Annotated in this window: 97 protein-coding genes and 2 riboswitches (2 of these 99 cut by a window edge); of the genes, 57 read left to right on the top strand and 40 right to left on the bottom strand. The window is 68.1% G+C overall.

Annotation, left to right across the window (positions count from 1 at the left end; all coding sequences use genetic code 11):
• Nucleotides 1–681: the 5' portion of an LCP family protein gene (locus BLV63_RS15055; protein WP_066214300.1), read on the bottom strand. Its footprint begins 402 nt before the window's first position; the window shows 681 of its 1,083 coding nt (coding positions 1–681); the start codon lies at nt 679–681; the stop codon falls past the left edge of the window.
• A 102-nt stretch (nt 682–783) separates the two neighbouring features.
• On the opposite strand from BLV63_RS15055, the gene BLV63_RS15050 reads away from it, so the two are divergent.
• On the top strand, nt 784–1,224 hold the full coding sequence (locus BLV63_RS15050; RefSeq protein ID WP_066214303.1) for a VanZ family protein: 441 nt from the start codon (nt 784–786) through the stop codon (nt 1,222–1,224).
• On the opposite strand, the gene BLV63_RS15045 is transcribed toward BLV63_RS15050, so the two are convergent.
• Both BLV63_RS15045 and BLV63_RS15040 read right to left on the bottom strand, forming a co-directional pair.
• Nucleotides 1,202–1,843 carry an arsenate reductase/protein-tyrosine-phosphatase family protein gene (locus BLV63_RS15045; RefSeq protein WP_066214306.1) on the bottom strand — a complete coding sequence of 214 codons (642 nt, stop codon included), beginning with the start codon at nt 1,841–1,843 and terminating at the stop codon, nt 1,202–1,204. The two genes, BLV63_RS15050 and BLV63_RS15045, sit on opposite strands and share 23 nt — an antisense overlap.
• Entirely contained in the window at nt 1,843–3,372 is a 1,530-nt protein-coding gene (locus tag BLV63_RS15040) for a tyrosine-protein kinase domain-containing protein (protein WP_066214308.1), read from the bottom strand. Before BLV63_RS15040 ends, BLV63_RS15045 begins: the two co-directional genes overlap by 1 nt.
• Before the next feature lie 111 nt (nt 3,373–3,483).
• Here BLV63_RS15040 and BLV63_RS15035 point away from each other — a divergent pair, with 111 nt between their 5' ends.
• The 4 genes from BLV63_RS15035 (at nt 3,484) to lepB (ending at nt 7,353) form a co-directional block, all read left to right on the top strand.
• Complete coding sequence (locus BLV63_RS15035; protein ID WP_082724150.1) at nt 3,484–4,473, top strand: helix-turn-helix domain-containing protein; 990 nt, start codon at nt 3,484–3,486, stop codon at nt 4,471–4,473.
• 287 nt (nt 4,474–4,760) lie between these two features.
• Nucleotides 4,761–5,264 (top strand): hypothetical protein, encoded by a 504-nt coding sequence (locus BLV63_RS15030; protein ID WP_066214314.1) that lies wholly within the window; start codon nt 4,761–4,763, stop codon nt 5,262–5,264.
• 200 nt (nt 5,265–5,464) lie between these two features.
• Entirely contained in the window at nt 5,465–6,589 is a 1,125-nt protein-coding gene (locus tag BLV63_RS15025) for a PqqD family protein (protein WP_066214316.1), read from the top strand.
• A complete protein-coding gene (gene lepB, locus BLV63_RS15020; protein WP_082724151.1) occupies nt 6,586–7,353 on the top strand; it encodes a signal peptidase I in 768 nt (255 codons plus the stop codon). The genes BLV63_RS15025 and lepB overlap by 4 nt, the downstream gene beginning before the upstream one ends.
• A gap of 39 nt (nt 7,354–7,392) precedes the next feature.
• Here lepB and BLV63_RS15015 read toward each other — a convergent pair whose 3' ends face one another.
• A complete protein-coding gene (locus BLV63_RS15015) occupies nt 7,393–9,396 on the bottom strand; it encodes an acyltransferase family protein (protein ID WP_066214319.1) in 2,004 nt (667 codons plus the stop codon).
• 249 nt (nt 9,397–9,645) lie between these two features.
• Between BLV63_RS15015 and BLV63_RS15010 the strand changes: the two genes are divergently transcribed.
• Both BLV63_RS15010 and BLV63_RS15005 read left to right on the top strand, forming a co-directional pair.
• On the top strand, nt 9,646–10,923 hold the full coding sequence (locus BLV63_RS15010) for a lipopolysaccharide biosynthesis protein (protein WP_066214322.1): 1,278 nt from the start codon (nt 9,646–9,648) through the stop codon (nt 10,921–10,923).
• Nucleotides 10,904–12,013 carry a glycosyltransferase family 4 protein gene (locus BLV63_RS15005; protein WP_139244711.1) on the top strand — a complete coding sequence of 370 codons (1,110 nt, stop codon included), beginning with the start codon at nt 10,904–10,906 and terminating at the stop codon, nt 12,011–12,013. The genes BLV63_RS15010 and BLV63_RS15005 overlap by 20 nt, the downstream gene beginning before the upstream one ends.
• 67 nt (nt 12,014–12,080) lie before the next feature.
• Here BLV63_RS15005 and BLV63_RS15000 read toward each other — a convergent pair whose 3' ends face one another.
• The 5 genes from BLV63_RS15000 to BLV63_RS14980 all read right to left on the bottom strand — a co-directional run bounded on the left by BLV63_RS15000 (nt 12,081) and on the right by BLV63_RS14980 (nt 18,287).
• A complete protein-coding gene (locus BLV63_RS15000; RefSeq protein ID WP_066214328.1) occupies nt 12,081–13,211 on the bottom strand; it encodes a nucleotidyltransferase family protein in 1,131 nt (376 codons plus the stop codon).
• A gap of 12 nt (nt 13,212–13,223) precedes the next feature.
• Nucleotides 13,224–14,681 carry an O-antigen ligase family protein gene (locus BLV63_RS14995; protein ID WP_139244710.1) on the bottom strand — a complete coding sequence of 486 codons (1,458 nt, stop codon included), beginning with the start codon at nt 14,679–14,681 and terminating at the stop codon, nt 13,224–13,226.
• 54 nt (nt 14,682–14,735) lie between these two features.
• Nucleotides 14,736–15,749 (bottom strand): glycosyltransferase family 4 protein, encoded by a 1,014-nt coding sequence (locus BLV63_RS14990; protein ID WP_175533608.1) that lies wholly within the window; start codon nt 15,747–15,749, stop codon nt 14,736–14,738.
• Nucleotides 15,750–15,892: 143 nt separating this feature from the next.
• Complete coding sequence (locus BLV63_RS14985) at nt 15,893–16,822, bottom strand: WecB/TagA/CpsF family glycosyltransferase (RefSeq protein WP_066214336.1); 930 nt, start codon at nt 16,820–16,822, stop codon at nt 15,893–15,895.
• A 73-nt stretch (nt 16,823–16,895) separates the two neighbouring features.
• Nucleotides 16,896–18,287 (bottom strand): sugar transferase, encoded by a 1,392-nt coding sequence (locus BLV63_RS14980; RefSeq protein WP_074784602.1) that lies wholly within the window; start codon nt 18,285–18,287, stop codon nt 16,896–16,898.
• Between the two features lie 421 nt (nt 18,288–18,708).
• On the opposite strand from BLV63_RS14980, the gene pcrA reads away from it, so the two are divergent.
• The 3 genes from pcrA (at nt 18,709) to sucD (ending at nt 23,544) form a co-directional block, all read left to right on the top strand.
• A complete protein-coding gene (gene pcrA, locus BLV63_RS14975) occupies nt 18,709–21,198 on the top strand; it encodes a DNA helicase PcrA (RefSeq protein ID WP_066214339.1) in 2,490 nt (829 codons plus the stop codon).
• Nucleotides 21,199–21,436: 238 nt separating this feature from the next.
• Nucleotides 21,437–22,603 (top strand): ADP-forming succinate--CoA ligase subunit beta, encoded by a 1,167-nt coding sequence (sucC, locus tag BLV63_RS14970; RefSeq protein WP_066214341.1) that lies wholly within the window; start codon nt 21,437–21,439, stop codon nt 22,601–22,603.
• Nucleotides 22,604–22,626: 23 nt separating this feature from the next.
• Nucleotides 22,627–23,544, top strand: a complete 918-nt coding sequence (gene sucD, locus BLV63_RS14965) for a succinate--CoA ligase subunit alpha (RefSeq protein ID WP_066214343.1) — start codon at nt 22,627–22,629, stop codon at nt 23,542–23,544.
• A gap of 91 nt (nt 23,545–23,635) precedes the next feature.
• On the opposite strand, the gene BLV63_RS14960 is transcribed toward sucD, so the two are convergent.
• Nucleotides 23,636–24,610, bottom strand: a complete 975-nt coding sequence (locus BLV63_RS14960; RefSeq protein ID WP_082724153.1) for an NAD(P)/FAD-dependent oxidoreductase — start codon at nt 24,608–24,610, stop codon at nt 23,636–23,638.
• An 87-nt stretch (nt 24,611–24,697) separates the two neighbouring features.
• On the opposite strand from BLV63_RS14960, the gene BLV63_RS14955 reads away from it, so the two are divergent.
• Nucleotides 24,698–25,291, top strand: a complete 594-nt coding sequence (locus tag BLV63_RS14955; protein ID WP_066214347.1) for a helix-turn-helix domain-containing protein — start codon at nt 24,698–24,700, stop codon at nt 25,289–25,291.
• 111 nt (nt 25,292–25,402) lie between these two features.
• The gene (locus tag BLV63_RS14950; protein ID WP_074784360.1) at nt 25,403–26,893 is read left to right on the top strand and encodes a DUF5129 domain-containing protein; all 1,491 of its coding nucleotides are present in this window, start codon (nt 25,403–25,405) and stop codon (nt 26,891–26,893) included.
• Between the two features lie 244 nt (nt 26,894–27,137).
• On the opposite strand, the gene BLV63_RS14945 is transcribed toward BLV63_RS14950, so the two are convergent.
• A complete protein-coding gene (locus tag BLV63_RS14945; protein ID WP_066214351.1) occupies nt 27,138–28,829 on the bottom strand; it encodes a thiamine pyrophosphate-binding protein in 1,692 nt (563 codons plus the stop codon).
• A gap of 215 nt (nt 28,830–29,044) precedes the next feature.
• Between BLV63_RS14945 and BLV63_RS14940 the strand changes: the two genes are divergently transcribed.
• From BLV63_RS14940 to BLV63_RS14920, 5 genes are all read left to right on the top strand, one after another.
• Entirely contained in the window at nt 29,045–30,565 is a 1,521-nt protein-coding gene (locus tag BLV63_RS14940; RefSeq protein ID WP_066214353.1) for a sodium:solute symporter family protein, read from the top strand.
• A gap of 425 nt (nt 30,566–30,990) precedes the next feature.
• Nucleotides 30,991–31,305 (top strand): hypothetical protein, encoded by a 315-nt coding sequence (locus tag BLV63_RS14935; protein WP_066214355.1) that lies wholly within the window; start codon nt 30,991–30,993, stop codon nt 31,303–31,305.
• A gap of 45 nt (nt 31,306–31,350) precedes the next feature.
• Entirely contained in the window at nt 31,351–31,614 is a 264-nt protein-coding gene (locus BLV63_RS14930) for a GlsB/YeaQ/YmgE family stress response membrane protein (protein ID WP_066214358.1), read from the top strand.
• A gap of 70 nt (nt 31,615–31,684) precedes the next feature.
• Nucleotides 31,685–31,861 (top strand): CsbD family protein, encoded by a 177-nt coding sequence (locus BLV63_RS14925; protein ID WP_074784357.1) that lies wholly within the window; start codon nt 31,685–31,687, stop codon nt 31,859–31,861.
• Between the two features lie 206 nt (nt 31,862–32,067).
• Nucleotides 32,068–32,574, top strand: a complete 507-nt coding sequence (locus tag BLV63_RS14920; protein WP_066214360.1) for a MarR family winged helix-turn-helix transcriptional regulator — start codon at nt 32,068–32,070, stop codon at nt 32,572–32,574.
• Here BLV63_RS14920 and BLV63_RS14915 read toward each other — a convergent pair.
• From BLV63_RS14915 to BLV63_RS14905, 3 genes are all read right to left on the bottom strand, one after another.
• Nucleotides 32,569–33,600, bottom strand: coding sequence for a YdcF family protein (locus BLV63_RS14915; protein ID WP_066214362.1), 1,032 nt, complete (start codon nt 33,598–33,600; stop codon nt 32,569–32,571). The two genes, BLV63_RS14920 and BLV63_RS14915, sit on opposite strands and share 6 nt — an antisense overlap.
• A gap of 130 nt (nt 33,601–33,730) precedes the next feature.
• On the bottom strand, nt 33,731–34,822 hold the full coding sequence (locus BLV63_RS14910; protein ID WP_082724154.1) for a VIT1/CCC1 transporter family protein: 1,092 nt from the start codon (nt 34,820–34,822) through the stop codon (nt 33,731–33,733).
• Between the two features lie 51 nt (nt 34,823–34,873).
• The gene (locus BLV63_RS14905) at nt 34,874–35,176 is read right to left on the bottom strand and encodes a hypothetical protein (protein ID WP_066214366.1); all 303 of its coding nucleotides are present in this window, start codon (nt 35,174–35,176) and stop codon (nt 34,874–34,876) included.
• An 11-nt stretch (nt 35,177–35,187) separates the two neighbouring features.
• Nucleotides 35,188–35,296, bottom strand: a riboswitch (SAM riboswitch).
• 243 nt (nt 35,297–35,539) lie between these two features.
• On the opposite strand from BLV63_RS14905, the gene BLV63_RS14900 reads away from it, so the two are divergent.
• Nucleotides 35,540–36,115, top strand: a complete 576-nt coding sequence (locus BLV63_RS14900) for a helix-turn-helix domain-containing protein (protein WP_066214368.1) — start codon at nt 35,540–35,542, stop codon at nt 36,113–36,115.
• A 225-nt stretch (nt 36,116–36,340) separates the two neighbouring features.
• Here BLV63_RS14900 and BLV63_RS14895 read toward each other — a convergent pair whose 3' ends face one another.
• Both BLV63_RS14895 and BLV63_RS14890 read right to left on the bottom strand, forming a co-directional pair.
• Nucleotides 36,341–37,108, bottom strand: a complete 768-nt coding sequence (locus BLV63_RS14895) for a hypothetical protein (protein ID WP_066214370.1) — start codon at nt 37,106–37,108, stop codon at nt 36,341–36,343.
• A 424-nt stretch (nt 37,109–37,532) separates the two neighbouring features.
• Nucleotides 37,533–39,497, bottom strand: a complete 1,965-nt coding sequence (locus tag BLV63_RS14890) for an APC family permease (protein WP_066214373.1) — start codon at nt 39,495–39,497, stop codon at nt 37,533–37,535.
• Between the two features lie 281 nt (nt 39,498–39,778).
• Here BLV63_RS14890 and speB point away from each other — a divergent pair, with 281 nt between their 5' ends.
• From speB to cspE, 5 genes are all read left to right on the top strand, one after another.
• A complete protein-coding gene (gene speB, locus BLV63_RS14885) occupies nt 39,779–40,831 on the top strand; it encodes an agmatinase (RefSeq protein ID WP_066214375.1) in 1,053 nt (350 codons plus the stop codon).
• A gap of 430 nt (nt 40,832–41,261) precedes the next feature.
• A complete protein-coding gene (locus BLV63_RS14880; RefSeq protein WP_066214377.1) occupies nt 41,262–42,995 on the top strand; it encodes an ABC transporter ATP-binding protein in 1,734 nt (577 codons plus the stop codon).
• Nucleotides 42,992–45,067: an ABC transporter ATP-binding protein gene (locus tag BLV63_RS14875; RefSeq protein ID WP_066214379.1), complete on the top strand. Its 2,076-nt coding sequence runs from the start codon at nt 42,992–42,994 to the stop codon at nt 45,065–45,067. The genes BLV63_RS14880 and BLV63_RS14875 overlap by 4 nt, the downstream gene beginning before the upstream one ends.
• Nucleotides 45,068–45,238: 171 nt before the next feature.
• Nucleotides 45,239–45,982: a copper homeostasis protein CutC gene (locus tag BLV63_RS14870; RefSeq protein WP_066214381.1), complete on the top strand. Its 744-nt coding sequence runs from the start codon at nt 45,239–45,241 to the stop codon at nt 45,980–45,982.
• A gap of 462 nt (nt 45,983–46,444) precedes the next feature.
• Nucleotides 46,445–46,648 carry a transcription antiterminator/RNA stability regulator CspE gene (gene cspE / locus BLV63_RS14865; protein ID WP_066214383.1) on the top strand — a complete coding sequence of 68 codons (204 nt, stop codon included), beginning with the start codon at nt 46,445–46,447 and terminating at the stop codon, nt 46,646–46,648.
• Nucleotides 46,649–46,919: 271 nt separating this feature from the next.
• Here cspE and BLV63_RS14860 read toward each other — a convergent pair whose 3' ends face one another.
• Nucleotides 46,920–48,275, bottom strand: a complete 1,356-nt coding sequence (locus BLV63_RS14860; protein ID WP_066214384.1) for a UDP-glucose dehydrogenase family protein — start codon at nt 48,273–48,275, stop codon at nt 46,920–46,922.
• 19 nt (nt 48,276–48,294) lie between these two features.
• Nucleotides 48,295–49,584: a glycosyltransferase family 4 protein gene (locus tag BLV63_RS14855; RefSeq protein ID WP_082724170.1), complete on the bottom strand. Its 1,290-nt coding sequence runs from the start codon at nt 49,582–49,584 to the stop codon at nt 48,295–48,297.
• 147 nt (nt 49,585–49,731) lie between these two features.
• Here BLV63_RS14855 and BLV63_RS14850 point away from each other — a divergent pair, with 147 nt between their 5' ends.
• The 5 genes from BLV63_RS14850 to BLV63_RS14830 all read left to right on the top strand — a co-directional run bounded on the left by BLV63_RS14850 (nt 49,732) and on the right by BLV63_RS14830 (nt 57,278).
• Nucleotides 49,732–51,081 carry a cell division protein PerM gene (locus tag BLV63_RS14850; protein WP_066214387.1) on the top strand — a complete coding sequence of 450 codons (1,350 nt, stop codon included), beginning with the start codon at nt 49,732–49,734 and terminating at the stop codon, nt 51,079–51,081.
• A 155-nt stretch (nt 51,082–51,236) separates the two neighbouring features.
• Nucleotides 51,237–52,580, top strand: a complete 1,344-nt coding sequence (locus tag BLV63_RS14845; RefSeq protein ID WP_066214388.1) for an alpha/beta hydrolase — start codon at nt 51,237–51,239, stop codon at nt 52,578–52,580.
• A 41-nt stretch (nt 52,581–52,621) separates the two neighbouring features.
• Nucleotides 52,622–53,194: a phosphoribosylglycinamide formyltransferase gene (purN, locus tag BLV63_RS14840; protein ID WP_066214390.1), complete on the top strand. Its 573-nt coding sequence runs from the start codon at nt 52,622–52,624 to the stop codon at nt 53,192–53,194.
• Nucleotides 53,195–53,281: 87 nt separating this feature from the next.
• Entirely contained in the window at nt 53,282–54,589 is a 1,308-nt protein-coding gene (locus BLV63_RS14835; RefSeq protein ID WP_074784351.1) for an alpha/beta hydrolase, read from the top strand.
• Nucleotides 54,590–54,659: 70 nt separating this feature from the next.
• Complete coding sequence (locus tag BLV63_RS14830; RefSeq protein ID WP_066214392.1) at nt 54,660–57,278, top strand: phosphatidylglycerol lysyltransferase domain-containing protein; 2,619 nt, start codon at nt 54,660–54,662, stop codon at nt 57,276–57,278.
• A 108-nt stretch (nt 57,279–57,386) separates the two neighbouring features.
• Here the strand turns inward: BLV63_RS14830 and BLV63_RS14825 are convergent, their stop codons facing one another.
• Genes BLV63_RS14825 through BLV63_RS14810 form a run of 4 tightly spaced genes read right to left on the bottom strand, consistent with a single transcriptional unit; the run spans nt 57,387 to nt 61,885 of the window.
• Nucleotides 57,387–58,739 carry an MFS transporter gene (locus BLV63_RS14825; protein WP_066214394.1) on the bottom strand — a complete coding sequence of 451 codons (1,353 nt, stop codon included), beginning with the start codon at nt 58,737–58,739 and terminating at the stop codon, nt 57,387–57,389.
• 49 nt (nt 58,740–58,788) lie between these two features.
• Nucleotides 58,789–59,877 carry a hypothetical protein gene (locus BLV63_RS14820; protein ID WP_139244709.1) on the bottom strand — a complete coding sequence of 363 codons (1,089 nt, stop codon included), beginning with the start codon at nt 59,875–59,877 and terminating at the stop codon, nt 58,789–58,791.
• A gap of 9 nt (nt 59,878–59,886) precedes the next feature.
• Nucleotides 59,887–60,831, bottom strand: a complete 945-nt coding sequence (murQ, locus tag BLV63_RS14815; protein ID WP_066214398.1) for an N-acetylmuramic acid 6-phosphate etherase — start codon at nt 60,829–60,831, stop codon at nt 59,887–59,889.
• Nucleotides 60,815–61,885 carry an N-acetylglucosamine kinase gene (locus BLV63_RS14810; protein WP_082724155.1) on the bottom strand — a complete coding sequence of 357 codons (1,071 nt, stop codon included), beginning with the start codon at nt 61,883–61,885 and terminating at the stop codon, nt 60,815–60,817. Before BLV63_RS14810 ends, murQ begins: the two co-directional genes overlap by 17 nt.
• Nucleotides 61,886–62,139: 254 nt before the next feature.
• Between BLV63_RS14810 and purH the strand changes: the two genes are divergently transcribed.
• From purH to BLV63_RS14795, 3 genes are all read left to right on the top strand, one after another.
• On the top strand, nt 62,140–63,810 hold the full coding sequence (purH, locus tag BLV63_RS14805) for a bifunctional phosphoribosylaminoimidazolecarboxamide formyltransferase/IMP cyclohydrolase (RefSeq protein WP_066214400.1): 1,671 nt from the start codon (nt 62,140–62,142) through the stop codon (nt 63,808–63,810).
• A gap of 137 nt (nt 63,811–63,947) precedes the next feature.
• Nucleotides 63,948–66,170: an NADP-dependent isocitrate dehydrogenase gene (locus tag BLV63_RS14800; RefSeq protein ID WP_066214401.1), complete on the top strand. Its 2,223-nt coding sequence runs from the start codon at nt 63,948–63,950 to the stop codon at nt 66,168–66,170.
• 262 nt (nt 66,171–66,432) lie between these two features.
• Nucleotides 66,433–66,876: a DoxX family protein gene (locus BLV63_RS14795; protein WP_066214405.1), complete on the top strand. Its 444-nt coding sequence runs from the start codon at nt 66,433–66,435 to the stop codon at nt 66,874–66,876.
• Nucleotides 66,877–66,965: 89 nt separating this feature from the next.
• Here BLV63_RS14795 and BLV63_RS14790 read toward each other — a convergent pair whose 3' ends face one another.
• The 5 genes from BLV63_RS14790 to BLV63_RS14770 form a co-directional block, all read right to left on the bottom strand.
• Nucleotides 66,966–68,036 (bottom strand): Gfo/Idh/MocA family protein, encoded by a 1,071-nt coding sequence (locus tag BLV63_RS14790; protein ID WP_066214407.1) that lies wholly within the window; start codon nt 68,034–68,036, stop codon nt 66,966–66,968.
• Between the two features lie 103 nt (nt 68,037–68,139).
• A complete protein-coding gene (gene phnE / locus BLV63_RS14785; protein ID WP_066214409.1) occupies nt 68,140–68,979 on the bottom strand; it encodes a phosphonate ABC transporter, permease protein PhnE in 840 nt (279 codons plus the stop codon).
• Nucleotides 68,976–69,740: a phosphonate ABC transporter ATP-binding protein gene (locus BLV63_RS14780; RefSeq protein ID WP_066214411.1), complete on the bottom strand. Its 765-nt coding sequence runs from the start codon at nt 69,738–69,740 to the stop codon at nt 68,976–68,978. Before BLV63_RS14780 ends, phnE begins: the two co-directional genes overlap by 4 nt.
• On the bottom strand, nt 69,740–70,681 hold the full coding sequence (locus tag BLV63_RS14775) for a phosphate/phosphite/phosphonate ABC transporter substrate-binding protein (RefSeq protein WP_066214413.1): 942 nt from the start codon (nt 70,679–70,681) through the stop codon (nt 69,740–69,742). The genes BLV63_RS14780 and BLV63_RS14775 overlap by 1 nt, the downstream gene beginning before the upstream one ends.
• Nucleotides 70,682–70,731: 50 nt before the next feature.
• Complete coding sequence (locus tag BLV63_RS14770) at nt 70,732–71,883, bottom strand: TIGR03364 family FAD-dependent oxidoreductase (protein ID WP_066214414.1); 1,152 nt, start codon at nt 71,881–71,883, stop codon at nt 70,732–70,734.
• 165 nt (nt 71,884–72,048) lie between these two features.
• On the opposite strand from BLV63_RS14770, the gene BLV63_RS14765 reads away from it, so the two are divergent.
• The gene (locus BLV63_RS14765) at nt 72,049–72,810 is read left to right on the top strand and encodes a GntR family transcriptional regulator (RefSeq protein WP_066214415.1); all 762 of its coding nucleotides are present in this window, start codon (nt 72,049–72,051) and stop codon (nt 72,808–72,810) included.
• Nucleotide 72,811: 1 nt separating this feature from the next.
• The gene (locus tag BLV63_RS14760; protein WP_066214417.1) at nt 72,812–73,501 is read left to right on the top strand and encodes a phosphonatase-like hydrolase; all 690 of its coding nucleotides are present in this window, start codon (nt 72,812–72,814) and stop codon (nt 73,499–73,501) included.
• Between the two features lie 120 nt (nt 73,502–73,621).
• On the opposite strand, the gene BLV63_RS14755 is transcribed toward BLV63_RS14760, so the two are convergent.
• The 4 genes from BLV63_RS14755 to BLV63_RS14740 all read right to left on the bottom strand — a co-directional run bounded on the left by BLV63_RS14755 (nt 73,622) and on the right by BLV63_RS14740 (nt 78,971).
• Nucleotides 73,622–74,719 carry a substrate-binding domain-containing protein gene (locus BLV63_RS14755; protein ID WP_066214419.1) on the bottom strand — a complete coding sequence of 366 codons (1,098 nt, stop codon included), beginning with the start codon at nt 74,717–74,719 and terminating at the stop codon, nt 73,622–73,624.
• 68 nt (nt 74,720–74,787) lie between these two features.
• A complete protein-coding gene (gene mmsB / locus BLV63_RS14750; protein ID WP_066214421.1) occupies nt 74,788–76,017 on the bottom strand; it encodes a multiple monosaccharide ABC transporter permease in 1,230 nt (409 codons plus the stop codon).
• 59 nt (nt 76,018–76,076) lie between these two features.
• Nucleotides 76,077–77,627, bottom strand: coding sequence for a multiple monosaccharide ABC transporter ATP-binding protein (gene mmsA, locus BLV63_RS14745; protein ID WP_066214422.1), 1,551 nt, complete (start codon nt 77,625–77,627; stop codon nt 76,077–76,079).
• Nucleotides 77,628–77,780: 153 nt separating this feature from the next.
• On the bottom strand, nt 77,781–78,971 hold the full coding sequence (locus tag BLV63_RS14740; protein ID WP_066214424.1) for an ROK family transcriptional regulator: 1,191 nt from the start codon (nt 78,969–78,971) through the stop codon (nt 77,781–77,783).
• Nucleotides 78,972–79,162: 191 nt separating this feature from the next.
• Here BLV63_RS14740 and BLV63_RS14735 point away from each other — a divergent pair, with 191 nt between their 5' ends.
• Nucleotides 79,163–80,008, top strand: a complete 846-nt coding sequence (locus BLV63_RS14735) for a carbon-nitrogen hydrolase family protein (RefSeq protein ID WP_254780568.1) — start codon at nt 79,163–79,165, stop codon at nt 80,006–80,008.
• Here the strand turns inward: BLV63_RS14735 and BLV63_RS14730 are convergent.
• A complete protein-coding gene (locus BLV63_RS14730) occupies nt 79,987–81,771 on the bottom strand; it encodes a PucR family transcriptional regulator (protein WP_066214426.1) in 1,785 nt (594 codons plus the stop codon). The genes BLV63_RS14735 and BLV63_RS14730 overlap by 22 nt on opposite strands.
• A gap of 185 nt (nt 81,772–81,956) precedes the next feature.
• Here BLV63_RS14730 and BLV63_RS14725 point away from each other — a divergent pair, with 185 nt between their 5' ends.
• Both BLV63_RS14725 and BLV63_RS14720 read left to right on the top strand, forming a co-directional pair.
• Entirely contained in the window at nt 81,957–83,435 is a 1,479-nt protein-coding gene (locus tag BLV63_RS14725) for an amino acid permease (RefSeq protein WP_066214428.1), read from the top strand.
• 51 nt (nt 83,436–83,486) lie between these two features.
• The gene (locus BLV63_RS14720) at nt 83,487–85,187 is read left to right on the top strand and encodes a flavin monoamine oxidase family protein (RefSeq protein WP_254780567.1); all 1,701 of its coding nucleotides are present in this window, start codon (nt 83,487–83,489) and stop codon (nt 85,185–85,187) included.
• 82 nt (nt 85,188–85,269) lie between these two features.
• On the opposite strand, the gene BLV63_RS14715 is transcribed toward BLV63_RS14720, so the two are convergent.
• Together BLV63_RS14715 and purU are read right to left on the bottom strand one after the other, a co-directional pair.
• Nucleotides 85,270–85,974 carry a hypothetical protein gene (locus BLV63_RS14715; RefSeq protein WP_139244708.1) on the bottom strand — a complete coding sequence of 235 codons (705 nt, stop codon included), beginning with the start codon at nt 85,972–85,974 and terminating at the stop codon, nt 85,270–85,272.
• A 556-nt stretch (nt 85,975–86,530) separates the two neighbouring features.
• Nucleotides 86,531–87,385 carry a formyltetrahydrofolate deformylase gene (gene purU / locus BLV63_RS14710; protein ID WP_373277846.1) on the bottom strand — a complete coding sequence of 285 codons (855 nt, stop codon included), beginning with the start codon at nt 87,383–87,385 and terminating at the stop codon, nt 86,531–86,533.
• Nucleotides 87,386–87,415: 30 nt separating this feature from the next.
• Nucleotides 87,416–87,501: riboswitch (ZMP/ZTP riboswitch) on the top strand.
• 123 nt (nt 87,502–87,624) lie between these two features.
• Between purU and glyA the strand changes: the two genes are divergently transcribed.
• Together glyA and BLV63_RS14700 are read left to right on the top strand one after the other, a co-directional pair.
• Nucleotides 87,625–88,914 carry a serine hydroxymethyltransferase gene (glyA, locus tag BLV63_RS14705; protein WP_066214432.1) on the top strand — a complete coding sequence of 430 codons (1,290 nt, stop codon included), beginning with the start codon at nt 87,625–87,627 and terminating at the stop codon, nt 88,912–88,914.
• 11 nt (nt 88,915–88,925) lie between these two features.
• Entirely contained in the window at nt 88,926–89,813 is an 888-nt protein-coding gene (locus BLV63_RS14700; protein WP_066214434.1) for a bifunctional methylenetetrahydrofolate dehydrogenase/methenyltetrahydrofolate cyclohydrolase, read from the top strand.
• 91 nt (nt 89,814–89,904) lie between these two features.
• On the opposite strand, the gene BLV63_RS14695 is transcribed toward BLV63_RS14700, so the two are convergent.
• Nucleotides 89,905–90,936: an ArsR/SmtB family transcription factor gene (locus BLV63_RS14695; RefSeq protein ID WP_066214436.1), complete on the bottom strand. Its 1,032-nt coding sequence runs from the start codon at nt 90,934–90,936 to the stop codon at nt 89,905–89,907.
• A gap of 79 nt (nt 90,937–91,015) precedes the next feature.
• On the opposite strand from BLV63_RS14695, the gene BLV63_RS14690 reads away from it, so the two are divergent.
• The 10 genes from BLV63_RS14690 to BLV63_RS14645 all read left to right on the top strand — a co-directional run bounded on the left by BLV63_RS14690 (nt 91,016) and on the right by BLV63_RS14645 (nt 99,334).
• Nucleotides 91,016–91,381 carry a cupin domain-containing protein gene (locus tag BLV63_RS14690; RefSeq protein ID WP_066214438.1) on the top strand — a complete coding sequence of 122 codons (366 nt, stop codon included), beginning with the start codon at nt 91,016–91,018 and terminating at the stop codon, nt 91,379–91,381.
• 110 nt (nt 91,382–91,491) lie between these two features.
• Nucleotides 91,492–91,785: a DUF4287 domain-containing protein gene (locus BLV63_RS14685; protein ID WP_066214440.1), complete on the top strand. Its 294-nt coding sequence runs from the start codon at nt 91,492–91,494 to the stop codon at nt 91,783–91,785.
• Between the two features lie 75 nt (nt 91,786–91,860).
• Complete coding sequence (locus BLV63_RS14680; RefSeq protein WP_066214442.1) at nt 91,861–93,114, top strand: sensor histidine kinase; 1,254 nt, start codon at nt 91,861–91,863, stop codon at nt 93,112–93,114.
• Nucleotides 93,114–93,797 (top strand): response regulator, encoded by a 684-nt coding sequence (locus BLV63_RS14675; RefSeq protein ID WP_066214444.1) that lies wholly within the window; start codon nt 93,114–93,116, stop codon nt 93,795–93,797. The genes BLV63_RS14680 and BLV63_RS14675 overlap by 1 nt, the downstream gene beginning before the upstream one ends.
• Before the next feature lie 555 nt (nt 93,798–94,352).
• Nucleotides 94,353–94,622 (top strand): SHOCT domain-containing protein, encoded by a 270-nt coding sequence (locus BLV63_RS14670; RefSeq protein ID WP_066214446.1) that lies wholly within the window; start codon nt 94,353–94,355, stop codon nt 94,620–94,622.
• 575 nt (nt 94,623–95,197) lie between these two features.
• The gene (locus BLV63_RS14665; protein WP_066214449.1) at nt 95,198–95,764 is read left to right on the top strand and encodes a hypothetical protein; all 567 of its coding nucleotides are present in this window, start codon (nt 95,198–95,200) and stop codon (nt 95,762–95,764) included.
• 16 nt (nt 95,765–95,780) lie between these two features.
• Nucleotides 95,781–96,593 (top strand): exodeoxyribonuclease III, encoded by an 813-nt coding sequence (locus BLV63_RS14660; protein WP_370959980.1) that lies wholly within the window; start codon nt 95,781–95,783, stop codon nt 96,591–96,593.
• 42 nt (nt 96,594–96,635) lie between these two features.
• Nucleotides 96,636–97,700: a tryptophan--tRNA ligase gene (gene trpS, locus BLV63_RS14655; protein WP_066214453.1), complete on the top strand. Its 1,065-nt coding sequence runs from the start codon at nt 96,636–96,638 to the stop codon at nt 97,698–97,700.
• A 4-nt stretch (nt 97,701–97,704) separates the two neighbouring features.
• Nucleotides 97,705–98,292, top strand: coding sequence for a 2'-5' RNA ligase family protein (locus BLV63_RS14650; protein WP_066214454.1), 588 nt, complete (start codon nt 97,705–97,707; stop codon nt 98,290–98,292).
• Nucleotides 98,267–99,334 carry a YhjD/YihY/BrkB family envelope integrity protein gene (locus BLV63_RS14645; RefSeq protein ID WP_139244707.1) on the top strand — a complete coding sequence of 356 codons (1,068 nt, stop codon included), beginning with the start codon at nt 98,267–98,269 and terminating at the stop codon, nt 99,332–99,334. Before BLV63_RS14650 ends, BLV63_RS14645 begins: the two co-directional genes overlap by 26 nt.
• Before the next feature lie 50 nt (nt 99,335–99,384).
• Here the strand turns inward: BLV63_RS14645 and BLV63_RS14640 are convergent, their stop codons facing one another.
• The 5 genes from BLV63_RS14640 to sdhC all read right to left on the bottom strand — a co-directional run bounded on the left by BLV63_RS14640 (nt 99,385) and on the right by sdhC (nt 103,842).
• The gene (locus tag BLV63_RS14640; RefSeq protein ID WP_066214458.1) at nt 99,385–100,149 is read right to left on the bottom strand and encodes an alpha/beta hydrolase family protein; all 765 of its coding nucleotides are present in this window, start codon (nt 100,147–100,149) and stop codon (nt 99,385–99,387) included.
• 205 nt (nt 100,150–100,354) lie between these two features.
• Nucleotides 100,355–101,137, bottom strand: coding sequence for a succinate dehydrogenase iron-sulfur subunit (locus BLV63_RS14635; RefSeq protein WP_066214459.1), 783 nt, complete (start codon nt 101,135–101,137; stop codon nt 100,355–100,357).
• Nucleotides 101,137–102,924: a succinate dehydrogenase flavoprotein subunit gene (gene sdhA / locus BLV63_RS14630; RefSeq protein WP_066214461.1), complete on the bottom strand. Its 1,788-nt coding sequence runs from the start codon at nt 102,922–102,924 to the stop codon at nt 101,137–101,139. The genes BLV63_RS14635 and sdhA overlap by 1 nt, the downstream gene beginning before the upstream one ends.
• A 60-nt stretch (nt 102,925–102,984) precedes the next feature.
• Entirely contained in the window at nt 102,985–103,458 is a 474-nt protein-coding gene (locus BLV63_RS14625; protein WP_066214463.1) for a succinate dehydrogenase hydrophobic membrane anchor subunit, read from the bottom strand.
• 3 nt (nt 103,459–103,461) lie between these two features.
• The gene (gene sdhC, locus BLV63_RS14620) at nt 103,462–103,842 is read right to left on the bottom strand and encodes a succinate dehydrogenase, cytochrome b556 subunit (RefSeq protein ID WP_082724158.1); all 381 of its coding nucleotides are present in this window, start codon (nt 103,840–103,842) and stop codon (nt 103,462–103,464) included.
• Between the two features lie 290 nt (nt 103,843–104,132).
• Here sdhC and BLV63_RS14615 point away from each other — a divergent pair, with 290 nt between their 5' ends.
• The 9 genes from BLV63_RS14615 to BLV63_RS14575 form a co-directional block, all read left to right on the top strand.
• Entirely contained in the window at nt 104,133–105,230 is a 1,098-nt protein-coding gene (locus BLV63_RS14615) for a mannose-1-phosphate guanylyltransferase (RefSeq protein ID WP_139244766.1), read from the top strand.
• A gap of 51 nt (nt 105,231–105,281) precedes the next feature.
• Nucleotides 105,282–106,490, top strand: coding sequence for an amidohydrolase (locus tag BLV63_RS14610; protein ID WP_066214470.1), 1,209 nt, complete (start codon nt 105,282–105,284; stop codon nt 106,488–106,490).
• 144 nt (nt 106,491–106,634) lie between these two features.
• The gene (locus tag BLV63_RS14605; protein WP_437438219.1) at nt 106,635–107,756 is read left to right on the top strand and encodes a BMP family lipoprotein; all 1,122 of its coding nucleotides are present in this window, start codon (nt 106,635–106,637) and stop codon (nt 107,754–107,756) included.
• A 179-nt stretch (nt 107,757–107,935) separates the two neighbouring features.
• Nucleotides 107,936–109,528: an ABC transporter ATP-binding protein gene (locus BLV63_RS14600; RefSeq protein WP_066214473.1), complete on the top strand. Its 1,593-nt coding sequence runs from the start codon at nt 107,936–107,938 to the stop codon at nt 109,526–109,528.
• Nucleotides 109,521–110,732: an ABC transporter permease gene (locus BLV63_RS14595; protein ID WP_244907060.1), complete on the top strand. Its 1,212-nt coding sequence runs from the start codon at nt 109,521–109,523 to the stop codon at nt 110,730–110,732. Before BLV63_RS14600 ends, BLV63_RS14595 begins: the two co-directional genes overlap by 8 nt.
• Nucleotides 110,729–112,012, top strand: a complete 1,284-nt coding sequence (locus BLV63_RS14590) for an ABC transporter permease (RefSeq protein WP_066214475.1) — start codon at nt 110,729–110,731, stop codon at nt 112,010–112,012. Before BLV63_RS14595 ends, BLV63_RS14590 begins: the two co-directional genes overlap by 4 nt.
• Before the next feature lie 2 nt (nt 112,013–112,014).
• Nucleotides 112,015–112,485 (top strand): cytidine deaminase, encoded by a 471-nt coding sequence (locus tag BLV63_RS14585; RefSeq protein ID WP_066214479.1) that lies wholly within the window; start codon nt 112,015–112,017, stop codon nt 112,483–112,485.
• Entirely contained in the window at nt 112,478–113,806 is a 1,329-nt protein-coding gene (locus tag BLV63_RS14580) for a thymidine phosphorylase (RefSeq protein WP_066214481.1), read from the top strand. The genes BLV63_RS14585 and BLV63_RS14580 overlap by 8 nt, the downstream gene beginning before the upstream one ends.
• A 244-nt stretch (nt 113,807–114,050) precedes the next feature.
• On the top strand, nt 114,051–114,527 hold the 5' portion of the coding sequence (locus BLV63_RS14575) for a DedA family protein (RefSeq protein ID WP_066214483.1). 246 nt of this gene lie beyond the right edge of the window; 477 of the gene's 723 nt are visible here — the first part of the coding sequence; its start codon is at nt 114,051–114,053; its stop codon lies beyond the right edge, outside the window.

Below are 114,527 nucleotides of genomic sequence, written 5' to 3'. Positions count from 1 at the left end.
AGCCGTGGTGCCGTCCATGTGCATGGTGCCCTTGGGGTAGTGGAAACCCTCCTTGCCGAAACCGCTCGACGTGAAGGCCACGGGGACGTCCACGTCCACGCCGCCGATCGCGTCGGTGAGGCCCTTGAAACCCTCGAAATCGATGAAGGCCACGTGGTCGATCCGCTGCTTCAGCAGGCCTTCCACGGTCTGGACGAGGAGCGGGACGCCGCCGAACGCCAGGGCCGCATTGATCTTGGCTTCGCCGTGCCCGGCGATGGGGATCCAGGTGTCGCGCATGATCGACACGAGGTAGGCGTTCTTCCGGTCCGCCGGCACATGGAAGAGCATGAGGCTGTCGGCCCGCTGGTCGGAGGCCTTGCCCGACTCGGCGGTGTCCTTCGTCGCACCCCGGCTGTCGGATCCCACCAGCAGGATGTTGACGGCGGCCTTGTCGCCCACCTTGGTGACGGCGGGGCGCTGGCTCTCCGCGGGGAAGGCGGAGGGGAGTTTTGCCGTCTTGGAGTCGAACGTGTTCATCAGGCTTGCGACGTAGATGAATGCGGCCACCCCGGCGAGCACCACGATCGTGGCGAAGCTGACCAGGGTCCACAGGGCGACGCGCTTCTTCCGCTTGCGGGGCGCGGTCGAGTCCGTGGTCTGATCCGTGGAGGATTCCGGAGGGAGATCGGTGGGGCTCATGGCTTCCTTGGAGTGGCTCGGACGGGAAGGGGTGTTCCCGGGATGGTCAAGTGGTCTTTTCCTGTAGCCTGCTGACGTTGTTCCGCCGGTGAAAGGTGTTCCATGACGCGGGGTTGGCTGGCCATGGCCCGGGCGGTCTTCGCCGTGTACATCGTGGCGCTTCTTCTGGTGGTGCTTCTCCCGGCGGACGATGCGCGCCATATGACGGGTTTCGTCTCCGTCATCGCCGATTTCCTCTCCACGTTCGGAATCCCTCGTCAGCCGGCCGAAGTGGCGGTCGAGTTCCTGTCCAACATCGTGCTGTTCGGACCGTGGGGGTTCTTCCTCCGGCTGCTGTCCCGGCCGGCCCTTCCGAGCTGGGCGGTGGTGCTCAGCGGTGCTGTGCTGTCCACGGTGATCGAGCTTCTGCAGCTCATCATCCCCGGCCGGGTGACGGCGCTGTCGGATGTCATCGCCAACACGCTGGGCACCCTGGCGGGTGTGCTGCTGCTGAAGGTGGTCCTGGCCATCACGTCCCGCCTCAGTGCGCGAGGTGCCGTGTGAGGCCGGCGGCGATCCGGCGGGTCAGATCATCGATCTGACGGCCCACCGCCCGGTGCACTTCCTCCGGCAGGTTGATCGGATCACGCACGTCGTCCTCCGCCGAGAGGGGCGCCAGATGACGGGCCGACGACGCCGAGCGCACCACCGCGCTGACGGCTGAGCCGACCGCCGCGTCCGCCGGCCGTCCCCACAGCGGGGCGTCACTCGCCGTCGCGCTTCCGTCCACCCGCGGCAGGGCCTCGACGATCCTGCCGAACTCCGCGAGGGTGAAGGTCCGCTGCGCGGCGGTGGGGTGGCGCTTGACGAGGTCGTCCCGCTGGCCCTGCGTCATGGTCAGGACCAGATCCGAGGCTCCCACGATCTCCGCCGAGAGCTGCTTCCCGACCGCTCCCGTGGGGTCGGCTCCGAACTCCCGGGACAGCGCTGCGGGCCAGGGCTCCATGGGAGCGCCCACCACGGCGCGCAGACCGGCGCTGAGCAGTTCGAAATCGCCCAGCCCGGCCTGCCCCAGGCGCGCCCTCAGCAACTGTTCGGCCAGGGGCGAGCGGCAGATGTTGCCGATGCACACCGTCAGAACGGTCGAGGGCGGCCTGAGAGCGGACTGGGCGGAACGGGACATCAGGCCCTGCTACGGTCCCGACGGCGCATGTGGCGCTGCGGCTCAAGCTCCACGGGATCGGTTTCGCTCACCGGGGTGGACTCGGTCACGGGCACGTGGCTGGCGCGCGGGGACTTATCGCCTGCGTCCTTGCGGTTGTAGTACGTGTAGTACTGGTAGCCGTACCCGGAGCCCGCGGCGGACTTGCGGGGCACGCCGTTGATGATGATGCCGAGGGGACGGCCCTTGACGCGCTCCAGGTTCTGGAGTGCGCGCTTGAGCTCGTCGTAGGTGCTCTTGCCGGAGCGCGTGACCACGAGGGCGCCGTCGGTCTGAGCCGTCAGGATGGCGGCGTCGGTGACGGGCAGCAGCGGGGGAGCGTCGATCAGGACGATCGCGTGCTTGGCGATGTCCTGCAGCATCTTCTGCATGACGTTGGAGCCGAGCAGCTCGCTGGGGTTCGGCGGGACGGAGCCCGCGCCGAGGACGTAGAGGTTGCCGCTTTCGCCCCACGGCTGGAGGACCTCGTTGAGGTTCGCGCGGCCGATCAGCACATCGGTGAGCCCGATGGTGGTCAGCAGCCCGAAGGTCTTCGCCACGGTGGGGCGGCGGAGATCGCCGTCGACGACGACGACGCGCTGGCCGGACGCCGCGATGGTCTGGGCGAGGTTGGCCACCACGGTGGTCTTTCCTTCGCCGGGAAGGGCGGAGCTGACCACGATGATGCGCGGCGGGTTGTCCACGTCCATGAACTGGAGGTTGGTCCGGAGTTCGCGGATCGCCTCGGCCACCGCGTGATCCTGCTGGCTCGTGTTCTCGAGGTCGTTGCCACCGTGAGACGCCACGATGCGGTGCGTGCTGTCGAAGTCCTTGTTGAACGGCACCGTGCCGATCACGGACAGACCGGTTTCGGCCTCCACCTGGACGGCGGACCGGACGCGGCGGTCGAAGAGATTCCGCAGCAGCGCGTAGAGCACGGCCACGACCAGGCCGGCCACCAAGCCGATGACCAGGGCGAGCCGCGTGTTCGGAGAGCTCGGGGAGGTCGGCAGCTGGGCCGCGTCGAGGGAGCGGAAGCTCACGATCGACTTCTCCGCGGTGTTCGCGGGGCCTTTCTCCAGGGCGTCGACCTGCTTGCCGACCGCACGGACCCAGGCTTCGGCGAGGTCACGCGCGTCCTCGGGCGTGCTGGCCTGGGCAGTGAATTTCAGGGTCGCGGTGTCGAGGGGATTCTGGGCGCTGACCCGGCTGATGAGCTGTTCCGGTGTCGTGTTCTGGAGCTTGAGATCCGAGATCACGTTTTCCGCCACCGAGCGGGACTTCGCGACGTCCAGATAAGCCTTAGCGCGGGACTTGGAATAGTTTTCGCCGATCATGGCGGTTCCGAGGTCCTTGTTCACCCCCACGGAAATGATGCCACTGGCATCTGCGCTGTACACCTTCGGCTGCAGCAGGCTCCAGCCGAACGCCACGAGGACGCCCAGGACCGTGATGCCGAGGACGGAAACCCAGTGTGCTCTGAGAATTTTCCAGTAATCGGTCAACTCCATGTAGATATCCCCTTGGTGGTGCGGTGAAGAAAAGTCGCTGCGCCAGTGCAGAGGCCTGGCATCCTGAACATCCTAGCCTGTGGATCTAAAGTGTTACTCAATAACTTAGGCATGACATTCGCGTCGCAAGCCGAAGGGGCCGACAACTCGGCGCTGCGGGAAAAGCGATGCGCGGACGACGAATGGTTCGTCGTGGATGCGGTGAGGGGAATAGCGGTGCGGCAAGACGTCCTGGGGGGCCAGGCGAAGGGATCCGGGGGACCGGAGTTCGACGGAGGACAGCAAGGCGCAGGGATTCCCCGGGAATGCGTGGTCGGGGAAATCTCGCTCACCCATCATGAGGGTGACCTTTCGGTTCTCGAATTCCCGAGCGGCTGGGTGGACCTCTACTTCCTGAACCGGGCGGTGATCAGCAATCCGGCCGACGGGCGGGCGCTGGAATGTTCCGGGGCGCTGCTCGTGGTGCCCGGGGGAGAAGGCGTGGTGACGCCGTTCCGGGGCCGCGGTGACGTGGACCGGATCCGGCTGACGCGCAGCACGGCCGAAACCTTCGCTCCGCACGCCCTCGCGGGCCTTCAGTTCTTCCCCACGCTCACCCGCCTGGACCAGGCGACCCACAGCTTCATCCGCGCCATGATGGGCCATTCGGCGGACCGCCGCCGCTCCTCGATCGAGGATTACGCGTCGGAGCAGATCGTCCTGGAACTCGCGGGCAGCACGCTGCTGGAGCACTGCGGATCCTCCTGGGCGCCCGGTTCGGCATCCTCGGCGCTCCGGGACGAGGCCATGGCGGTGATCGCTCAGCGATGTGCTGACAAGCATCTGAAACCGGAGGCGGTGGCGAAGGCCGTGCAGTCCTCACTGCGCAGGGTTCAGGCCGCTTTCGCGGAGGTCGGCAATTCGATCGCGGCGGAGATCCGACGGCAACGGGGCCGGCTGGCAAGGAATCTGCTGACGGATTCCCGCTACGACGTGTTGAGCGTGCAACAGATCGCCGAACAGACCGGTTTCGGCACGACGGCGGCCCTCCGCCGCGCGCTCGACGAACTGTACGGGTGCGGACCGCGGGAATTGCGGGAAGGCCGCGCTCCTCTGGAGTGAATAAATCCTCTTTTATAAGTGGGAGATCACTTCCGGAAAGAGGTGCGGAGCGGCCTTCGGGCCCCGCCTTTTCCCGGAATCCCGGTTCGCGGATGTCAAAGATGTTCGCGAATGCCGCCATAAAGCACGTTTCGCGCACAACTTGTGTCGTTAAGCGCCAACTTTCCCGGAATGGTCTCCTGCCCGCTTCCGCCGTGGTTAGGCTCTCAATCACTAGGGGGGAACCGGCACTCGCAAGGTTCCGCAGCCCACTGACTTTTTGTCGTGAATCGAAACATTGAGGAACCATGAGCGCAGATCTTAAGCTTTCCAACTCCACCAGCCGCCGCGCCGTCGTCAAGGGCGCCGCCTGGTCCGTGCCCGTCATCGCCGCAGCCGTCGCCGCACCGGCGGCCAGTGCCTCCACTTCCGAGCTCGGCGCCCTGGCCCTGAACGGCTCCTGTGGCGTCCTCGGCGTCCTCGGCCCGGGCTTCACCCTGACCGCCTCGCCGACCGCCCCGATCCCGGCCGGCACCGTCATCACGATCACCGGTTCCGGCGTGGCCAACATCGGTGTCTTCAGCGTCACCGGCGGCGTGGCTTCGGTCGCCGTCCTGAGCGGCACCAGCCGCCAGGTCACCCTGACCGCGCCGCTCGCGGCCGGCCAGACCCTCAACCTGCGCACCACGCTCTCCATCAGCGTCGCCTTCGGCCTGAACGCTTCCGTGACCCTGCCCAGCGGCTACACCGCCACCGGTGGCAAGCTCTCCGGCAACGTCAACTCGACGCTGGTTCTCTGCAGCGCCAACTGATCGTCCACCGGGAGATACGGCCGGCTGATGAATCAGTCCGCCGGCCCGATTCCACCTCACGGGGGAGTCTCGAGAAACGCGCCAGCACTTCTGCTGGCGCGTTTCGCGCTTCCCGGGGAGTGGATTAGGGTGATCGAAGGTCGACGACATTGTCGTATGGCATGACTTTTGCTGGAAGAAATCATTGCTGTGGGGGGAAATTGCAGTCCGACGACATTCTGGTGAATGCCCTGGGCGGAGTGGTCCGGGTGCGACTGGACAATTCCGGCCGGCCTCTGGACGAAGCGCGCCTGCGGGCCCTTCAGGACCCGTGGGCCGATGCTCAGCCCCCGCACCGCGACCTGGAGGCTCCCGGCGTCGACGTCTTCGAACTGAGCTGGCCGTTCCCTGACGAAGCGGACCTGGTCCGCTCCGTCGCTGATCTTTCCACGCACGCCACGCTCGCCGCGATCGAGGGACGGCGCGGTCAGCTGCTCATGCTCCACGCCGCCGGCGTCGCCGACGAGAAGGGCCGGGTGCTGGCCTTCATCGGCCCGTCCGGCCGAGGGAAGACGACGCTGGCCAGGACCCTCGGGCAGCAGTTCTCCTACGTCACGGACGAGACCGTGGGGATCGAATCCGACGGCGCGGTGCATTCCTACCGGAAGCCGCTCTCCATCATCCGGGCCGGCGAGGACCACAAGGAGCAGGTGGCGCCGTCCCTTCTCGGGCTCAAGGAGCTGCCCGACGCCGAGCTCCGGCTCGGCGGCCTCGTGCTGGTGTCCCGCGTCCCGGATCTCCAGGGCCGCCCGGAGATCGCGCAGCTGGAACTCTGCGAAGCCCTCGCCGCGATCGTCCCCGAAGTCAGTTATCTCGCCGACCTCGACCAGCCTCTTCAGATGATCGCCCGGCTGGTGGACCGCTGCGGGGCCATCCGCCAGGTCACCTACCGTGAGGCGAGCGACGTGCCACCGCTGGTTCCCGAACTCCTCACCGCCGCGGCCCCGGAACCCTGGGAGGCCGTCCTGCCCGTCCAGGACCCGGTCGGCGCCCACAGCGCACTGAACGAGGAACGCTACGTGCCCGCACCCGTCCTGGACGCGGTCGAGTCGGCGGGGCAGACGGCCATCATCGACACCAGCCGTGTGGTGCACATCCTTGACGGCGTGGGTCCCGTCATCTGGCGATCGCTCTGCGCGGGCCGGGACTTCGACGGCGTGGCGCACGATGTCGAAGCCGTCTTCGGGGTGCCGCCGGAGCGGAGTCTGGAAGCCGCCGTCAGCCAGGTGCTGCGCGCGCTGGCCGACGCCGGGCTCCTCCAGCGATTTCCCGACCACGTCGCATGAGCACCGGAGCAGCGGGCGACGACCGGCCGGAGAGCCTGCCGACGACGCCGGGCGGCAGTGAAGGTGACGCGCCCCGGGCGGGCGGAGGGCGGCGTCGTCGGCCCCTTCTGAAGTCCCTGTGGTTCCAGGTGCTCGCCGCGGTGGTCCTCGTGGCACTCGTGCAGGGATTCCTCGTCAAGGTGTACCAGGTGCCGTCGGGATCCATGGAGAACACCCTCAACGTGGGGGACCGCCTGCTCGTCAACCGCGTCGCCTATGCGGGATCGATGCCGCAGCGAGGCGATGTCGTGGTCTTCCGGAAGCCGGCCTCCTGGGGGCCGCAGAGCGAGCACGGCGCCCTGCGCACGGCCGTCGGGTGGTTCGGCGATCTGACCGGGATCGGCCCCGGGAACACGGACTACCTGGTCAAGCGCGTGATCGGGGTGCCGGGGGACACCGTCGCGTGCTGTGACGCCCAGGGCAAAGTGACCGTGAACGGCACGGCCATCGACGAACCGTACCTCTACCAGGATCTGCCGTGGGCCGCGGGGGCCTCCGCGTGCACGGCCGCCGCCTGGACCGCGCGGTGCTTCCGGCCGGTCACGCTCGGCGCCGACGAGTACCTGATGCTCGGGGACCACCGCTCCAACTCCGCGGACTCCGTGATCTCCTGCCGCAGCGCCACGGTCACCCCGGGGTGTGCCAGGATGGTGTCCCGTGAGGAGATCATCGGGAGGGTGGACTGGTTCCTGTTCCCGTTCTCCAAGATCGGACGCCGTCCCTGACCGCGGATCCGGCGGCCCTGTGAGCCGCCGGAACGACCGTCAGCGTGCCGTGCCCTGCCGCGCATGAAGGTACGGCGCGAGCTTCTCGCCCAGTGGCTGGGCGAGCTTGGTGCTGAACGTCGCGGTCAGGTGATGGCCGTCCCGGTACACCAGGGTGTCGCCGATGATGGGGTCGCAACGGTCGGCTGAGCAGAGATAGTCGCTCAGGTCGATGAAGCCGCTGCCGTGAGCCGCGGCGGCGGCACTCTCCGCGTTCTGGACCTGCGGGGTGAAGGCCGCGGAACGGGCCTTCCCGCAGGCGCTCGCGGCCGTGATCTTCGCCGAGAGGCAGACGGGCGTGCTGACCTTGAGATCCGGGGTGTCCGCCAGGACGACGGTGGTCGCCCGGATGCTGTCCAGGGTCTTGCGCAGACCCTTCTCCCAGCTTTCGCCGTCCAGCAGGCGGGGAAGCGACGCCGCATAGTTGGACACCACGACCAGGGCGACGGGTTCGGAGTTGATCCTGTCGATCACCTTCTGTCTCCACTCCGCGCAACTCGTGTACGGAACTCCGTTGAGCGAGATGCCGGCGAGCACCGAGGGGCACGAGCTCTTGGTGCGGCTCTCGAGGGAGTAGCCGTGGCTGGCTGCGAACGCTTTCAGCGCCGGGAACCAGTGCGCCGCATGGGAATCGCCGAACAGGACGATCCGCGGAAGCTTGGGGTCGCCGTAGACGCAGCTCTTGAGGTCACTCTCGGTGAAGGTGGCGTGGCACCCGTCGTCGTAGATCTCCGCCTGATCAGTGGAGGCCTCGCTCAGCGACGGCTTCAGATTGGACGGGACGAATCCCGTGAAAGCCGGCGCCGCCGAGATCGAGGCCGTCTGCGCGGCGGCATCCGCGTGGAGGGGAACCGAGCGGACGTACAGGAACGATCCGGTCGCGATCAGCGCCACGATGACCGGCGCGACGGCGGCAGCCAGCAGGGAGCGGCGCGGACGGGCGTTCTTCAGCCACCGGCCATCCCGTGCCGGCGCTTCGACGAACCGGTAGAGCAGCCAGGCCAGCGGAACGCAGAGGAGCGCGATCCCCAGCCGGAGCGGGGCGGACAGGTGGGCCTGGAAGACCGCTGCGTTGATGAGCAGGAACAGCGGCCAGTGGACCAGGTACAGGGAATAGGAGATGAGCCCGATGAACTGGAACGGCCGGAGGGACAGGATCGCCGCCGGCCCGAAGCTGGAGGCGTTCACTCCCGCCAGGATCACCGCCGCTGTCGACAGCACCGGAAGAGCGGCCGAGATGCCGGGGAACGAGGTGCTGGAGTCGAAGAGGAACAGCGACGCGAGGATGCCGGCCACGCCGACCCAGCCGAGGACGGGGCCCGCCTTGATGAGATCCGGCCGATAGGCCGCGACGAACGCGGCCAGGCCGCCCGCCCCGAGCTCCCAGGCCCGGGTCGGCAGTGAGAAGAACGCCCACGGCTGTGAATGGTAGGTGAGGACGGCCCCGGCGATGAAGGACGCGACCGTCAGCCCAGCGACGAGGAGGAAGAGGCGGCGGGCGCGGGACCGCATCGCCAGGAAGCCCAGGCCCAGCAGGACCGGCCACACCAGATAGAACTGTTCCTCCACGCCCAGGGACCAGTAGTGCTGGAACAGGGAGGGGGACTGCTCGGACAGATAGTCGGTCCCCTCCACGGCGAACAGGTAATTCGGGACGTACAGCGCGCTCGCGACCGCCCCTTTCCACACTTCGCGGATCAGCATGGGCGGATACCAGATCACAGCCCCGAGCGTGGACAGCGCGACGACGACGAGAGACGCCGGGAGAATGCGCCGGACACGGCGGGCATAGAAGGTCGGGAAGTCCACGTGTCCCCGTGTGCGCAACTGACTCAGCAAATGGGAGGTGATCAGAAATCCGGAGATCACGAAGAAGACGTCGACACCGACATATCCCCCGGTGATGAAGGGCATGTTCGCGTGATAGAGGAGAACCGACGCGACGGCGATCGCGCGGAGACCTTGGATATCACCCCTGAAACCTGTGGTGTTGTGCGAGTTCACAGGATATGACTGTACAGCTTAAGAAATGACTTGTGGCTATTCGCTGTTCATGACGTCGAGTCAACTTCTGGCAATGTGACGTCGCGCTGTGAAACCAGCGGAAGAAAGCGGTCTGCTTCCGGTACGATGGCCAGGGGGTTGGGGTGAAATCGAGCCAGCGCAGGCCTGGCCCCGGGGTGCTGAGGCCAGCGCTCTTTCCCGGCTGGCTGGATTCGACCTTCAAAAGGCTGATGGGCCGGAAATAAATGCATGAACACTCGCAGTAAGAGCGGCAGGGGACTTCTTCAACTGCTGACCGGCACCGTCGGTGCTCAGGTGCTCACTTTTGCGGCTCTGCCGCTGATTTCCCGGCTTTACACTCCGGAGAGCTTCGGCCAGTATTCCCTCGTTCTTTCTCTTGCGGCGATCGCCACGCCCCTGGCGACGCTGCGGCTGGAATCCGCCACCCTTCTTCCGCAGGACACTTCACACGTCCGCTCGATCACGGGAGTCGCCCTCGGCGCCATCCTGGTGATCGGCGTCGTGTATTCGGGAGCCGTTTTCGCTCTGAGTTCATTCGGCGTCTCCGGCCTGAACGTGTCCTTCGGTCTGGCCGTCTGGATCTTCGTCTTCACGGTGCTCATGGCCGTCTTCGAGCTGCTGACCCGGCTCACGCTGAGGAAGAAGCTGTACAGCACCGTCGCGACGCGCACGTTCCTGCGGTCTGCCGCGACCGTGGCACCGCAGCTCGGTCTGAGCGTGGGCCCGGCACAGGCGATTCCCGGGCTGCTCATCGGAGCGTTGATCGGACACCTGGCGGGGCTCGGGGTGATGGTGAAGAGCACCAAGGAGTTCCTCTGCCGGCCCCGGCTCCACGATGTGCGGACTGTCTGGCGCCGGTACTGGCGCTTCCCGGTGGTCTTCGCCCCGTCCGCGCTGCTGAACGCCTTCGGGCTGCAGCTTCCCCTGGTCTTCTTCATCGCCCACTTCGGGATCGGTCCGGGCGGCCAGGTCGGCATGGCGGACAAGCTCATCTCGGTGCCCGTCACGCTCGTGGCGGCGACGATCGGCCAGGTCTTCGCGGGCGAGGCCGCAGACCGGATCCGGTCCGGGGGAGCGGGCCTCAACAGACTCTTCCTGCGCTTCAGCGCACTCCTCGCGGCCGGGGGCCTGGTGGTCGGCGTCGCGGCGGCGACCCTTGCCGAGAGCGTGCTGCCGTGGATCCTCGGCTCGCAGTGGACCACCGCAGGCATGGTGGTGCAGACCCTTGCCCTCAACGCAGCCATCCGGCTCGTCGCGAGCCCGCTGAGCCAAATCCTCATCCTCCTAGAGAAGTCGCTCCTCAACACGATCCTCGACGTGACCCGGGCGGTCCTGATGGTGATCTCCTTCTCGCTGGTCACCGCACTCTCACTGTCGCTCACGCAGGCGACGTTCCTGGTCTACACGGCCATGGCCGTGACCTACTTCGTCACCTGGATCTGCTGCGCCGTGCTCGCTCACAAGGCAGACCCTGGAAAGGGGAAACGTGTTCAGCTCTCGCAGTAGTCGGCGTCGTCAGCGGAAGATCGCTTTCGTCCTCCTGCAGGAAGGACGGCTCGGAGGCCTGGAACGACGACTCATGCGACTGGCCGCTCATCTGATCGGCCGTGGGGTGCCCCTGACCGTCTTCACGTCGAAAGCAGCGTTCGCGACCATCCAGGACGCGGGCATCCGCATCGACTCCGGTCACGTCGTGTTCGTGGACTCGGCCTTGGCGGCACGCGCTCTGGGCGCCCGGGGAGCACTCCGCCTGGGCCTCCTGGGCAGGGTGTTCCCAAGCCTTCTGAGCGGCCGGTACCGCCATGTCCACCTCGTCCATGATCCCGGCAACCTGAGCACCCTGTTCGCCCGGCTGTCTTCGCTCATCCCGCCGTTCTCGCTGACCGTCGCCGACTCACGGCACAGCTACGGCGACGAGCACCTGCCCCCGCTGGTCAAGGCGGCCGCCGTCGACTGCCTTTCCGAGGACATCGCCGACCACGTGCGCCGGCACCTCCCGCGACTGGACGGTCCAGGGCCGTCCGAGAGCCTCGTCAAGGTCGCACCCTGCAGTTTCGCCGATTACCCGGCCGTCATTCCGCCGTACGAGTCGCGCGGCATCGATGTGGTGTTCGCGGCGAGGTTCACCACCGGCAAGGGACTGGACCTTCTGGAGCGGATGGAGCCGCTTCCGACGGGCATCAGCCTGCATGTGCTCGGTCAGCCGGCGTCGGGACCCGACGGGTTCACGCCGGCCGTCGACGGCGCCGAGGTGTACTTCGCGCCGAATCTTCCGTCCGTGCTGGGGCGGGCGCGCGTCTTCCTGAGTCTCCAGGACGAGGAGAACTACCCGTCACAGTCGCTCCTGGAGGCGATGTCGGTGGGCTGTGCCGTCGTGGCCACCGACGTCGGCCTCACGCGCAAGCTCGTCGACGAGACCACCGGCCTGCTGATCCCGAGGTCGCCGAAGGCGCTGCGGGAGGCGATCCTGCGCTTGACGGACGATCCCGCCTGGGCGGAGTCCTTGGGGGCGGCCGGCGCCGTCAAGGTGAGGGCGGAGCACACCATCGATCGCTTCGCCGACTACTTCATCGACGAGGTCCTGACAGGGTCCTGAGGCACAGGGGCTCACGCCGGCCGCTGCCCGTTGTCCGGCCGCTGCCCGCTGTCCGGCCGCCGTCGTCCTACTTCCGTCGCTTGCGGACGAGGCCCATGACGAGCCGCCTCAGGCGGCGCAGCCGGACGAGCACCAGGTGCTCGCTCTCGCTGTCCACGCCGGCTTCGTACTCGATCAGGGACTCGCGCGGCGGCCACAGCAGCCGACGTCCCAGAATGAACCGGTCCCGCCACGACGCGCCGCGCAGCAGCATCAGATAGCCGCCGAGCCGGGTCGGCTGCAGGCGCCAGTTCCAGTTCGCCGGAAGAGCGGTCTCGTCACCGAGAACGGCCGAAGGATAGGCCCGGAGCAGGGGTGTCCGCAGGACGCTGGTGGCGCCGAGCCGGGCGGCTGCCGCGACGACGTCGGGTCCTCCCAGCGTGAGGATCTCCTCGACCTGCTCGAAGCGTGACTTCTCATCGTCGACCCCCAGTGTGGGACGCGCGGTGTGCACGGCATGGATCACGGCGTTGTCCGTGCGGTTCGGCACGGAGATGGGCACGCCGGCGGCCACCAGGGTCGTCGCGCCGGATGCCAGCGTTCCGAACACGGAGCCTCCCGTCTCGGTCAGGCCGGGGAAGCTCCGGTGCAGGTCGAGCTCGCAGCCCCATTCGTCCGGCTTGAGGGTCACGGAGTGATGGACGTCGGTGCCGTGCCAGATGTCCAGGAAGATCCGCCAGCCCCATTCCTGCAGGCCGGCCACCAGGCGGTCGACGTCGGACGGGTCGACCCAGACGTCCACGTCGCCGGAATGCGCCCGATCACGGAGCCCCTGCTGGTGAAGGACCGGCCCCTTGATGAAGACCACGCCGATCCGCTCATCGCGGGCGACACTCGCGACCAGCGCATAGACCAGCTCGTGCAGGGGCGAGACGAGCCAGGGTGGGCTCAGCTCACGGATCCGCGCGGCGTGACCGCTGTCCGCGGAGGCGATGCCGGCTTCTGCGTACTCCCGCACGAGGTCGCGCTGCGCCTCGTCGAGGTCGGCGTCGTCGACCGGTCCTGCGACGAGCCGGCACCACAGCGCGGCGTTCTCACCGGCAAGGCCGATCGGTTCGGACGGGACGCACGGGAGGACCATCACCTCGATCCCGGACCGGTTGTCCTCCCAGTCCCGGAGGTCGAGCGCGCCGTAGGCGGTCGCGACCCAGGTGCTCATGGACGCACCGTCTCAGCGCCCACGGCGGACCATGGCGCGACCGGGGCCGGAGGGCTCCGTGGCGGGTTCGCCGTCGTTCGGGGCCTTCTCGGCGGCGCTCCCGTCGAGGTCGTCTGCCACGGCGGCCGTCGGAACCGGCTTGGTGAAGTAGAGGTGACTGCCCACACCGATGATCGCGTAGAGGATCATGTACAGCGGGTTGTAGAACGACGGGCCCGCGACGGAGTCGAACAGGATGAAGAGCATCCAGCCGAACCCGGTCACGCCGACACAACGGGCCAGGGCGCGGGACTCCGTCTTGGCGGACAGCTTGTAGAACATCCGGATGATCGACAGGACCAGCCCGACGAACGCGAACAGCCCGAGCCAGCCTGTCTCGCCGATCACGGCCGGCCAGAAGGTGTCCAGCAGGAAGTTGGAGGACCCGCGCTCGAGCGGTGTCAGGCCCCAGATGTGGTCGAAGCCGCGGGCGACGTATTCCGGGCTGTAGCGCAACGCCGCCACCCAGCTGGCGTACCGGCCGAAGCCCGCGCCGAAGGGGATGGCGAGGTTGGCGACGTCGACCGCTCCGAGCGAGAGGACCGTCCGCGCGGCGGACGCCTGGCCGGTCTCCGAGAGGTACTCCCGGGAGATGCTGCCGAAGATCGAGCTGAAGAAATCACCGGAGACGAGGATGCCGACGGGCACCGCCAGGACCGTGACGAGGACGGCGGTCGCGCGGGTGGAGGTGCGGGCGAGAAGGCCCGCCCACGCCATGGCCGCTGAGGCCCAGAGCCTGCGGCGCATGCCCAGGAGCGAACCGACGGCCGTGGTGAACGCCAGGAACGCGCTGGCCCGCGACTTGCGCACCGTGCGGCGGTAGCTCAGTGCTGCGACGGAGATCAGGCCGAGGACCGTGGCGTAGATGCCCGGGTGGACGAACGGGCCGATCAGCGAGGGGATCCCGAAGCGGTAGTCGAGGTTTCCACTCGGCGAGAAGACCTGAGCCCAGGGACCGGGGGCCACGAGGTTGATGGCGCCGGTGACGACGAGCGCCGTGCCGATCAGGAAGAAGTACTTCGCGGAGCGCTGGATGTCGCGCGGCGTCCAGTCGAGCTGAGCGACGGCGAACGCGAACACGAGTCCTTTCAGCGCCGAACCGGCGCCGAGGGCGAAGACCTCCGCCGGGGTGGCGTTGAGGGCGTTGCCGATGCCGCCGGCGAACACGAACAGCACGATCCAGCCCATGCCTGGAATACGCACCAGACGCCGTTTCGACATGAGGCGCCCAAGCGGGAAGATGAGGGCGGCCAGCGCGGTGACCACTTCATCGGTGTATGTGATCCACTCGATTTTGAACAGCCACTGAATGCTGTCTTCGAGCATGATGAACCAGACGGCCGCGAAGACGAAGGATTTCGGGAATTTGATCGTCAGGAAAACGCCCAGGAGTGCGGCTGCGATCACGCCGAGTAAAGTCGTTGCTTCCATCAGCGGCTCGTCGCTCCGCATCTCTCGTCAAGGGAGCGCCCAGGCATCACCATGTCAGTCGTCTCCATTCACGGTTTTCCAGAGATGATCAAGAGCGCGGCCCGAAGAACGATCTTCAACGGCGCGGGCGATCGTCGTGCGATCGCAGGACAAAACCGCCTCCGCTGCTTTCGCGATGTCTGCTGGATTGCGCCCCTGAATGATTCTACCGATTTCGTCCGTCAGCACTTGATCCGGATCGGCTTCGGACGTGGCGACGACGGGAATTCCGCTGGCAAGGCCTTCGTACATGACAATCGGCGATCCCTCGAAATGGGATGTCATGAGGAGGACATCCGCATTCCGCATGAGCGTCCCCACTTCGGAGCGCGGCTGTGCGCCGACGAGCCGGATGTGGTCTTTCAGGCCCAGTTCTTCGATTCTCGCGTCGACGTCGGGACGGAGCGTTCCGTCCCCGACCATGATCGCTTTCCATTCCGGGCCCTCCTCGGAGGCGCGGCGCGCCAATTCGGAAAAGACATCGACGGCGAGAACAGGATCCTTCGGCGACTCGAACCGTCCCACCCAGACCGCCGTGGGGGAGTCCGCTGACTGATCATCCGCAGCACGCGGGTAATACAGCGATTCGTTGAACCACGTGCGGACCCGCTGAGCGGGATAACCGAGCGATTGATACAGCTCCGACGAGGCACGGTTGAACACCAGGGTGAGGTCCGCAGCGGCGAGCACCCGCTTTTCCAGGAACCGGTAGAGGCCGGGAGCCTTCTTCCAGAAGCTGTCACCGTGCGCGGCGATCGCCGATTCCGTGTTGGTGTGCACGAAGTAGACATGCCGCCGGGCCGGGAAGAGGCGGGTGACGAGCGACGCTTCCAGACGGTGGGTGTGGATGGAGCTGCGCCGGGTGGAGGTGCGGAGCATCACGAGCAGGATCGGCAGGAGGAGCCGGATCGAATGGGGGATCCGCCGTCGCTGATTTCCCGGGTCCACGCGGGAGAGCGGGACGAAGTCGACCGGCGCCCCGAACCCCTCCACCGGGGTGCGGCGGAGGAGCGGCCTGGTCTGGCTCACTCCCAGGAGGAGGATCCGTTCCCCGGCGGGCGCGTGCAGGAGCATGTCCCTGATGCAGGTGTCGATGCCGCCGGGCACCGGATTCTCCGGATCGAACTGGTGGACGATGATGGCGGTGTAGGGCCCAGTGGCTTTGACGCGGGTCACGAGCCGCCTTTCAGGCTGTCCGACGACGGCGTGACGGGCGGAGTGCCGCTCGGCCCCGTGGTGCTCGACGACGAGGCGCCGGCCTCGGCGCCCGAGCGCAACGTCCGGCGGGTGATCCGCAGGAACCGAGGCCCCTTGATCAGATACCGCGGGGCGAGGCGGCGGAACTCCTGAGCCAGACGCCACGTCCACTCGAGCCCGATCCGCTGCACCGGGCGCGGAGCCCGTTTCTTGTGTCCCGCGGCGAAATCGACGGCCGCTCCGGCGCCGATGTAGACGGCCGCCGGCAGCTCGGGTCGCCAGTGCAGGAACCAGGACTCCTGTTTGGGCGCGCCCAGGCACAGGAACACGATGTCAGGGTTCAGTTCGTTGAGCGCGTCGACGATCTCCCGGCCTGCGGGATCCCCGGGGGTGCCCAGCATCGGGGCGGGGATGCCCACGATCGTCGTCCGGGGGTGCTCGGCACGCAGATTGCGGACCGCGGCTTCGAGCACGTCGTCGGCGCCGCCCACGATGGCGACCGTCCATGCCCTGATGGCGCCTTCCCGGCACGTCGTGGTGATCAGGTCGGCGCCCGTGATGCGGTGCAGATCCCGGGCCCCGAGCTTCCTGAGGAGCCAGAGGAGAGGCGCGCCGTCGACGGTCCGGAGGGACGCCTCGTGGTACGCGTCGACCAGCGGGCTCCCACCCTCCAGATCGATGATGTGGTCGACGTTCGCCGTCACGGCGAGATGGGGCACATCGTCCTTGGCGTGGTCGTCCAGCGTGTCGAGGAAGCTCGACATGTCACCGGTGAAGACCGGCCTGCCGAAGATCCGGGCTTCACCCCGGTGAACCGAGAGCAAGGGGGACGGGTGGGCGTGGGCTGTCCGCGAGGCCGCGGGCGGTCCGGCGGTGACATCCTTGCCGGTTGATTCAGGGCTCATGAGCGAAGACCTTTGAGTTCTTTCGGAGGGGGCGGAGGTGGACGGTGCCGGACGTGAGAGCCGGAGGGCGGAACTAGTAGGCTCCGTCTTTCCCCACCACGGCCAGGGCGGTTTTCGCCAGAATGAGCAGATCCTGAGCCAAGGACCAATTCTCCACGTAGTACAGATCGAGCCGGATCGATTCCTCCCAGGAGAGATCACTGCGGCCGCTGACCTGCCAGAGGCCGGTGATCCCGGGCTTCACCAGGAGGCGGCGATGGGCGAAATTGTCGTACAGGGCGACTTCGCGGGAGAGCGGCGGCCGGGGTCCCACGAGACTCATCGTTCCGTTGAGGACATTGAAGAGCTGGGGAAGCTCGTCCAGCGAGAAGCGGCGGATCCACGAACCCACGCGGGTGACCCGCGGGTCCTTCTTCATCTTGAAGAGCACGCCGTTGCCTTCGCTCTGCTCCTGGAGGTTGACCAGCAGCGCCTCGGCGTCCGTGCGCATGGACCGGAACTTGATCATCTTGAAGGGCTCGCCGCGCTTGCCGACGCGCTCCTGGAAGAACAAGGCGGGGCCCGGACTGTCCAGCCTGACCAGAAGGGCGACGATCGCCATGGGGATCGCCAGGATCAGGAGCAGCAGGGAGGCTGTGACGAGGTCGAACACCCGCTTGGCGATGGCCTTCATGCCCTCGAGCTTCGGCGTGGTCACGTGGATGAGCGGCAGCCCGGCCACCGGCTGCATGTGAATCCTGGGGCCGGAGATGTCCGTCAGGGCGGGGGCCATGATCATGCCCACCTCGCGCGCGGACAGCGCCCAGCCCAGGTGGCGCAGGAAAGTGGGGTCCAGCTCACCACCGCTGGAGATGGCCACGGTGTCAGCGCCGGAGCGGTCGATCGCGTCCAGGACCAGATCGACCGAGGGGGCGGCGTTGATGACCGACAGGTCGCCGCGCACGCTCCCGGTGTCCGTCAGAACGGCGGCGACCGGCTTGTACCCGGAGACGATGTGCTGCTCCAGCTTGCTGTTCAGGTGCTCCACACTGGACGACGCCCCGATGAGGAGCACCCGGTGAAGATTCAGGCCTTCGCGGCGGGTCTTCTGGAGCGCTTTCCGTTGGAACCAGCGCGAGATGACCAGGAAGATCACTCCGAGGGGCAGTGCGACGGCGACATAGCCGCGGGCGGTCTGCAGCTGGAAGACGTAGGAGAACACCGCGACGGCGCCGAAGAGCCACAGCGAGGTGGCCGTGACCCGGCGGTATTCCTCGATGCCCGTGCCGATGAATTTCGTGTCACGGGAGCCCGCGTATTCCAGGGCCACCCACCACGCGATGATCAGCAGCAGCGAAACCGTGACATAGGAGTAATCGGTCCGCTGGCTGCGCAGTGAAGCGTCGTCCTCCGAACCGAAACGGATCGTATAGGCGCCGCTCACGGCGAGCACGATGCAGAGAAGGTCCAGGAGACGCATGCGCATGGCATGCGAGCGCAGCCATGCGGAGGAATTCAGAGGACGGAGATGAGTGCTGGTGACGGAGGCGGCCATCGCGGAGCCCGTCACTTCTGCAGAACGACCGGACCGGCAGGAATCGGTGGAGAAAACACCGACCTGTCCGTCAAAAGACGACTATTCATGTTTTAAGCCCCCACAGCTTCCCCCTGCGTGCCTCACGGCAGACCAATAATATGACGTATCGGAAGTGCGAGAGTTCGTAACCGGACACGTCGGGTTCAATCCTAAATCCAGACAACTTAGGGTACAAATTGTTTCCGCCGGTGTCGAGGAATCCTGCGGAAATTGAGTTGTTAACCGTTTCGCGCCGTCCACAGGCCGTCCGCGCGGGCGGTTTACCGGTGCGACGGCGACTGTCAGGCAGGCCGCCTAAACTGGTGGGACCATGGACATGCTCTTCGATCCCTATGCCAGCACGCCCGCACCACCTGCCTCTCGCGGAGAGGGCACGGCAGGAGGGCGGGTGAACGGCGCTCCGGGGGGCGGCGCGGCCCCGCAGGATCGCGAAGGATTCCGCACGCCCTCGGCCGAATCGCTGACCGAAGGCCTCAATCCTCAGCAGCACGCCGCCGTCGTGCATTCCGGCAGTCCGCTGCTGATCGTCGCGGGCGCCGGCTCCGGCAAGACGCGCGTCCTGACCCATCGCATCGCGTACCTGCTGGCCACCGGGCGGGCGCATCATGGCGAGATCCTGGCGATCACCTTCACCAACAAGGCGGCCGCCGAGATGCGGGAACGCATCGAGAACCTGATCGGCCCCCGGGCCAAGAGCATGTGGATCTCCACCTTCCATTCCTCCTGTGTGCGCATCCTGCGACGGGAGGCCGCGAATGTAGGTCTGAACTCGAATTTCTCCATTTATGACTCTGCGGATTCGCTGCGTCTGATCACCTTGGTCGCCAAGAATCTCGACCTCGATCCCAAACGCTTCGCCCCGAAGGCGATCGCGCACAAGATCTCCGCGCTCAAGAATGAGCTGATCGACGCGGAGGAATTCTCTTCCACGGCCAGCGAGAACAATCCGATGGACCGGGCCGTCGCGGACGTTTATCTGGGCTACACCCAGCGCCTGCGGCAGGCGAACGCGATGGATTTCGATGACCTGATCGCGCAGGTCGTCTACATGTTCCGGGCGTTCCCCGCGCTCGCCGAGTCGTACCGGAGGCGCTTCCGCCACGTGCTCGTCGACGAGTACCAGGACACCAACCACGCGCAGTACGCCCTCGTGAAGGAGATCGTGGGCGTCGGCGACGGCGGGCCCGTGCCGCCCAGCGAGCTCACCGTGGTCGGCGACTCCGACCAGTCGATCTACGCCTTCCGCGGCGCGGACATCCGCAACATCGTGGAGTTCGAGAAGGACTACCCGGACGCCGAGGTCATCAAGCTGGAGCAGAATTACCGCTCCACGCAGAACATCCTCTCCGCCGCCAACGCCGTGATCTCCCGTAATCCGGACCGCCAGGAGAAGCGTCTCTGGACCGCCTCCGGCGACGGTCCCAAGATCATCGGTTATGTCGGCGAGAACGAGCACGAGGAAGCGGCGTTCATCGCCCGCGAGATCGACCGGCTGCAGGATGCCGAAGGGCTCCGGCCCGGCGACGTGGCGGTCTTCTACCGGACCAACGCGCAGTCGCGGTCCCTTGAGGACGTCCTGGTCCGCATGGGCCTGCCCTACAAGGTGGTCGGGGGCACGCGCTTCTATGAGCGCAAGGAGATCAAGGACGCGCTCGCCTACCTGCGGGTTTTGGTGAACCCCGACGACGACGTCAACCTCCGCCGCGTGCTCAACGAACCGAAGCGCGGGATCGGTGACCGGGCGGAGGCGGCCGTGGCATCCCTCGCCGAAAGGGAGCGCATCTCCTTCATGGCCGCGGCGCGCCGGGCCGACGAGGCCCCCGCCATGGCGACGCGGTCGGTCAATGCGGTGCTGGGCTTCGTGAAGCTCATGGACGATCTGGCCGAGGTCGCCTCGGGGTCCGGGGCCGTGGCCGCGCTGGAAGCCGTGCTCGAGCAGACCGGATACCTGGCGGCGCTCCGCCTGAGCACCGATCCGCAGGATGAATCCCGAGTGGAGAACCTCGCGGAGCTCGTGGCCGTGATCCGGGAGTTCCAGAACGAGAACCCGGACGGCACGCTCGGCGATTTCCTGGAGCAGGTGTCGCTCGTGGCCGACGCTGACCAGATCCCGGACACTCCGGGTGACGTCGATGAGGCCGTCGCCGAGGCCCGGCGGCTGGGCGTCGTCACGCTCATGACCCTGCACACCGCCAAGGGCCTGGAGTTCCCGGTGGTGTTCCTGACCGGCATGGAGCACGGCATCTTCCCGCACGCCCGGTCCGCGACGGATCCCAAGGAGCTGGCGGAGGAGCGGCGGCTCGCGTATGTGGGCCTGACCCGTGCCCGTCAGCGGCTGTACGTGACCCGGTCGGAGGTGCGCAGCCTGTGGGGCCAGAGTCAGTACAACCCGGCGAGTCAGTTCCTCGACGAGATCCCCGGCGAACTGATCCAGTGGGAACGCGAGGGCACGGCACGGCCCGTGAACCCCGGCTGGGCGAACGACGGCATCGGCAGCAGCCGTTATGGCGGTTCGTACTGGGGCGCGGGGACCTCGCGGAACGCGCGGGGCGCGGCGGCCAGCAGCACGGCCGGTTTCGACGCGGACGTGCCGGCCTCCGTGGTGCGGGGCCGCGTGCAGCCTCAGAAGGAGGTCATCAGCGTCTCACCCGGGGACCGCGTGAACCACAACGCCTTCGGTGAGGGCGTCGTGCTGAGCGTCGAAGGCGCCGGCGACAAGAGCGTGGCCAAGGTGCGATTTCCGGTGGGGGAGAAGCGCCTCCTGCTGCGGTACGCGCCGGTGACGAAGGTGGACGGCTGAGGCTCGATTCGGGGCCTCAGCCGGGCCGTCGCAAGGTCGCTCAGGATGCATAACAAAACCGGTGCGAGTTCTACAAATCATAGAAATGTGGCCTTGGTCACGAAACCGGTAGTCTGGGAGCGGCGCAGCCCCGCACAGGGCTAAAGTTCCCAGTGGAGCACCTCCTGCGGAACGGTCGCAATAACCCGTCACGGGGAGGCGCCTGCACACCTACCTCGACGTAGAAGGACACCGAACCGTGGACCTGTTTGAATACCAGGCTCGCGACATGTTTGAGGCGCACGGCGTTCCCGTGCTCGCTGGCATCGTCGCGACCACCCCTGAAGAAGCCAAGGCCGCAGCTGAGAAGATCGGCGGCGTCACCGTCGTCAAGGCACAGGTCAAGATCGGCGGCCGCGGCAAGGCTGGCGGTGTGAAGGTGGCGAAGACCGCAGATGAGGCGTACGAATACGCCGACAACATCCTGGGCATGGACATCAAGGGCCACACGGTCAAGAAGGTCATGATCGCTCAGGGCGCCGACATCGCCGAGGAGTTCTACTTCTCCGTGCTGCTGGACCGCGCCAACCGCAACTACCTCGCCATGTGCTCCGTCGAGGGTGGCATGGAGATCGAGCAGCTCGCCGTCGAGCGCCCCGAGGCTCTGGCCAAGGTCGCCGTCGACCCGGCCGTGGGCATCGATCAGGCCAAGGCTGACGAGATCGTCGCCGCCGCAGGCTTCGCCGAGGACCTCCGTGAGAAGGTCGCCGCCGTCCTCATCAAGCTGTGGGACGTCTTCAAGGGTGAGGACGCCACGCTGGTGGAGGTCAACCCGCTGGTCCGCACCGGTGCGGGCGACATCCTGGCGCTGGACGGCAAGGTCTCCCTCGACGAGAACGCCGCCTTCCGTCACCCGGGTCACGAGGACCTCGAGGACAAGGACGCCGCGGATCCCCTCGAAGCCAAGGCCAAGGCCGCTGACCTCAACTACGTGAAGCTCGACGGCGAGGTCGGCGTGATCGGCAACGGTGCGGGTCTCGTCATGTCCACCCTGGACGTCGTCGCCTACGCCGGCGAGAACCACGGCGGCGTCAAGCCCGCCAACTTCCTCGACATCGGAGGCGGCGCCTCCGCCGAGGTCATGGCCGCCGGTCTGGACGTCATCCTGGGTGACGAGCAGGTCAAGAGCGTGTTCGTGAACGTCTTCGGCGGCATCACCGCCTGTGACGCCGTGGCCAAGGGCATCGTCGGCGCGCTCGCCGAGCTCGGCTCCTCCGCCAACAAGCCGCTGGTGGTCCGCCTGGACGGCAACAACGTGGAGGAAGGCCGCCGCATCCTCAACGAGGCCAACCACCCGCTGGTCACCCTCGCCGCCACCATGGACGAGGGCGCCGACAAGGCCGCCGAGCTCGCCAACGCCCGCTAAGCCCGGATAACAGAGGTAAAAACATGTCTATCTACCTGAACAAGGACTCCAAGGTCATCGTCCAGGGCATCACCGGCGGCGAAGGCACCAAGCACACCGCCCTGATGCTCAAGGCCGGCACCAACGTCGTCGGTGGCGTGAACGCCCGCAAGGCCGGCACCACCGTGCGTCACACCGCGGCCGACGGCTCCGCCGTCGAGCTCCCCGTGTACGGGACCGTCAAGGAAGCCATCGCCGAGACCGGCGCTGACGTCTCGATCGTCTTCGTGCCGCCGGCATTCACCAAGGCCGCCGTGGTCGAGGCCATCGAGGCCGAGATCGGCCTCGTCGTCGTCATCACCGAAGGCGTGCCGGTCCAGGATTCCGCCGAGTTCTGGGCCCTGGCTCAGTCCAAGGTCGACGCCGACGGCAAGCAGATCACCCGCATCATCGGCCCGAACTGCCCCGGCATCATCACCCCGGGTGAGTCCCTCGTGGGCATCACCCCGGCCAACATCACCGGCAAGGGCCCGATCGGTCTGGTCTCCAAGTCCGGCACCCTGACCTACCAGATGATGTTCGAGCTGCGCGACCTGGGCTTCTCCACCGCCATCGGCATCGGCGGCGACCCGGTCATCGGCACCACCCACATCGACGCCCTGGCCGCGTTCGAGGCCGACCCGGAGACCAAGGCCATCGTCATGATCGGTGAGATCGGTGGCGACGCCGAGGAGCGTGCCGCCGACTTCATCAAGGCCAATGTCACCAAGCCGGTCGTCGGCTACGTGGCGGGCTTCACCGCTCCCGAGGGCAAGACCATGGGCCACGCCGGCGCCATCGTCTCCGGCTCCGCGGGCACGGCTCAGGCCAAGAAGGAGGCCCTCGAGGCCGCCGGTGTGAAGGTCGGCAAGACGCCGTCCGAGACCGCCGCGCTGCTCCGCGAGGTCTACTCGGCTCTCTGAGTCTGAAACGCAGTCATCGGCTGCTCCGTACGATGTCGTTTTCCCGGGTTTTCCGGGGATTCCGGCATCGTACGGAGCAGCCGATGGTGTTTTAAGCGACGTCCTGCAAGCGCTCGGCGTCCTCGAGCGCGAGGTCCGCGTTGACCGCGGCGCCCGCCTGCACGCCCGCGGCCGCCGACGCCGAGACCATCGCCATCAGGTTCTGTGCGTTGCCGGCGGCCCAGACTCCGGTGACCGGCGTCCGGCCCGTGGGGTCGGCGGGGATGAAGCGGCCCATGGGGTGCTCCTCGGGATCGCCGCCGAGCTGCTCATAGATCTCCGTGCGGGCGACGAACGACGGCGCGACCGCCACGGCGTCCAGCTCCAGGCTGGTGCCGTCGGCCAGGATCGCACGGCGTACCTGTGTCCCGTCCAGTTTCAGCGCGGTCACCGGGGCGGACGCCACGGGAACCCCGAGGGCCGCGAGCAGCGCCGCGTCCTCTCCAGGCTCCCATTCGGCCCCCGGTGTTCCGTCGGCCGGCGAGGTCCAGCCGGGGAGGATGGTCACCCGATCGCTTAGCTGGTGGAACAGCAGTGCCTGGTGTGCGGCGCGGGCGTCGCTCGCCAGGATGCCGATCCGCCGGTCGCGCACCTCCCAGCCGTGGCAGTAGGGGCAGTGGAGGACGGAGTGCCCCCATCCTTCGCGAACCCCTGGGACTTCGGGCAGCACGTCGACGAGACCGGTGGCCAGGATGAGCCGGCGTGCGCGGATCTCAGTGGCGTCCTGCCGGTCCGCCGCGTCGACCGTGAGGCGGAACCCGCCGTCATCGGGGGCGGCGGTGCGGACCGCGCCGTTCAGGAAGGCGACCCCGTACCCGGACGCCTCCGAGCGGCCCCGGGAGAGGAGTTCGGCCGGCGCGATGCCTTCCAGGCCGAGCACGTTGTGGGCGCCCTGGGCGGGGGCGTTCCGTGGCTCGCCGGCATCGATCACGAGCACGGAGCGGCGGGAGCGGCCGAGGGCGATGGCGGCTCCGAGCCCGGCGGGCCCGCCCCCGATGACAGCGACGTCGTAGGGTGTGGTGGTCATGTGGTCCTCCTCAGATTTCTTGTGAATCATTCTCATCTGGACGCACGAAACTGGCAATCAGTCTTGCTGAAGTGGCAAAATCGCACCATGGCTTCTCCACAGGACTCCCACGACTCCGAGCTGAACTCCCTCCTGGCAGGAGTCGGTCCACGGCTCCGTGCGATCCGTGAGGCCCGGAATCTCACGCTGGGTGAGCTCTCGGGCCTCACCGGGACCTCGGTCAGCACCCTGTCCCGGCTCGAGTCCGGCGGCCGCAAACCGACGCTCGAGCTGCTGTATCCGCTCGCCCGCGCCTATCGTGTGCCGCTCGACGAGCTGGTGGGCGCCCCGGCCGTGGGCGATCCCCGGGTCCACATCAAGCCGATCAGCAAGTACGGCCAGACGCTCCTGCCGCTCAGCCGCGGCGACAGTGGGATGCGCGCGTACAAGCACGTGCTGCACGGGAAATCCATGCCGGAGGAACCACAGCCGAAGGTGCACCCCGGACATGAGTGGCTGTATGTCCTCGCGGGGGAGCTGCGGCTCGTCCTCGGCAGCCAGGAGTACCGGCTCGGCCCGGGCGAGGCCGCCGAGTTCGACACCACCACGCCCCACTGGTTCGGCGCCGCCGGGCCGGTCGCCACGGAGTTCCTGGGCATCTTCAGCCCGGCCGGGGAGAAGGTGCACGTCAGCGAGTTCTGAGCGGCGCGTAGGGTCCTGGACGTGGTCCTCAGCGTGCCGCACGACCATGGACACCCCCGGCGGACCCGCTAGGCTGGCGCTGACATCACACCGCGTCGGCAGGGGGACTCCATGAACCGGTCAGTGAACATCGCGATCCGCACGGCCCGGGCGGTGACGGCGCTCCTGTTCGCCGCCGTCGTGCCGCTTCTGGCCGGTGCGCTGCCCGCACGCGCCGACGGCGTGACCAGCCTCGAAATCGAGGACACGGCGGGTGCGCTGTACCTCCCGCAGCTCCGTCCGGCGATCGAGAAGATCTCGTTCTACCAGCCCACCAAGGTCGTGATCTTCACGCGGGCCGGCAGTCAGTCGGACGATCTCAACGAAGAGGTGCTCCGCTTCGCGCGCTCCCGACACCCCGAATGGATCACCGCGGACGGGCAGAAGTGGGCCGACGGCCTCTTCGTCTTCGCCCTCGACACCACCGGCCGTCACGTGGGCACGTACTTCGGCGAGGACCGCAAGATCCCCCTGGACGAGCAGAAAGCGATCCAGGAGGACACCAAGTCGCTCTTCCGCCAGGCCCAGTGGACCGATGGCACCATCGAGGGTGTGCGGTCCGCCGCCTCTCGGATCGGGCGGCCCTGGTACCTGGCTCCCGCGACGCTGTGGACGGGTGGGATCGTCGGAGGCGGCGCCCTGGTGGGCGGTGGCATCTGGGCGGGCGTCCGCGCCAACAACCGGCGCAAGTTCGCCGAGGCGTTCGACGCCGGTGACCGCGCCTATGCCTCGGTCACCCTCCAGCTCCAGGAGACCGAGCTGAATGCGTCGACCATCCCGGACACCTCCGCGTACGGGTCCCGCGTGCTTGAACGCTGGCACACCCTGGAGGAGCAGTTGCGGGACACCACGACGCTCCGGGACAAGCTCGCGGCCATGACCCCCAAGGAGCGGTCCGTCGCCACTGCAGTTTCCGACGCCGTCCGTTTCCGGGACCAGGCGGAGACCCTGGACGGTCTCGACGATGCGATCGCCGATTCCAACGCGCTCCTCAACCTCAATTCGAGCTGGCGGGACGCGTGGCGCCGGCAGTCCGAGGCACTCGTGGGAGAGCTGTCCGAAGTGGAACAGATGCTCAACGGGAATCCCACCGGGGCCGGCCTCGAATCCGCCGCGGCACTCCGCGCGCATGCGGCGGGTGCGCTGCAACGGCTATCCGGGCTGGAAGCCGGACTGGACGACCGCAGCGTCACCCCGGACGCGGCCCTGGACGCCCTCAAAACCGAACGCGAGCAGATGGCGGAGCTGCTCCAGCGGCATGCCGACGCGGTGATCGCGGCCACCACCCGCTCGGAGCGCGAGGCCGAACTCATGCGGGAGAAGATCGACGCCGCGTCCTCGTCACGCCCTGACGCCCGCCGCTACAACGGAAGCATCGTGGACATCGCCTTCCCGCGCGTCCCGATCATCTCCGTGATCAACTTCGGCAGCGGCCTCGACGCCGGTCAGCAGGCCGTGGACTCTGCTCGCAGCGCCGCCTCGTCGTCCTCCTCGAGCAGCAGCACGGGCTACGGGTCGAGCGGTGGTAGCTTTTCGGGTTCGGGGAGCTCTTCGAGTTTCTGAGGCGACGCGATTCCCAGTGACGCCCCAGGGAGCGGCAAGGCGCGTCCCATGTTGCTCGGCCACAGTGGTGAGTACGGAACGGAAGCGCCGGACCGTGAACGACGCGAGAGGGGACGGTGACGCCGATCGACGGAGGCCCTTTACTACCCGAAACTCGTTGTCAGCCCCGGAGGCGGCGTGCTGTGGTCACAAGCAGACCGCGCCAGCCCGGGGCCGACGGCGTTAAAGGGCCCCTGCCGCGGGCTCAGAGGGTGACCGGGCGCTCCAGGTGGGTCGGGGCGAACATCCGCAGCGTGGTGTCCACGACGACGACGTTCGGCCCCTCCGCCTCGAGGGCTTCCCGCAGCGCCTGCTCGACGTTCTCCGCGGCCACCCGGCGGGCCGGCACTCCGAACGACTCGGCGAGGGCGACGAAGTCGGGCCGGGACAGCTCGGTGGCCGTGGCCTGGCCGAATGCGCCCTCCATGTACTCTCGCAGAATGCCGTAGCCGCCGTCGTCCACGATCAGCCAGGTCACCGGGGCGTCGTGCTGCCGGGCCGTGGCGAGTTCGGAGATCGAGTACATCGAGGACCCGTCACCGGAGACCGCCAGGACGCGCTCGCCGAGGCCGACGGACCCGCCGATCGCGGCCCCGTAGGCCCAGCCGATCCCTCCGGCGCCCTGGGCGGAGTGGAACTGGCCCGCGCGGGCGTCCCAGCAGCTCCAGCCCCAGTAGGCGGAGATGGTCATGTCCCAGAAGGTCTGCATCCCGTCGGGCACGGCCGCGCGGACGGCCGCCATGAAGTCCAGCTCATGCTCCAGGCCCTGGCCGGCGAGCCGGTCACGGACGGTGTCCAGGGCGGTGGCGACCACCTCGCGGGGCGAGTGGCCATGCCAGTCGCGGGCGGCGCCATCGTGCTCCTGCGGCTCGTGCTCCGAAAGCAGCCCGACGACGGCGTTCCGCAGCGCCGGAAGCGCCTCACCGGCGTCGGCGTGGATCCCGAGCGCGGGATGGTTGGACTCGAGCACGCGGGCTTCCGCGTCGATCTGGAGGAGACGCCCCCGCGGAGCCAGAGTGAAGTAGTTGGACGTGACCTCGCCGAGCGATGTCCCGACGGCCAGGAGCACGTCGGCGTCCTCGATCAGTTCGCTCATGTGCACGTCCTCGATCCAGGACTGGAGGGAGAGCGGGTGTTCCCAGGGGAAGGCGCCCTTGCCGCCGGGGGAGCAGATGACCGGGGCGTCGAGTGCTTCCGCCAGTTCCAGGAGGGCGGCCTCGGCCTGTCCGCGACGGACGCCGCCACCGGCGATCACGAGCGGCCGCCGGGCCTCGGCGAGGAGCCGGGCGGCCTCCTCGATCAGCTCGGCGCGGGCGGGGACGGGCTGGGCTTGCGCCGTGATGTCCCGGACCGGGGGAGTGCTGACGGGTTCGAGGAGGATGTCCTGCGGCACCTCGACCCAGACCGGGCCCTGAGGGGCGGTGATGGCTTCGGTCCAGGCGTCACGGAGGGCGGAGGGGATGGCGGAGGCGTGCTGGATGGTCCGCTGGGACTTCGTCACCTGGGAGGCGGCGAGGGCCTGGTCGTCGAGCTGGTGGAGCATGCCGCGGCGCCTCGCCCCGAGGCCGGCTGTGGGGATCTGGCTGGCGACGACGATCATCGGCACGCCCGTGGCGTAGGCCTCCTGCAGGCCCGCCAGCGAAGTCAGAGCGCCGGGGCCCGTGGAGAGGAACAGGACGCCCGGCTGTCCGGTGGCGCGCGAGTAGCCGTCCGCGGCGAAGGCGGAGTTGTTCTCGATCCGGCTGGACACGAAGTGCAGTCGTCCGCGGCCCATGGCGTCGAAGAGGCCCAGCGCGTGCTGGCCCGGGATGCCGAACACCGTGCGGGCGCCGAGGGCCTGCAGGGTCTCGACCACCAGGTCGCCGCCATTGCGTACTGCCGGGTGCTCTCCGGACATTTCTCCCCCTCGGGTAGCTGTTCGTGTGGGCGCGGACCGGCTCCCCACGGGCTCCGGCGGAAGGTGATGCGCGCAACACCGTGCTACCCGCGAGTTTTCCAATATGCACCCGTTGTTGCTGATTGGTTGACTTTGGTTGAAGCGGAAACTTACCCTTGTGTCAGTCGTCACGCACGGTCGTGACCCAGCGCACCACCCTTTGAGTAAGGTTCATCATGGACGGAAACATCATCAATTCGGGGATCGTGATCCTCTACCTCGTGGCCATGCTGGCCTTCGGTTTCTGGGGCAAGTCCCGGACCAAGAACAACAGTGACTTCCTGGTCGCGGGACGCCGTCTCGGACCTCTCCTCTACACCGGAACCATGGCCGCCGTGGTCCTCGGCGGAGCGTCCACGGTCGGCGGCGTCGGCCTCGGCTACAAGTTCGGCATCTCCGGCATGTGGCTCGTCGTGGCGATCGGCGTCGGCGTGCTGCTGCTCAGCCTGCTGTTCGCGGGCATGATCCAGAAGCTCAAGATCTACACCGTGTCCCAGATGCTGACCCTGCGGTACGGCACGCGCGCCACCCAGACCTCCGGCATCGTGATGCTGGCCTACACCCTGATGCTCTGCGCCACGTCCACGAGCGCTTACGCCACCATCTTCGTCGTGCTCTTCGGCTGGGACCGCTGGCTGGCGATCGCCATCGGCGGCGCGATCGTGCTGGTCTACTCCACCATCGGCGGCATGTGGTCCATCACCCTGGCTGATCAGGTGCAGTTCTTCATCAAGACCATCGGCGTCTTCTTCCTCATGCTGCCCTTCGCCCTCGGCGCGGCCGGCGGCTGGGACGGCATCAAGCAGCGCGTGGACGCCTCGTTCTTCCACTGGGACGGCATCGGCGTGCAGACCATCATCACGTACTTCGTGGTCTACACCCTCGGCCTGCTGATCGGTCAGGACATCTGGCAGCGCGTGTTCACCGCCAAGACCCCGGGTGTGGCCCGCTGGGGCGGCGCCACCGCGGGTGTCTACTGCATCCTCTACGGCCTGGCCGGCGCCGTGATCGGCATGGCCGCCCACGTCGCCCTGCCGAACATCGACGTCAAGAACCTCGGTAAGGACGTGGTCTACGCCGAGGTCGCCACCCACATCCTCCCGGTCGCCATCGGCGGCCTGGTCCTCGCCGCCGCCGTGGCCGCCATGATGTCCACCGCCTCCGGTGCTCTGATCGCGGCCGCCACCGTGGCGCGCACCGATGTGGCGCCGTTCGTCGCCAGTTGGTTCGGGCGCAACGTGGCCGTGGAGCACGACAAGAACCCTGAGGAGGACGTCAAGGAGAACCGTCTCTGGGTCCTGGGGCTCGGCGTGGTGGCGATCATCCTCGCCATCCTGGTCAAGGACGTGGTGGCCGCTCTCACCATCGCGTACGACATCCTGGTGGGCGGCCTGCTGGTCGCGATCCTCGGCGGTCTCGTGTGGAAGCGCGGCACCGGCATGGGGGCGGCGGTCTCGATGGCCGTGGGCACCGTGGTCACCCTGGGCACCATGATCATCCTCGAGATCAACGCCAAGGTCCCGCTCGACGGCGTCTACGCCAACGAGCCGATCTACTACGGCCTGATCTCCTCCGCCGTCGTCTACATCGCGGTGTCCTTCATGACTCCTCCCACGGATGCGAAGGTCATCGAGGCGTGGAACGCCCGCCTGGCCGGCGCGAACGCGGAGGAAGAGCCGGTCATCCCGGCTCACTGACGACGCTTCCGGCGTCGGGCCCTCGAAGCCCCGACGCCGGAAAGGGCGCCGCGATCAGGCGTCGGAAACAACGCAGGACGAAAGCCGCCCCGGTGACCGACCGGGGCGGCTTTTGCGCGTCCCGGCTCTCGTGATCCGACGAGCGTGCCGCCGGTCATGAGGCAGCCGATGACGGGTCGGCGGTGGATCGGAAGCCTAGCTACCTAATGGCGTGTGCGCCGCTTCTTCCCGGAAAATCACGGATGTACGGGAATCGCCTCCAGCGTGACGCGCCGAATCGACGACTAGCTAGGCAAGCGAGCTATGTGTTAGCGTGATGCGCAAGATCCGTTCCGCCGCCGCTGGGACGAGGAAGGATCGAGTTCCCCCGCCTGCGGGCGGTTGCATTTCTTGAGTTGACACTTCAGAGATTTCGGGAGAGCGAGATGGAAAGCTACCAGAGCCTGGTCGCCAGGGCCTCTGTCAACGCGGCGAAGGCGCACCCTGCGCTGGCCGATGCGAGCGTCAGGGTCGAGGAGGACTCCGACGGGCTCGTGCTGCATGCCGTGTACACGATGACCGGCACTGCCAATCCGGTGGCCGTGATGGCCCTCGTCGAGGACCGGCTCATTCCGGACATGGAGAAGCTGCTTGATGCGAGCTTCGTCCAGCGTCACGTCCGCTTCGCTGTCGAAGCCGCGGCTGACACACACCACGCGGACCATCGGTCGGGCTCCCAGCCCGCTTTGGCCACCGCCTGACATTCTTCACCACACACTGTTCAGCACTATTTGAGGAGAAAAATCATGGGATTTCTCGGTTGGATCATTCTCGGCCTGATCGCGGGCGCCATCGCCAAGGCCATCACTCCGGGTGAGCACGGCGGCGGCTGGCTCTCGACGCTCGTCCTGGGCGTCGTCGGCGCCCTCGTCGGCGGCTGGATCGGATCCGCACTGTTCCACGAGGGCGTCAACAGCTTCTGGTCCCTGGGGTCCTGGCTGCTCGCGATCGGCGGCGCCGTGCTGGTCCTGGTCGTCTGGGGGGCTCTGACCCGCAAGAGCCGGGCTTGAGAGCCACACCTCAGCGCCCTCTCCAGAGGGCACACCATCGTTTTCTGCATCAACGGAAAGGACGAACATCATGAGTTTCACGGACAAGGCCAAGAACGCTGCCGATCAGGCGGTCGGCAAGGCCAAGGAAGTCATCGGCGAGGCGACGGACAACCACAAGCTGGAGGCTGAAGGCAAGCTTCAGCAGGCCAAGGGTGACGTCAAGCAGGCCGGCGAGGACGTCAAGGACGCCTTCAAGGACAAGTGATGTGCCGCCGTCGGAGCCGGCATCGACTCACGCCATCGTGAGGGTGCCGGCCCTGACGGTTGCCGGCGGGACGACCCCGCCCGTCAGCGCGGCCGGGGTGCGATGAGCACCCCGGCCGGCGCGCCGCCCCACTGATCCCGGGTGCGTGGAATGAAGTCCGGGATCGTGGGCCCGTAGTACCCCGATATCGAGAAGGCTGATTTTCGATGGCGCTCGAAGTGATCGACAGGCGCTGGCAGGAAAGCGATCGTCCGGACCAGGCCCTGACCGCCCTCCATCATCTCCGGGAGTTCACCGTCGCCGTGGAGCAGGCGCGGGAGAGGCTCCGCGAGAAACTCAACGTGAACTCCACTGATCTCGCTGCGCTCCGTTACCTGCTGTCTGAATCCGGTGTCCGGCAGGTCACCGCCAGCATGATCGAAAGACACCTCCACCTCTCCTCGGCATCCAGCGCCACCCTGGTCGCGCGATTGGAGAAGGCCGGATATCTGATCCGCGAGCCTGATCCCCGGGACCGCCGTTTCAACATCCTGCATCCGACCGAGAGCGCGCGAAACGTCGTTCTTTCGATCCTGGAGGTTCAGGCCGAGGCCCTGACCGACGTGGCTCGGTCCTTCGACGATGGGGAACTCGCGATCGTCGAGAAATTCCTCACCGACACCATCGGCGCGCTGCGCGATTCCCGGTTCCGCACCTTCCGGAGGATGTCATGACCAGCGGTAGGACTCCCAGAGCAGCGCGAGACATCCGAGCACGATCGCCGCACACACGCCGAAGTTGATCCACTTGTACTGCAGGAACACGGCGACGAACTCCCGCAGGAATGCGCTCGGGACGAAGTAGGCCGCGGTCTTCGAGCCCCGCACCACCGCCTTCATGCCCGCCCGGCGGGTGTACATCGCTGCCCGGAACACGTGGTAACTGCTGGTCGTGACCGTCACGACGGGGTCCTTTTTCGTCATGAGGGCCCGGGAGAACTCGAGATTCTCCATCGTCGTGCGGGCCTCGGTCTCCGGGAGGACGTCGGTCTCCGTAACGCCCGCGTCCACCAGGTATTCGGCCATGGCGGCGCCTTCGCTACGGGTCTCGTCAGGCCCTTGGCCCCCACTGGGAATCAGGACCGGGCGGGATCCTTCGGGCGCCGCCCGGTGGATCTGCACCGCCTTGTCCAAGCGCCCTGCGAGGAGCGGGGGGACCTTGCCTCCGATCAGCCCGGACCCGAGGATGATGACGTAATCCGGCACCTGTTTGCTCCGCGTGCGCGCATAGATGAAGGAGTACAGGAGGAACGCGCAGAAGACGAAGCCCACATAGGCGACCAGCATGAACAGAAGGAAGGGGACCATGCTTACCCAGATGGGCGCCTCGGGACCTCCGGCGAACCGTTCGAGCAGCCCCAGCAGGAAGGGGGCGAACAGCACGAGCAGGCCCACAGCGAGCGACAGCAGATTCGCCAGGGACCGTCCCTCGCGCCGCAGCATGACGACGCCGTTCACCACGAGGAAGAGCCCGAGCACGGGCACCGCGAGAATGGCGAGCAGCACGACGATCAGCAGCAGCCACGCCGTCTCGTCATTCCGGCCCAGGCTCAGCAGCGCGAAGCCCAGCGCGAGGAGCAGGAAGACCCCGTTCCTCATGCGGCGGCGGTCCCTCCAGGTGCTCACCGCGGCGGCCAGTGCGAACACGATGGCGAGCACCGTGGTGATGTTCTCCAGGATCACCCTGGTGATGTTGTCCATACGTTCCTCCCGCACGTAACTCTACGCAGAGGGTGCGAGGGGCGGCGTCGGCGGCCACCGTATGTGGGCAAAGACGCACCCTTCGCCTGTGTGCCAGGGGAGGGTGCGCCGTCGTCGGTCAGGGGGAGGGTCAGCCGACCGTGGCCCCGAACAGCAGGCCCAGAAGGTAGGTCGCCCCGGCCGCGCCGAGTCCGATCAGCAGCTGGCGCAGCGCGCGGCTGAGCGGAGAGGTGCCGGAGAGGAGCCCCACGACCGCGCCGGTGCCGAGCAGCACCAGGCCCACCAGGACCACGGCCAGCGCCAGAGCGCCGAAGCCGCTCATGCCGAAGAGGAACGGCAGGATCGGGATGAGCGCGCCGGAGGCGAAGAAGCAGAAGCTGGACGACGCGGCTCCCCAGGCCGTGCCGATCTCCTCATGCTCGTTCGTGGTCTCCGGGGCCTCGGGCTGGAGGGACAGACTCGGGTCGCAATCGCAGCTGAAGCGTCCCATCCGTTCCGCGGCGCGGTGCTCGGCGGCCTCCCGGCTCATGCCGCGCGCCAGGTAGACCAGGACGAGCTCGTTGTGTTCCAGATCAAGGCGAGGAGCGGCGTCGAGCGTGATCTGCGTGGGCCGGCTGGCCTCCAGGAGTTCCCGCTGCGAACGGACCGAGACGTATTCGCCCGCGCCCATCGAGAGGGCGCCTGCCAGCAATCCGGCGACGCCGCTGAACAGGACCACCTGGCTGTCGACGCCGGTCGCGGCCATGCCCATGACGAGGGAGAGGTTGCTGACCAGGCCGTCGTTCGCACCGAACACTGCGGCGCGGAACGTTCCCGAGAGGCGGGCACGACCGCGGGTCGCGAGGCCGCGCACCACCTCTTCATGGATCTGCTCATCGGCGGCCATGGCGGGGGTGGCGTGGGGATCGGTCGCGTACGGGGAACGGCCCTCGGCCCGCTGTGCCAGCGCCAGGACGAACACGGAGCCGAAGTTCCGGGCCAGGAAGCCCAGGAATCGGCTGTTGAGGGAGGCATGACGGGGCTTGTCCGCCTGATCGCCCAGCAGGGCCAGCCAGTGGGCTTCATGCCGGCCTTCTGCTTCGGCGAGGGCCAGGAGGATGGCCTTCTCCTCACCTTCCCGACGGGCGGCCAGATCGCGGTACACGGAGGCTTCGGCGCGTTCGTCCGCGAGGTACTGCTGCCAGCGCCGGATATCGGCGGGCGAGGCCTGAGGGGTGTTCATGGGATCCTGCTCCTGAGGTGTGGTCGGAGGTGGCGCCCCATTGCGCAGCCCTCACTGTAGCGCGAAATTCCGCGGATTTTCGGACGGTTCACCGACGCTTCCGGTTTCGGTGGACCGCAATCCGGACAGGGGCTGCAGGCTGAAGCGGAGCTCCCGTCCGTCCCGCCGTCCGGTGGTCGCGATGCGGACCGTCAGCACGCCGTCGTGCTCCCAAGCCGGGGGACGGACCGCCCGGTTCAGCGCGTCGATCAGCTGGTGCGGCTGCGCGCAGAAGTAGTGGTGGCTGGCGCCGTGGAGAAACAGGGTGACGTGGCCGCTCTGGAGATCGACGGCAGGCAGGACGGTGACGGACATGAGAATCCTTGCGTGTGCTCTTGCCCCGCCAGGAGAACGGGGCCGCTTCTGCATCCGAGCCACCCGTGAACATGGGGTTGGCGGGTGGCCAGTCGGAGCTTGGCGCCACCTCTCGTGAAGCTGACTACACTGTAGCCGACGACGGCGGAGTGCGGCAGGGATCGGCGGCTCGCCGACTGCCCTGTGACGCGGTGTTGAGTCGGGGGGACTCGGGCGCGAGCGGAACCGAGTTGAGGTGCAGGCATAACTTGATCCCTGGTACTAAACTCGCTTCCAGAAGCAGCCCAACGTGACCGGGAACACTTCCGTGCCCAACTCGTGGATCCCCCCACCTCGAGCGGCGCCCGTGAATGAAAGGCCATCATGAAAGCCCTCCCCATCGAGCCGAGCAACGCGCCGATCAACATCGGGTCGCGGATCCGCGCGGCCCGCAAGGCTCAGCGCATGACGATCGAGCAGGTGGCCGACGTGACCGGCCTGACCAAGGGCTTCCTGTCCCGAGTGGAACGCGATCTCACCTCCCCGTCCGTGGCATCCCTGGTGACGCTCTGCCAGGTCCTCTCGGTGGACATCGGTGACTTGTTCGCGGCGACCGATGTGGCCCTGACCCGCGCGGACGAAGCGCCCAAGATCTCCTTCGGCGGTGATGGGATCGTGGAGACCCTGCTCACGGCGCGTTCCGAACGGCGGGTCCAGTTGCTGAGGGGAGTCATCGAGCCCGGGGGCAAGGGCGAAACGGAGCTGTACTCCGTGGACTGCGATGTGGACGTGCTGCACGTGGTCAGGGGCCGGATCGTGCTGATCCTCTCCAACGAACGCTACGAACTCTCCGCCGGCGACACCCTGAGCTTCCCCGGCCGCGAACCGCACACCTGGCTGAACCCGACCGACGAGGAAGTCGAGGTCCTCTGGGTCCTGGTCCCCGCCGCCGCGGCGTAGGGGTTTCGTGCGGAGGGCCGTGCGGGGCCGGGCGCTCGCTGACGAGTCGATCTGTGCGCTGGACCCGCAAGGCCCGGGGTGGTGATCCCTGAACTCGCTATAGCGGATCCGGACCACCGCTGAACTCGCTGAGGAGGGGTTGAACTCGTTGCCCTCGGCAGCGAGTTCAACCCCTCCTCAGCGAGTTCGACCTGAAACCGGGAGGTGAGCCGGGCGATGACGAGTTCACGGGTGGGAAGGCGGCGCCGATCCGCGTAGCGTCGAGGTGATCCTGCGACGGACCTCGCCAGGTCGTTCCAGATCCGTCCACGTCAGCCTCACGAACCGCCAGCCGAGTTCCATCAAGTGCCGCTCGCGAAGCCGTTCCTCGTAGAGCGCCTGGTCCGTGGGCTTCTCACCGAAATACTTGACTTTCCCGTCGAATTCCGCGGCCAGCATGGCTTCCGGCCAGGCGAAGTCGAGGTATCGCGGGCCCAGGGGTGTCATGACCCGCCATTGCGGGACGGGCTGGGGGATGTTCTCATGATGGAACAGAAGACGGGCGCGGGATTCCGCCACCGACTCGCTCCGTGGATCCGCCAGCTCCACCACTCGTCGAACGTTCACGACCCCTCGGTATCCGGCCATCCCGTCCAGCATTCTCAGCAGCAGGCCACGGTCTGCTCCAAGACTCAGCGCTTGATCGGCCAGGACGACCGCGTCTTCGAGGGGCATGATCCGTGCACAGTCGATGATGGTGCGTTCCAGTGTGGTGCAACGGATCCCGGCGATCTCCTCTATGTGTTCCTCTGGCAGCCGGACGATATGGGTCCGGACCCCGGCGCCGAGGCGTCGCGGGCACGGATTGCTGGCGCACGACACATGGATGACGCTGCTATCGCGGAGGAATTTCAAACCCCTGAGCCGCGCAGCCGAGGTGTGACTGTACACATAGGCGGCGTCGGGTCTGGTCGCGGACCGGTGCGCATGTGCGCGAAGCGTCTGATCAGCCATTTCACACAGCCCGGGCGATGAAGCAGTACGTCTCCGCGCGAAGAGGCCGGGGCGCAACCGGGCGAGGTCCCCAGTGGTGATCAACCGCCGTCGCGCGGTGCGTCCAATACCAAGGTATTCAAGCTCAGCGGTGGTCCAGTGCTCCTGGTCTGGTGGCAGCCAGGGAGTGGCGGGGAGAGGTGACATGTCCCCATCCTCCGGCGTTCAGTCCGCAGTTTAGTGAACCCGGACGGCCATGTGGATGACTGGCGGCCAGGATTCTCCCCGAGAACGGGACGACTAGCTGAACTCGCTATGGAGGGTTTGAGATCGCTACCGGCTGTAGCGATCTCAAACCCTCCATAGCGAGTTCAGCGTTCGGGGCGGGTGAACTCACGGGTGCCACGGTCCGGGTGGCCCTCAAACTCACACCATGCCCCTCGCCTCACCCCACGTGGACCCAGGGCCTCCGGGTGATGTCGGGCTCGGCTTCGCGCAGCACTTCGCGGGTCACCGGCGCGATCTCGCCTTCGCCGAAGAAGAGGTACTTCAGCAGGTTGGAGATCGGGTTGCCCTCGGTCCAGCGGAAATAGATGTGGGGCATGAGGCCCGTGACGTCGCGCAGGTGCAGGAGCACCGCGGCGAGCGTGTTCGGGACGTTGCCGCTGTGGACCTCCAGGACACGGTAGCCGTGCCGGATCTTGCCCTGGACGAGCAACTCCTCCTCGAAATCGGAGCTGTCCTCCACCACCACCTCGATGAACATGGCGTCCGTGCCGGGCAGGTGGCTGGCCAGCTGGGCGTGCTTGAACTTGGTGATGTACCGCTGAGCCGCCGTGGACTTGGGCTCGTGGGCGATGAGCCGGATGGGCCCTTCCTCCTCCGACGCCAGGAACTGCAGGGCCTGCTCATCGAGCTTGATGGTGGTGGCCCGGAGCTCGAACGACCGCCGGACACGGGATGCGAAGCTCACCACGAGAATGCCCAGGATGAAGACGGCGGCGATCTTAATGCCGTCCGGGCGCTCCACCATGTTCGCGATCGTCGTGTAGACGAAGACGGTGGCTACGAGCCCGAACGCCAGCATGGTCTTCTTCTGGCCGGCGTCGCGGGCGGCGAGCGTCACGGCGACGGAGGCCGAGGTGATCAGCACCAGCACGCCGGTGGCGTACGCGCCGCCCTGGGCGTCGACGTCGGCGTCGAAGATCACGGTGATGACGAACGCGACCACGGTGAACACCAGGACCAGCGGACGGATGGCGCGCGCCCAGGCGGGTGCCATGCCGTAGCGCGGCAGATAGCGGGGGACGAGGTTCAGGAGTCCCGCCATGGCCGAGGCTCCGGCGAACCAGAGGATGGCGATCGTGGCGATGTCGTACACGGTGCCGAAGCCGTCGCCCAGGTACTGGTGGGCCAGGAAGGCGAGGGCACGCCCGTTCGCCTTCCCGCCCGGCTGGAACTCCTCGGCCGGGATGAGGATGACGGTGGACAGCGAACTCGTCACCAGGAAGGCGGACATGATGATGGCGCTGGTGGTCAGGAGCTTATGGGCGCCGCGGATGCGGCCGGCGGGGTTCTCCTCGGTGTCGCCTTGTGCGCCGCGGATCTGCGGCATGACGGCGACGCCGGTCTCGAAGCCGGACAGGCCCAGGGCGAGCTTCGGGAACACGAGCACGGCCAGGGCGATCATCATGACCGGGTTCCCGTGCTGCTGGTTGAGGGCGGTCCACCAATCGCCGACGAGGACGGGCGAGGCGAAGACGTGAAGGAGGGAGACCAGCACCACCACGAGGTTCAGCGCCAGGAACGCGGCGACCAGCAGCACCGCCACCTTGATGGCCTCGGAGAAGCCGCGCAGGAACACGATGCCCAGCCCGGCCAGCAGGGCCAGGGTGATCACGAGCTCCTGACCGTGCAGGAACTCGGGCGCGAAGGGGTTGTGGGTGAGGTGCGCGGAGGCGTCGGCCGCGGAGAGCGTCATGGTGATCATGAAGTCGGTGGCGGCAAACCCGAGGAGCGCGAGCACCACGAGTTTGCCGCCCCAACGGGGGAGGAGGCGCTCAAGCATGGCGATGGAGCCCTCGCCGCGAGGGCTCTCCTTCGCCACGCGCCGGTACACGGGGAGGGCACCGGCCAGGGTGACCACCACCAGGATGATGGTGGCCAGGGGGGAGAGCAGTCCTGCAGCGAGCGCGGCGATCGCCGGTTGGTAACCCAGGGTGGAGAAGTAATCGACGCCGGTCAGGCACATCACCTGCCACCAGGTCTTCCGGTGGTGCTGGTCGGCCAGGCCGTGGGGGCCGGTCTGCTTTCCAGCGCCTTCGGCGGTCTCCGCCATCAGCCACTCCCGGAGCGTGGTGCGCTTGCGGGGGTCGGAAGGATCCGCGGGTACGCGGGTGAGCGTGGTCACGAGATCTCCTGTGATGGTGGAACCGTTCGCTGTGGACGCTTTCACGCTAGGCCCGGCCCGGCGCCCTTGGCGGGGATCTTTATGAATCCTTTACGCCTGTCCTGACGGCACGGTGCGGACGGGTGCGCGACGACGACGGGCCGGCCTCGGCGGGTGTGACACCTGGGGAGCGGGGCGGTTAGCGAGTAAACAGCTGTTGCATAAAAGAAAACAATGTCCTTATGATGGTGATCACAGACTCGCCCCCTCGAGGGTCGTTCAATGGAGAGTGAAGGACGGAAATGGAAGAGCTCCGCATCGAAGCCAATGGCAATCTGGGTCCCATCGACTCCTCCCGGATCCCGCGCTACGCAGGGGCTGCGACGTTCGCCCGCCTCCCGCGCCTGGATCAGGTGGAGAAGGCCGACGTCACGGTGGTCGGCGTTCCCTTCGACACGGGTGTCTCCTACCGTCCGGGCGCCCGCTTCGGCGCCAACCACGTCCGTGAGGCCAGCCGGCTGCTCCGCCCGTACAACCCGGCCTGGGACGTCAGCCCGTTCGAGAACGTCCAGGTGGCCGACGCCGGCGACATGGCGGTCAACCCCTTCAACATCAACGAGGCCATCGAGACCATCCAGCAGAACGCGCTGGACCTGACGGCCGACGGCAGCAAGCTCGTCACCCTGGGTGGCGACCACACCATCGCCCTGCCGCTCCTGCGTGCCGCCGCCGAGCGCGCCGGCGAGCCGATCGCCATGCTGCACTTCGACGCTCACCTGGACACCTGGGACACCTACTTCGGCGCCGAGTACACCCACGGAACCCCGTTCCGCCGCGCGGTCGAGGAAGGCATCCTGGACACCGAGGCGATCAGCCACATCGGCACCCGTGGCCCGCTGTACGGCAAGAAGGACCTCGACGACGACCACCGCTTCGGCTTCGGCATCGTCACCTCCGCCGACGTGTACTACCAGGGTGTGCTCGAGACGGTGGAGAAGGTCCGTGACCGCATCGGCCGCCGCCCGCTCTACATCTCCATCGACATCGACGTGCTGGACCCGGCTCACGCCCCGGGCACCGGCACGCCCGAGGCCGGCGGCATCACGAGCCGCGAGCTCCTGGAGATCATCCGCGGCTTCCGCGGCATGAACCTCGTGGGCGCCGACGTCGTCGAGATCGCTCCGGCGTACGACCATGCGGAGATCACCGGTGTGTCGGGCAGCCACGTGGCCTACGAACTCGTCACGCTCATGGCCGATTCCGCCCTGGAAGGCGACCGCTTCGGCGCTCCGAACGGCTACGCGGCGCAGGCTCTCGGCCAGAAGGACCACCGTCCGGCGGGCTTCAACGCCTGACCACTGTCCGTCCGCCGTCGGGATTCCGGCGTGAGGACGTGACCGACGCGATGCTCTGAAAGCCGCGTCATCGAGCAGCGCCCCGGGAAACCGGGGCGCTGCTGCGTTTAAGCCCGTCCCGAGGCGCCCGTTCATTTCTGCAAGAACCGCTTCGGAACTCTGGTCTGGAAGCGCGGGAGAGCTTAGCCTGAAGGCATGTCCACAGGGTGAGTTCCCATGATACGGTTGCCTCCCGCAACCAAGAGGCCTTCGGGCTCCGTCGATCCCTCCTGGCCGAAGCGGTCGGTGGCCCCGGCCCCTCCGCTGAGCCGGAGCAGGAGTATCCTCCAGGCGGATTGTTGCCGTTCCGACCCGGAAAACCGTCGTCCTGAAGGATGATCTCGCTGCATTTCCCCTTTTTTGTCAGACCCTGTTCACTAGGCTGGATTCCATGCTCCTGACGCTCATCAAGCGCTACTCAAAGCCTTATCTCGGCCAGATCCTGGCCGTGCTTCTCTTTCAATTGGGCTCCACCATCGCGGCCCTCTACCTTCCCAGCTTGAACGCCCAGATCATCGACGAGGGCGTCTCCAAGGGCGACACCGACTACATCTGGCGCACCGGCAGCGTCATGCTGATGGTGGCCTTCATCCAGGTCATCTGCGCCATCTTCGGCGTCTACTTCGGTTCGAAAGCCTCCATGGCGATCGGACGCGATCTGCGCCGCGGCATCTTCCGCAAGGTGACCAGCTTCTCCGCCAAGGACGTCAACAAGTTCGGCGCCCCCACCCTGATCACGCGCGGGACCAACGATGTCCAGCAGATCCAGATGGTCGTCCTGATGGGCCTGAACTTCATGGTGTCCACTCCGATCATGTGCGTCGGCGGCATCATCATGGCCCTGAAGGAGGACATCAGCCTGTCCTGGCTCGTGTGGGTCTCCGTTCCGATCCTGGTGGCCGTCGTCGGCTACCTGGTCGTCCGCCTCATGCCTCTCTTCCGCGGCATGCAGGGCAAGATCGACCGCATCAACGGTGTCCTGCGCGAGCAGATCATCGGCATCCGCGTGGTGCGGGCCTTCGTGCGTGAACCCTTCGAGAAGGACCGGTTCGGTGTCGCCAACCAGGATCTGACGAACGTCTCGCTGAAGATCGGCGCCCTCTTCGTGCTGATGTTCCCAGCCATCGGCATGATCCTCCACCTGTCCACGGCCGCGGTGCTGTGGTTCGGCGGACAGCGCGTGGACCAGGGCAGCATGCAGGTGGGCTCGCTCACCGCGTTCCTCTCCTACCTTCTCCAGATCCTCATGGCGGTCATGATGGGCACCTTCATGGCCATGATGATCCCGCGCGCCTCGGTCTGTGCCGACCGCATCGGTGAGGTGCTCGACGTCGAGCCGTCGATGAAGGAGCCGAGCGACCCGAAGCAGCCGGCCGAGCTGGCCGGCCGCGTCGAATTCCGCGACGTGACCTTCGCCTACCCCGGCGCCGAGGAGCCCGTGCTCAGCAACATCTCGTTCACGGCGGAGCCCGGCCAGACACTGGCCATCATCGGTTCCACCGGCTCCGGCAAGACCACGCTGGTCTCCTTGCTGTCCCGCCTCTACGACGCTGAGTCGGGCGAAGTGATCCTGGACGGGGTGCCCGTTCCGGAGCTGGCCCGGCAGGACATCACCCGCCGCGTGAGCATGGTGCCGCAGAAGCCGTACCTGTTCTCCGGCACCATCGGGGACAATCTGCGGTTCGGCCGGACCGAAGCCGACGACGAGGACCTCTGGGGGGCGCTCCGGGTGGCACAGGGCGAGGACTTCGTCCGGGCCAAGAGCAAGGGGCTCGACGCGCGGATCGCGCAGGGCGGCACCAACGTCTCGGGTGGCCAGCGCCAGCGCCTCTGCATCGCGCGGGCCCTCGTGAGCCGGCCCAAGGTCTACGTCTTCGACGACTCGTTCTCGGCTCTGGACGTGACCACGGACGCCAGGCTCCGCGCCGCGCTCAAGAAGCAGACGTCCGATGCCACGGTGATCATCGTGGCACAGCGCGTCTCCACCATCACCGAGGCGGATCAGATCCTCGTCCTCGACAATGGCCGGATCGTGGACCGTGGGACCCACCAGGAGCTCCTGGCCACGAGTCCCACCTACCAGGAAATCGTTGAGTCCCAGCTGAGTGCCGAGGAGGCAGCATGAGCGGCGACAGCAAGTTCGCAGGTCGCGGCAAGCGCGGCAAGGGCGGAGCCGTGGCGGAGGACACCGCGGACGCCCCCGCCGTGGCCCCCGACGACGACGGCATCGAGGAGCAGGAGTACCAGCCCACCGAGGCCGACGGCGGCATGTTCGGCGATGTGCCGGCCAAGAAGGCCAAGAACTTCTGGCCCAGCGCCAAGCGCCTCTTCGGCCTCCTGAAGCCGGAGGCCGCCGGCGTCTGGTTCGTGGTGGTCCTGGTGGTCATCTCGGTCGTCCTCAATGTCATCGCGCCCAAGGTGCTCGGCAAGGCGATGGACGTCATCTTCGCGGGCGTGATCGGCAAGCCTCTTCCGGCGGACGTGACCAAGGACCAGGTGGTCCAGGGTCTGCGGGCGTCGGGACAGAACAACTTTGCGGACATGGTGTCCAAGATGGATCTGGTCCCGGGCCAGGGCATCGACTTCCAGCAGCTGAGCTTCCTCATCGCCTCGGTGCTGCTCATGTACTTCGCGGCGAACCTGTTCCTCTGGGCGCAGGGCTACATCCTGAACCGGATCGTCATGAAGGTGGTCCGCCGCCTGCGTGACGACACGGAGGCCAAGCTCAACCGCCTGCCGCTGAACTACTTCGACACCCGCCAGCGCGGCGACATCCTCTCCCGCGTGACCAACGACGTCGACAACGTCCAGCAGGGCCTCCAGCAGGCCTTCTCCCAACTGGTGTCCTCCGTGCTGACGGTGCTCGGCATCGCGGTCATGATGTTCGTGGTGTCCTGGCAGCTCGCGCTGATCGCCCTGATCGCTCTGCCGCTGTCCGGCATCGCGGCCGGTGTGATCGGCAGCCGCAGCCAGAAGCTGTTCGCGGCCCAGTGGAAGAACACGGGCGACCTGAACGGTCAGATCGAGGAGTCCTTCTCCGGTCACGACCTCGTCCGGATCTTCGGCCGCGAGCAGGACATGCTGGAACGCTTCGACGAGAAGAACGAGTCCCTGAACAAGGCGGCGTTCGGCGCGCAGTTCGTGTCCGGCATGATCTTCCCGGTCATGCAGTTCATCTCCTATCTGAGCTATGTGGGCATCGCGGTCGTGGGCGGCCTTCGGGTCGCCGCCGGCCAGATGTCGCTGGGTGATGCGACCGCGTTCATCCAGTACTCCCGCGAGTTCAGTCAGCCCCTGGGCCAGATCGCCGGCATGGCGAACATGCTCCAGTCCGGTGTGGCGTCCGCGGAGCGCGTGTTCGAGTTCCTCGACGCCGACGAGCAGGACGAGGAAACGGCCACCGAGCACCTCCCGGCCAAGACCGATGGCCACGTGGAGTTCCAGAACGTGAGCTTCAGCTACACGCCGGACAAGCCGCTCATCGAGGACCTCTCCTTCACCGCCGAACCCGGCCACACCGTGGCCATCGTGGGGCCGACCGGTGCGGGCAAGACCACCCTGGTGAACCTGGTCATGCGGTTCTACGAGCTGAACTCCGGACGGATCACGCTGGACGGGGTGGACATCACGCACCTCAGCCGGGCGGAACTCCGTTCCAAGATCGGCATGGTCCTCCAGGACGCGTGGCTCTTCGGAGGCACGATCTACGAGAACATCCGCTACGGAAACCTCGACGCCACCGAGGACCAGATCATGGCGGCGGCGAAGGCCACATTCGTGGACCGCTTCGTGCGTGCGCTCCCGGACGGGTATGACACCGTGATCGATGAGGAGGGCAACAACGTCTCCGCGGGCGAGAAGCAGCTCATCACGATCGCCCGGGCGTTCGTGTCCGACCCATCGCTGCTCATCCTGGACGAGGCCACGAGCTCCGTCGACACCCGCACCGAGCTGTTGCTGCAGAAGGCCATGGCCGCACTGCGGACCGATCGGACGAGCTTCGTGATCGCCCACCGTCTCTCGACGATCCGCGATGCCGACACCATCCTCGTGATGGAAGACGGCCGCATCGTGGAGCAGGGCAACCACGCACAGCTCCTCGCCAGCGAGGGCGCGTACTACCGCCTCTACATGTCGCAGTTCGCAGGCGGCATCGAGGAGGAGGAAGAGCCCGCCGCGGTGGGCGCCGGCGAGTAATCCGCAGGACATCATGTCCCGGCGTCGTGCAGGTTCTCATCTGCTCGACGCCGGGACATGAGTTCGCTTCGAGAGTTCGGATCAGACGCTCCAACGGGCGCCGAACGCACGCGAAGGGCTTGAAACACTTCGCACCCGTCACACCGAATACAGGAATCACAGGGGAATCGCATGTTGCTTGAGATCGCCGTCACCTCGTCCAGCGGAGTGGCGATCGCCGCCCAGGAGGGTGCTCACCGGGTCGAGCTGACCACGGCTCTGGAGCTCGGAGGGCTGACGCCGTCCCAGGGGCTCATGGAAGCCGGCATGGAGGCTGCCGGGGGAGCGGTCGAGGTTCACCCGCTCATCCGCTGCCGTCCCGGCGATTTCCTCTATTCCGCTGAAGAGCTGGGTCTCATGGAACGTGAGATCCGCACCCTGATCAGCCAGGGGGCCACGGGTGTGGTGGTCGGTGCGCTCACGGCGGATGGCGAGATCGACCGCGAGGCGTTGCTCCGGCTGTCGGCGGCCGCTCGCGACGTGAGTGACCGTGCGGAACTGACACTCCATCGGGCGATCGACCAGGTGCGGGACGCCGAGAGCGCCCTGGACACCGTGATCGGGCTTGGCTTCACCCGGGTGCTGTCCTCCGGTCAGCGCCCGACGGTTGCTGCGGGATTGCGGCAGCTCGAGAGCATGCGCCGCCACGCGCAGGGCCGGATTCAGATCATGGCCGGCGGGGGTCTCTCCTTGGAAGACATTCCGGCGGTGCAGGCCGCAGGGCTGGATGCGGTCCACCTCTCCGCGAAGAAGGTGATCTCGACCGCCCAGGGCGAGGCGGTGTCGCTGGGCGCAGCGGACGGGGCGGACCCGACCGCCTACCTGGTGACGGATGCCGACGTGGTCCGGGCAGCACGCCAGGCCATCGACGGCTGAACACGGAGGCATGCCGGACCCGGCCGATGACGGATTGTGACAGAAATTCTTCCTCGGGGTCACAATTCCCCCTTGATTGACACTTCAATGCTTGAGACCTCAAGTTTCGCTGCCCGAGCCACCTCCTTTGGGGGCCGGTCCGGGCGCGATCCGGCCGCGGACCGACGGCCGTTCCTGCAGAAGTCTTCAATCTTCGCCGTCGTATGTCGCCAAATGTCGCGGTTTTGCGGCGACTCGCCGAAGAATCGTTGGACGTTTGCGTGTCACGAAGATTTTCACAAAAGCCTATGGAAATCCGAGTCACTACCTGTAAACTGAAGCTGTCGAAGTGTTTGGCACTCAGCAGTTCAGGTAGTACCGTGGCGTCCTCGCCCATCTTTCTGAAGCATGGTTGAAGCATCCACTCGCCGGGTCTCATATACCGGGGATCCGTAAACCTTCAGTAAGGAAAGTAAGAAAGACATGGCAACAGGCAGCGTCAAGTGGTTCAACGCGGAAAAGGGCTTCGGCTTCATTGCACCTGAGGATGGCTCTCAGGATGTGTTCGCGCACTACTCCGCAATCAACAGCAACGGCTACCGTTCTCTCGAGGAGAACCAGCGCGTGTCGTTCGACATCGAGCAGGGCCCCAAGGGTCCCCAGGCCGTGAACATCACCGCTATCTGAGGTTCTCTGAAGAGCCCGATGCCGATCAGGGCAGGGCACTCCTAGACCTTTGAAAGGGCCGGTCGCACAAGCGACCGGCCCTTTCGCATGCCTGCGGTCATCCTCAGGGGCCGGTGAGGCCACTTCGAAGGGGCCGGACGAGTCCGGTAGAGGCGGACCGAGGAGGACCGCACGGGGTCGCGGGGATCCGCTCGGGGCCGGCCGCACCCGGTCCGCCGATGCCGCACCCGGAACGCCGACGCCGGGCCCGGTCCGGCGTGCCGCTCTCAGCTCAGGACAGGGCCGGGCTGACGGCTTCGGCTCCGGCGCCTGCCAGCCGGGGACGCGCGCCGAGGCCGTGAACGGTCCAGCCGGCGGCCGACCACTGAGCCGCGTCGAGAGCATTGCGGGTGTCCAGCAGGAGCCTGCGGCGGACGACGGAAGCGGTGCGGACCGGGTCGAGCGACCGGTACTCCTCCCACTCGGTGGCGAGCACCACCAGCTCGGCCCCCTCGAGCGCGGCCATCGGACGGAGTTCGAAGCGCAACTGGGGGAACCGCAGCCAGGCGTTGTTGATGGCTCGCGGGTCCGTGACCGTGACGTGCGCGCCGGCTTCGGCCAGCCGTACCGACACGTCCATGGCGGGGGAGTCCCGGATGTCGTCCGTGTCCGGTTTGAAGGACGCGCCCAGCACCGTGATCTGCCGGCCCGCCACGGAACCGCCGAGGAGGTCTGCCGCCGCGTCGACACTGCGCACACGCTGTGCCTGATTGATCCCGTCCACCGTGCCCATCCAGTCCTCGAGGCTGGAGACACCCAGGCTTCGCGCCTGCGTCCGCAGGCTGCGGATGTCCTTCGGCAGGCATCCGCCGCCGAATCCGAGCCCGGCATGCAGGTACCGCGCGCCGATCCGCGGATCCAGCCCCATGGCCGAGGCGAGTTCGACGACGTCGGCGCCCGCGGCGTCGCACAGCTCGGCGATCGCGTTGATGAAGGAGAGCTTCGTGGCGAGATACGCGTTGGACGCCGACTTGATCAGCTCCGCCGTCGCGTAACTGCACACGAGACGCGGCACGCCGGCCGAGAGGAGCGGGGCGTAGACCTCGTCGAGCGCCCGCACCGCGGTGTCGCCGCTGCGGCCCGCGACACCGTAGACGAGACGGTCCGGGACCAGGGAGTCCTTGACCGCGGTGCCCTGCCGGAGGAACTCCGGATTCCAGGCCAGGACCAGGTCATCACCCTGAGCGACGAGTTCACCCAGCATGTCCACCGTCCCGACCGGGACCGTGGACTTCCCGGCGAGCACCGCTCCAGCGGGTGCGTGGGCGACCACCTCGCGCGTGGCGGACAGCAGATAGCCCAGGTCGGCGCCCTCGCCGGTCTTGGACTGCGGCGTCCCGACGCACAGGAAATGGACCTCGCAATCGGCCACGGCGGCGAAATCCGAGGAGAACGTCAGAGAGCCGTCCGCCGTCCCGTGGAGCAGCAGTTCGTCCAGACCGGGTTCGTAGAAGGGTGACTGACCCCGGGAGAGCTGACGGACCTTCGCCTCGTCCGTGTCGATGCCCACCACCTGGTGGCCCATCGACGCCAGCGTGGCGGCATGAACGGCGCCCAGGTACCCGCAGCCAATGACGGAGATCTTCATGTTCCGGCTCCTCTGCTTCTCAGCGGTTCTTCTTGGATGGTTCGGTGCGATGCTGTGCCCAGGGCGCCGTCGCCGTCTGGGCGCGGGGACTCCGGAAGACAGCGGGCGGTTCGACGAGCGAACGGGCCCAGGACCGGACGGCGCCTTCCCGCGCGGCCGCCCGCAAAGCGAGGCTCGGTGCGGGGAGGCGGGGGACTCCGGCGTCGCGGGCCGCCTCGTAGTGCGTCACGAGTTCGCGGCCGATCGCCTCCCAGGTCCTGCCCTGCACGCTCTGCAGTGCCGTACGGGCGAATGCCTGCCGCTTGACGTCATCGCCGAGCAGATCGGCGGCATGGCCGCGGAGCTGCGCGAGGTCGCCCGGCTGGTACAGCCAGCCGGTCCGCGAGTTGTCCACGAGGTCGAGCGGGCCGCCTCGGCCGGTCGCCACGACCGGAACCCCGGACGCCATGGCCTCCTGGATGGTCTGGCAGAAGGTCTCGAATTCGCCGGGGTGCACGAAGAGGTCGAAGGAGGCCACCAATCGGGCCAGGTCCTCGCCGCCTTGGAAGCCGGTGAAGACGGCGCCGGGCAGGAGCTTCTCGAGTGCCTCGCGCTGCGGGCCTTCGCCGACGATCACGAGGCGGGTCCCGGGCAGGTCCGCCAGGACCTGCAGATCCTCCACCTGTTTCTCCACCGCGAGCCGGCCGACGAAGCCGATGATGCGCTCGCCGTGAGGGGCCACGGAGCGCCGCCACGCGTCGTCGCGCTTGGAGGGGTGGAAGCGCCGGGTGTCGACGCCGCGCCGCCAGAGGTGGACCCTCGGGATCCCGCGGCCCTGCAGCTGGTCCCTGGCGAAGGTGGACGGGGCCAGGGTGCGGGAGGAGAGGAGGTGGATGTCCTCCACGCGCTGCCAGGCCCAGTTCTCCAGGAACGGCACCCCGTAGCGTGCCGCGTAGCCCGGGACCTCCGTCTGGTACACGGCGACGGTCGGGATCCCCAGCTGCTGCGCGGCCTGCACGGCCCTCCACCCGAGCACGAACGGCGAGGCGAGATGCACCACGTCGGGGGCGAAACCGGCAAGGATTCTCTTGACCCGGTTGACACCTCCCAGAGCCACTCGCACGTTCGTGTAGCCGGCCAGGGGGACCGCGGGCAGCCGGTGGACGGCCGCTCCGGAGACCTTCGCAGGGGATTCCTCGGCGCCGGAGGAGGGGGCGATGACCAGAACGTCGTCGCCCCGTTCCTGAAGATGATCCAGAACCCTCAGGATCGAGTGCGTCACACCGTTCATCAAGGGCAGGAAGGACTCTGCCACGATTGCGATCCTCACGCTTTCCACGGTGCGCGCCGCTCCTGACCGCGGCGCATCCCTGAGCTGGCCGGAAAGGAAAGCTTGGGTTAACGGGCAGTCCGGACCCGGCCGTCCGACGTCGGCGCCTCACGCCCGCGCAGCCCCCGGCGTGGCAGGATGGAAGGGATGAAATTGCGTGCAGATCAGAGCGGAAACCGTGGCCTTCCCATGCCCTTGTGGCTGCAAGGCGGGCTCGAGGCCGCCCAGGCCGCGATCATCTCCGCGCTGCTCGTGCTGCTGCCGGTGCTCTGGGTGTGGGCGACCGGCGGGTTCGGTCCCACCGGACCCGACTTCATGGCGCGGCTGGCCGGGCAGGCCTGGCTCCTCATTCACGGGGTCCCGCTGAGCGTCCACCTCTATGCCGGGAACGCCGCGTCGCAGGATCTGGGCGGGCCGCTGACCCTCCTGCCGTGGGGGCTCGCGCTGATCCCGTTCGCCCTCTCGTGGCGTGCGGGCAAACGCCTGGCCCGCGCCTCCTACTCGGACCAGCTCTGGCAGGCGGCGCTGGGCGCCTTGCTCGTCTACGGGGCGTTCTCCTTCGCCACCGCCTTCGTCTGCGGCACGGTGGACGTGCGGATCAACCTGGTGCAGGCGGCCCTGATCCCGCTGCTGCCCGTGTTCCTCGGCCTGGTCCTCGGAGCGCGGCGCGAATCCCGTTCGTGGTCCCGGCTGATCGGGGTCGAGGCGGTCGACTGGATCTCCCGGACCAGTCAGCACTCGCGCTGGGCGGGGTCCTACCTCTGGACCGTCGTCCGCGCCGGTTTCCTGGCGGCGATGGCCGCCCTCTCGCTCGCCGCGCTGATGTTGGCCGTGACGCTGGTGGCACACTGGGCCGACGTCGTCAGTGTCTACGAAGGCCTCGGAGGCGGCATCCCCGGCGGCGCCGGACTGACCCTGGCGCAGCTGGGCTATCTGCCTCATCTGGTGGTGTACTCGCTGGCGTGGCTCAGCGGCGCGGGCATCACCCTCGGGGTGGGCTCGACCGCCGGCGCGCTCGGCACCGCGGTGGGACCCGTCCCGGCGGTGCCGGTCCTGGCGGCCCTGCCCACCGGCCCCCTGCCGTTCGGTTTCGTCGCGCTGGCGGTCCCCGTCGTCGCGGGTGTCCTCGCCGGGTGGTGGTTCCTCCGCGAAGGTGAGAACCACTTCGACGAATGGCTCTCCATCCGCGTCAAGGCCCGCTGGTTCACCATGCCGGCGTCCACCCTCGTGCTGGCGGCCGCCGTCGGCGTGGTGACCGGCGCGGTCGCGATGGTCCTGGCGTGGATGACCAGCGGATCGCTGGGCCTGGGGCGGCTCAGCCATCTGGGTGCGCCGCCGCTGCAGACGGCGCTGTACGTCGCCTGCGAGGTGGCGGTCGGCGTCGTGATCGGACACTCGGTGGCGCCGTGGCTGGAACGTGAGCAGCTGAGCGGGTACGACGACGCCCCCTCCCGCCGGATGAGCGAGTCGTTCTCCGCGAGCAAGTCCGCCGACTGAGCGACGGCGCTGACCGCGCGGACAGCACGGGGCGGGCTGCCGGGCGGGGTGCCGCAGGAGATCCTCCCGGGTGACCTCCAGGGAACTTTCAGGACGTCAGGTGCACAATTCCTTGGGCGGACGTTCAGGCCGCCTGCGACGGAAAGGCCACCGGCATGGAATTCTTCAAACAGCTGCTCAACGCGGACATCCTCGGTGACGGCTTCCTGCTGGTGTGGTCGGTGCTCAGCGCCGCCGTCGTGCTCTACCTGCTGTTCAAAGAGTGGAACGTCCGCTGGTTCGTGAAGGCGCTCCTCGCCCTCGTGGCGGGGGCCGGGCTCGGATGGCTCGTGGCGTGGTGGCTGATCACGGTCCAGGACGCCTTCGGCGACGGCATCATCCTTCCGGTGTGGCTGTGGTCCGCCGCGGTGTTCGCCGGCCTGGCCCTGGCCGTGCTGAACCTCAGGCGCAGCCGCTGGTGGCGCAAGGCCGTGGCCGTGGTCGGAGTCCTGCTCTTCACCGCGACGGCGGCGTTCCAGATCAACGCGGCATACGGGCTCAACCCGACGCTCGGCGCGCTGCTGAACATCAACACCGCCAATCCGCTCGAGGTCGCCGGCAAGGATCACTGGAAGAGCGAGAATCTCCAGCGTCCTCTGTACGAGGAGTGGAAGGCTCCGGCGGATCTGCCTGCCGTCGGGCAGATCGGCACGACCCCCCGGTACATCCCCGCAGCGCATTCCGGCTTCCCGGCCCGGTGGTCAGCCCTGTATCTGCCGCCCGCCGCACTGGTGAAGAACCCTCCACGGCTGCCGGTCATCATCTTCATGCTGGGTCAGCCCGGCCACCCCGACGCACGGCTGATGGGCTACGCGGTCAACGCCTACGCGGCACAGCATCACGGCTTGGGGCCCATCGTGGTGGGCGTGGACCAGTTGAGCGACCCGAGCCTCGACCCCCTCTGCCTCGACACCTCCATGGGCAAGGTGGAGACGTACATGATGAAGGACGTCGTGCCGTGGATCAGGAACAACCTGCCGGTGCGCCAGGACCGGAAGGACTGGGCGATCGTCGGCTATTCCAACGGCGGGTCCTGCGCGGCCTACTTCGGGTCGAAGTACCCGCAGGTGTTCGGGAGTTTCGCCGGTCTGGGGGCGGAGGCCTTCCAGGGTTCGGATCACAGCGCCGAAGTGCTCCGCGACGTCTTCCACGGTGACCAGGCCGCGTACAACGCCGTCAGACCGATGAACATCATGGCGAAGCGGGCCCCGTACCGCGACACCAGGGCGATCTTCACCGTCGGCCAGAACGACGGCGTCTTCCTCCCCGCCGCTCAGGCGTACACGGCGGCGGCGAAGAAGGCCGGCATGGACACCTCGCTCTACATCGTCCCGCATGGCGACCACTCCCACACCGGGCTCGACGGCGGGATCGAGAAGACCCTGCAATGGCTCTACCCGAGAATGGGCCTCGCCGCGCCGGGAACCGTGCCGTATGTGGCCAGCCTGACATCGCCCTGAGCGGATTCGGGGCGGCGATCCGCACTGGATACTCTTGGACCATGCGAATTGTGGTCTTGGTGTCCGGGAGCGGATCGAATCTTCAAGCCGTCATCGACGCGGTGGCACAGGGCGAGCTGGACCTGGAGATCGCGGCCGTCGGCTCCGACCGCCCCGACGCCTACGGCCTCGTCCGGGCCCGTGAAGCCGGCATCCCCGCCTTCACCGTGAACTTCCGTGACTACGCGGACCGCGCGGAGTGGGATGCGGAGCTGACGCGTGTGGTCTCGTCCTACGCCCCGGATCTCGTGCTGTCCTCCGGCTTCATGCGGATCGTCTCCGCGGCGTTCATCGACACCTTCCAGGGCCGCTACCTCAACACCCACCCCGCACTGCTGCCGGCCTTCCCCGGAGCGCATGGCGTCCGGGACGCGCTCGCGTACGGGGTCAAGGTGACCGGCTGCACCGTGCACTGGGCCGACGCCGGCGTCGACACGGGGCCCATCGTCGCGCAGGAAGCAGTGGCCGTCCTCGACGGCGAGACGGAAGCCGAACTGCACGAACGGATCAAGGTCGTGGAACGGCGGCTGCTTGTCAGCACACTGTCAGCGATTGTTCAGCACGGCTTGCTATAAATTACAGCGCGCGCCTCAGAACGCACCCATTGTTCTTGATGGGCCGACGCGCACTCAGCGTCGGAACACAGTACTCAGGGAGTGGCCTTGGACTTCTGGAAGCATGTCCTGGACACGGTCATCATCGGACCGAAATTCCTCCTGGCCTGGAGCGCGCTCAGCATCGTCTTCCTCCTGTACCTCGTGTTCAAGCACCGCCGCGCCCGGTGGTTCCTCTACGCGGCAGGCGGCCTTCTGCTGGGCCTGGGGATCGGCCTCGGGCTCCTCTGGTACCTGCAGGACGTGGACAACACCTTCGGCGAGCCGTTCCTGAATGAGGTCTGGTTCTGGGCGCCTGCGGCATTCGCGGGTGTGGTCCTGGCCATTCTCAATCTGAGGGGCGGCCGCTGGTGGCGCAGCGTGATCGCGGGGGTGTCCGTCGTCGTCTTCCTGATCACCGCGGCGTTCCAGATCAACGCGGCCTACGGGCTCAACCCGACGCTCGCGTCGCTCCTGGAGATCGACACGGCGAACGTGGTGCGGGTGGCCCCCAAGAGCGAATGGAACACCACCGACTCCACCGAGGCGCTCTACAAGCACTGGGTGGCGCCGGCGGGCATGCCGACGGAAGGGCAGCAGGGGAAGACCCCGGCCCCGATCCCGGCCGCGCACTCCCATTTCCCGGCCCGCTGGCCCGGCCTCTACCTGCCGCCGGCCGCGCTCGTGAAGAACCCGCCGCTCCTGCCGTTCGTCATCATGATGATGGGTCAGCCGGGCAGCCCTGATCCGACGTCGATCGCGTCCGTGGCCAACGCCATGGCGGCCAAGCACCACGGCCTGGCGCCCGTGATCCTGGTCGTGGACCAGCTGGGCGATCCGATGAAGGATCCGCTCTGCCTCAACACCTCCCGCGGGCAGGTGGAGACCTACATCATGAAGGACGTGGTGCCCTGGGCACGCGCCAATCTGCCGATCCAGAAGGACCGCAAGTACTGGACCTTCATGGGGTACTCCAACGGCGGGGTCTGCGCGGCGTACTTCGGCACCAAGTACCCGAAGGACTTCGGCAGCTACGCCTCCATCTCGGGGGAGGAGTTCCAGGGCTCGGAGAAGGCCGGCTACACCCTGGCCACGGCCTTCAACGGGAACCAGGCGGCCTACAACGCGGTCAAGCCCCGCAACATCATGAAGGCCCACCGCCACTACCCGGACACGGTCGCCGTGTACACGGCCGGAAGTGAGGACCCGAAGTACATCGGGGCGGCCAAACGGTCGCTCGCGACCGCCGAGTCCGTGGGCATCAAGGGCACCTTCTACATCGTGCCCGGGGCCGGACACGTCTCCGGCGCCGTGGTCGGCGGCCTGACCGAGGCGTTCAACGTCCTCTACTCCCGATGGGGGCTCGCGGCGCCATGAGCGTTCCCGGTCTCGTGATCAATGAAGGACCGGTCCTCGGCAGGACCGCCCGGACGAACAGGTTCAAGCGGTGAACGATAAGACGACCCCGGGCGGCGAAGTCCCGGAATCCTCGCCCCAGGGGGCGGGGGCCGCACCCGAGCTCCTGACGCAGCCGCCCACCGGCCGCCTGCGGGACACCAAGGAGTGGCTGGACGGCTTCTTCCGCCGCATCCCCTTCTCCTTCCTGATGGCCGCGGTCTTCCTGGCCACCAGCATCCTCAGCGCGACGGTGTTCCACGGCAACATCAACGCCGTCAAGGACTCCTGGGGCCTGGGCGTGGACACCACCCTCGACGCGGGCAAGTGGTGGACCCCGCTGTCCGCCCTGCTCATCCCGCAGGACGTCATGGGCACCGTGGTGGCGATGCTCGGCGCCGTGCTCCTCCTCGGCCTGGCGGAGCGCACCCTCGGGACCCGGAAGGCGGCGCTCGCCTTCTTCGCGACCGGCCTGATCGCCGGAACCCTCGGCGTGCTCCTGCAGTGGCTGGGCACGCTGACCTGGGAATGGTGGTCCACCGGGGCGTCGACCGCCATCACGATGGACCCGCTCACCGGCGTGATCGGCGCGATCGCCGCCGCGACCGGGTCGATGGGTGCCCTGTGGCGCCGTCGCATCCGGGTGGTGCTGTTCGCGTTCATGCTGATCTTCCTCCTGTACTCGGGCGATCCGGAGGATCTGTACCGGCTGGTCGCAGTGCTCGTCGGCCTGCCGCTCGGGGTCCTGCTGGCGCCGCGCAGCAAGCCGCTCACCGTGAAGGTGCTGCACAGCTCGCACCGTGAGACGCGCACCCTCGTGGCCGCCGTCGTGCTCGTCACGGCCGTCGGACCCATCGTCGCGTTCCTCGGCAGCACCGATCTGACACCGTTCGCCTTCGGGTCCTATCTCTTCATGAACGACCCGATCGACCCCTCCACCCTCACGGCCGTGTGCCGGGGGGACATGCCGATCACCCGGCAGTGCATCCGTCAGCTGGCACGGCTCGGTTCCCAGGGTCCGGGCATGTTCGTGATGTCGTTCGTGCCCGTGGTGCTCCTCGGCCTCGCGGCCTGGGGTCTGTACCGCGGCCGCCGTTTCGGCTGGTGGCTCGCCGTGAGCGTGAACTCCGCCATCCTGCTCTTCGCGCCCGGCTCCTTCGGTGTCGTGCGCGTCATCGCCCAGGGCGGCTCGCCGTCGCACCGCCCCTTCGATGCCTCGGAGCTCGTCATCTGGGTGGTCACGGCGGCCCTCGTGCCGGTCGGCTCGCTGATCATGCTGGTGGCCACCCGGAAGCACTTCGGGATCCGGGCGCCCCGCGGGGCGGTGCGCCGGTTCTGGCTCGTGCTCGGTGCCGGTTTCGTCGTGCTGACCGCCGCGTACATCTTCTCCGCCTTGGTGAATCTCGCGGCGATCGTGCCGCACACCAGCCCCTGGCAGGTCATCCTCGAAGCGCCGCGGCGCTTCATCCCGCCCCACTTCCTGGGGCGCCCCACCCATGCGGTCATGCCCCGGCATTCGGCGGTCAGCTGGGCCTTCCAGTGGTGCGGCCCCGTCTTCTGGGCGCTCTTCGCCGCTCTGGTGGTCTGGGTCCTCTCGCGGTCGCCCCGCCTGGCCATGGCGCACGACGCCGACGCCTTCCGCGCGCTCCTGCGGCGCCACGGCGGCGGCTCGCTGGGCCACATGGGCACCTGGGAGGGCAACACCCCGTGGTTCACCCGCGACGGCGAGGGCGCCCTCCCGTACCGCGTGGTGAACGGCAACGCGATCGCCCTGGGCGACCCCGTGTGCGCCCCTCACCGGGCGGAGGAGACGATCCGGGAGTTCCTGGCGTTCTGCGACGAGCACAACTGGACCCCGGTGTTCTACTCGATCCACCCCCAGTACCTTCCGGTGTTCGAGGACCTCGGCTGGCACCACATGTCCGTGGGGGAGGAGACCGTGGTGCACACGGCCGACTTCTCGATGAAGGGCAAGCACTGGCAGAGTGTCCGGACGGCGCTCAACAAGGCCGTCCGCGAGGGCAAGACCACGGTGTGGACCTCCTGGGCCGAGCTTCCGTTCGCCGCCACCACGGAGATCGCCGCCATCTCCGAGGCCTGGGTCGCGGAGAGCGACCTGCCGGAGATGGGCTTCACCCTCGGTGGGCTGGACGAGCTCCGGGATCCCGACGTCAGGCTCATGCTCGCGCTCGCCGAGGACGGCCGGATCGAGGCCGTCACCTCCTGGATGCCCATGTACCAGGACGGGGAGATCATCGGGTGGACGCTCGACTTCATGCGGCGCTCGCCGGAGTCGTTCAACGGGGTCATGGAATTCCTGATCGCCTCCGCCGCCCTGCACATGCGGGACGAGGGATGCCGCTACATGAGCCTCTCCGGGGCGCCGCTCGCCACCAAGCCGGCCGCGCCCGGCGCCGAGGAGCCGGAGGACGTCGCGGGCATGGACGTGTTCCTGGCCTGGCTCTCACGGACCCTCGAGCCGGCGTACGGCTTCAGTTCGCTGTTCCGGTTCAAAGCCAAGTTCCACCCCGAGTACGTCACGCTGTCCATGGCGTACCAGGACGTGCTGGCCCTGCCGGGCATCGGCGTCGCGCTGGGCAAGGCGTACCTGCCGGACGTCTCCACCCGGGAGGCCGTGGCCCTGGCCAGGAGCCTCGGCCGGAAGGACTGAGCCGGCTGGTGCGGCCGCCGGGCGGACGGCGGACCGTGGCGGCCGCCGTCGTGATGCCGCAGGTGACGTTCCTGGCACGACGACAGCGGCGAGAGCAGCGGCCGAAGGTCAGCCCAGGCGGCGGGCGGCGGTCTCCGGGGCCACGCGCGCCATCGCGGCGACGGCCAGCACCACCAGCAGCGTGGCGGCCAGGAAGGTGTTCGCCAGGCCCCACTGCGGCCAGAAGTAGCCGGCGAAGAGCAACGGACCGAAGCCGGCGCCGAGCCGCGAGATGGTGGAGGCCCAGCCGAAGCCGCTGGCGCGCAGGGACGTCGGGTACAGCTCTGACACGTAGGTGTACAGCACGGGGATGGCGATCTGCACGACGAAGCCGAACACCAGGAGCCACACCACCGCCAGCACGGGATCGCCCAGAGCGAACGACACCAGGACCAGCAGCAGCCCGGAGAGCGGTCCGGTCACGGCGAGGATCCAGCGCCGTCCGACGCGCTCCACCAGGAGCGCCGCCACGAGCACGCCGAGCAGGCCCACGGCGGCCATCCCCGCGGTGGTGAGGAACGCCCGGAAGTCCGCGAACCCGGCGCCGATCAGGATCTTGGGCATCCAGGTCAGCGACAGGTAGTACACCAGCAGGATGGTGAGGAACAGGGCCCAGGACGTGGCGGTGATCCGCCAGTCGAAGCGCCAGAGGGCGGTGAGCTGAACCCACACGCCGCGGGCCGTCAGACGGGGGAGTGGGCGCGCCTCGGGCAGGGTGTAGGGGCGTTCCGGGGCGCCGGTGTCCTCCACCAGCCGGTCGATGACGGCGGCCGCCTCACGGTTGCGTCCCTTGTTGACGAGGAAGAGCGGAGACTCCGGGACGCCGCGCCGGATCCAGAACACCAGGAACGCCGGGAGCACCATGACCAGCATCGTGAGGCGCCAATCGTGCCAGGTCCCCACGAGCCACGCCGAGATGACCCCGCACAGCGCGGCTCCGAGCGGCCACCAGGCGTCCATGGCGGTGAGGACACGGCCGCGGTGCCTGGTGGGGGTGAACTCGCCCACCAGGGCGTAGTCCACGGGGATGCAGCCACCCAGCCCGAACCCGGCCAGGAAGCGGAAGGCGCAGAACCAGGCGAAGTCGGGGGCGAGAGCGCCGGCCACCGTGAACAGGGAGAACATCAGGAGCGTCGCCGTGAAGGCCTTCTTCCGCCCGAGGGTGTCCGCGATGGTGCCCCAGAGGAACGCTCCGAGGGCCATGCCCACCAGGTTCGCCGTGCCCACCCACGCGGCGTCCGCAGGACCGAGGCCCCATTCCTTCCCGACGAGGGGGATGAGGATGCCGTTGAGGGTCACGTCCCAGGCGTCGAACATGAAGCCGAGGCCGCCGATGAGGAAGATCTTGCCCTGCACGCGCCAGCGCCAGGGCAACTCCTGGATGAGCAGATCACCACGGGGGACGGTGGGGTGGCTGTTCATGATGTCCTGACGGCTCCTTCATGTGCTCGGGGTCGCCGCGGCCCGTCGCTCAGGAGCAGCTGCCGGCGTGGAGCTTCTTGGCGATGGCGTCACTCTGGGGCGTCATCCGGTATTCCGGATGAGGGCTGCCTTCGAACGGCTGGAGATCATCGTACGACGCGCCCAGGAACAGGACGGCGTAGGAGTTGGTCACGGCCTCCACGGAGCCGCCCGCCCGGGCCGGTTGCGGAGTGTCGCAGATCTGGGTGATCCGGTAGTGCGAGAGCTCGTGCTTCATCACACTCACCACCACGGGGGAGTAGAACACGTGATCGGCGGCGGCCGTCGCCCGGTTGCCGTAGATGACCCGGGGCGCGCCGGTGCAGAAGGACGCGACGACATACTGATCGGGTTCCTTCGAGGTGGGGCAGCTCTTCTTCAGCTGAGCGAAGTCCCAGTTCACCGACAGTCCGAAGCTCCGCACGAGCGCCTCCGCGGAGGGGATGTACGAGCCGTCGGCATCCGAGGCGGGGACGAATGCCTGCGCGAGCGCTTCGAGCCGGGCGTTCTCCTTCTTCGGCGACGCCGTCCCGGCGAACGCATGGGCCTTGCCGGTGGACGGGTCCGTGAACCGGCCCTTCAGCCCCAGGGGCGCCTGGGCCAGGTAGTTCTTCTCGAGGGATCGCACGGAGCCCAGTGCGGCGGTCAGTTCCCTTCGCAGGGCCGCTTGGTCCTCGCTGCTGCGCTCTCCCATCTTCTGCAGGGCGGCGAGCCGGTCGCTGAGATCGGCTTGGAATTCCAGGACGTAGTCCCGGCCCGCCGGGGTTCCGGGCAGGAGGAATCCGGGTTTGTCCGTCTTCGCCGCGAGCGCGTACCGGTTGACGGTGTTCCGGGTCTCCGCCACTGCGGCGTCGTAGCCCGGCAGCTCAGCCATCAGGAACCGGGGCGGGGCGGGGGCCGCCGAACCGGCCGTGAGCACAGGCCGGAGGACGGCCACGCCGAGGATGGCCAGCAGGCCCAGCACGCAGACCGCGACCAGCGTGATCACGAGCCCGGTGCGCCGTCTCCTCGGCGGGGGCGGCGGGGCTGGCGGAGGGGGAGCGTACGACGGCGCGTGGTCCTCGGCCATCTGCCCGTACGCCGGGCCTGCCACTTCCATCGCCGGGCCTCAGGAGGCCTGCGCGACGGCCTGGCGCAGCCGCCCGCCGGCGGCGTCCAGCGCCGCCCGGCCGGCGTCGGCGTCGATCCCGGTCAGCACCATGAGGATGGCCAGCTTCACCGATCCGCCGGCGGCGTCCAGGGCCGCGGACGCCTCTTCCACCGAGCAGCCGGTGGCCTGGAGCACGGTGCGCTGGGACCGGGCGCGGAGCTTGGCGTTGGTGGCTTGGAGGTCCACCATCATGTTGCCGTAGGTCTTGCCGAGCTTGACCATGCTGAGAGTGCTGATCATGTTGACCACGAGCTTCTGGGCGGTGCCGGACTTCAGCCGAGTGGACCCGGCGACGAATTCCGGCCCGACCTCGACGTCGATCGCCACCTCCGCGGTGGCGCCGATGACCGAGTCCCTGTTGCAGGCCAGGCCCACCGTGAAGGCGCCCGCGGCCCGTGCGGCCTCCAGCGCGCCGACCACATACGGGGTCCGGCCCGACGCGGAGATGCCGACCACGGCGTCCCCGGCCCCGATCGAGAGGGCCGCCAGGTCAGCGGCGCCGGCCTCGGCGTCGTCCTCCGCGTTCTCGACCGCCTCACGGATGGCGCGGGGGCCGCCCGCGATCACGCCGACCACCATGTCCGGGTCGGTGCCGTACGTGGGAGGACACTCGCTGGCGTCCAGGACGCCGACGCGTCCGGCGGTGCCTGCGCCGATGTAGATCAGGCGTCCGCCCGTCGCGAGCTTGGCGTACACCCCGTCGACGGCGGCGGCCACCGCGTCCAGCTCGCGCTCCACCGCGGCGGCGACGAGGGCGTCCTGGCCGTTCATCGCCTTCACGAGTTCCGCCGTGGTCATGGTGTCGATGGAACTCAGCTCAGGATTGGCCGCCTCCGTGGACAGGCCCTGGAGCTGGGCGCGGAGTTCCGCGAGGGAATCCTGGGGTTCAGGCTGGCTGGTCACGGTAGATGTACCTTTCCTGGAGGAGATCCGGCTGGGTGGCGAGCGCGGCGCCGTCGAGGCCGGTCCCGAGTGCCGGGACGACGGTGGCCTCGACGCTCTTGAGGGCCGAGGTGAGCCGGGCCCGGAACAGCGGGGAGTCGCTCACGCCGCCCAGCAGGGCGACCCGGCGGGAGGGATCTCCCGGGTGCGTGGCCGGTCCGGAGGCGAGTGCGCGTCCCACGGAGCGGGCGACGTGGGCGCAGGCGCGGTCCACGATGCCGAGGGCGACGGCGTCCCCGGCCGCGGCGGCGTCGAGCACGCGGGGCGTGAAGGACCCCATGGCACGGTACGGGTTGCTCACGGAGCCGAGCCACCCGGGCAGATCGAGGACGGGGACGGGCAGCCCGTCCGGGTCGGAGAGCAGGGTGGCGGGGCCGCCGTCGAGCTCCTCCAGGACGGCGGCGAGGCCCTCCTGGCCGATCCAGCGGCCGCTGCCCCGGTCGCCGAGGAGCGGACCCCAGCCGTCGGCGCGGTGCAGCGTGCCCTCGTCGTCGAAGCGGAAGACGACCGCGCCGGTTCCGATGATCACGGCCGCTCCCGGGGAGGACCCGAACGCTCCCAGGTGGGCCGCGGTGGCGTCCGAGATGACGGCGGCCGGGACGGAGAAGTGCCCGGCCAGCCGGTGGGCGAGTTCGCGGGATCCGGCCTCATCCGAGGCGACCCCCGCGATGGCGGCGCCGATGCCGCTGGGCCGGGGGAGCGGCGTCCCGTCCGTCTCGGAGATGCGCAGGTGCACGGAACCGTCCGTGATCATGAGGAAGGCGTTGTTGACCCCGCCGGCCGTGGCCAGGCCGGGGAACCCCTCCAGGACGGTGGAGGCGAGGACTTCCGTGCCCTCCGTGGGATGGCTCCGGAGCTCCAGGCGACAGCGGCTCTTGCCGATGTCGGCGATCAGCACGGGCCCCGATTCAGCGACGGGCTGGGACGCGAGGGCGGCGGAGTCGGAGGGCAGATGTCCCGGCAGGCGGGAGGACGCGGGGTCCTGGAGGTCGCTCTGGTCCGGAAAGACTGTCATGCACACCCACACTAGTGCCGCCCTCGCGCGGGCGACAGACTGTTAAGGATGACGCGTCCTGTGTGAACAAGATCGAAAACAGCCTCGATACGCCATATTCGATCATTCGCGGCCTCGCCTGAGGTCCTCAGGTCACGCGGTAGGGATGAACCGTCCCGCGCGATAAAATGGCCTCATCCCGCCAATCGATGTCGCCGTGCGTGGGCCCGTGCTGGCTGCGTACGCCGAATCCGTGCCACTTTGGAGTGCCATTCGTGTCCGTCACGCAGCTTGACCGTGTTCCCATCCGCCGGGCCCTGATCTCGGTCTATGACAAGACCGGTCTGGAGGACCTGGCCCGCGGCCTGCACGCCGCAGGGGTGGCACTGGTCTCCACCGGCTCCACCGCCAAGAAGATCGCGGCCCTCGGGATCCCCGTCACCGAGGTGGAGCAGGTCACCGGCTCCCCGGAGATGCTGGACGGCCGGGTCAAGACCCTCCACCCGCGCATCCACGGCGGCATCCTGGCCGACCGCCGCGTCCCGGCCCACATGGACACCCTGACCGAGATGGAGATCGAGACCTTCGATCTGGTGGTCGTGAACCTGTACCCCTTCGTCGAGACGGTCAAGTCCGGCGCCGCCCTCGATGACGTGGTCGAGCAGATCGACATCGGAGGCCCCGCCATGGTGCGCTCCGCCGCGAAGAACCACGCCGCCGTCGCGATCGTGACGGATCCGGGCTTCTACCCGCAGGTCATCGCCGCCGCGGCCGAGGGCGGTTTCAGCCTCAAGCAGCGCCGTGTCCTGGCGGCCCGCGCCTTCGCCCACACCGCCAGCTACGACAACGCCGTGGCCAGCTGGACCGCCACGCAGTTCCTGGACGAGGACGGCGACGGCGTCATCGACTGGCCCGCCTACGCCGGCGTCTCGCTCGAGCGCTCCGAGGTGCTCCGCTACGGCGAGAACCCGCACCAGCAGGCCGCCCTCTACGTGGACAAGGCCGCCCCGGCCGGCATCGCCCAGGCCGACCAGCTGCACGGCAAGGCCATGAGCTACAACAACTTCGTGGACGCCGACGCCGCCCTGCGCGCCGCCTTCGACTTCGCCGAGCCCGCCGTGGCCATCATCAAGCACGCCAACCCGTGCGGTGTCGCCGTCGCGACCCCGGGCGCCGAGGACCCGATCGCCGACGCCCACCGCAAGGCCCACGCCTGCGACCCCGTCTCCGCGTACGGTGGGGTCGTCGCGGCCAACCGCGCCGTGTCCAAGGGCATGGCCGAGACCCTGGCCGGGATCTTCACCGAGGTGGTCATCGCACCGTCCTTCGATCCGGAGGCCGTGGAGATCCTCTCCAAGAAGAAGAACATCCGCCTCCTGGCCCTGCCGGACGGCTACGGCCGCTACCCGGCCGAGCTGCGCCAGGTCTCCGGCGGCATGCTCGTCCAGATGTCCGACGTGATCGACGCCGACGGCGACGATCCCGCGAACTGGACCCTCGCCAGCGGTGAGGCCGCGGACGAGAAGACGCTCGCCGAGCTGGTCTTCGCCTGGCGCGCGGTCCGGGCCGCCAAGTCCAACGCCATCCTGCTCGCCCGCGACGGCGGCACGGTCGGCATCGGCATGGGCCAGGTCAACCGCGTGGACTCCTGCCGTCTGGCCGTCGAGCGCGCGAACACGCTCGGTGTGGCGGTCGAATCCACGGTGGACGCCGCAGGCGGCGCCTCCAACGTGTCCGCCACGGAGGCTCCCGAGCGCGCCCGTGGCGCCGTGGCCGCGTCCGACGCCTTCTTCCCCTTCGCCGACGGTCTGCAGATCCTGCTGGCCGCCGGTGTCCGTGCCGTGGTCCAGCCCGGCGGCTCGGTGCGTGATGAAGAGGTCATCGAGGCGGCCCAGGCGGCCGGCGTGACCATGTACTTCACCGGCTCGCGCCACTTCTTCCACTGACGGCGGGAGGACGACGGCGGCCGCGCGCCGCCGTCGTCCTCTGCCGCAGTGCTCGACCCGGCTCTCCGCAGGCCAGCTAGTACGCTGGGAGAGCCTGATTCTTAGACGGTAAACCAGTAACAGTAGGAGAGGCCCTGATGGCAAAGATCATCTACACCCACACTGACGAAGCGCCCATGCTCGCCACCCATTCCTTCCTTCCGGTGGTCCGGGCGTACGCCTCCAGCGCGGGTGTGGACATCGAGACCCGGGACATCTCCCTCTCCGGTCGCATCATCGCGGCGTTCAGCGACTTCCTCGAAGAGGACCAGCGCATCGGGGACGCCCTCGCCGAGCTGGGTCAGCTGGCCAAGACCCCGGAAGCGAACATCATCAAGCTTCCGAACATCTCCGCCTCCATCCCGCAGCTCAAGGCCGCCATCGCCGAGCTCCAGGGCCAGGGCTACGCGCTGCCGGACTACCCGGACAACCCCTCCTCCGATGAGGAGACGGACATCCGTTCGCGCTACGACAAGATCAAGGGCTCCGCCGTGAACCCGGTCCTGCGTGAAGGCAACTCGGACCGCCGTGCGCCGCTGTCCGTGAAGACCTACGCCCGCAAGAACCCGCACTCCATGGGGGCCTGGTCCTCCGACTCCAAGACCAATGTCGCCACCATGGGCCAGAACGACTTCCGCTCCAACGAGAAGTCCGTGACCCTGGCCAAGGACGACGTCCTGACCATCCAGGAGGTGTTCGCGGACGGTTCCGTCAAGGTCCTCCTGAAGGACCTCAAGGTCCTGGCCGGCGAGGTCGTCGACTCCACCGTGATGCGTGCCGCGGCCCTGGACGAGTTCCTGGCCGGCGCCGTGCAGCGCGCCAAAGAGGAGGGCGTCCTCTTCTCCGCCCACCTCAAGGCCACCATGATGAAGGTCTCCGACCCGATCATCTTCGGCCACGTGGTCAAGGCCTACTTCCACGAGCTCTTCGAGAAGTACGGCGAGCAGCTGGCCGCCGCCGAGCTCAGCCCGAACAACGGCCTGGCCGCCATCCTGGCCGGCATCGACGAGCTGCCCGAGGAGATCCGCGACGACGTCCGCGGCCTCATCAGCAAGGCGCTCGAAGAGGGCCCGGCCCTCGCCATGGTCGACTCGGACAAGGGCATCACCAACCTGCACGTCCCGTCCGACGTGATCGTGGACGCCTCCATGCCGGCCATGATCCGCATCGGCGGCCACATGTGGGGCCCGGACGGCAAGGAGCACGACACCCTCGCGGTGCTGCCGGACTCCAGCTACGCCGGTGTCTACCAGGCCGTGATCGAGGACTGCCGTGCGAACGGCGCCTACGATCCCACCACCATGGGCACCGTGCCGAACGTCGGCCTCATGGCCCAGGCCGCCGAGGAGTACGGCAGCCACAACAAGACCTTCGAGATCGCCAAGGCCGGCACGGTCCAGGTCGTCTCCTCGGACGGCACCGTCCTCATGGAGCACGCCGTGGAGCCGGGCGACATCTGGCGTGCCTGCCAGACCAAGGACGTCCCGGTCCGCGACTGGGTCAAGCTGGCCGTCACCCGTGCCCGCGCCTCCCAGACCCCGGCCGTGTTCTGGCTGGACGAGAGCCGCGCCCACGACGCGCAGCTCATCGCGAAGGTCAACGAGTACCTCAAGGAGCACGACACCGAGGGCCTCGACATCCGCATCCTCACCCCGGAGGAGGCCACCACGTTCACCGTCCAGCGCCTGCGCCGTGGCGAGGACACCATCTCCGTGACCGGCAACGTGCTGCGTGACTACCTCACCGACCTGTTCCCGATCCTCGAACTGGGCACCTCCGCGAAGATGCTCTCCGTGGTGCCGCTCATCAACGGCGGCGGCCTGTTCGAGACCGGCGCCGGCGGATCCGCTCCGAAGCACGTGCAGCAGCTCGTGTCCGAGGACTACCTGCGCTGGGACTCCCTCGGTGAGTTCTTCGCCCTGGTCCCGTCCCTGGAACTCTACGCGGAGCAGGCCGGCACCCCGGGCGCCAAGGTCCTGGCCGACACCCTGGACCGCGCCACGGGCACCTTCCTGCTCGAGAACAAGTCCCCGGGCCGCAAGCTCGGCACCATCGACAACCGTGGATCGCACTTCTACCTGGCCCTCTACTGGGCGCAGGAGCTCGCCGCGCAGAAGGACGACGCCGCCCTGGCCGAGGCCTTCGCCCCGCTGGCCGAGGCTCTCGCCGCCCAGGAGGAGACCATCGTCTCCGAGCTCCTGGCCGTGCAGGGTCACCCGGTGGAGCTGGGCGGTTACTACCGTCCGGACGAGGCCAAGGCCACCGCGGCCATGCGTCCCTCGGCCACGCTCAACGGACTGATCGACGGCTTCGGCGCCTAGTCACCATGCCGCGCCCGGCGACGGGCTGAGCGGGTCCGTTCAGGGCTCCGGCACGACGGCGGCCGGTCACCTTCTCCGGGAGGTGGCCGGCCGCCGTCGTCGTCTCCGGAGTGAGTCGCGGGATGTCGTGTCGCCCGTGGGATGTGTCACAACTGTTGACAGCCTTGTCGGGTCCTTGCGAGGATGAACTTGAAGCTTCAAACGATCCGCCCCCGTCCCGAGGCCACCGTGACCGATGACCACCGATAGCGAGGACCCCCGCATGGCTTCCGTTTCCACCTCCCGCACCACCGACACCGCTCTGGCCGTTCTCCGGATCGCCCTGGGCGTCGTGTTCTTCGCCCATGGCTGGCAGAAGATCTTCACCTTCACCCTTCCCGGAGTTCAGGGCTCCTTCGGCCAGATGGGCGTTCCTGCCGCCGACATCGTCGGCCCGGCCGTCGCCTTCCTCGAGCTGATCGGCGGTGCCGCGCTCATCCTCGGCCTGGTGACCCGCGTGGTCGGCGCGCTGCTCGCGCTCGACATGCTCGGGGCCATCGTCCTCGTCCACGGCGGGTCCGGGATCTTCGTCGATCAGGGCGGCATGGAGCTCGTGCTGGTCCTCGGCGTCGGCTCGCTGGCCCTCGCCCTGGCCGGCGCCGGGCGGTTCTCGCTCGACGCGCTCCTCTTCGGCCGCCGTGGTGGCCGGGCGGCGCAGCTCGCCTGACCTCTCAGCCCGTACCCCGCACGCGAAGTAACAGTTGGCGCCCCTATCCACAGCGGATAGGGGCGCCAACTGTCATTTCGCGAGGGTGCTCAGCGCTCGTCGTTGGGGTAGGTGACGCCGAGCTGGGCCCGCACCCCGTCGAAGAGGCGCATCACGTCTACGGACTGCCGCCACGGCATGGTGGGACTCTCCGTGAGGCCCTGCTGGACACAGCGCGTGACCTCGCGCAGTTCGTAGGTGTAGCCGGTGCCGACCGTGTCGAACGTTTCCACTCGTTCCTGGTCCCAGCCGGTCCGCACGTGCAGTTCCTTCGGGTTGTTGACGGAGCCGAAGGTCTGGAGGACCCCCTGGTCGCCGGCCACCGTGGCGCTGCGCGGGCCGTGCGCCAGCAGCGACGAGGTCAGGCTGGCCATGGCCCCGCCGGAATAACCGAGACTCAGGACGTTCTGGGCGTCCACGCCCTGCTCCGTGAGGGTGCCGCGGGCGTCCACGGCGTCGGGGAACCCGAGGATGCCCAGCGGCCAGAGCAGCGGGTACACCGTGAGGTCCAGGAGCGCGCCGCCTCCGTCACGGCGGGCCCAGATGCGGGCCTCCGGATTCGGAGGACAAGGGAAGCCGAGATCCGCGGAGATCCAGTGGACCGTGCCCAGCTCGCCGCTCGCCGCGATCTCGAAAGCCCTCTGGATGGACGGCAGGAAGCGGCTCCACATCGCCTCCATGAGGAAGAGGCCCTTCGCCTCGGCGAGCCGGACGAGCTCTTCGGCTTCGCGGGCGTTGATGGTCAGCGCCTTCTCCACCAGGACGGGCTTACCGGCCTCCAGCGCGGCGCGGGCGATCTCATAGTGCTGGCCGTGCGGGGTGGCGACGTAGACGATGTCCACTGCCGGGTCGGCGAAGAGGCGCTGGTAGCCGAAGACGCCGTCGTCGTCGCCATAGGCCACGGCGAAACCGTGCCCTTCCGCGAAGGCGTCCGCGGCCGCCTGGGTGCGGGAACTGACGGCGTACAGTTCGGCGTCCTCCAGCAGGGCCAGATCGGCCGTCACCGAACGGGCGATGTTGCCCGTGGAGACCACGCCCCAGCGCAAGGTCCGGCCGGTGGCGATCGCGGGGTTCTGCTCCTCCTGGGACAGGAGCCAAGGGCGGGGGATGAGGGAAGCCATGGACCCATCATCGCACCGGGGTCTCCGGTGGGGAACGGGTCCATGGCTTCGGCACGCAGGTGAACAGCGCAGCGGTGGACAGCGCGGGTGGGCGCGCTTCCGCTCAGGCCGCCAGGCGCTTGCGGACGAAGGCGGAGAGCTGATCCACCACCACGATCAGGACGAGCACGATGATGATGTGCGTCAGCATGGCGTCGAAGCGGAACGTCTTGATGGACTGGTTGATGAGCAGCCCGATGCCACCCGCGCCCACGAGACCGAGCACGAGCGAGGAGCGGACGTTGACGTCGAAGCGGTAGAGCAGCAGACCGACGAACTGGGGCACCACCATCGGCAGCGTCGCATTGGCCACCTGCTGGATCCGGTTGGCGCCGGCCGCGCGCAGGGCCTCCTGCGGGCCGGCGTCGATCTCCTCCATCGCCTCCGCCCACAGCTTGCCCATGACGCCGGTGTTGTGGCAGATCAGCGCCAGCACGCCGGGGAACGGGCCCAGGCCGACCGCCGTCACGAAGATCAGCGCGAACACGATGTCCGGAACCGCGCGGAAGAAGGACAGGATGGCGCGGGCCACTTGGTAGACCCAGCCCGCGGGGCTGGTGGTGCGGGCGCCGAGCACGGCGAGCAGGAGGGCCGTCGGAATGGAGAAGGTCGTCCCCAGCAGGCCGATCCAGAGCGTCACGAGCGTGGCGTCCAGGCCGGGCTTGATGGTCTTCTCCCAGTTCAGGTCCGGGGGGAACGCGTCCGCGAGGAACTGGGCCATGCCCTTCCAGCCGTCCACCAGCAGCTGCGGCTGGAAGTCGGTGCCCTGGATGGCCAGGACATGGAGGAACACGACGACGGCGGCCACCACCGTCCAGCGAAGCCAGTGCTTCCGCCCGCGCAGGGCAGGCCGCGGAGACTTTCCGGGCCGCGTGGCCACGGGCTTCAGGGTCGGCGCGCTCATGCCGCCACCTTCCTGTCCGGTGCGTAGAGGTGGTCCAGCTGAGCGGGGCCCAGCCCGGACACGGGGGAGTCGAACACCATGCGGCCGTTCATCAGGCCGATGGCGCGGTCCGCATGGCGCAGCGCGAGGTCCGGCTGGTGGAGGACGGCCGCCACGGCGAGGCCGTGCTCATGAGCCAGGCCCGCGAGCAGCTGCATGACCTGCTCGGCAGCGTGGGGGTCGAGGGCGGAGACCGGTTCGTCGGCCAGCACCACGTCGGCCCGCTGGCACAGGGCACGGGCGACGGCCACGCGCTGCTGCTGCCCGCCGGACAGGCGGCTCACGCGGTCGTGGGCGCGGTCCGCGAGGCCCACGCGATCGAGGCATTCCATGGCCTCCTCCAGAACGGCGTCCGGGAAGAAGAGCGGGCTGAGACTGCGGCCGGTGCTCATCCGGGCGAGGGCGCCGGTGCAGACGTTCTCCAGCGCGGTGCGGCGGGGGACCAGGTGGATCTTCTGGAAGATCATGGCCGCCTTGCCGCGCGCCTGCTGCAGGGCACGGCCCTGCAGCAGGCCGAGGTCCTGCCCGCCCAGCTTGATGGTCCCGGCGTCCGGCTCGGTGATGCCCATGACGCAGCGCAGCGTCGTGGACTTGCCTGAGCCGTTGGCCCCGAGGAAGGCGACGAGCTCCCCGGCGGCGACCGTGAAGTCGACGCCGTCCAGGACCTTCCGGCCGCCGAACGATTTGGCGAGGGAGGTCACCTCAAGCAGCGGGCCGGTCATCAGAGGTTCTTCTCGGTGAGGTTGAGGGCGGTGGCGAGGTCGAAGAGGGGCTGGTAGTCGTCCTTGGTGACGGCCACCATGGGGCCGGGAGGGGTCACGTCGAGGAAGGCGCCGACCTTGGCGACGTCCTTCGTGTCGAGCTGCAGCAGTGCCTCCGCGACGGCCTTCTTGAACGCCGGGTCGGCGTCCTTGCGGACCGTGATCGGGTCGTTCGGGATCGGGTCGGAGGCCCAGATCTGACGGAAATCGGCGGCCTTGAAGGTGCCTTCCTTGGTGGCTGTGGCCAGGGTCTGCGTGTTGATCTCGGCCGCGTCGACCTTGCCGTTCTTCAGCGCGAGCAGCGCTTCCGGGTGGCCGCCGGCGTAGTCCAGCTTGACGTCCTTCTCCGCGATTCCGGCCTTCTGCAGGGCGTAGCGGGGGAGGGCGTCGCCGGAGGTGGAACCGTTGGAGCCGAGGGCAAGCGTCTTGCCCTTGAGGTCGCCGATGGACTTCAGCGGGCTGTCCTTGGGCACCCAGATGCCGGCCTTGTAGCTCGAGAGCTTCTTGTCCGCCGTCGCGAAGGAGGCCAGGGGCTCGGCGCCGGCCTGCTGGCTGGCGAAGACGAAGCCCAGCGGGCCGAACTCGCCCAGGTCGAGCTTGCCGTTGCGCATGGCGAGGACTTCGGCGGCGTAGTCGTCGACCACCTGGACCTTGACGGGGCAGTTGAGCTTCTTGGAGAGGGCGTCCGCCAGGACGTTGTAGGCCGGGATCAGCTTGTCCGGGGCCTCGTAGGGTTCGATGCCGAACTTGATCTCACCGTTGGGGCACGTGGCGGAGGCGCCGCCCGCGGAGGCGGTGCCGGTGCCGGCCTGAGATGCGCCTCCGCAGGCGCTGAGGGCGAGTGCCGCGGTGAGCGAGAGGGCGGCCGTGGCGGTGATCCGGGCGCGCGAAAGCTGCTTCATGATGTTCCTTTGAGAAGAGGTGCCGGAGAGGCGGGCGGGGAAGGGAGTGGTCAGGCGAAGAGGGAGTCGATGGTGCGCTCGGCCAGGCCGAACGAGAGGGTCATGCCGACACCCGAGGTGACGGACACGGCGGTGACCTGCGGGAGGACCTCCTGCTGGAAGAGCGGCCCGACCTCCGAGGAGGCGTACACGCCCTGCCACCGCTCGATGACCCGGGGCCGTGAGCCCAGGGTCGCCTCGAGGTGCTCCAGGAGGGTTTCGGTGACGGACTCGTCCAGGAAGGGCGGGGCGCTCTGGTGGTAGTGGTGGGAGTCGCCCAGCAGGAGGGAACCGTCCGGCCGCTGGGTGAACATGACGTTCGCGCCGATCTCCAGCAGTTCCGGCGCGGTGGTCGAGACCTCGTCGCGCAGGGCTCCCGCCGCGGCGGTCTCGACGAAGGCGGGGTAGCGGAGCATGGAGGTGGCGGTGAGGACCGCGGGGCCCAGGTGGAAGCCGTCCGGCATCCGGCCCAGGGCCATGTTGAGGGAACAGCGCTGGATCCGGTGGGCCGCTGCCTCCTCTGGGAAGAGGTGGTCCAGATCGTGCCCGACGCACACCACGACCCGGGAGGCGGTGATGTCGCCGCGGGACGTGCTCACCCGGACGCCGCCGTCGGGCAGCGGGGTGAAGCCGGCGGCCGTCGTGTTCCAGGAGACCTCGGCGTTCGGGAGGGAATCCAGCCAGGAGGCGATCCGGCCCACCGTCGTGCGGGGGTCGACGCGTAGATCGTCGCGGAGGAAGGCCCCGCCGATCAGCTCAGGCCAGCCGGCCTGGGTGCCCGCGGGTCCGAGCTTGGCGCGGGTGGCGGCCGCGTCGAGGACGGTGACCTGGCCCGGTTCGCGGGACGCGGAGAGCTCACGCAGGACGGCGAGTTCGGCGTCCGTGCGGGCGACGACGACGGCGCCCGAGGTGGCGGCCCAGAACCCGGCGAGTTCCGAGAACCTGAGCCACTGGCGGCGTGACGCCTGCGCCAGCTCGTAGAGCTCCCCGCTCTGGGCCGTGATGCAGCAGTGGCCGAAGTTCCGGATGGAGGCGCCCACGGCCTGGTGATCCCGGTCGATCACGCGGACGGTCAGTCCGCGATCGGCGGCCACGGCGGCATGGGCCAGACCCACGATGCCGGCGCCGACCACCAGGAGGTCGGTTGAGGTTTCCTTGTTCACGGATCCAGCGTGCCGGACCCGGAGCGGGGGGTTCAAGCCCAAACGGCGGTTGTATAGACAGCTTCACGCAGTGTTCACCCAGGGCCGGTTCCGTTCACGCACTATTCACCCTGATCAACACCCCTTTCAAGGATTCGCGAGGAGGGCCACTTGTATGATCAAGTCGTGAGCATTCAGCCGACATCACCGCTGCACCGCCGCCTGAGCGAAGAGTTCATGGCCCGCATCAACAACGGCACCTGGCCGGCCGGGAGCCGTCTCCCGAGCGAAGCCGAACTGTGCCGTGAGTTCGGCACGAGCCGGGGCCCCATCCGTCAAGCGCTCGCCTTCCTCCGGAGCGAAGGCGCCATCAGTGGCGGGCGCGGGCGCTCTCCGGTGGTGCGGGGCGGCGTGCCGTCCCAGTCCTTCTCCACGTTCAACTCGTTCACCGAGTGGGCCCGGAAGATGGGCAAGGAACCCGGGCAGCGCACGGTCGAAGTCGCCATCCGGCAGGCCGGCCCCGAGGCCGCGGCGGCCCTGGACATCGCGGTGGGGGACAAAGTGGTGGACGTCGTGCGCGTCCGGTACCTCGACGGCGAGGTGGCGATGCTGGAGACCAGCACGTTCATCCACGAGGTGGGCCGTCTGCTGCTCGACTTCGACACCGACGGCGGTTCGATCTTCGAATTCCTCCGGCAGCAGGGCATCAGAATCCACAGCGCCCGCCACACGATCGACGCGGTCGCGGCCTCCCCGGCTCAGGCGGAGGCCCTCGGGACCCAGCCGGGTTCGCCCCTGCTCCGCGAGCGGCGACTGACCGCCACGGAGGACGGGACGCACGTGGAGTTCGCCGAGGACTGCTACCTGCCGGGCATCACCAACTTCAGCATCGACAACACCGTGGAACAGCGGGCAGCGCTGATCCGCATCCACACCGAAGGACACTGACATGACGCATCTGGTCGCCTGTGACATGGCCGGCACCACCATCGACGAGCACGGCGACGTGTACCGCGCCCTGGCTCAGAGCGTGGAGGAGGCGGGGGTGAGCACCACCGAGGAGGACGTCCAGGCCTGGATGGGCGCGGACAAGGTGGAGGCCATCACGGCGCTGCTGAAACTCGGGGGCCACGACGCCGACCCGGCCACCGTGGCGCACGCCTTCTCCCGTTTCCGCGAGATCCTCGCCGCCCTGTACGCCGAGAACCCGCCCACCGCCCTGCCGGGCGTCGAGGAGGCCCTGAGCGGACTGCGGGCCCGCGGCGTGAAGGTGGCCCTGACCACCGGCTTCTCCGCCGACGTCGCGCATCCGCTGCTGCACGCGCTGAACTGGACGACGGCGGACGCTCCCGACGCCGGCCAGGCGGCGCTCGTGCTCGACGCGGTGGTGACGAGCGATGAAGTGAGCGCGGGCCGGCCCGCGCCGTTCATGATCCACCGGGCCATGGAGCGCACCGGGGTCCTGGACGTGCGGGACGTCGTCGCGGTGGGGGACACCGTCAACGACCTCCAGGCCGCCGAGCACGCGGGCGTCCGGGGGATCGGAGTCCTGACCGGCAAGCTCGGCCGTGAAGAGCTGGCCGCGCACCCGCACGAGGCCATCCTGGAGTCCGTGGCGGACCTCCCGGCGCTCGTCTGAAAGACGACGCAGGACCCACGAAACGGCGACGGCCGGTGGAATCTCTTCCACCGGCCGTCGCCGTTTCGCGTGCCCCGCTCAGCGGGGCCGGTTCACCTGAGGGGATTCACTCCCCGGGGGTCACTTGGTGATCGGGCCGAGGACCGGATCGCCTTCGTAAGCGGTCTTGACGTTCTCCTTGGTCACGATGACCGGGGGGAGCAGGAAGGCCGGGACGACCTTCACGCCGTTGTTGTAGGACTTGTCGTCATTGATCTCCGGCTTGTTGCCGGCCTGCAGACCCTTGACCATCTCGAGAGCGTGCTCCACGAGCTTGCGGGTGTCCTTGTTGATGGTGGAGTACTGCTGACCCGCCATGATGGACTTCACGGACTCGACCTCGGAATCCTGGCCGGTGACCACGGGGGTCGGCTTGCCGGCGGCCTTGACGGAGGTCAGGATGGCGCGGGCCAGGGTGTCGTTCGGGGAGAGCACGCCGTCCAGTGCTGCGGAGCCGTAGCTGCCGGCCAGGATGGTGTCCATGCGCTTCTGGGCGTTCTCAGCCTTCCAGCCCTGGGTCACGGCCTGCTCGAAGCTCTTCTGACCGGAGACGACCTTGAGGGTGCCGTCGTCGATCTTCGGCTTGAGCACGCTCATGGCGCCGTCGAAGAAGACCTTCGCGTTGGCGTCATCCGGGGAGCCCGCGAAGAGCTCCACGTTGTACGGGCCGCTGGCCTTCTTGGACTTCATGCCGTCGAGCAGGGCCTGGCCCTGCAGCTCGCCGACCTTGAAGTTGTCGTAGGCCACGTAGTAGTCCACGGCGTCGGTGTTCTTGACCAGGCGGTCGTAGGCGATGACGATCGCGCCGTTGTCGTGGGCCTGCTTCAGCTGGGTGCCGAGCTGGGAGCCGTCGATGGCGCCGACCACGATGACCTTGGCGCCCTTGGTGACCATGGAGCTGATCTGGTTCTGCTGCTCCGAGACGCCACCGTTGGCGAACTGGACGTCAGCCTTGAAGCCGGCTCCGGTCAGACCGTCGTTGAAGAGCTTCTCCGCGAGGACCCAGTTCTCACTGGTCTTCTGCGGAAGAGCGACGCCGATCAGGGCGTCCTTGGCGAAACCGGCCGCGCCGGAGGCGTTCCCGCTGGAGCCGGACTCGCTGCGGCCACAGGCCGTGAGAGCCAGCGCGGCGATGGCGGTGATGGCGGCGACTTTGCCCGCTTTTCCGAACATGCGCATGAGTGCATTCTCTTTCTATCGGTGATCCGGCGGCACGGAAGTGCCGCTGCGGTTCGGGGTGTTCGGCCTCAGGCGGCCTTGGTTTCGGTTTTGGATCCGAAGTTCTTGAGCAGCAGGCCGGTGATGGACCGCTTGCCCTGGGACTTGTTGTAGACATCGAACGCGACGGCGACCAGGAGCACCAGACCCTTGATGATCTGGGTCCAGTCGGCGCCCACGCTCATGAGCTGCAGACCGTTGTTCAGCAGGGCCATGACGAGACCACCGACGATGGAGCCCACCACGGTGCCCACACCGCCGGAGACCGCTGCGCCACCGATGAACACGGCCGCGATGGCGTCGAGCTCCCAGCCGACACCGTCGAACGGGCCGGAGGCGGTGGAACGGGCGACGAAGATCATGCCGGCCAGACCCGCCAGGATCGACATGTTCATCATGACCAGGAAGTCGATGCGCTTCGCCTGAACACCGGAGAGCTCGGCCGCGTGCTTGTTGCCGCCGACGGCGTAGATGTGGCGGCCGACGACCGTGCGGGACGTGATGAAGCCGTAGACCAGGACGAGGACCGCGAGGATGATGCCCGGGACCGGGAAGGAGGTGCCCGGACGGCCGGTGGCGAAGAGGTACGTCGCGTAGGCGATGGCGCCGCAGATGAGCACCAGGCGGGTGACGACGACCCACATCTCGTCGACGTCGGCGCCGAGGGCCTGCGCGGCCTTGCGGCGGCGCAGCTCGCCCCAGATGATGGCGGCGATGGCGGCGAGGCCCAGCAGCAGGGTGAGATTGTTGTAGCCGGTGTCCGGCCCGATCTCCGGGAGGTAGCCGGCGCCGATGGTCTGGAAGTCACCCGGGACCGGGATGGTGTTGGACTTGCCGAGCAGCTGGTTCAGGCCGCGGAAGAGGAGCATGCCGGCCAGCGTGACGATGAACGCCGGGATGCCGACGTAGGCCACCCAGAAGCCCTGCCACGCTCCCACGATCGCGCCCAGCAGCAGTCCGATCAGGATGCCCACCCAGGAGGGCACGCCCCAGTCCCGGACGATCAGGGCGACGCTGATGCCCACGAAGGCCGCCACTGAGCCGACCGAGAGGTCGATGTGCCCGGCGATGATGACGAGCACCATGCCGATCGCGAGGATCAGGATGTAGGAGTTGCCGTTGAACAGGTTGATGACGTTCTCGGGCGTGAGGGTGATGCCGCCGGTCAGGATCTGGAAGAAGACGATCAGGAAGACGAGGGCGAAGATCATGCCGAACTGACGGGTGTCGCCGCCGAAGATCTTTTTGAGTGCGTTCATTGGTGATTCCTTGGGTGCGTGGTGAATGGGGCCGGAGCCCCACAGCAGCGGGAGGAGTGTCAGGCGGCCTGACGTTTGGCGGTCATGAGCTTCATCAAGTTCTCCTGGGTGGCGTCGTCCTTGTCGAGGACACCGGTCACCGAGCCTTCGAAGATCGTGTAGATGCGGTCCGAGAGCCCAAGCAGTTCCGGGAGCTCGGAGGAGATGACGATCACGCCCTTGCCCTGGCTGGCCAGTCGCTGGATGATGCCGTAGATCTCGTACTTGGCGCCCACATCGATGCCACGGGTCGGCTCGTCCAGGATCAGGAGGTCAGGGTCGGTGAACATCCACTTGGCCAGGACCACCTTCTGCTGGTTGCCGCCGGAGAGCTTCGCGACGCCCTCCTCGACCGAGGGGGTCTTGGTGCGCAGGGACTTCCGGTAGTCCTCGGCGACCTCGAATTCGCGGTCCTCGTTCACCACGTTGTGCTTGCTCACGCCCTTGAGGTTCGCGGCGACGGTGGTGGTCTTGATGTCGTCCAGGAGGTTCAGGCCCAGGGACTTGCGGTCCTCGGTCACGTAGCCGAGGCCGTGGTCGATGGCCTGGCGGACCGTGTTCATCCTGATCTCCTTGCCGTCCTTGATGACGGTTCCGGAGATGAAGCGGCCGTAGGAGTGGCCGAAGAGGGAGCGGGCGAGTTCGGTGCGCCCGGCGCCCATGAGTCCTGCGAAGCCGACGATCTCGCCGCGGCGGACGAAGAAGTTCGAGCCCTTGCACACGAGGCGGTCCTCGATCTGCGGGTGGGCGACGGTCCAGTCCTTGACCTCGAAGAACACCTCGCCGATGTTCGGGGTGTGGTCCGGGAAACGGGATTCCAGGCTGCGGCCGACCATGCCCTTGATGATGCGGTCCTCGTTGACGCCGTCCGCCTTGACGTCCAGGGTCTCGATGGACTTGCCGTCGCGGATGATGGTGATGGAGTCCGCGATCTGCTCGATCTCGTTGAGCTTGTGAGAGATGATGATCGAGGTGATGCCCTTGCCCTTGAGGCCGAGCAGCAGGTCGAGCAGGTGCTGGGAGTCGCTCTCGTTCAGAGCGGCGGTGGGCTCGTCCAGGATCAGGAGCTTCACGGACTTGTTGAGCGCCTTGGCGATCTCCACGAGCTGCTGCTTGCCGACGCCGATCTCCTTGACCGGGGTGTCGGGATCATCGCTCAGGCCGACGCGGGCCAGCAGGTCCTTGGAGCGGAGGCGGGCCTCGGACCAGTTGATCACCCCGAACCGGGTGGGTTCGTTGCCCAGGAAGATGTTCTCCATGATGGACAGCTCGGGGATGAGCGCGAGCTCCTGGTGGATGATCACGATGCCGGCGGCTTCGCTGGCACGGATGTCCCGGAACTGCTGGACCTCGTTCTGGTACACGATGTCCCCGGCGTAGCTGCCGTACGGGTACACCCCGGAGAGCACCTTCATGAGTGTGGATTTGCCGGCCCCGTTTTCGCCGCAGATGGCGTGGATCTCGGCGACCTTCACTTTCAGGTTCACCTCGGAGAGCGCTTTCACGCCCGGGAACTCCTTGGTGATGGATCGCATTTCCAGGATCGTCGGGGCGGTGCTGGTCTCAGACATCGGTCGTCCTTGCCTCGAAGTCGTTCAGTGCGGACCAACCTGGTCCGCCGGTGGGGGCCCGATCCCTGTGGCTCGTGTCACCCTCTGACCGATAAGTAAACTGGAAGCGGCCTATTGCCGTCAAGCCTTTAACGCAGAGCCCGTACCGAATCGTTACTTCTTGGCACTTGCCGGTTTGCGGAACACGAGCGCGGCGGCCCCCAGGGCCTCTGCCCGCTCGCCCAGGGAGGACACCGTGAGCGCCGTGGACGCGCCCACCATCGGGATCGTGTGCCGCAGGATCCCGCGGCGGATGGGCTCCAGCAGCAGTTCCTCCAGCTCGGCCAGTGGGCCGCCCACCACGATCACCTCGGGGTTCAGGAGGTTCGCGACGGTGCCGAGCGCATGGCCGATCGCCAGCCCGGCGTCGTCGAGCACGCGCAGGGTGGCGGGGTGGCCCTCCCGCGCGCCGGAGATGATGCTGCGCGTGGTCACGGGGCCGGGTTCGTTGCGGCTCAGCTGCTCGATCATGGTGGTGGTGGACGCGATCGTCTCGAGGCAGCCCCGGCTCCCGCAGCGGCACACGGCCCCGCGGTCGTCGATGGTCGAATGGCCGATCTCGCCCGTGATGCCGAGGTTGCCGTAGACCGGGGCGCCGTTGACGATCAAGCCCGCGCCGATGCCCGAGCCGATCTTCAGGAAGACGAGGTTCTCCGCGCCGCCATAGGGGCCCCAGGTGGCCTCCGCGAGGGCGCCGAGATTGGCGTCGTTGTCGATGTGGACGGGCAGCCCGAGGGCTTCGCGGAGCCGGGCCTCCGTCTCGATCCCGACCCATTCGGGCAGGACCGCGCCGTGGGCCACGGTGTGGCTCCGCCGGTCGAGAGGGCCGGGGATGCCGATGCCGACGCCGATCACGTCGCCGTGGGTCAGGCCGTTCTCCCGGAGGAGCCGTTCCATGAGGTCGTGCGCCATGGCGATGCCGTGTTCGGCGTGGTGGCCGAGCACCAGGCTCGTCGAGGCCTCGGCCACCACGCGGTAGTCGCGCGTCGCGAGCACCACGCGGACGTGCCGGCGGCCGAAGTCGATCCCGACCGCGACGCTGTTGTCCGCGTTGAGCCGGACCTGGAGGGCCCGCCGTCCCGACGAGGTGGTGGGAGCCGTGTGGACCATGCTGTCGCGTTCAAGCTCTTTGACGATGTTGGAGATGGTCGCGGTGGAGAGGCCCGTGGTGCGGGAGAGTTCGGCCTGCGTGGCCGGTCCGGCGGCGAGCGCCTGCACGATCCGTTCCCGGTTGAGCTGGCGCAAGGCCGACTGGGAACCCGGATTCCTGCGGGTGGGTGTGCTGTTTCCCTCACGGCTGACCATGAATGCAAGCATGGCCTAAACGGCTTATGCGGTCAATAAGTTAACGCAAGGAAGCTCCGAGGAGCGCTCGCCGAAACGCAACGATCGCCGGACCGGCAGCGGGCGGACCGGTGCGTTCAGCACCGGATTTCCGGCTCCGTGGTGCAAAAGACCCTGGGTTCCGGACTGGATCCGCCGCCTAGGCTGGAGTCATGTCCGAGGAAGGGAAAGTGACCGGGATGCGACTGGCGATCATGCAGGGGGAGTCCGCCGTGCTGGACACGGCGGCGAATCTCGCCACCATCCGTGAGGCCGCGCGTCAGGCGTCCGATGGCGGCGCGCAGCTCCTCATCACCCCCGAGCTGTTCCCGGTCGGCTACGCCCCGCGACCGGTGCGCGCCGGGCTGGACCCCGCCCTGCTGCCCGGCCTCGCCCATGATCTGGCGGAGATCGCCCGTTCGGCGGGCATCGCCCTGCTGGCCAGCCTGCCCGAGGTGGAGCCCGCCGCGCCCGGCTCGGATCCGACGGCGGACCGCTGGTACATCAGCGCCACGCTCTTCGGCCCCGACGGCGCCCGGCTGTCCCACTACCGCAAGGTCCACCTCTTCGGGGCGGAGGAGCAGGAGGTCTTCACCCCCGGGGACCAGCCGGCCGCCGTCGTCGACTTTCAGGGGCTTCGCCTCGGGACCGTGATCTGCTACGACGTCGAGTTCCCCGAGACCGTGCGCGCCGCAGCGCTGCGCGGAGTGGACGTCCTCATGGTGCCGACCGCGCTCGGCAGCGGCTACTCGCAGGTGCCCCAGCGGCTCATCCCGACGCGGGCCATGGAGAACCACCTGTACCTGGCGTATGTGAACCACACCGGGGTCGAGGCCGGATTCCACCTCAGCGGCGGGAGTGTGGTGGCCGACCCGTTCGGCAGGACGCTCGCCGAGGCGGACGAGGACGCGGCCGTCCTGTTCGTGGAGGTCGACCCCGGGCAGCTCGCGACGGCTCGCGCGGACGTCCCGTATCTCGACGAACGGCGTCCCGACCTCTACCGCTCCTGGCTCTCCTGAGCCGCTCCCGGCTCCGCATCGTCAGAGGCCGCTGAGGGATCGGCGGGCGTGGAGGGATCTGCGGCCGCCCCGCCGGGCAGCCCCGGCCCGAGGAACCCGAGGGCGAACCACAGCTCGGCCCGGACCGAGGCGTCGCCGAGGTCGCGGCCCAGAGTGTCCCCGATGACCCCCACGTGTCGCCGGACGCTGTTGCGGTGGATGTCCAAGGCGCTGGAGGCCCCGTCCCACGAGCCGTGCGCCGCGAGCCACGCCCGCAGCACCCGCAGGAGCAGGTCCCGCCGCGGTGGCTCCAACGCGAGCAGGGGACCCAGGACCTCACGGGCGACCCCCGCTCCGGCCTCCCGCGGCATGAGCTCGGCGAACGTGCGGGGCTGCTGTTCGGCCAGCAGGCTGCGCCGCTCCTCCTCGGCGCGGGCGAGCAGCGCCATGGCCTCCAGGCGCAGCCGCGGGACGTGCTGCAGGGCGTGGCCCGCCAGCGAACCGCCCTTGCCGAGGCGCGGCGCCGGGCGGGACACGGCGCAGGCATAACCTTCCGCCTCGACGCGGGACAGTCGCGCGGGCGACGGCTCCTGGCGGGTGACGGCGAGCAGGTGCGTGCCGTCGTGGACGACGAGCTTGGTCTCCCACAGCCGCCGCCAGGCCAGGACCTCCGCAGGCACGTCGGCGCTGTCCTCGGCCTGCGGATGCGCGATCACCACGCGCAGCCCGGACCCGGCACCCGGGGCGCTGTCGCCCAGCAGCGTGGAGAGCGCGGCGTCATCGCCCCGGGTGTCCCCGCGGAGCAGCAGGAGCGTTGCCAGCTGACCGGGGGAGAGGGACCCCGCCGCGCGCTGCCGGGCCAGCAGTTCCAGGAGCCCGACGGCGGTGGACACCATGGTGTTCTCCGTCGCGGTGAGCGGGTGGCCGGTGTGCAGCACGAGGACCCCGAGCGTCGGTTCGCCCCGGCGGGCGCCACGCTGGGAAGGAGCCGTGCGGCTCCCGGCCGCCGGACGCGCGGCCGTGCCGCGTCCCGGTGATCCTCGCAGCGGAAGGCCCAGCAGTGCGCCGTCGGCCGTCTCGCGCAGTTCGACCCGCGGACCGCTGCCCGCGAACAGATCCAGGGCCAGCCCGGCCGCCTCCTCCAGGACCTCAGGTCCGGCGGTCCGCGCGCCGGCCGTGAGGCGGAGCTGGCCGTGGGCGCCGAAGAGCAGCACCTCGCCTGAGACCCGCTGGGCGAGCGCCTCCAGGAGCTCCTGCTCACCGCCCTCGCCGAGAGCCGCCCGGATCAGTTGCCGGTTGGCCTCGGTGAGCTGCCGCAGCACGCTGGCGTTGCCTGACTCCAGGAGCCGGGAGAACGCGAGGCCCACCGCCGCGAACGGCAGGCTGGACGGGAGCTGCCAGAGCGTGACGCCGTGGCGCTCGCAGGCAGCCACCACGGCCCCGGGGACGGCGTCGAAATGGGGTTCCAGCCCGAACGCCAGCGCGGAAACCCGGGCACGGGCCAGGCGGCCGACGAACGCGTCCACGGCCTCGTCCGTCCCGCCGTCGCCGAGGAACGGCAGCCCGGCCGTGAGCAGGAGTTCGTGGTCGAGGAGATACGGCGTCGGGTCCGCGAGCTCGCTCGTCTCGACCCAGCGCAGCGGCACGTTCCCGGCGTCGTGAAGCACTTCGACACCCTCCGGAAGCTGGGCCAGGAAGCGATGCGTCGTGAGGCCCGGCAGCAGGTCGAGTTGTGCCTCCCCGGCACTCGCGGCACCATGGATGGAATGTGCACTTTGTCCCATGGGCCAAGACTCTAGTTCAAAATGCACCACCGTGAGAGCTGGCTCACAGTCCTAGCCTTGGTACTAGGCCTTCTCCCCACCCCATCGGTTCCCGGACCTGGCCTCGCCCAGACCGGGACCTCGACGGTGCGGTCCCTCGCCCGGCAAGGACGCCGGGCGGCCGCCCAAGACGCAAGGAACTCCCCATGACCACAACTCCCAAGACGCTGCCCGGCGCCACGCCGAGCCTCGGCCGGCAGCTCATCCGCCGCAAGTCCATCGCCCAGATGGAGCGCGACGCCCGGGACAACTCCGGGCACGGCAGCCTGAAGCGCAACTTCGGCGTGCTGCAGCTGACCATGATCAGCGTCGGCGCCACGCTCGGCACGGGCATCCTGGTCATCCTCGGCGACGCCGTGCCGATCGCGGGGCCCGCCATCTGGCTATCCTTCGTCGTGGCGGGTTTCGCCGCTCTGCTCTCCGCGGTCTCCTACGCTGAGATGGCGGGCATGGTCCCGGTGGCGGGGTCCAGCTACTCGTACTCCTACGCCACCATGGGCGAGGGCATGGCCTGGATCTGCGGCTGGTGCCTCGTCCTGGAATACGCGGTCTCGGTGGCAGCTGTCGCCGTCGGCGCAGGCCAGTACGTGAATGAAACCATCGGCGTGTTCGGCATCCAGATGCCCGACGCCATCTCTCAGCCCCCGGGAGGCGGTGGCCTGGTCAATCTTCCGGCCCTCATCATCGTCCTCCTGGCGACCGTGCTCCTGGTGCGCGGCGCCAAGGAGAGCGCCCTGGTCAACACCATCATCGTGTTCGCCAAGGTCGGCATCCTGGTCTTCTTCTGCATCGTGGCCTTCACCGCGTTCAACGCCGGGAACTTCGAGCCCCTCCTCCCGATGGGCGCCGCCGGCATGAGCGCCGCCGCGTCCAAGGTGTTCTTCTCCTACATCGGCTTCGACGCCGCCTCCACCGCCGGTGAGGAGGCCCGCAACCCCAAGCGCGACCTGCCCCGGGCGATCCTGCTGTCCATGCTGATCGTCACCACCGTGTACGTCCTGGTGGCCGTGGCGGCGATCGGCGCGCGGAACTGGCAGTGGTTCGACGGCGTGGAGGCCCCGCTCGTCCAGATCATCAACGAGATCACCCATCAGCCGTGGATCGCCCTGGTCTTCGCGGTCACCTCCGTGCTGGCCATCGTCTCCGTGGTCCTCACCGTGCTCTACGGCCAGACCCGCATCCTGCTCACCATGTCCCGTGACGGCCTCGTGCCCAAGGTGTTCGGCGAGGTCTCGCCCCGCACCCACACGCCGGTCAAGGGCACCTGGATCGTCGGCGTCGTCGTGGCGCTCACCGCCGCCTTCGTCCCGCTCGGCGCTCTCGCCGACGCGACCAGCATCGGCACCCTGTTCGCGTTCGCTCTGGTCAACGTCGCCGTGATCTACCTGCGCGTCACCAAGCCGGGCAAGGCCCGCAGCTTCCGCGTCCCGCTCTACCCGGTCGTGCCGGTGCTCGGCGCCCTGGCCTGCCTCTTCCTGATGGCCAACCTCGACGGCATGACCTGGCTGGTGTTCTGCGCCTGGATGCTGCTCGGCGTCGTGCTCTACCTCGCCTACGGCCGCCGGAACTCCCGCGTGGGCGGCCTCAACGAACAGGCGTACCAGCTCAGCCATCAGGACGACTGAGTCCGTCCCTCCCTCTTCACCCGCAGCACACGAAACACAAGGCAAGGACCCATGGAACCCACCGCCCTTCCCTCCCCGTCCGAGGGCACCGCGCCCATCACGATGCTGAACCCGGACTTCCCGTTCAGCTATGACCTGTACCTGCAGAACCCCGCGGGTCTGGGCAGCGTCCCCGAGGAGCTGTACGGCACCGAGGTGGCCGTGGTGGGCGCCGGGCTCTCCGGCCTGGTCACCGCGTACGAACTCATGAAGCTCGGTCTGAAGCCCGTGGTCTACGAGGCGGACCGGATCGGCGGGCGTCTCCGCACCGCGAGCTTCCCGAGCGCGCCCGAGGTCACCGCCGACCTGGGCGGCATGCGCTTCCCGGTGTCCAGCAAGGCGCTCTACCACTACATCGACCTGCTCGGTCTGGAGACCACGGACTTCCCGAACCCGCTCGCGCCGGTGACGTCGAGCACCGTGATCGAGCTCAAGGGGCGGAAGTACTACGCCGAGAAGCCCGGGGATCTGCCGGAGTTCTTCCACGAAGTGGCCGCCGCCTGGAAGGCCTGCATGGAGGAGAACGCCCGGTTCACCGAGATGCAGGACGCCCTCAAGGCCCGCGACACCGCGAAGATCAAGGAGATCTGGGATTCGCTCCTCGAAGAGCTGGATGAGGAGACCTTCTACGGTTTCATCGCCAAGAGCCGGGCCTTCAAGGAGGCGGGCTACGCGCACCGCGAGGCGTTCGGGCAGGTCGGTTTCGGCACGGGCGGCTGGGACACCGATTTCCCCAATTCCATCCTGGAGATCCTGCGCGTGGTCTACACCGACGCGGACGACCACCACCGCGGCGTGGTGGGCGGCGCGGCCCGCATCCCGGAGGCGCTGTGGAACCACGCGCCGTCGGACCTCAAGCACTGGCCCGCCGGCACCTCCCTCGCCAGCCTGCACGGCGGCGCGCCGCGTGGCGCGGTGGCCCGGATCGCCCGCGTGAAGGACGACGACGGCGCCCCCACCTCCCGCATCGCGGTCACCGAGCGCTGGGGCCGGGCGAACGAGTACGCGGCCGTGGTGACCACATGCCAGTCGTGGCTCCTGTCCACGCGGATCCACACGGAGGAAGCACTGTTCCCGGCGGAGATGTGGACGGCGATAGAGCGCTCGCACTACATGCAGTCCTCCAAGACCTTCGTGATGGTGGACCGCCCGTTCTGGAAGGACCGCAACCCGAAGACCGGCGAGGAGGTCATGTCGATGACCCTCACCGACCGCCTGACCCGTGGCACGTACCTGCTGGACAACGGTCCGGACCAGCCCGCCGTCATCCTCCTCTCCTACACCTGGAACGACGACGCCCTGAAGTGGCTGAGCCTCGATGGGGAGCAGCGCGCCGACCTCATGATCCACTCCCTGGAGCAGATCTACCCCGGCGTGGACATCCGCAGCCACGTGATCGGCACCCCCATCACGGTGTCCTGGGAGTCCGACCCCAACTTCATGGGCGCGTTCAAGGCGAACCTCCCGGGCCACTACCGGTACCAGGAGCGTCTCTACACTCACTTCGACCAGGAGTCCCTGGACGAGGAGCACCGCGGCATCTTCCTGGCCGGCGACGACGTGTCCTGGACCGCCGGCTGGGCTGAGGGCGCCGTCACCACGGGCCTGAACGCCGTGTGGGGCGTCGTGAAGCACCTGGGCGGCGCCTCCGCCGAGGGCAACCCCGGCCCGGGCGAATTCCTGGCCGAGTACGGCCCCAAGCGCCTGGCCTGACTCAGATCGTCTCGCGATTTCTGCGCCTTTGTTGGCGTACGGCTCCCCAATTGGGGCGCGGTACGCCAACAAGGACGCAGTTCTATGTGCGAGGAAGATTCCACTCTGCTCGGGCTGTCTGAGGTAGACCGGCCTGACGCAGCAGGCCCTCCAGTCGCACAGGGTGCTCCAGATCGGCCCAGACCCATCGGACGACCGTCAGCCCGAGGCGCCGGAGCCGGTCTTCCCTGAGTTTTTCCGCAACCACCACCTCGGAGGGGCTTCTTCCTTTCAGGTACTCGGGCTTCACATACTTTTCGCGCCCGTCGAATTCTCCGACCACTCCCAGTGATCTCCAATGGAAGTCGGTGTACCCGATCAATCCGGCACGATCACTGAACCTTGCTTGCAGCTCTGGCTGGGGGAAGCCGTACCGGTGCATCGTCACCCTGCTGAGCGATTCACCGGGAAGGTATCCACCGGGGTCGGCGAAGTCGAGGACTGCCTGAAGTTTCCGTCGTCGCGTGGCGTTGCCGATCTGCGCGATGAGTCTGTACGCCGCATCCCGGTCCCGAGGCTGGGCCGGGGCCTCCGTCGTCGTGATCGGCTCGCTGGTCTCCTCCGGCAGTGCCCATCCTTGCGAAGGTCGGGCGGAAGGTACGGGTCCTGTCTGGGCGGATTCGCTGACGTCCCAGGAACCGGTCCCCGCCATGCCGGAAAGCACTCGCGGGTTGAGCAAGCGGTCCATCGCGGCCACGGCCCAGGCGAACTCCTGATCCACGGCGAGATCGATGGCGGTGTTCACCACGTCGCTGCAGGGCAATCCATTGATCCCCACGATCTGCCGGACCCGTCCGTCAGGCCGGTGATGGACTATCCCATTCTTGGACCTGCCGCCCGAGGCAGCCGATCCGAGAAGATGGGTGGGATCGTTCCAGTCCTGTCCTGGAGTGTTCTTCAGCGGGAGCCCGTGAAGGAGAGCACTGCTGCGGCCCCAGAGTGGCAGCCGCATGCCGTATGCCTCGGCTGCGACCTGGAACATCAATTCCTGTCTGGCCCGTGGGGAAAGCGCGACCCAGGTGGAGGTCTCCACATAGCTTCCGCGACGGAGCCGGACCAGTGCCCCTGACCGGGCCCGTCGGGAGAGTTCATCGGGACCGAGTCCGTGAACGGCGGAGTCCCGTGCCCGGATCAGTCGGGCGGAGGCGACTGTCATGGCACGAGTCTGGTGGAATCCGGCGTGGTCCCGAGCGTTCGGTGTGTTTATGTGGACAACTCAAGCTCCACGAAAAATGCGCCCTTGTTGGTGTGGTGCGCCCCAATTGGGGCGCACCACACCAACAAGGGCGCGCAACGGCAAAGCCTTAGTTGAACACCACGGTCCGGGTGCCGTCGAGGAGGACCCGGTGTTCCGCGTGCCACTGGACGGCCTGGGCCAGGGTACGGCCCTCGACGTCGCGGCCCATCTGCACGAATTCCTCGGCCGTGCGGGCGTGGCTGACGCGGATCACCTCCTGCTCGATGATCGGTCCCTCGTCGAGGTCGGCGGTCACGTAGTGGGCCGTGGCGCCGATGAGCTTCACGCCCCGCTTGTGCGCCTGGTGGTACGGCTTGGCGCCCTTGAAGGACGGCAGGAACGAGTGGTGGATGTTGATCGCACGGCCCTCGAGCTCGCGGCAGAGGTCGTTCGAGAGGATCTGCATGTAGCGGGCCAGGACGGTCAGCTCGATCTCCTCCTTCTCGATGATCTCCAGGAGCTGCCGTTCGGCATCGGCCTTGGTGTCGGCGGTGACGGGGATGTGGTGGAACGGGATGCCGTAGAACTCGGCGAGCGGCGCCAGATCGGTGTGGTTCGAGACGATCGCGGGGATCTCGATGGGCAGGGTGCCCGAGCGGTGCAGGAAGAGCAGGTCGTTGAGGCAGTGGGCCGCCGTCGAGCACAGGACGAGCGTGCGCACCTTCTGGCCGACCGGGTGCACGTCCCAGCGCATCCCGAAGGCGTCGGCCACCGGGGCGATCGCCGCGCGGACCGCGTCGGCTCCCGCCGACGTCGTGACCTCCACCCGCATGAAGAACGTGCCGGTGGTGACGCTGCCGTACTGCTGCGAGTCGGCGATGTTGCATCCGACGGTCAGGAGGGCACCGGAGACGGCATGCACGATGCCGGGGCGGTCGGGGCAGGAGAGGGTCAGCGTGTATGACGTAGGCGCTTCAATCACAAGGCTAAGGATATCCGCCGTGCGGTACGCTAGTGCCGTCGCAACTGGCGTCGGATGGGTCACCATCAGGGAGCGGCACAGTCGAAGACCACGGATCGTCCGCCTGGGCCGAGGGTCACGTTTTCCTACGCGTCATCGCGTGGATCCTTGGCCTGCGCTTCAGCGGCGCGCCGGGGGACCATGCGGCGGCGCCAGGAGCCTGACCTGCAATCACCTCCACGTATCGCCAGGAGTATTCTGTGACCTCTGTACCCGCGCAGGAATCCGTCAGCAACCTTCCGCTGGCTGAAGTCGACCCGGAAATCGCCGCAGTTCTCGAGCGTGAGCTGAATCGCCAGCGCACCTACCTCGAGATGATCGCCTCTGAGAACTTCGTCCCCGTCTCCGTGCTCCAGTCCCAGGGCTCGGTGCTGACCAACAAGTACGCGGAGGGTTACCCCGGACGCCGCTACTACGGCGGCTGTGAGGAAGTCGACGTCGCCGAGTCGCTGGCCATCGAGCGCGCCAAGGCCCTCTTCGGCGCCGAGTTCGCCAACGTCCAGCCGCACTCCGGCGCCACCGCCAACGCGGCGGTCCTGCACGCGATCGCCCGCCCCGGCGACACCCTCCTCGGCCTGTCCCTGGATCACGGCGGTCACCTGACCCACGGCATGAAGATCAACTTCTCCGGCCGTCTGTTCAACATCGTGGCCTACGGCGTGGACCCCGAGACCTCCCTCGTGGACATGGAGGAGGTCCGCCGCCTCGCCCTGGAGCACAAGCCGAAGGTGATCATCGCCGGCTGGTCCGCCTACCCGCGTCAGCTCGACTTCGCCGCCTTCCGTGAGATCGCGGACGAGGTCGGCGCCTACCTCTGGGTGGACATGGCCCACTTCGCAGGCCTCGTCGCCGCCGGCGTGCACCCGAACCCGGTCCCGCACGCTCACGTCGTGTCCTCCACCGTGCACAAGACCATCGGCGGCCCGCGCTCGGGCTTCATCCTGACGAACGACGCCGATCTCGCCAAGAAGATCAACTCCGCCGTCTTCCCGGGCCAGCAGGGCGGCCCGCTCATGCACGTGATCGCCGCGAAGGCCACCGCCTTCAAGATCGCCGGAACCCCGGAGTTCAAGGACCGCCAGGAGCGCACTCTGCGCGGCGCCGCGATCCTCGCGGACCGTCTCAACCAGCAGGACGTCAAGGACGCCGGCATCGCGGTCCGCTCCGGCGGCACCGATGTGCACCTGGTCCTGGTGGACCTCCGTGACGCCGCGATCGACGGCAAGCAGGCCGAGGACCTCCTGCACGAGGCCCACATCACGGTCAACCGCAACGCCGTCCCGAACGATCCGCGCCCGCCGATGGTCACCTCCGGTCTGCGCATCGGCACCTCCGCCCTGGCCACCCGCGGCTTCGGCGACGCCGAGTTCACCGAGGTCGCCGACGTGATCGCGCTCGCGCTGCTCCCCGGCGCCGACATCGACGCCCTGCGGGCCCGCGTGGACGTCCTGGCCTCGGCCTTCCCGCTGTACCCGGGCCTCTCCCAGTGACGGAACAGTCCATGACCGCGAAGATTCTGGACGGCCGGAAGGCCTCCGCCGAGATCAAGCAGGAGCTCACGGAACGCGTCGCCGCTCTCAAGGAGCGCGGCGTGGTCCCGGGCATCGCCACCGTGCTGGTGGGCGCCGATCCGGCGTCCCAGCTGTACGTGTCGATGAAGCACAAGCAGTCCAAGGAGATCGGGATGAACTCGATCCAGAAGGAGCTGCCGGCCGACGCCACCCAGGAGCAGGTCGAGGCCCTCATCGACGAACTCAATGCGGACCCCACCTGCCACGGGTACATCGTCCAGCTCCCGCTGCCGAAGCACCTGGACACGGACGCGATCCTGGAACGGATCGACCCCGCCAAGGACGCGGACGGCCTGCACCCCACGAACCTGGGGCGCCTGGTCCTGAACGTGAACAACCCCATCGACACCCCGCTTCCGTGCACCCCGCGCGGCGTCATCGAACTGCTCCTGCGGAACGATTACGACCTCAAGGGCAAGCACGTGGTGGTCGTCGGGCGTGGTGTTACGATCGGCCGGTCCATCGGTCTGCTGCTGACCCGTCGCGAGATCAACGCCACGGTGACCCTGACCCACACGGGCACCACGAACATGTCGGAACTGCTGCGCCAGGCCGATGTGATCGTGGGCGCCGCGGGCGTGCGGCACATCGTCAAGGCGTCCGACGTCAAGCCGGGTGCTGCCCTGCTGGACGTCGGCGTGACCCGCGAGACGGACCCGGAGACCGGCAAGAGCCGCGTCTACGGTGACATCGAGCCCGCCGCCGCCGAGGTGGCCGGCTGGATCTCCCCGAACCCGGGCGGCGTGGGCCCCATGACGGTGGCCCTGCTCATGACCAATGTGGTCGAGGCGGCGGAGCGGGCGGCAGCGCACGCCTGAGTCTCCGACGACGCACGACGGCGCCGGATCCCTTCGCGGGGTCCGGCGCCGTCGTGCTTCCCGGCTCCGTCGTGGTCCGGTGGGCGGCTCATCACCCCTTCGGTGCCGGGTCGGGTCCGGCGGGTCCCGCGGAATCGGCCGTGAAGAGCAGCGCGTCGCCCAGGGCGGTCCGCCGGTGTTCGACGGCGGCGCCCCGTCGAGTGCTGCTCAGCAGCCCGGCGTCGCGCAGGGCTGTGAGGTGGTGGACCGCCGTCGAGGGAGCTATTCCGCACAGGCGTGCTACATCGCTGGTGTTCCGTGCGCCGTCGAGGACGCTGAGGACCGCGGCCCTTCCCGCGCCGAGCAGGCGGGCGAGCGCCCGGCCGTCGGAGGGGGCGCCGGACCGATGCCACTCAGGTGAGAGGCCGAGGACCGGGTAGAAGACGGTGGGCTGGACGGGAGCCTCCGTGAGGACCGAACACCACGGGCTCGACAGCACCGACGGTACGAGCAGTAGCCCGTGCCCGCGGCAGTCGACCTCCTCCTGCCACGCGTTCATCCGCACGCGGACCTCGCCGGGCCGCCAGGACACGCGGTCGTGCAGGCCGCCGACCATCGCGCCGGCGCCATGCCCGGCCATGACGCCGGTCCGGTGGGAGATGTCGGCGAGCAGGAGTCGCCGGATCTGCGGCCATTGCGGCTCCAGCAGCGCGTCCCACATTGCGGACCAGGCCTCCGCGATGCGTCTCAGCGCGAGAGCGGGGCGCTCCGCCATCCGTTCCACTGCGGCGTGCCGGGCCCCTTCCGCGAGACGCAGGACTTTGCGCAGCTGATGCGCTGCGACGTCCGGGGGAGTGGACCGGAGCATGGCGAGTTCCTCGGACGGAGTGAGGTCGGGGCCTGGCGGGCCGGTGAGGAAGTCCGGGAAATACCCCTGCGGCGCGATGAGGAGCGACAGCAGGCCGAACGCCTCGTGCGGCACGGATGACCGTGCCTCCCGGAGCCAGCCCCAGTGCAGCGGCCGGGACTGGGCCGTCTGCAGCAGCCGGATGGCGGCGGCGAGTTCGTGCCCTGGCGAGATGCCGAATCGCAGTGACGCCACGTCCTCAATCCCGAGGTGGAAGGCCACGATGTTTCGATCCATATCGAAAGATTAGCGGCCCCGCGATCACTGGGCGAGAGTGAAGGCACACCGCCGGACGGCGGTCCCCGAGGAGGAACAGATGAAGGTGGACGCGGAGAGCATGGTGCTGCTGGAGCCCGGCAGCCTGGCCCTGCCGGGCGGGACGGCGGAACGGTTCGAAGGCGGGGATTTCGGCGTAGGGCTCTCCTACTTCCTGGTCCGGACCCCGCCGGGGAAGGGTCCGGCCGTGCACCGGCACCCCTACGCGGAGACCTGGCTGGTGCTCGAAGGCGAGGCCACGTTCCGGCTCGACGACGGCGACCGCCCGGTCGGCGCCGGAGCCACGGTGATCGTCCCGGCAGGTCGCTGGCACGGCTTCACGAACCACGGCCAGGAGCCGCTGCTGATGGTCTGCCTGCACGATTCGCCGCGGATCATCCAGGAGTTCCGCGACCAGGACGGCTGACCCGTCACGGCTGGCACGCCCTGGCTGGGCGTGGGCGGGCCGGGCGTGGCCTGCCGGTGAGCACGACACGACAGACGACGACACGACAACACGACGACGAAGGACACGACATGTCATTTCAGGCATACCTCGATGCGATCGAGGACAAGACCGGCAAGACCCCGCGGCAGCTGGTGGAGGAGGCCGAGGCCAAGGGCTTCGGCGAAGCGGGGGTGAAAGCAGGCACGATCCTCGAATGGCTCAAGGACGAGTACGGTCTGGGGCGCGGGCACGGCATGGCGCTGGTCCACGTCCTCAAGAACGGACCCACGATCAGCGACAAACATGTGGGCAGCGGGGGAACTCATGCCGACGCGTCCACGGAGTTGTGGCTCGACGGCAAGGCGAGCAAACCACAGCCGTGACGGCCAGGGCGGCGCTTTTCCACATACTCCACCTGGGGGACGCGGCCGGCTGCCGCGACGTTTAGGCTCGGGATCATGAACAGTGCCCGCCGACGCCGGATCATCCAGTTCGGCATTCCGTGTGCCGTGGCGGTGATCCAGGTCTTCGGCACCGTGGCCATGGCTCACTGGCGCGGTCTGGATCTGCCGCCGGTGACGATGCTGTTCCTACTCGCAGGTCCTGCCGCGCTGCTGTTCATGCGTCGTCGGCCGGCGCTCGTGCTGGCCTTCCAGGTGCTGCTCGCCGGCTGGTACCTCCTGCTCTCCTTGCCCTGGGGGCCGGTCTTCGTGGCTTTCGCGGTGGCCTTGTTCAACGCTTCGCTCCGGGGCAGGCGATGGCAGTCCTGGGCCGTGGTGGGCCTGGTTGGACTCCTGGCGGTTCTTCAGGAAACCGGCTGGGTTCCTCTCCGTGGGGCGTTGTGGACCCCGCCGTGGGCGGCCGGCGCGCCCTGGGCTGCCACGCCTGCCCTGGCGGCGGCGACCGCGTGGCTGGCGGTCCTCGTCCTCCTGGGGGAAGCAGGTCGGCGTCGTCGGTCGAGGCTGACGGAGCTGAGGGAGCAGCGGGCGGCCCGGGCGCAGGCGGAGCGGGACGAATACCGTCTGGCCCTGGCGCGCGACATTCATGACGTGGTCGGGCACTCCCTGTCCCTGATCAACGTGCAGGCTTCCGTCGCACTGCATCTGGGGGAGAAGGATCCGGCGCGGCTTGCCGAGGCGCTGCGGAACATCAAGGACGCGAGCAAGGACTCGCTGGCCGAGGTGCGGGACCTGCTGGATGTCCTGCGGGAGGAGGCGCCGGCCGATGGCGGGATTCACTCTGTGCCCGCGGCATCCCGCACCCCGCCGGTCCGGCACAGGACCCTGACCGAGGTGGAGGCCCTGGTGGAGGAGGCGCGGGCCGTCGGCGTGAGGGTGGAAATCGAACCGCCGAGCGGTCTGAGCGCCTGGCGGTCCGGGAGCCCCGCCGTGGATCCGGCGGCTCAGGATGCGCTGTTCCGCGCGGTGCAGGAGGGTCTCAGCAACGTCCGCCGCCACGCGGCGGCGCCGGAGGCGGTCCTGGCGTGCGGCGTCAGCCATACCGAGCTGTGGTTCAGGCTCAGCAACCCCGTGGAAGACCTGACAGTCCCGGTCCATGAGGGGCACGGTCTCGTCGGGATGCGTGAGCGCGTGGCCGCGTGCGGCGGAAGGGTGACGGCGAGTGCGGGTGATGGATGGTTCCGTCTCGAGGTCGGTGTGCCACGGAGGGTGGACGGCGCAGCAGGAACCCCAGGGATCGAGGTCGCACCGTGATGGTCAGTGAATCAGGAACAGGCGGTCCCATCCGGGTGGCGCTCGCGGACGACCAGGGTCTGATCAGGGCCGGCTTCCGCGCGCTGATCGACGCGGAGGACGGCCTCGTGATCGTGGGGGAGGCTGCCACCGGCAGGGAGGCCGTGGCGCTCGCGCGGAGGGCCCGGCCGGACGTGATGCTGATGGACATCCGCATGCCCGACGGCGACGGCTTGGAGGCCACCCGGGACATCGCCCGCCAGGGGTTTTTGCCGCGGATCATCATCCTCACCACCTTCGGGCTGGACGAGTACATCGTGGAGGCCATCAGGGCCGGGGCCGCAGGATTCCTCGTCAAGGACACCGAACCGGCGGAGCTGTTGCGGGCCATCGGCGCGGTCCACGACGGCGACGCCCTCCTGTCGGCCCCGGTCACCCGACGGGTCCTGGACTACCTCAAAGGCCAGGGCGGTTCTGCCGCGCCCCGGAGCCTGGCGGAGATCACCGAACGCGAGCGTGAAGTCCTGGCCTTGGTGGGCGAAGGTCTCAACAACGCCGAGATCGCCGAGCGTCTGTACATCACGCCCCTCACGGCCAAGACCCACGTCTCCCGGATCATGGCCAAGCTGGGGTGCCGCGACCGGGCGCAGCTGGTGGTCGCTGCCTACGAATCCGGGCTGGTCAGGCCGGGATGGACGCCGTGACGCGGTGTTGCCCGCGGTGGCGTGGGGATACCGTGACGCTCGGCCCCGGCGTCGAGGAGTTCCTCTGAAGCCGGATTTCCGTCACGCGGTGGCGCTGCGTTGATGAAGCTGTGATCCCCGGTGACCTGTGTGGTCCTGACCCCGTGGCACGGTAGGCCTCCTGGTCCGGTGTCGGCGCGGTCCAGTGGGGTTGTGGCTTCGCTCCATGCGGGACCGAGCCGCGGTGACGCTGCGTTGATGGTCCTGTGACCCTGTGACCCTGTGACCCTGTGACTCTGTGACTCTGTGACTCTGTGACACGGCGACCCGGCGATCTGGCGGCCTTGCGGCCTTGAGACCTTGGGACCTTGTGACCCGGCGGCCCTCCCATGCGGCGGCGCTCTGTTGCCGCCAACGACCGGCGTGCTCCGGGCGCGTACTCCCCGGGGAGTACGGGCTCTCGCGAAGTGATTCCCCACGGCAGACGCCTCCGAACAGCGACCGGCGAAAGATGGAATCAGGCCGGAAGACCGGCCTGTCACAGCCGTCGAGGACGGCCCCACGAAAGGTTCCATCATGGTCACCACAGCACTTCTGGCAGCCCCGGCCATCGCCGCCCATGGCATGTGGGCCGGGGGATTCTTTCCCTGGTTCCTCATCTTCCCGCTCTTCTGGTTCATCCTGCTCTTCGTCGGACTGTTCGTCTTCGCCCGTCGTCGGCGTCACTGGGCCGGACAGGCCGGGCGGATGGGTGCGGAGTCGGTCCTGCGGGAACGCTATGCCCGAGGCGAGATCGACGAGACCGAGTACCGCCAGCGCCTCGAGGTCCTCCGCGCGAACTCCTGATCCGGTCGGGTATCAGGAGCCACCGTCTGCTGAGTCCGCTGGTGAGGGGGTGAATCCGCTCTCAGATGTAGCGGATTCACCTCCTCACCAGCGGACTCAGCCGGGTCGAGGCCACCAATGGGCCTGGGCTCCCTCACCCGGGCTCGGACCTGCCCTTCGCTGAGCTCGCTACGAACCGACCGATCTCGCTACTCGGAGTAGCGAGGTCAGCCGGTTCGTAGCGAGTTCGGTCGGCCGAGGGGGCCGGGGATGGCGAGATCAGCCGGTTCGTAGCGAGTTCGGTCGGCCGAAGGGGCCATGGAGCGCGAGATCGGCCGGTTGGTAGCGAGATCGGTCGGTTCGTAGCGAGTTCAGGACGGTGGCGAGCGTGAGGTAGCGAGGTCGGTCGGCCGAGGGGGCCGGGGAGCGCGAGGTCAGCCCGTTCAGTGCGAGTTCGCCGCCGCGACCCCCGCCCCGCACTCACCCCGCTCCCACACCCCGCCCAACCCGGCCGCCTCACCACCACTCCCGCCCCTGCCCGTTCGCCCGTCGGGAACATGGACGGGTGCGGTCCGCGATTGAGAGAGAATGGAAGCATGCGATCTCTTGGACCCGAAGACACCCAGTCCGGCGCCGGCACGCGCTTCAGCGCGGCCAAGGCCAGCACCTTCAGGATCGGCGGCCTGGGCATGTCCGTCCTGGTCCTCGCCTTCCTCGTGGCCGTGATCTTCGCCGCGAACCAGAACAGCGTGGTGGGCTGGTTCGTCGCCGTCATCTCGCTCGGGTGGCTGCTCCTCGCGGCGTTCGTCGTGTTCAGCATCCAGCGTGCGACCAAGCGGGCCGCGGCCAAGCTGAATGAAGCGAGCAACGCCTTCAACGCGGCGGCCGGCCGGGCGCCGTCGTCGTCGTCCGAGGGGACCCGCCTGGTGGCGCAGGACGGCGAGTCCACGCGCATGCGGGATATGAAGCTGGACCACTCGTTCAAGATCGTCCAGGTGCAGGCCCGCGTGATCGAGGAGGAGCTCGCGAAGGGCGCCGCAGGGGACCAGGACATGGTCACCCGCGCCCTCGAGACCATCACCATCACGGCCACCAATGCACGCGACATGATCAAGTCCGGCGGGGCCACGGAAGCGCCCGTGACCGGCACCGTCATCGACTAGAGTTACGAGGGTGAACGTGGCTGAGAAGGACTATCTGCGCATTGCGACCGTCAACGTCAACGGCATCCGGGCCGCCTACCGCAAGGGTATGGCCGAGTGGCTGGCCGGCCGGGACGTGGACATCCTCACGCTCCAGGAGGTCCGCGCCCCTGACGATGTGGTCTTCGACCTGATCGGCGAAGGCTGGCACATCCTCCACGCCGAGGCGGAAGCCAAGGGCCGTGCCGGCGTCGCGCTGGTCTCCCGCGAGAAGCCTCTGGCCACCCGCGTCGGCATCGGCGACGACTACTTCGCCACCACGGGCCGCTGGGTGGAAGCCGACTTCGGGCTCCCCAACGGCGAGAAGCTCACGGTCGTGAGCGCCTATGTGCACTCCGGTGAGGTCGACACCCCCAAGCAGGTCGACAAGTACCGCTTCCTCGACACCATGATCACCCGCCTGCCGGCCCTGGCCGCCGAGAGCGACCACGTGCTGATCACGGGCGACCTCAACGTCGGCCACACCGAGCTGGACATCAAGAACTGGCGCGGCAACACCAAGCGCGCGGGCTTCCTGCCGGAGGAGCGCGCCTACTTCGACCGGTTCTTCGGTGAGGAGATCGGGTTCAAGGACGTGGCCCGCGAACTGGCCGGACCGGTGGACGGCCCGTACACCTGGTGGTCCCAGCGGGGCCAGGCGTTCGACAACGACACGGGTTGGCGTATCGACTACCACATGGCCACCCCCGCCCTCGCCGCCCGTGCGCGGCAGGCCGTGGTGGACCGCGCAGCCAGCTACGACACCCGTTTCTCCGACCACGCACCCCTGGTGGTCGACTACAGCCTCTGAGAGGCAGCGCGCCGGGGTGACCCGCGCGTTCCCAAGGACACCATGAGCCACAACACCATCACCGAAGAAGAATTCCTCACCCTGCACGCCGACCGCAGGCCCCGCGTCCTCTCCGGGATGCAGCCGTCCGCGGATTCGCTGCACCTGGGCAACTACCTGGGCGCCCTGGTCAACTGGGTCAAGGCCCAGGAGGACTACGACTCCTTCTACTTCATCCCGGACATGCACGCGATCACCGTGCCCCAGGACCCCGCGGAGCTGGCCGAGCGCACCCGGCGGACGGCTGCGCAGTACATCGCCGGCGGCATCGACGTCGAGAAGTCCACGCTGTTCGTCCAGTCCCACGTGCCCGAGCATGCGCAGCTGGCCTGGGTCATGATGTGCATCACCGGTTTCGGCGAGGCCTCCCGGATGACCCAGTTCAAGGACAAGTCGGCCAAGGGCGGTCTGGACTCGGCGGGCGTGGGCCTGTTCACGTACCCCATGCTCATGGCCGCGGACATCCTGCTCTACCTGCCGGACGCCGTGCCGGTCGGGGACGACCAGAAGCAGCACGTGGAGCTGGCCCGCGACCTGGCCCAGCGCTTCAACCACCGGTTCGGCGAGACGTTCCGCCTGCCCAAGGCCCTGATCCGCAAGGACGGCGCCCGGATCTACGATCTGCAGGCGCCCACGTCCAAGATGTCGAAGTCCGCGTCGAGCCCCAACGGCCTCATCAACATCCTGGATGAGCCGAAGGTGATCGCCAAGCGCATCAAGTCCGCCGTGACGGACGCGGGTACCGAGATCTCGTTCGACCGCCAGGAGAAGCCGGGCGTCAGCAATCTGCTCGAGATCCTCTCCACCGTGAGCGACACCCCGGTGGACACCCTCGTCGAGGAGTTCCAGGGCAAGATGTACGGCCACCTCAAGGTCGCCGTCGCGGACGCCGTCGTCGAGCGGCTGGAGCCGATCCGGGCCCGCACGCTGGAACTGCTGGAGGACCCGGCCGAACTCGACCGTCTGCTGGCGCGTGGCGCGGAGAAGGCCCGCGCCGTCGCCGCGCCGGTGCTCGCGGACGTCTACGAGAAGGTGGGTTTCCTGGCTCCTGCAGGACAGGCAGACTGAACCCATGTGCCAGGAGCCGAACGCCGGGGGCGCCGTCACTCAGCAGGGTCCCGACCCTGCTGAGGAGACGCAGCCCTGCGTCGGCGTGATCATCGGGTTCCCGGAGGACATCGCGTCCGAACTCCAGGTCTGGCGAGCCTCCTTCGGCGATCCCATGGCCTCCCACGTCCCCGCGCACATCACGCTCGTGACGACCACCCCGGCCGCCGACTGGCCCAGCGCACTGGAGCACGTCCGCTCGGTCGCCACTGACACGGACCCGTTCACCATCACCCTGAACGGCACGGGATCGTTCCGTCCCGTCTCGCCCGTGGTGTACCTGAACGTGGTGGAGGGATTCGAGGACTGCGTGCAGCTGCACGAGGCCCTGCAGGCCGGGCCGCTGGACCGTGAACCGGCCTTCCCCTATCACCCGCACGTCACCGTGGCCCATGATGTAGGGGAGAGCAGTCTGACCGACGCCGAGGAGGCCCTGGCCTCCTACGCGGCCACCATCACGGTGGACCGCATCGGTGTGTACGAGCACGTGGCCAACGGATTCTGGAAACTACGGGAGGAAGTTCCTCTTGGCGGGACACCGAAACAGCGCTGAGGCGCCCGAGAACAGCACAGAACCCTTGCCGGAGGATCCGGCGGGGGAGGAGGTCTCGCCCCTCGACCGGGCGGGCCTCCGCCGTGAGGAACGACGACGGCGGGACGCCCTCTGGCGCGGATTCGGCCAGGGTCAGCGGACCCCCGCCTTCCTCGGGGCCTTCTTCGCCTGGCTGGCGGCCCTGAGTGCCACCTGGCTTCCCCTGAGGGTCTGGGGTAACTTCCAGGCCCGCAACGGCTCACTCGTTGCGGGCGGGGTGGCCTTCCGGATGTTCTTCTCGATCGGCGCGCTGACCGTGGCGGGTTTCGGCATCGGCGGCCTCGTGCTCAACGGGCACCCGGAGTTCCGCGACAGCATCCTGACCGCCGCGTCCAAGGCCCTGCCCGGCGTCATCAAACGCGGTGACGGCCCAGGGCTCATCGACCCCGACAAATTCCTCGACCCCGGCGGCCTGAGCTGGACCGTGGCCCTGTCCCTCGTGGTGGCGCTGTTCAGCTCACTGGGCTGGATCGGCGGCACCCGCGAGGGCATGCGTCAGGTGGCCGTGCAGCCGCCCCTCAAGGAGAACGTCGTCGTCGCCCGGCTCCTCGACCTGGCCACGTTGCTGCTGATGGCGCTGGCCCTCATCCTCAGCGTCGGCATCACCCTGTTCTCCAGTGATCTGCTGGGCCACCTGCTGGCCGGCACACCTTTCGAACAGGTCGTGCGGATCCCGTTCCTGGCGATCGCGGCGGGCCTGATCCTGAACGGCTGCACCGCGGCACTCCTCATGCGGGTGGGAGCACGGCTGAAATTCCCGCGCCGCCCGTTCCTCGAGGGCGTCGTGATCTGCGCCGTCATCCTGACGATCATGCAGGCCCTGAGCAGCGAACTGCTCGGCATGGCGACGAAGAACCCCGTCATGGCGTCGTTCGGCATCGTCGTGGGTGTCCTGGTGTGGCTGAACCTGCTCAGCATGGTCCTGCTGCTGTGCACGTCGTGGTCCACCGTGCGTGCGGCGGACGTCGACGCGGCGTCCCCCGCGGGCTCCGACGCAGCCTGAGCGCCCGTGGGCGGACGGCTTCGCCGTCGTGGTCAGTGCCCCCGCCGTCCTCAGACGGTCAGGTACTGCTCCGCCCACGCGGAGATGATGCGGGCCACGCGCGCCGCCTGGCCCTTGCCTGTCAGGAGGTGCTCCGTGCCCTCCAGGGAGACGAAGCTCCGAGGGTGCCGGGCCGTCTGGAAGATAGCACTGGCGTTGTCGATGCCCACGGTGTTGTCGGTGGGGGAGTGGAGCACCATGAGAGGCCGGTGCAGGCCGCGGATGCACTCCCGCAGATCGGCCTGCTGGACGTCCTCCACGAAGTGCCGACGGACCTCACGACGGCGGCCGCCCAGGTCCACCTCGGCGCTCCCGGTGGAGAGGATGGTGTCCACCTCGGCATCGAACATGTGCTCCACGTGCCGGGGTTCATATGGCGCCGCGACGGTTGCTACGGCGGCCACCTCGGGGAGCGAGGACGCCGCGGCGAGCACTGCCGCCCCGCCGAAGGAGTGGCCCACCAGGAGACTGGCCTGCTTGCCCTCGCTGCGCAGGAACTCCGCCGCCTTGACCGTGTCGGCCACCTTGACGCTGAAGGAGCCGTCCGACCAGTCCCCGGCGGAGTCGCCCAGCCCGAGATTGTCGAAGCGCAGCATCCCCACGCCCTGTTCGGCGAGGCCCTTGCAGATCCGCGAGGCGGACGGGCTGTCCTTGCCGAGCGTCAGTCCGTGGGAGAAGAGGCCCCAGCCGCGGACCGCTCCGTCCGGGACGTCCAGGATGCCGGCCAGGCGTGCGCCCGTGCTGCCGTCGAAGCTGACCTTGAGGGTGGTGGGCATCGGGCCGCCTTTCGTCTGTCGTAGCCCTCAGAAGCGTACCGGTCCGGGGTCATCCGTGCCGGATGTGAAGCACGGCGGCGTCATGCCGGCCGGCCCGGAACAGGCGGGGCGAACACGGCCCGGCGCGCACGACGCCGGCCGGAAACGCGAACGGCGCCGCTCACCGTGAGGTGGGCGGCGCCGTCGTCGTCGGCTGACGCTGAGATCAGATGTTGCGCGTGAGGATCGCCTGCTTGACCTCGGCGATCGCCTGCGTGATCTGGATGCCACGCGGGCAGGCCTCGGAGCAGTTGAAGGTGGTGCGGCAGCGCCACACGCCTTCCTTGTCGTTGAGGATCTCGAGGCGCATGTCACCGGCGTCATCACGGGAATCGAAGATGAAGCGGTGCGCGTTCACGATCGCGGCCGGGCCGAAGTACTGGCCGTCGGTCCAGAACACCGGGCAGCTCGAGGTGCAGGCGGCGCAGAGGATGCACTTGGTGGTGTCATCGAAGCGCTGACGGTCCTCGGGGGACTGCAGGCGTTCCTTGGTCGGCTCGTGGCCGCCCGGGATGAGGAACGGCATGACCTCGCGGTAGGACTGGAAGAACGGTTCCATGTCCACGATCAGGTCCTTCTCCACCGGGAGGCCCTTGATCGGCTCCACGGTGATGGGCTTGGACGTGTCCAGGTCCTTCAGCAGGGTCTTGCAGGCCAGACGGTTGCGGCCGTTGATGCGCATGGCATCGGAGCCGCACACACCGTGGGCGCAGGACCGGCGGAACGAGAGCGAGCCGTCGTGGTCCCACTTGACCTTGTGCAGGGCGTCCAGGACACGATCGGTGCCGTACATGGTGAGCGTGAAGTCATCCCAGTAGGCCTCTTCCGAGACCTCCGGGTTGTAACGACGGACGCGCAGCGTGATGTCGAAGGACGGGATCTCCCCGCCGCCTCCGGCACTCGCCGGCAGCTCCACCTTGGATGCGGGTTCAGCGGTTGCGGCAGTCATCAGTACTTACGCTCCATCGGCTCGTAACGGGTGAAGATCACCGGCTTGGTGTCCAGACGGATGCCGGCGACGTGTTCGGCGGACGACTCGGAGTCCTTATAAGCCATGGAGTGCTTCATGAACTTGGCGTCGTCGCGGTCGGGGAAGTCCTCGCGGTAGTGGCCGCCGCGGGATTCCTCACGGTGCAGAGCCGCCACGGTCATGACCTTGGCGAGTTCCAGCAGGAAGCCGAGCTCGACGGCCTCGAGGAGATCCAGGTTGAAGCGCTTGCCCTTGTCCTGGATGGAGATGTTCTTGTACCGCTCCTCAAAGGAGGCGATGTCCTGGAGCACCTGGTTCAGGGTCTCCGCGGAACGGAACACCTGCATGTTCGCGTCCATGGTGTCCTGGAGTTCCTTGCGGATCGCGGCGACGCGCTCGGTGCCGTTGGCGTTGCGGACGGAGTCCAGCAGGCCGAGGGTGAACGCCTCGGGGTCCTCGGGAAGCTCCACGTAGTCGGCGCCCTTGGCGTACTCCGCGGCGGCGACGCCGGCGCGCTTGCCGAAGACGTTGATGTCCAGGAGGGAGTTGGTGCCGAGACGGTTGGAACCGTGCACGGACACGCAGGCCACCTCGCCGGCGGCGAACAGACCCGGGATCACCGTGTCGTTGTCCTGGAGGACCTCGGTGGCGATGTTGGTGGGGATGCCGCCCATGGCGTAGTGCGCCGTCGGGAACACCGGCACGGGCTCGGTGTAGGGCTCCACGCCGAGGTAGGTGCGGGCGAACTCGGTGATGTCCGGGAGCTTGGCGTCGATGTGAGCCGGCTCCAGGTGCGTCAGGTCGAGCAGCACGTAGTCCTTGTTCGGGCCGCAGCCACGGCCTTCACGGACCTCGTTGGCCATGGAGCGGGCCACGATGTCGCGGGGCGCCAGGTCCTTGATGGTGGGGGCGTAACGCTCCATGAAGCGCTCACCCTCGGAGTTGCGCAGGATGGCGCCTTCTCCGCGGGCCGCTTCGGAGAGCAGGATGCCGAGGCCGGCCAGGCCGGTCGGGTGGAACTGGAAGAACTCCATGTCCTCCAGCGGGATGCCACGGCGGAAGGCGATGCCCATGCCGTCACCGGTGAGGGTGTGGGCGTTCGACGTGGTCTTGAAGACCTTGCCGGCGCCGCCGGAGGCGAATACCACGCTCTTGGCCTGGAAGACGTGCAGTTCGCCGGTGGCGAGGTCGTAGGAGACCACGCCGGCGACGCGCTTCTGCTTGTACGGGGTGCCGTCCTCACGGACCGCGTCCTCTTCGACCGTCAGGAGGTCGAGGACGTAGTACTCGTTGTAGAACTCCACGTTGTGCTTGACGCAGTTCTGGTAGAGCGTCTGAAGGATCATGTGACCCGTGCGGTCCGCGGCGTAACAGGCACGGCGGACAGGCGCCTTGCCGTGGTCGCGGGTGTGACCGCCGAAGCGGCGCTGGTCGATGCGGCCTTCGGGCGTGCGGTTGAACGGCAGGCCCATCTTCTCCAGGTCCAGCACGGCGTCGATGGCTTCCTTCGCCATGACCTCGGCGGCGTCCTGGTCCACCAGGTAGTCACCGCCCTTGACGGTGTCGAACGTGTGCCACTCCCAGTTGTCCTCTTCGACATTGGCGAGTGCCGCGCACATGCCGCCCTGAGCGGCGCCCGTGTGGGAGCGGGTGGGGTAGAGCTTGGTCAGCACGGCCGTGCGGGCACGCTGGCCAGCTTCGATCGCTGCGCGCATTCCGGCGCCACCGGCGCCGATGATCACAACATCGTACTTGTGGACCTGCATTCTCAGATGCCTTCTCTCTTCCAGGAAAATCTTCTGCTCAGGCCGCGAACGGCCTGGACGCTACGGGGCCGGGCAGAAGGACGGCGCGCCGTCCATGAGCTGGCCGTTGAGCACCGGGCACGGATCGAAGGTGAAGATCACCAGCGTGCCCAGGACCACGACGACGGCGGACGCGACGTAGAGCAGCGTCTTCAGGACGCGGCGGGTGCTGTCCTTCTCGGCGTAGTCGTTGATGATGGTGCGGACGCCGTTGCTGCCGTGCAGGAAGGCCAGCCACAGCATGGCCAGATCCCAGAACTGCCAGAACGGGTCGGCCCACTTGCCGGCCACGAAGCCGAAGTCGATGGCGTGGATGCCCTGACCGACCATGAGGTTGACGAAGAGGTGGCCGAAGATCAGCACCACCAGGACGACACCGGAGAGGCGCATGAAGAGCCATGCGAACATCTCGAAATTGCCCTTGGAGCCGGACGTGCGGCGGTACTGCGGGGCGATGCGGCTGTTGCCGCTGCGAGGAGCCTGAATCGTGCTCATGGCTTAGTGACCTCCCAGTGCCAGGCTGAGGTGACGGATGGCGAAGGCTGCGAAGACCACGACCCAGATGATGAGCACGGCCCAGAGCATCTGGCGCTGGTACTTGGCGCCCTTCTTCCAGAAATCGATCGCGATGACACGCAGGCCATTGAAGGCGTGGAACAGGATCGCGGCCACCAGGCCGGTCTCGCCCACGGCCATGAGGGGGTTCTTATACGCCCCGATGACGCTGGTGTAGACCTCCGGGGACACGCGGACCAACGACGTGTCCAGGACGTGCACCAACAAGAAGAAGAAGATCACAACACCGGTGATGCGGTGCCCAACCCAAGACCACATGCCTTCCCGGCCGCGGTACAAGGTGCCAGCTGGTTTCGTCGGCACTGAATAAACCTCCCTGGAACACGGCAGCGCTGGCATGTAGTCCATGCGGGGGAACGCATGCTGTGTGAGCCTGATGGCCCAAGCCAAATCTAGGCTTCGCTCACAGCTTATTCAATTTAGCTTTGCCTTGCCCCAATAATGCGAGTGCGGAATTCGGGCAAATGCGACTGCACGTGAGATTAATGCCACAAACGACCGGTGCGCCCGGGTGGGCCTGCGCCCTCATGAGGGGGTCCGTCGCCTACCATGTGGGGGTGAGTAACGACAATGTGGACGCCCGCAGCCACGCGATGTCCCGCTTCTTCGCGGTCATCCCTGCCGGCGGCGTAGGTACCCGGCTGTGGCCTCTCTCCCGGGCGGCCGCTCCCAAGTTCCTGCATGATCTGACCGGTTCCGGCAGCACCCTCATCCGGGCGACGTACGACCGGCTGGAGCCGCTGGCGGAAGGCCGCGTCCTGGTGGTCACCGGGCAGGCGCACCGCGCCGCCGTCTGCCGTCAGCTGCCGGAGCTCTCCGACCGGGACCTGGTGCTCGAGAGCGAGCCCAAGGACTCCGCCGCCGCGATCGGACTCGCCGCCGCCATCCTGCACGAGCGCGATCCCGAGACCATCATGGGCTCCTTCGCCGCCGACCAGGTCATCAGCCCCACCCACGTCTTCCAGGCCGCCGTCCGCGAAGCGATCCACACCGCGGCCACCGGCAAGATCGTGACGATCGGCATCAAGCCGACGCACCCGTCGACGGGCTTCGGCTACATCCGGGTCGGCGAACTCCTGAAGGTGGAGGAGGCCCCGAACGCCCACGCCGTGGTGGAGTTCGTGGAGAAGCCCAATGAGACCGTGGCCCGCCAGTACCTCGCCAGCGGCGACTACGTCTGGAACGCCGGCATGTTCGTCGCTCCGGTCGCCCTCATGCTCAAGCACCTCGAGATCAACCAGCCCGAGCTGCACGCCGGTCTCCTGGAGATCGCGCGCGCCTGGGACACCCCGGACCGTGACGCGGTCACGGCCCGCATCTGGCCGACCCTGCCGAAGATCGCCATCGACTACGCCGTGGCCGAGCCCGCCGCCGCTGCCGGTGACGTCGCCGTCGTGCCCGGGGAGTTCGGCTGGGACGACGTCGGGGACTTCGCGGCGATCGGCCGCCTCAACAGCGCGCGTGAGGTCGACGACGTCACCGTGCTGGGGGACGACCCCCGCGTCTTCACGGAGGACGCGAGCGGCGTCGTCGTGGCGGACACCAAACGGGTGATCGCGCTCATCGGCATCAAGGACGTCGTGATCGTGGACACCCCGGACGCCCTGCTGGTGACCACCACGGAGCACGCACAGCGCGTGAAGAGCGCCGTGGACGCCTTCAAGGCCAGCGGCGACACGGACGTTCTGTAACCCCGCGTGACCTTTTGAGGTTTTTCCGCACGCCCGCTCTAAAGTGTCAGGGTGCGCAACTACTCCAGCGAATCGAACCCGCCGCAGCTTGCCGGACCCTGGCTGGAACCGCTCCTGCCGGAGCTGATCGAGTTCCGCCGGGACCTGCACGCGCACCCTGAACTCTCCTTCAAGGAGTTCCGCACCACGGACCGTCTCGTGGCCCGTCTGGAGGCCGCCGGACTGGCTCCGCGGCGCCTCGAGGGCACCGGCGTCGTGGTGGACGTGGGGGAGGGGCCCATCGCCACCGCGCTCCGCGGGGACATCGACGCCCTGCCGATCATCGAGGAGACGGGCCTTCCGTTCGCGAGCACCAATCACGGCGTGACGCACGCCTGCGGGCACGATGTGCACACCACCACGATGCTCGGCGTCGCGCTCGTCCTGCACGCGATGCACCAGTCGGAGCCGCTGGGCGGATCCGTCCGGATCATCTTCCAGCCGGCCGAGGAGACCATGCCCGGCGGGGCGCTGTCCTGTATCGCCCAGGGGGTCCTGGACGGGGTGCCGCGCATCATGGCGCTGCACTGTGATCCCAAGATCGACGTCGGGCACATCGGCACGCGCATCGGGGCGATCACCTCGGCGTCGGACACCATCAAGATCGAGCTGACCGGGCGCGGCGGCCACACCTCGCGGCCGCATCTGACCGAAGACCTCGTGTTCGCGCTCGCCCAGATCGCCGTGAACGTCCCGGCCGTGCTCTCCCGCCGCATCGACGTGCGCAGCGCCGTCTCCGTGGTGTGGGGCCAGATCAGTGCGGGCTCCGCTCCCAACGCGATCCCGGCGAACGGGTACATGGCGGGCACGATGCGCTGTCTGGACCGCGATGCGTGGCACGGCGCCGGCGAGCTCCTGGACGCCGTGGTGCAGCAGGTCGCCGCTCCGTACGGGGTGGATGTCCATCTGGAACACACCCGGGGGGTCCCGCCGGTGGTGAACTCGGAGCACGAGACCGCCCTGATCGAGGCCGCGGCCCGCGCCGAACTGGGCGAGAACGCCGTCGTGCTCACTCCGCAGTCCATGGGCGGCGAGGACTTCGCCTGGTTCCTGGCGGACGTCCCGGGCGCGATGATGCGTCTCGGCACCCGCACCCCCGGCGGCGAGGAGTACGATCTGCACCGCGGCGACTACATCCTCGACGAACGTGCGCTCGGCTACGGGATCAGGGTCCTGGCCGGGGCCGCACTGCGCACCATCAGGGATCTCGACGAGGCCTAGGCCTACCCATAGGTAACAAATATTCAACGATCAGTGCATATCCAGCCGTCCGTGGTAGCGGGCGGCGTGGATCACTGAGTAATGTTGCCTTCATCACCGCCCGGGCCATGGATGCTTGGGCATTTCGAGTTTTCTGGAGGATCCTTGAAGATTTCCAAGCAGGCGCGCGCCCTCGGCGCAGCCAAGCGCGGTTCGCTGGTCGGCGTAGCGGGCATGAGCGCCGCAGCCCTGCTGCTCTCCGCCTGTGGCGCAGCCCCGGAGCAGAAGTCCGGCTCCGCAGCCGGCAGCAGCGACTACAAGGCGTGCATCGTCTCCGACTCCGGCGGTTTCGATGACCAGTCCTTCAACCAGTCCTCGTACGAAGGTCTGAAGAAGTCCGAGAAGGACCTGAACATCAAGACCAAGGAGGTCGAGTCCAAGTCCAACAACGACTTCGAACCGAATCTCCGGGGCATGGTCAACGCCGGCTGCAACCTGACCGTCACGGTCGGCTTCCTCCTGGGTGACGCCACCAAGTCGCTGGCCACGGCCAACCCGAGCAAGCACTTCACCATCATCGACTTCGCGTACGACAAGGAAATCGCCAACGTGAAGCCGATCATCTACGACACGGCCCAGGCCGCGTTCCTGGCCGGTTATGCCGCTGCCGCCACCACCAAGACCGGCAAGGTCGGCACCTTCGGCGGCATCAAGATCCCCACCGTCACCATCTTCATGGACGGCTTCGCGGACGGCGTGAAGTACTTCAACGAGAAGAAGGGCAAGAACGTCCAGGTCCTCGGCTGGGACAAGGACAAGCAGGACGGCACCTTCACCGGTGACTTCGAGAAGCAGGACAAGGGCAAGCAGGTCACCAAGTCCCTGCTCGACGGCGGCGCGGACATCATCATGCCCGTCGCCGGTCCGGTGGGCAAGGGCGCTGCCAGCGCGCTGAAGGACGCCAAGTCCGGTGGCAAGGACGTCAAGCTCGTCTGGGTCGACTCGGACGGTTACCTGACCGCCCCCGAGTACAAGGGCCTCATGCTGACCTCCGTCATCAAGAAGATGGACGAGGCCGTCGAGACCGTGATCAAGGACGACAAGGACGGCAAGTTCACAGCCAAGCCGTACGTCGGCACCCTCGCCAACGGCGGCGTCGACGTGGCGCCGTTCCACGACCTCGCCTCGGCCGTCCCGGCCGATCTCCAGAGCGAGCTGGATGCCCTGAAGAAGGACATCGTCGACGGCAAGATCAAGGTCGAGTCCAAGGCCAGCCCCAAGCAGTAGGGCTTCCGGCGTGAGTGCCGCCGCCCCCGTCGCCCGGTGGATTCCGCCGGGCCGGGGGCGGCGGCGCTTTGCGTGAGTGAAGACCTGCACCGCGGACCCGGTGCTGGGATAGCCTGCTGGGTATTCGATGCAATGGGACGACCGCACAGGGCATCATCTGATGGAACGGAAACAACAGCGTGAAACTTGAGCTTCGGGGGATCACCAAGACCTTCGGCACTTTCGTGGCCAACGATCATATCTATGTGGTGGTTGAGCCGGGGCAGATCCACTGCCTCCTCGGTGAGAACGGCGCGGGGAAGTCGACTCTCATGAACGTCCTCTACGGCCTCTATGAACCCACCGAAGGCGAGATCGTGGTGGACGGGAAGCCCATGAGCTTCCGCGGCCCGGGCGATGCGATGGCGGCGGGCATCGGCATGGTGCACCAGCACTTCATGCTGGTCCCCGTGTTCACCGTCGCCGAGAACGTCGCCCTCGGTGGCGAGACCACCAAGGCCGGCGGCTTCCTGGATCTGGAGTCCACCAGGACCCGGATCCGCGAGATCTCCGACCAGTACGGCTTCAACGTCGACCCCGACGCCCTGGTGGAGGACCTCCCCGTCGGCGTGCAGCAACGTGTCGAGATCATCAAGGCCCTGGTGCGCGAGGCGAAGGTCCTCATCCTGGATGAGCCCACCGCCGTGCTGACCCCGCAGGAGACCGACGAGCTCCTGGACATCATGCGTCAGCTCAAGGCGTCCGGGACCTCCATCCTGTTCATCTCCCACAAGCTCCGCGAGGTGCGGGCCGTCTCCGACACCATCACCGTGATCCGTCGCGGCAAGGTGGTGGGCAATGCCGATCCGAGCGCGTCCACCACGGAACTCGCCGCCCTCATGGTGGGCCGCCCCGTCAGCCTGACTTTGAACAAGGAACCCGCGAAGCCCGGCAAGACCACGTTCTCGATCCGCGATCTGACCGTCCTGGCCCCGAACGGCCAGCGGGTGGTGGACGGCATCGACCTTGACATCGCCGAAGGGGAGATCCTCGCCGTCGCGGGCGTGCAGGGCAACGGCCAGACCGAACTGACCGAGGCCATCCTGGGTCTTCAGGAGCACGTGGCCGGGTCGATCACGCTGGACGGCAAGGAGCTTCTGGGCCGGAGCGTCAAGGAAGTCCTGCACGCCGGCGTGGGCTTCGTGCCCGAGGACCGGAAGGAGGACGGCCTGGTCGGCCCGTTCTCCGTCGCGGAGAACCTCGTGCTGGACCTGTACGACCAGGCGCCCTTCGCCCGTGGCGTCGCCATGGATCCGGGCAAGGTGGCCGCCAACGCCACCGCGAAGATCGACGAGTTCGACATCCGCACGCCGTCCGGTGCGACGGCGGTCGGTTCCCTCTCGGGCGGCAACCAGCAGAAGGTGGTCATGGCCCGGGAGCTGTCCCGGCCTCTGCGCCTCTTCATCGCGTCCCAGCCCACCCGTGGTGTGGACGTGGGGTCCATCGAGTTCCTGCACCGCCGGATCGTGTCGGAGCGGGACAAGGGCATCCCCGTGATGATCGTGTCCACGGAACTCGACGAGGTGGTGGAGCTCGCGGACCGGATCGCCGTCCTCTACAAGGGCAAGGTGGTGGGCATCGTCCCCTCGGACACGCCCCGTGACGTGCTCGGCCTCATGATGGCGGGCCTCTCGCCGGAGGACGCCGCCCACAGTACCGCCACGCAGCATCAGCCCGGCCGCCATCAGGCCGGGGACATTCAGACGGATCAGGCAGGAGAAGCCGGTGAGTAAGCAAGAACAGCCGCGGCTGGACGGTCAGGAGATCGTGAAGAAGATCTTCACGGGCAACGCGATGGTCTCCTTCCTGGCCGTGTTCCTGGCCCTGGTGCTGGGCGGTCTGCTCATCGCGGCCACGGACAAGGACGTCGCCACCACGGCGGGGTACCTGTTCGCCCGACCCACGGACTTCCTGAGCGCCCTCTGGAAGGCCGCCACCAACTCGTACGTCGCACTGTTCCAGGGAGCCGTATACTCCCCGGAGGCCACGGGTCCGCTGGGTCACTTCGGTCCCTTCATGGAGACCCTGACCATCGCGACGCCGCTCATCACGGCGGCGCTGGGCGTGGCCCTCGCGTTCCGTGCGGGCCTGTTCAACATCGGCGCCCAGGGTCAGATCATCGTCTCCGGCACGCTCGCCGCGTACCTCGGTTTCGCCTGGCACCTGCCGCCGTTCCTGCACCTGCTGCTGGTGATCATCGCCGGTGTCCTGGGCGGCGCGGTCTGGGGTGGCCTGGTGGGCTACCTGAAGGCCCGCACCGGCGCCCATGAGGTCATCCTGACCATCATGTTCAACTACGTGGCCCTGTACTTCCTGCGTTACCTGCTGACCACGCCGGAGTTCCAGCGCCCGGGGGAGACCAACCCGATCTCCCCGGCCCTCGACCCGAACGCTGTCTATCCGCTGATCGCGGGGGACCAGTACCGTCTGCACGCGGGCTTCCTGCTGGCGATCGCCGCCACGGTGTTCGTGTGGTGGCTCCTGAACCGCTCCACCTGGGGCTTCGAGTTCCGCGCCGTGGGCGCCAACCCGAAGGCCGCGCAGACCGCGGGCGTCAACGTCTCGCGCGCCACCGTTCTCGTGATGGCCTTCGCCGGCGCGCTGTCCGGCCTGGGCGGCGTCGCGCAGGTCGCGGGCACCGAGAAGGTCCTGACCGACGGTGTCGCCGCGAGCTACGGCTTCGACGCCATCACGGTGGCCCTGCTCGGCCGCTCCACCCCGTGGGGCACCTTCGCGGCGGGTCTGCTCTTCGGAGCGTTCCGCGCCGGTGCGGTCCAGATGCAGATCCAGACCGGAACCCCCATCGACATCGTCCTGATCGTCCAGTCCCTCATCGTGTTGTTCATCGCGGCCCCGCCGCTGGTCAAGGCGGTCTTCGGGATGAACCGTAAGAAGAAGGCCACCAAGGCCGTCCCGCTCACCGGAGGTGCCGTATGAGCACAGCAGTTGCAAGTCCCGCCCCGGTGGAGGCCGGCCTGAAGCCCGTCGGCTGGAAGATCCCCGTCATGCTCGGCGTCGTGGCCGTCGCCACGTTCCTGTTCTGCGGCATCCTCGGACCGGACTCGACCGCGGGATTCGGGATCTCCCAGGACGGCGATTTCTTCCAGCTTCCCGTCGTGACCCTCCCGGCGAAGGCCACGGGCCTGGTGCTGGGCGTCGTCATGATCGCCATCGCCGCATGGTCGGTCGTGCTGCGGAACCGTGCCCGCACGGTGCCGATCTGGGCCGTGGCCGTCTTCGCGGCGGCCTTCGTCATCGCGTTCCTGACCGCCGTCGTCGGTGGTGCACGCCTGCACGAGATCTCCCTGGCCGGCCTGCTGGCTGGTTCGGTGACCCTCGCCGTGCCGCTCGTGTTCGGTTCCCTCTCCGGCGTGCTCTGCGAACGCGTCGGCGTCGTGAACATCGCCATCGAAGGGCAGCTCCTGGGCGGCGCGTTCACCGCGGCCCTCGTGGGCAGCGTGACGCACAACGCCTTCGCCGGTCTGCTGGCCGCCGCGGTGGCCGGCGCGCTCGTCTCGATGGTCCTGGCCGTCTTCAGCATCCGCTACCTGGTCAACCAGATCATCGTGGGCGTCGTGCTGAACGTGCTGGTTTCCGGCCTGACCGGATTCCTCTTCTCCACGCTCCTGCAGTCCGACCCGGAGAAGCTGAACTCGCCGGCGCACCTGCCCGTCATCGACATCCCGGTGCTGTCCAGCATCCCGCTGATCGGCCCGATCCTCTTCAAGCAGTCGATCATCGGCTACCTCATGTACGTGGCCGTGTTCGTGGTGTGGATCGGTCTGTTCAAGACCAAGTGGGGCCTCCGGGTCCGCGCCGTGGGTGAGCACCCGCAGGCCGCCGACACCCTGGGCATCAACGTCAACGCCACGCGGTTCTGGAACGTCACCCTGGGTGGCGCGATCGCCGGCATCGGCGGTTCCTACTTCACCCTGGTGGCCGTGGACTCCTTCACCAAGGAGATCTCGGGTGGCCGAGGCTTCATCGCCCTGGCGGCTCTCATCTTCGGCCGCTGGAACCCGATCGGCGCCTTCCTGGCCGCGCTGCTCTTCGGCTTCGCGGACAATCTGCAGTCGCTCGTCACGATCATCGGCACCCCGGTGCCGAGCCAGTTCATGGCCATGCTGCCGTACCTGGTCACGATCCTGGCGGTGGCCGGTCTGGTCGGCCGTTCGCGGCCGCCGGCGGCCAGCGGCGTCCCCTATGTGAAGGAATAGCCATGGGGGACACGACGCCGGCCGCGGCCACCGCGGCACCGGACTGGGACGCACTGCGGCAGGCCGCCGTCGTCGCCATGGAGAAGGCGTACGCGCCGTACTCGCGGTACCCCGTGGGTGCGGCGGCCCTTCTGGACGACGGCCGGGTGGTGTCGGGCTGCAACGTGGAGAACGCGAGTTACGGGCTGACGCTGTGTGCGGAGTGCACCCTCCTGGGGCAGATCCGCATGGGCGGCGGCGGTCTGATCCGCGCGTTCTACTGCGTCGACGGCGCCGGCTCCGTGCTGATGCCCTGCGGCCGCTGCCGTCAGCTGCTCTACGAATTCCGGGCCCCGGACATGGTGCTCATGACCAGCCACGGGATCAAGACCATGGACGAGGTGCTGCCGGACGCGTTCGGGCCGCAGCACCTCGAGGAGGACCGTCCGGCGGCGCCGGAAGGTCAGGACCACCAGGAGGGGACGCATGACTGAGGCTTTCGACGCGGTGGACGTGATCCGCACCAAGCGCGACCGCGGGGTGCTCAGCCCCGGCCAGATCGACTGGGTGATCGACGCGTACACGCGCGGCGTCGTCGCCGAGGAGCAGATGGCCGCACTCAACATGGCCATCCTGCTCAACGGCATGAGCCGCGAGGAGATCGCCCGCTGGACGGCCGCGATGATCGCGTCCGGAGAGCGGATGGACTTCTCCTCCCTCCGTCCACGCACGGGCGGCCCGGTCAACGCCCAGGGGTCCATGCCCACCACGGACAAGCACTCCACCGGCGGCGTGGGGGACAAGATCACCCTCCCGCTGGCGCCGCTCGTGGCGGTGTACGGCGTGGCGGTGCCGCAGCTGTCCGGCCGCGGCCTCGGCCACACGGGCGGCACCCTGGACAAGCTGGAGGCCATCCCGGGCTGGCGCGCGGACCTCAGCAATGAGGAGATGCTCGCCCAGCTCCAGGATGTCGGCGCGGTCATCTGCGCGGCCGGTTCGGGCCTGGCCCCGGCGGACAAGAAGCTCTACGCGCTCCGGGACGTCACGGGCACCGTGGAGGCCATTCCGCTCATCGCGTCCTCGATCATGAGCAAGAAGATCGCGGAAGGCACCGGGTCACTGGTGCTGGACGTCAAGGTGGGCAGCGGCGCCTTCATGAAGGACGAGGAGCAGGCCCGTGAGCTGGCCCGCACCATGGTCGCCCTCGGCCACGACGCCGGGGTGAACACCGTGGCCCTTCTGACCGACATGTCCACCCCGCTCGGCCTCACGGCGGGCAACGCCATCGAGGTCGAGGAGTCCGTGGAGGTCCTGGCCGGTGGCGGCCCCGAGGATGTGGTGGAGCTGACGGTCCGCCTCGCCGAGGAGATGCTGCAGGCCGCGGGAGTGCGCGACGCCGATCCCGCGGCAGCGCTGCGTGACGGCCGCGCGATGGACGTGTGGCGCCGGATGATTTCGGCGCAGGGCGGCGACCCGGACGCGCCGCTCCCGGTGGCGAAGGAGAGCGAGACCATCCTGGCCCCGGCCGACGGTGTGCTCGTGGAACTGGACGCCCTGAAGGTCGGCGTGGCCGCCTGGCGTCTCGGCGCGGGCCGTGCCCGCAAGGAGGACGTGGTCCAGGCCGGCGCCGGGGTGCGTCTGCACGCCAAGCCCGGCGCGGTGGTCCGGGCGGGGGAGCCGCTCATGACGCTCCTGACAGACACCCCGGAGCGCTTCGGGCGGGCCAGGGAGGCGCTGGAGGGCGCCACCCTGATCGCTCCGGAGGGTTCGCGGGCCGGCAACCGGCTGGTCCTGGACCGCATCGCGGCCGACTGATCCTCACGCGCAGCCGACGTCGGGCGGCACAGCACAGCCTCGCTCTCCTCCTGGGAACGGATCGTCTCCGTCCTGGGTATGAGAGCGGGGCTGTCGCATTTCGGCCGAGGGGCTGACGCCGCGGGGCGGAGGCCGGGCCTACTGTTTAACGTGTGACTTTCACGGTGGCCGTGTAGCGAACGGCACGGCCACCGTGGGACACTTTCCCCATTGTTTCGAAAATCAAACAGGAGACACGGCCCGCGTGGAATTCATTGATCAGGCGATCCTCCATGCCGCTGGCCAGTGGTGGATCTATCCCGTCCTCCTGGTGTTCTTCTTCGTGGACGGCTTCGCGATGGTCGTCCCGAGCGAGACCCTCATCGTGGCCCTGGCCGCCTACTCCCGCCATGCCGGTGAACCGAACCTCTGGATCCTCGGCCTGACGGCGCTCGTCGGCGCCATGGCCGGCGACAACATGGCGTACATGCTCGGCCGCAAGATCGGACTGGACCGCTGGCGCTGGATGCGGCGGCCGAAGGTCCGGAAGGTCTTCGAATGGGCCGACTACGAGCTGCAGAAGCGCGGTGCGGTCCTGATCTTCACGGCACGCTACATCCCCTGGGGCCGCGTGGCCGTCAACTACGTGGCCGGCACCACAGGCTTCCCGCACCGTCGCTTCTTCTTCCTCGATGCCTTCGCCTGCGTCACCTGGGTGGCGTACTCACTGATCATCGGTCTG

The organism is Arthrobacter woluwensis (genome assembly GCF_900105345.1).
Lineage (GTDB): Bacteria > Actinomycetota > Actinomycetes > Actinomycetales > Micrococcaceae > Arthrobacter_E > Arthrobacter_E woluwensis.
Note: the sequence above shows the minus strand (reverse complement) of the source record. Positions and strands in the feature narration are given on the sequence as shown.

What these genes read in the sequence shown, in the direction of transcription:
- BLV63_RS14925 (WP_074784357.1), top strand. Translation starts at nt 31,685, where the DNA reads ATGAGTTTCACGGACAAGGCCAAGAACGCTGCCGATCAGGCGGTCGGC.
- BLV63_RS14795 (WP_066214405.1), top strand. Translation starts at nt 66,433, where the DNA reads ATGGCTTCCGTTTCCACCTCCCGCACCACCGACACCGCTCTGGCCGTT.
- BLV63_RS14875 (WP_066214379.1), top strand. Translation starts at nt 42,992, where the DNA reads ATGAGCGGCGACAGCAAGTTCGCAGGTCGCGGCAAGCGCGGCAAGGGC.
- BLV63_RS14635 (WP_066214459.1), bottom strand. Translation starts at nt 101,137, where the DNA reads ATGACTGCCGCAACCGCTGAACCCGCATCCAAGGTGGAGCTGCCGGCG.
- BLV63_RS14905 (WP_066214366.1), bottom strand. Translation starts at nt 35,176, where the DNA reads ATGTCCGTCACCGTCCTGCCTGCCGTCGATCTCCAGAGCGGCCACGTC.
- BLV63_RS14915 (WP_066214362.1), bottom strand. Translation starts at nt 33,600, where the DNA reads ATGGACAACATCACCAGGGTGATCCTGGAGAACATCACCACGGTGCTC.
- BLV63_RS14665 (WP_066214449.1), top strand. Translation starts at nt 95,198, where the DNA reads ATGCGATCTCTTGGACCCGAAGACACCCAGTCCGGCGCCGGCACGCGC.
- BLV63_RS14625 (WP_066214463.1), bottom strand. Translation starts at nt 103,458, where the DNA reads ATGAGCACGATTCAGGCTCCTCGCAGCGGCAACAGCCGCATCGCCCCG.
- BLV63_RS14900 (WP_066214368.1), top strand. Translation starts at nt 35,540, where the DNA reads ATGAAAGCCCTCCCCATCGAGCCGAGCAACGCGCCGATCAACATCGGG.
- BLV63_RS14950 (WP_074784360.1), top strand. Translation starts at nt 25,403, where the DNA reads ATGAACCGGTCAGTGAACATCGCGATCCGCACGGCCCGGGCGGTGACG.
- BLV63_RS14590 (WP_066214475.1), top strand. Translation starts at nt 110,729, where the DNA reads ATGAGCACAGCAGTTGCAAGTCCCGCCCCGGTGGAGGCCGGCCTGAAG.
- BLV63_RS14810 (WP_082724155.1), bottom strand. Translation starts at nt 61,885, where the DNA reads ATGACAGTCTTTCCGGACCAGAGCGACCTCCAGGACCCCGCGTCCTCC.
- BLV63_RS15040 (WP_066214308.1), bottom strand. Translation starts at nt 3,372, where the DNA reads ATGGAGTTGACCGATTACTGGAAAATTCTCAGAGCACACTGGGTTTCC.
- BLV63_RS14680 (WP_066214442.1), top strand. Translation starts at nt 91,861, where the DNA reads ATGAACAGTGCCCGCCGACGCCGGATCATCCAGTTCGGCATTCCGTGT.
- BLV63_RS14935 (WP_066214355.1), top strand. Translation starts at nt 30,991, where the DNA reads ATGGAAAGCTACCAGAGCCTGGTCGCCAGGGCCTCTGTCAACGCGGCG.
- BLV63_RS14720 (WP_254780567.1), top strand. Translation starts at nt 83,487, where the DNA reads ATGGAACCCACCGCCCTTCCCTCCCCGTCCGAGGGCACCGCGCCCATC.
- phnE (WP_066214409.1), bottom strand. Translation starts at nt 68,979, where the DNA reads ATGAGCGCGCCGACCCTGAAGCCCGTGGCCACGCGGCCCGGAAAGTCT.
- BLV63_RS14910 (WP_082724154.1), bottom strand. Translation starts at nt 34,822, where the DNA reads ATGAACACCCCTCAGGCCTCGCCCGCCGATATCCGGCGCTGGCAGCAG.
- BLV63_RS14675 (WP_066214444.1), top strand. Translation starts at nt 93,114, where the DNA reads ATGGTCAGTGAATCAGGAACAGGCGGTCCCATCCGGGTGGCGCTCGCG.
- sucD (WP_066214343.1), top strand. Translation starts at nt 22,627, where the DNA reads ATGTCTATCTACCTGAACAAGGACTCCAAGGTCATCGTCCAGGGCATC.
- BLV63_RS14880 (WP_066214377.1), top strand. Translation starts at nt 41,262, where the DNA reads ATGCTCCTGACGCTCATCAAGCGCTACTCAAAGCCTTATCTCGGCCAG.
- BLV63_RS15010 (WP_066214322.1), top strand. Translation starts at nt 9,646, where the DNA reads ATGAACACTCGCAGTAAGAGCGGCAGGGGACTTCTTCAACTGCTGACC.
- BLV63_RS14695 (WP_066214436.1), bottom strand. Translation starts at nt 90,936, where the DNA reads ATGGATCGAAACATCGTGGCCTTCCACCTCGGGATTGAGGACGTGGCG.
- BLV63_RS14995 (WP_139244710.1), bottom strand. Translation starts at nt 14,681, where the DNA reads ATGGAAGCAACGACTTTACTCGGCGTGATCGCAGCCGCACTCCTGGGC.
- BLV63_RS14725 (WP_066214428.1), top strand. Translation starts at nt 81,957, where the DNA reads ATGACCACAACTCCCAAGACGCTGCCCGGCGCCACGCCGAGCCTCGGC.
- BLV63_RS15030 (WP_066214314.1), top strand. Translation starts at nt 4,761, where the DNA reads ATGAGCGCAGATCTTAAGCTTTCCAACTCCACCAGCCGCCGCGCCGTC.
- sdhA (WP_066214461.1), bottom strand. Translation starts at nt 102,924, where the DNA reads ATGCAGGTCCACAAGTACGATGTTGTGATCATCGGCGCCGGTGGCGCC.
- BLV63_RS14930 (WP_066214358.1), top strand. Translation starts at nt 31,351, where the DNA reads ATGGGATTTCTCGGTTGGATCATTCTCGGCCTGATCGCGGGCGCCATC.
- BLV63_RS14980 (WP_074784602.1), bottom strand. Translation starts at nt 18,287, where the DNA reads ATGCGCATGCGTCTCCTGGACCTTCTCTGCATCGTGCTCGCCGTGAGC.
- BLV63_RS14955 (WP_066214347.1), top strand. Translation starts at nt 24,698, where the DNA reads ATGGCTTCTCCACAGGACTCCCACGACTCCGAGCTGAACTCCCTCCTG.
- BLV63_RS14790 (WP_066214407.1), bottom strand. Translation starts at nt 68,036, where the DNA reads ATGGCTTCCCTCATCCCCCGCCCTTGGCTCCTGTCCCAGGAGGAGCAG.
- BLV63_RS14985 (WP_066214336.1), bottom strand. Translation starts at nt 16,822, where the DNA reads ATGAGCCCTGAATCAACCGGCAAGGATGTCACCGCCGGACCGCCCGCG.
- BLV63_RS14700 (WP_066214434.1), top strand. Translation starts at nt 88,926, where the DNA reads ATGACCGCGAAGATTCTGGACGGCCGGAAGGCCTCCGCCGAGATCAAG.
- BLV63_RS14825 (WP_066214394.1), bottom strand. Translation starts at nt 58,739, where the DNA reads ATGAACAGCCACCCCACCGTCCCCCGTGGTGATCTGCTCATCCAGGAG.
- BLV63_RS15035 (WP_082724150.1), top strand. Translation starts at nt 3,484, where the DNA reads ATGACATTCGCGTCGCAAGCCGAAGGGGCCGACAACTCGGCGCTGCGG.
- BLV63_RS14685 (WP_066214440.1), top strand. Translation starts at nt 91,492, where the DNA reads ATGTCATTTCAGGCATACCTCGATGCGATCGAGGACAAGACCGGCAAG.
- BLV63_RS14615 (WP_139244766.1), top strand. Translation starts at nt 104,133, where the DNA reads ATGTCCCGCTTCTTCGCGGTCATCCCTGCCGGCGGCGTAGGTACCCGG.
- BLV63_RS14740 (WP_066214424.1), bottom strand. Translation starts at nt 78,971, where the DNA reads ATGGTCAGCCGTGAGGGAAACAGCACACCCACCCGCAGGAATCCGGGT.
- BLV63_RS15000 (WP_066214328.1), bottom strand. Translation starts at nt 13,211, where the DNA reads ATGAGCACCTGGGTCGCGACCGCCTACGGCGCGCTCGACCTCCGGGAC.
- BLV63_RS14650 (WP_066214454.1), top strand. Translation starts at nt 97,705, where the DNA reads ATGTGCCAGGAGCCGAACGCCGGGGGCGCCGTCACTCAGCAGGGTCCC.
- BLV63_RS14690 (WP_066214438.1), top strand. Translation starts at nt 91,016, where the DNA reads ATGAAGGTGGACGCGGAGAGCATGGTGCTGCTGGAGCCCGGCAGCCTG.
- BLV63_RS15045 (WP_066214306.1), bottom strand. Translation starts at nt 1,843, where the DNA reads ATGTCCCGTTCCGCCCAGTCCGCTCTCAGGCCGCCCTCGACCGTTCTG.
- BLV63_RS14870 (WP_066214381.1), top strand. Translation starts at nt 45,239, where the DNA reads ATGTTGCTTGAGATCGCCGTCACCTCGTCCAGCGGAGTGGCGATCGCC.
- BLV63_RS14670 (WP_066214446.1), top strand. Translation starts at nt 94,353, where the DNA reads ATGGTCACCACAGCACTTCTGGCAGCCCCGGCCATCGCCGCCCATGGC.
- BLV63_RS14895 (WP_066214370.1), bottom strand. Translation starts at nt 37,108, where the DNA reads ATGGCTGATCAGACGCTTCGCGCACATGCGCACCGGTCCGCGACCAGA.
- BLV63_RS14775 (WP_066214413.1), bottom strand. Translation starts at nt 70,681, where the DNA reads ATGAAGCAGCTTTCGCGCGCCCGGATCACCGCCACGGCCGCCCTCTCG.
- mmsA (WP_066214422.1), bottom strand. Translation starts at nt 77,627, where the DNA reads ATGTCTGAGACCAGCACCGCCCCGACGATCCTGGAAATGCGATCCATC.
- pcrA (WP_066214339.1), top strand. Translation starts at nt 18,709, where the DNA reads ATGGACATGCTCTTCGATCCCTATGCCAGCACGCCCGCACCACCTGCC.
- BLV63_RS14760 (WP_066214417.1), top strand. Translation starts at nt 72,812, where the DNA reads ATGACGCATCTGGTCGCCTGTGACATGGCCGGCACCACCATCGACGAG.
- BLV63_RS15050 (WP_066214303.1), top strand. Translation starts at nt 784, where the DNA reads ATGACGCGGGGTTGGCTGGCCATGGCCCGGGCGGTCTTCGCCGTGTAC.
- BLV63_RS14735 (WP_254780568.1), top strand. Translation starts at nt 79,163, where the DNA reads ATGTCCGAGGAAGGGAAAGTGACCGGGATGCGACTGGCGATCATGCAG.
- BLV63_RS14640 (WP_066214458.1), bottom strand. Translation starts at nt 100,149, where the DNA reads ATGCCCACCACCCTCAAGGTCAGCTTCGACGGCAGCACGGGCGCACGC.
- BLV63_RS14920 (WP_066214360.1), top strand. Translation starts at nt 32,068, where the DNA reads ATGGCGCTCGAAGTGATCGACAGGCGCTGGCAGGAAAGCGATCGTCCG.
- mmsB (WP_066214421.1), bottom strand. Translation starts at nt 76,017, where the DNA reads ATGAACGCACTCAAAAAGATCTTCGGCGGCGACACCCGTCAGTTCGGC.
- BLV63_RS14845 (WP_066214388.1), top strand. Translation starts at nt 51,237, where the DNA reads ATGGAATTCTTCAAACAGCTGCTCAACGCGGACATCCTCGGTGACGGC.
- speB (WP_066214375.1), top strand. Translation starts at nt 39,779, where the DNA reads ATGGAAGAGCTCCGCATCGAAGCCAATGGCAATCTGGGTCCCATCGAC.
- BLV63_RS14780 (WP_066214411.1), bottom strand. Translation starts at nt 69,740, where the DNA reads ATGACCGGCCCGCTGCTTGAGGTGACCTCCCTCGCCAAATCGTTCGGC.
- cspE (WP_066214383.1), top strand. Translation starts at nt 46,445, where the DNA reads ATGGCAACAGGCAGCGTCAAGTGGTTCAACGCGGAAAAGGGCTTCGGC.
- BLV63_RS14730 (WP_066214426.1), bottom strand. Translation starts at nt 81,771, where the DNA reads ATGGGACAAAGTGCACATTCCATCCATGGTGCCGCGAGTGCCGGGGAG.
- lepB (WP_082724151.1), top strand. Translation starts at nt 6,586, where the DNA reads ATGAGCACCGGAGCAGCGGGCGACGACCGGCCGGAGAGCCTGCCGACG.
- BLV63_RS14940 (WP_066214353.1), top strand. Translation starts at nt 29,045, where the DNA reads ATGGACGGAAACATCATCAATTCGGGGATCGTGATCCTCTACCTCGTG.
- BLV63_RS14860 (WP_066214384.1), bottom strand. Translation starts at nt 48,275, where the DNA reads ATGAAGATCTCCGTCATTGGCTGCGGGTACCTGGGCGCCGTTCATGCC.
- BLV63_RS14820 (WP_139244709.1), bottom strand. Translation starts at nt 59,877, where the DNA reads ATGGAAGTGGCAGGCCCGGCGTACGGGCAGATGGCCGAGGACCACGCG.
- BLV63_RS14850 (WP_066214387.1), top strand. Translation starts at nt 49,732, where the DNA reads ATGAAATTGCGTGCAGATCAGAGCGGAAACCGTGGCCTTCCCATGCCC.
- BLV63_RS14580 (WP_066214481.1), top strand. Translation starts at nt 112,478, where the DNA reads ATGACTGAGGCTTTCGACGCGGTGGACGTGATCCGCACCAAGCGCGAC.
- BLV63_RS14755 (WP_066214419.1), bottom strand. Translation starts at nt 74,719, where the DNA reads ATGCGCATGTTCGGAAAAGCGGGCAAAGTCGCCGCCATCACCGCCATC.
- trpS (WP_066214453.1), top strand. Translation starts at nt 96,636, where the DNA reads ATGAGCCACAACACCATCACCGAAGAAGAATTCCTCACCCTGCACGCC.
- purN (WP_066214390.1), top strand. Translation starts at nt 52,622, where the DNA reads ATGCGAATTGTGGTCTTGGTGTCCGGGAGCGGATCGAATCTTCAAGCC.
- BLV63_RS14585 (WP_066214479.1), top strand. Translation starts at nt 112,015, where the DNA reads ATGGGGGACACGACGCCGGCCGCGGCCACCGCGGCACCGGACTGGGAC.
- BLV63_RS14800 (WP_066214401.1), top strand. Translation starts at nt 63,948, where the DNA reads ATGGCAAAGATCATCTACACCCACACTGACGAAGCGCCCATGCTCGCC.
- BLV63_RS14960 (WP_082724153.1), bottom strand. Translation starts at nt 24,610, where the DNA reads ATGACCACCACACCCTACGACGTCGCTGTCATCGGGGGCGGGCCCGCC.
- BLV63_RS14945 (WP_066214351.1), bottom strand. Translation starts at nt 28,829, where the DNA reads ATGTCCGGAGAGCACCCGGCAGTACGCAATGGCGGCGACCTGGTGGTC.